Source organism: Streptomyces sp. NPDC107538 (assembly GCF_055657445.1).
The window spans coordinates 398,473-512,733 of record NZ_JBVKAY010000002.1; the positions used below are offsets into that span (position 1 = coordinate 398,473).

Consider the following 114,261-nt stretch of genomic DNA (forward strand, 5'->3'; position numbering starts at 1 on the left):
CGAAGCCCTCCACCGTCCTTGGGTGGGGGGCTTCGGGCATGTACGGTCGGAGCCGCCGAGAGCAATCGCGGCCTCCGGGAGGAGTGGTGACCAGCAGGGGCGACGGGGGAAGAGGTCGGATGATGTCGCGGGTGCCCGGATGGCTCGGCCGGATCGGCGCCGGACTGAGCGGGTGGGGCGAGCGGTTGGAGCGGCGGCGGGCGGAGATCGAGTCGGAGGGGGCGGAGCCCGGCGGGTCGGGCGACAGCTCGCGTGGCGGCTCGGGCGGCGGGCGGGACGACGGCGGCGCCGGTGGCTCCGGCCCTGGCGCTGGTTCTGGTTCTGGCGCTGGTTCTGTCTCTGACGCCGGTTCCGAGAGCGTCGGCGAGACCGGGAGCGGGGGTGCCGCGGGCGCTGAAGGCGGTGCGGGCGGCTCTTCGGGCTCCCCCGCCGATGAGGGCGACACCGCCGGTGCTCGGGACCAGCCGGCCGCCGCCCCGGTGCTCTACGCCCGGCCTGACCCCGCGTCGGCGGTGCCGTGGGGGATGCGGGTGGCGGCCGAGGCGGGGTGGCGGCTGCTCGTTCTCGCGGGCACCGTCTGGGTGTTGATGCGGATCATCAGCTCCGTCCAGCTGCTGGTGCTGTCGTTCACCACCGCGCTGCTCGTCACCGCGCTGCTCCAGCCGACCGTGGCCCGGCTGACCCGGTACGGCGTACCGCGCGGCCTCGCCACCGCGCTGACCGCCATCCTCGGCTTTGTCATCATGGGGCTGATCGGCTGGTTCGTCACCTGGCAGGTCATGGAGAACGTCGACGACCTCTCCGACCAGATCCAGGACGGCATCGACGAGTTGCAGCGCTGGCTGCTCGACAGCCCGTTCCATGTCACCGAGAACCAGATCAACGACATCGCCAAGAACCTCCGCGAGGCGATCAGCGACAACACGGACACCATCACCTCGGCGGGGCTGGAGGGGGTGACCGTCATCGTCGAGGCGCTCACCGGCATCCTGCTGACGATGTTCTCCACGCTGTTCCTGCTCTACGACGGCAAGCGGATCTGGCAGTGGACGCTGAAGCTGGTGCCGGCGGCGGCCCGGCCCGGGGTCTCGGCGGCCGGGCCGCGCGCGTGGCAGACGTTGACGGCGTATGTGCGCGGCACGGTGATAGTGGCGTTGATCGACGCGATCTTCATCGGCCTCGGGATCTACTTCCTCGATGTGCCGATGGCCGTGCCGCTGGCCGTGTTCATCTTCCTGTTCGCGTTCATCCCGCTGGTGGGTGCGGTCGTCTCGGGCGCGCTCGCGGTGGTGGTGGCGCTGGTGACGCAGGGCGTGTTCACGGCCGTCATGACGCTGGTCGTGGTGCTCGCCGTCCAGCAGATCGAGGGGCACATCCTCCAGCCGTTCATCCTCGGACGGGCCGTACGGGTGCATCCCCTTGCCGTGGTCCTGGCCGTCGCCGCCGGTGGCATGATCGCGGGCATCGGGGGCGCGGTGGTGGCCGTGCCCTTGGTCGCGGTCACGAACACGGTGGTGGGGTCGTTGCGGGCGTACGCGGACGAGAAGGAGCGGGAACGGGAACGGGGTCAGGTGCGGTAGGCCCGGTGGCCAGTGGCGTCAGCTTTGTTCGCTGTTCGTGTCCGTCGTGGTGCGGGGGAAGGAGACCTCCACTCGGCGGTTCTTCTTGCGGCCCTCTTCGGAGGAGTTGTCGGCGATGGGGTAGTCCTCGCTGTAGCCGCGTACCTCGAAGGTGACGTTGCCGCCCAGGTCGCCTGCGAGGAGGTCGTGGACGGCCTCCGCGCGCTGCTTGGAGAGGGTCAGGCCGTGGGCGTACGAGCCGAGGTTGTCCGTGAAGCCGAAGACGCGGACCGTGCCCGCGCTCTGCCTCTTGATCTCCTCCGCGATCGTCTGGATGCGGGAGCGGGCCTGCGGGTTGAGTTTGGAGCTGTTCTTCGGGAAGAGGACCTCCGCCTGGAGGGCGAACGTGACGTTCTCGTTGGTGTCCTCCCGGCGTTCCTCGCCGCCCAGGTCCTCCACGACCGACTTGATGTCCAGGACCTTGGCCTGGGCGAGCGTGGCTCCCTGGGCGAGCTTCAGGCCCGGGCTGTTCGCGTCCACCTCCGGGGGTGGGGAGGTCGTGACCGTACCCGGGGGTTCGCTGGGGTCGTCGGCGGCCTGGGCGGGGGGCGCGAGGGCGAGGGCGGCGAGGAGGGCGAGGGCCGCGGTGGTTTTTGGCGGGAGGACAGTCATCGTCACGTCACTCGTCCTCGGAGAGTTCGATCGTGGCGGGGGGCATGGAGCCGACCTGGAAGTCTACGGAGGTGGTGGATTCTGGGGGGGCGGGGAATTGGGCGAACCATTGGGCTGTCGCGCCCTCGTCGACGCCGCCGGTGAACTGTGTGCAGAGGCATCGGCCCGAGGTGTCCCGCAGTACGAGGTACTTCTTCTTGCCCGTCTGGTCGACGAGGCTGGCACCGGCGATGGACGCCCCGTTCTTGGCCAGTTCCTTCTCATCGCCCAGCCAACTCGCCGGCACCCAAGCCTCGCCGGTGTTGTTCACGACGGTCCCCTCAACGGTGACGAACCCTCCCTCGTCCCGCTGGGCCGATGTCACGGTGAGCGTCAGCCCGTTCTCCCCCTTCACCTCGGCCAAGACCGAGGCGGTGGTGGGCTCTTGCGTGTCCTGCTGGTCGTCGCCGTTGTCTCCCTTGGCGGACGGGGTGGACGACGAGCCCTTGTCCGAGGCCTTGTCGTCATCTCCTCCCCCGCCGCAACCGGCCACCGTGAGGAGCAGCCCGGTCGCGATCGCCACCGCGGTCACTGCCCTGCGGCCCTTCATGGTGTGCCGAAGGTTCATCGGTACGGCTTCCTCTCACTCGGCCAGATACACAGAGAACATCACGGACGCGTCGGGAAGGTCGTCCGGATCGAAATTCCCGGGGTCGATATCCACGGGTACGCCGTCGCAGTCCAGGGTGACGGGGTCCGTGGGGTTGGTGTTCACGTCGAAGTCGCAGCGCGGCTGGATGACAGCGACCGCCTGGGCCTTGGCTGTCATGTCCTCGGTGCCGGGGATGATCGAATCGCCCACGGTGTAGTCCGTCACGACATTGACCCGGAAGCCCGGGGCTCCGTTCACCTCGGTGAGCTGGGCGCCGCCTTGGACGGTGGCCTTGTTCTGGGCTGCCAGTTCCGCGGCCGCGGCGTCGGCCTCCGCCACGGGGATTCCACCTGCGGGCAGGTCGAGCCAGTCCAACCAGTCGCCGTTGCCTGCCTCGATGGCGTCGCCAAGGTCCAGCAGCAGTTCGTCCCGCGCTTGCTGCGCAGCCGCCAACGCCGCGGCGTCCGCCGCCGACTGAGCGCCGTTGCGGGCGGATGCAGCCTGGGCGAACACGAAGAAGGCCAGTGCCGTGAAGAGCAGGATCGCCGTCAGCCAGATGTAGAGGGGGAGGGTCGATCCCCGATCGCCGACCAGCTCACGGATCAGCCGATGACGCTCTTCACCGCGTTCAGGATCGCCTGGGAGATCAGCCCGTCCAGCCCCAGCCCGTCGATCATCACGAAGATGCCCGCGACGATGATCATGATGCCCGCGTATTCCACGAACCCCGCGCCCGCGTCCCGGTCGTGTCCGCGCATGCGGGAGACGACCGTGGTCCTCCAGGTCTTGAAACGGTGCTTCACCTTCATGGCGGTTGCCTTCCCGCGCGATGCCGACGCCAACCGGATCACCGTACGTGAGTCGGCCCGTACGGGGGGTGGGTCCGGGGGCCCAACTTCCGGTGGGAGGGTGGGTCATCGGGGCCACCCCTCGGGGGTTGTGCCCAGCCAGTGGGCTATGGCTTCGCTGCGGGTTGAGGTGTGCAGTTTCGCGAAGATGTGGTTGATGTGGTTCTTGACGGTCTTCTCGCTGATGAAGCAGGTGGCGGCGATCTGACGGTTGTTCATGCCGGTCGCGATGAGGTCCATCACCTCCACCTCCCTTGAACTCAGGCCGAAGGACGGTCGGTTGGCGTGGTTGAGGATGCGGCGGTGCAGGCGGGACGCGAACGTGGGGCGGGTCTTTGACGACTGTGCCATAGATGGTTGCACCTGCGAAGTAGGGTCGTGACTTTCGTGTGAAGGTTTGTAGGAAACGCCGAGTGAAGTTGAGACAGACTGGGAGAGGGGGCGATGTCCCTCCCGCAAGTTCCGTACCGCCGCTATCAGTTCCGGGGCCGTGAACTCGCCGTGGACCAGATAACCGGCCGCGCCCCGGCGCAGCGCCTCCGTCACGACCTCGGGTTCCGTGCTGTACGTCAGCATCATCACGGGGCAGAGCGCGGCCAGTTCGGGGAGGGCGGTGAGGCCGTCCGTGCCGGGCATGCGGACGTCGAGGAGGGCGATGTCCGGGTGGTGGTGGCGGGCCGCGCGCACCGCCTCCTCGCCGTTCGTGGCCTGGGCGACCACGGTGATGTCGGGGTGCGTGTCGAGGAGAGCCGTGAGGCCGGCGCGGACCACCGGGTTGTCGTCCGCGACGAGTACGCGGAGGGGCCGGTCAGGCATGTGCGGCCTCCTGTCGTCCGTGGGGCGGCGTAGGTCCGTGAGGAGGTCTCGGCAGTCGGCGACGGCTCGGCGGGCCGCAGAGGCGACGAGGGTGGCCTGTTGTCCGAGATGTGTGGGGTCGGGGGTGGCGTGGTTCGCCTTGGTCGCAAGGGCTTCGGTCGCAAGGGCTTCGGCGGCGAGGGCCAGACCGTGCAGGGTCGTCACCACGGAGTCGTGGAGTTCGCGGGCCAGGCGGGCGCGTTCCGACTGCACGGCCTCCGCGACGGCCAGGCTCGTCATGGCTTCGCAGAGGGCCTGGGTGGCCGTGTCGGTGGGGTGGGTGTGCCAGGAGGGCCGGGTGTTCATCAGCGGCCCAGGATGTCGCCGAAGTTGGTGCCTGAGCCCAGGAACATGCCTGTCGCGATGAGGATCATCGTGGCGGGGAGCATGAAGATCAGGGTGACCAGGGTGGCCTTGGGGATGGTGCGGGCGGCGCGGCGGCGGGCGTTCTGGGCGTCGGTGCGGCGCATGTCGGCGGCGAGCTGGATGAGGGTTTCCGCGATGGGGGAGCCCAGTTCCTCGCCCTGTTGGAGTGCCGAGACGAACTGGGCGACCTGTTCGGACGTGTTGCGTCTGCGGAGTTCGTCGAAGGCCTGGCGGCGGCTGACGCCCATGTCCATCTGGCGGAGGGTGATGCGGAGTTCGTCCGCCCAGGGGCCCTCGTACTTCTCCGCGACCCGGTCCAGCGCCTGACGGAAGCCCAGGCCCGCCGAGACCACGACCGCGAGGACGTCCAGGAAGTCCGGCAGGGTGCGGTCGATGACGTCCTTGCGGTCGCGGATGGCCTGCCAGATCGCCGCGTCGGCGGCGAGCAGGCCGAAGGCGATGGTGAACGCGGCGAACAGGGGGCGGTCGCTGGTGAGGAAGACCAGGCCCATGAACGCGCCGAAGAAGCCGTAGACGGCGCGGCGGGCGGCGTAGCGGTTGAGGGTGAGGCCGCCGGGGTTGCCCGCCATGTCGATCCGGCGGCGTTTGGCCTCGACCCGGCGCGGGCCCATCAGGCGCAGCACGAGGGGCGCGAAGCGCATGCCCAGGCGGTCGACGGCCGAGCCGGTCTTGGAGACGCGGGTGGCGCCCACCTCCAGGGCCAGCGCCAGATCGCTGGGGAGTTTCGCCTCGGCGCGGATCATGCGGATGCCGAGGAGGACGCCCGCCACGGAGATCGCCGTCAGGAGGGCCAGGAGCAGGGGGAGGAAGGAGGGCGTCGATGTCGTCATGTCTGTCACCGGGCCCTTCTCGTCGTCGTCATGTCTGTCACCGTGGCCCTCTCATACTTCGATCTTGCCGAGGCGGCGGATGACGAAGAAGCCGACCGTGTAGAGGCCGATCGAGATCAGGACCAGGGCCTGGCCGAGGGGGGAGCCGGTCACCCGGGCCAGGGCGCCGTCGTTCGAGGAGTTGATGAGGAGGAGGGAGCCGAGGCCGAGGAGGGGGACGGTGAAGGCCGTCGCGTTGACCTCGGAGAGCATCGTGCGCACCTCGCGGCGGGTCTCCTTCCGGTCCTCCAGGGTCTGGGTGAGGTTGCGGAGGGAGCTGACCACCGTGCCGCCCGCCTTGTTGGAGAGCACGAGGGTGGTGACGAGGACGACCAGTTCGCGGGAAGGCAGGCGTTCGGCGAGTTCGCCGAGGGCGTCGTCCACCGAGCGGCCGAGCGCCAGTTGGTCCGCTACCCGGGCCAGTTCCTCGCCCGCCGGGGCCTCCAGTTCCTCCGCCGCCATCGCCAGTGCCGTACGGAGGGCGAGGCCGGCGGCGGTGGCGTTGGCGAGGAGGCGGGCCACGTCCGGGAGTTGGTTGATGAAGGCCTCGATGCGTTTCTGGCGCTGCCAGTTGAGGAAGATGGCCGCCGCCCAGATGCCCACGGCTGCCGCGATCGGGCCGAAGAACGGGGCCAGGGTGGTCGCCGCGATCAGCCACAGGGCGGCGACGAGCATGGTGACGTAGGTGGCGAACTCCCCCGCCGTGAGGTCCAGTCCGGTCGTGGTCAGGCGGAGGTGGATCGCGCGGCCCAGGCGGGTGCGGCGCAGGCGGCGGTCGACGGCCGTGAAGCGGCGTACGCGGCCGGCCGCCGTGCGCAGGGGGCCGCCCTGGTGGCCCGCGAGGCGGTCGACCAAGGCCTGGCGCTGGGCGCGGCCGGAGGCGTACGCGTGTGCGCCCGCGACGGCGAGGGTGCCGCAGAGGATCGTGGCGCCGAGGGCCAGGAGGGTGGTGTTGTCCAAGTCCAGGTCCAGGTTCAGGCCCCGGTCCGTGGATGTCTGGGCCGCCCGGGTCGACAGGGTCGAGTAGGTCGACTGGATCGACAGGGTTGTCATGTCCTACCTCCTCGGGCTATCCGATGGCCTGGCGGGTGTTCAGCGGGTCGATCGCCTCCGATACGCCGTACGCGGGCGGCAGGGGCTCGTTGGCCACGTACAGCTTCTCCGCGACGGGGCGGGGTATCGGCAGGTGTTCGAAGCGGCCGTGGACGACGCGGTCGGCGCCGAGGGGGTCCGGGGCGTAGCGGGAGACCGTGGCGATACGGAACTGTTCGCGGCCGTGCGAGACGAGCAGGGCGATCTCGGTGATCTTGCGGGAGCCGTCGGCGAAGCGGGTGAGCTGGACGACCACGTCCACCGCCGAGTTGATCTGGTCCTTGAGGGCCTCGAAGGGGATCAGGACCTCGGACATCGAGCCGAGGGTCTGGAGCCTCATGAGGGCGTCCTCGGCGGAGTTGGCGTGGACCGTGGCGAGGGAGCCGTCGTGGCCGGTCGACATGGCCTGGAGCATGTCCAGGGTCTCGCCGCCGCGGACCTCGCCGACGATGATGCGGTCGGGGCGCATGCGGAGGGAGTTGCGGACCAGGTCGCGGATGGTGATCTGGCCCTTGCCCTCGATGTTGGGGGGCCGCGATTCGAGGCGGATGACGTGGTCCTGCTGGAGCTGGAGTTCGGCGGAGTCCTCGATGGTGATGATGCGTTCGCGGGGTGGGATCAGGCCGGAGAGGGCGTTGAGGAGCGTTGTCTTTCCGGTGCCGGTGCCGCCGCTGACGATGACGTTGAAGCGGGCGCGGACGAAGGCCGCGAGGAGCATCAGCATCTGCTCGTCGAGGGAGCCGAGGTCGATGAGTTCGGGGAGGGTGTAGGCGCGGGGGAAGCGGCGGATCGTGAGGGTGGGGCCGGTGAGGGCGAGTGGGGGGATGATCACGTTGACGCGTTCGCCGGTGGGGAGACGGGCGTCGACCATGGGGTTCGACTCGTCGACCCGGCGGTTGACCGTGGAGACGATGCGTTCGATGGTCTGCATGAGTTGGTCGGTGGAGGCGAAGCGTAGGGGGAGTTGTTCTACGCGGCCTCCTCGCTCTACGAAGATCGAGTCCGGGCCGTTGACCATGATCTCGGTGACGGAGGCGTCCGCGAGGAGGGGTTCCAGGACGCCCAGGCCGAGGGCCTCGTCCACGACTCTGCGGATCAGTTGGGAGCGTTCGGCGGAGGAGAGGACCGGGCCCTCTCGGCTGATGATGTGGCCCAGGACGCGTTCGAGGCGGGCTCGGCGGTCGGCCGCGGTGAGGGTCGACATCTCGGCGAGGTCGATCTCTTCGAGGAGCTTGGCGCGGTAGACGGCCACGAGGTGTCCGTCCTCGCGTCCGGTTCCTCCCTCGTCGGGGGCGGCGATTCGGGATCGCAGGCTCATCTTCTGGTCAGCTCCTCTCGGGGGGTGGGGGTTGGGGGGCCGGGGGGGCGTGGGTTGGGGGTTCGGGTCGGGGGTCAGTTGTCCGTGTCGTTGGGCATGGTGGCGGTGCGTTCGACGGTGACCGGGTCGAGGAGGGGGACGATCGAGGGGACGGTGACGGTGACCGTGTAGGTGGTGGTGTCGGTGCCGGTGCCGTCGAGTGCGGGGGTGGGGTTCAGCCATCCGCTCGCCGCGGCTACGCCTGCGGCTGCGCCTGTGCCGGGTTCCAGGGATTCGGCTCGGGCCGCGGCTCGGGCGGCTGAGCCGGCCTGGCTGATGCCGTAGCCGATGAGTCCCAGTTGGATCGCGGCCATGCCTACGAGGAGGAGGATCGGGAGGAAGCCGGCGAACTCCAGGATGGAGGTGCCTCGGTCGTTCCAGCGGTGGGGGTTTCGTCGGTTCGTCGTGGGGGCTTGGGCGCCTGGGGGTCGGTGGGTGGGTCGGGGGCGTGTCGGGGGGTGTCCGTCCTCGGAACGGCGCGGAATCGGTTGGCTGGGAAGCGGGGCGAGTTGACGCGCCAACCTCTGCGGGCGGACACCCCCCGACACGCCCCCTTCTCGCCGTACGCGGCCGACCCGCCGTCGGGGGCGCGTCACGATGCCCTTGGCGGCGGGGTCCGCCTCGGTGCGTGCGCGGGTGGTCCTCCGGCGGGGCCGTGTCACCACGCTGGTGTCGGAGGTGGCGTCGGGGTGGGTGGGGGTCATGGGGTGGTCCCCTCCAGGGCTGCGCCTGCCTCGCCGTTGACTGTCCAGCCTGCGTCGAAGCCGGGGAAGAAGAGGGGGACGGTGGCCTGGACCTCTGCGCGCATGACGGGGCCGGCGGGGATGCAGTCGATGGAGGTGTCGTTCCAGGCGCCGGGGAGGTGTTCGCTGCCGGCGGCTTCGCAGGCGGCGGCTATGTCGCCGTCGACGGCGTAGGCGGCGGTGGCGGCGCGGGCGGCCTCGTCGGCGGCGTTGCCTGCGAGGGAGTAGGTGTAGCCGTAGAGGGCGGCCTGCCAGAGGATGGCCATGGTGATCAAAATCAGGGGGAACATGCCGGCGAATTCGAGGGTCGCCGAGCCCCGGTCGCCCCCTTTGCGGCGGAGGACGAGGGCGCCTCGGTCGGTGGAGGACTTGCGGCGGCGGCCGCCGGCGTGGTGTTCCGGTGCGGCCACCAGTTCCAGTTCGGCGGCCAGGGCCCACAGGGACTGTTTGATCACCGAGCGGGTGTCCAGGTCCTGGAGGCGGCCCGCGTCGACCACGGACTGGAGTTCCTTGAAGGCGGCGGGGACGGCGGCGCGGGCCACTTTCGTGCCGGTGATCTTCTCGACCAGGGAGGGCTGGATCTCCGTGGCGCGGGAGAGGCGGTTGACGACCGTCAGGGTCTCCTCGGCCTTGCGGATCTGGAGGCGGTCCCAGAGGCGGACCATGCGTTTGGCGGCGCGGACGGCGACCACGTCGGGGGTGACGAGGAGGAGGGCGTGGTCGGCCATTTCGACGGCGGCGGCGGTGGCCGCGTTCATCTGGGAGCCGCAGTCGACGATCACGACGTCGTGGCGGGAGCGGAGGGTGGCCACGACCTGGCGGGCCACGCGGTCGGTCACCTCCTCGCCGCGTTCGCCCTCGGCGGGGGCCAGGAGGAGGGCGATGCCGGTGTCGTGGGAGTAGACCGCCTCCTGGAGGACGCGGGGGTTGATGTCCGTGATGCCGGCCAGGTCGGCGACCGAGCGGCGGAACTGGACGTCCAGGTAGGACGCCACGTCGCCGGACTGGAGGTCGAGGTCGAGGAGGGCCACCGTACGGCCGGACGCGCGGGCCGCGAGGGCGAGTTGGACGGCGGTGACCGTGGCGCCTACGCCCCCTTTGGCGCCGCTGACCGTGACGACGGTGCCGCCGGGGCCTGTGTACAGCTCGGGGGTGGTGCTGCCGAGGTGGCGGCGCATGCCGGCGGACCAGGCGGCGGCGGCCTGGACGCGTTCGGCGAGGGCCTCGTAGGCGAGGGGGAGGTTGACGATGCCGCGGGCGCCGGAGTCCATGGCGGCGGTGAGGACGCCGGTGCTGGTGTCGGAGGTGATGAGGACGACGCCGACCGCCGGGAAACGCAGGACGAGATCGCGGACCAGGTCCAACGCCGGGACCGGGCCGATCCGTTCGTGCACGAGGACGACTTCGGGCAGTTCGTCCAGGGAGTCGGCGGCCAGCCGCGCCAGGGTGTCGAGCAGGGCGGTGGAGTCGGAGACGGGGGGTGCCGGTTCCGCGTCGGCCAGCTGGCCGAGCAGGGTGGTGAGGGCGCGGGCCGACTCGACGTCCCCGGCGGCGGGGAGGACGCGGATGGTCATCGGTGGGTCCTCCCCGTTCCGCCGGTCACGGAGGCACAGATGATGGTGCACCTTCCGCCGGGCGCCAGTGGGCGGGTGGCGGCGGGCGCGGAGACACGGATTCCGCCAGGTGCGGGGACACGCATACCGGAGGGTGCGGGTGGGCGGGTGGCGGCGGTCGTGGAGGTCCGCATTCGGCCGTCGGGTGCCAGTGGGCGGGTCACGGCGGTCGTGGAGGTCCGCACATCGCCGGGTGCGGGTCGGTGCCTCGCGGCGGGCGTGGAGGTGCGCATTCTGCCGGGTGCCGGTGGGCGGGTGGCGTCGGTCGCCGAGGTCCGCATTCGGCCGTCGGGTGCCGGTGGGCGGGTCACGGCGGGCGCAAGGGTGCACCTTCCGCCGGGTGTCATTGGGCGGGTCACGTCGGCCGTGGAGGTGCGCACATCGCCGGGTGCCGTTGGGTGCGTCGCGGAGGTGTGCGGGGTGTGGGGCGTGCTCGTTCCGGGTGGGGCGGTGTGCGTGGGTGGCCTCGGGGTGGCCATCCGTAGTGGCATTCGGCGTACCTCCGTTCGAGGTGCCCTCGTGGGGACGTTCCGGACCGACCTCATCGCGGGGCCTCCTACTTGTCCTCGTCGAGGGTGTACGAACGGTCGTCCGGTACGACGACGGTGGCCTCCCCGCCCCCGACGAGGGCGAGACGGACGTGTTCGGCGAACGACTCGGCGAACGCGACGCGCTGGGCGTCGGCGGTGTCGAGCGCGAAGGTGATGGGGACGGCCTCGGTGGCCGTGCGCCGGCGGTCGTTGCTGGACTGGCCGGGTTCGAGGGGGGTCAGCTTGCCGACGTCGATGACGCGGGCGTCGGCGACCATCAGCTTGGACGTGTCCTTGCCGGAGTCGCTGTCCTTCTCCTCGAAGGTGGCGTAGATGTTGACCAGCGAGCCGGGGTTGATCTTGCCCGCCACTCCGGTGGAGGCGTCGATCAGGATCGCGATCTCCTGCTGCCCGGCTTCGAGTTCGGGCCGGTCGACGATCATGTCGGACTGGAGCAGGGAGCCCTTGCGCAGCTGGGTGACGGCGATCTTGCCGCGGATCTGCGCGAGATCGGTGACGGCCGTGGCGGACAGCCACCGCTCCGGCATCGAGATCCTCTCGAACTGGCCCGCCGTCAGCTCCTTGTAGGGCGCGATGTCGCCCTTGAGCCGGTACGCGGTCACCTCGGGTCCGACCTTCGCGTTCACGTCACGGATCACCGAGAGCACCCCGGCGAAGGCGGCCAGGGCGCACAGGGCCGAGAGGACCAGCAGGATGACGCCGCGGCGCTGGCGTGAGTTCATTGGCCGAACTACCTCGATCGGGGGGGGAGAGGGAGAAGGAGAGACCGACTGACGGGGCGTGCGAAGCCTTTCCGGCCTACGGCCTGTTCAGTTGTCGTACGGCTGTCATGTGGCCCCCCGGGGCAGCGCGCGCACGGGTGGTGGTTCCGGTTCCCGTAAGGGCGCCGCGCAGAACCCGCAGCGGTCGCCGATGAGTTCGAGGCCGCACCAGTGGCAGGTCTCGCGGCGGACGGACGAGACGAGCTGGTAGAGCACGGAGACGTCGGAGAGGCCGGCGGCGAACTCGACGAGCTTGCCGGTCCCCCACCAGCGCGTGGACCCCTCGGGCAACGGCACCGGCAGCGAACCCTGGACCTGCCAGGCCGGTGCCAGGGTCGCGGTGACCCAGTCGGACGGCGGCTGCGGTCCCTGTGCGACGAGCAGCCGGGTGCCGAACTCGGGCCCGGCCAGGGGCTCCTGGTCGGCGACGTTGAGGCGGGTGAGCTGGGGCCGCGGGTTGGCCAGGACGGCGAACTGGGCGCCCGGCATCCATGACTTGGCGTGCGAGGTGAGGGTGACCGGCACGCGGTCGAGCTTGGTGACGGAGCCGAGGAGGGCGCCGGCGTAGATGTAGTGCGCGAGGAGGCGTACGGAGGAGGCGAGCACCCCCGGGCTGAAGTCGCACACCGACAGCTGGCGCAACTGCTGGGCGAGCAGGGCGAGGCCGAGCGGCGGCAGGTCCACGCCGAGCAGGGCGATGCGGTCGCTCTCCAGCACGGAGCGGACGGTATGCAGCCGCCGGGCGACGGCCGTGCCGTCGGAGGTCGAGTGGAGGGCGATGACATAGCCGTGCTGCTCGATGAGCGCGTGCATGCCGAACAGGGAGGCCTCCAGGGTCTCCTGCGGCTGGACGACTGCGGGCGGTGTCTGCCGGTCGTGCGGTGGGAGCACCAGATCGGAACTGGTGACGGCTATCGCGGTCGGCACGCTGCACACCACCCCGTTCACTTCGGCGGGGTGGTCGACCACCGCCTCAGATGGCCCCTGTGAGGGGGGTCGTCTCCCTGGACGTCCCTCCTGCATCGTCTTGCATCAGCACCATATCCACGGCATGGCCCGATCAACACTGGATCTCCTTGATCAACTCACGGAAGGTGCGGGCCGTATCCACACAGAGTGAGACGCATATGCCTCAACTCGGCAGGCCAGGGCGGGTGTTGGGCCACACGTACGGGTGAACGGGCCTTGTGCGGGGAGTATTGACAACTTGATTGGTCTGGACCAGCGTACCGAGCATGTTCAGACAGAGAAGACGCATACAAATGCGGCGGTTCCGGTCGAGGGCCGTAGCCGCCGCCATCCTCGCCCTCGGTCTCACTCTCGTCGGCGCCGGACAGGCCTCCGCCGCGGACGTCAACAACGCCAGGAACGCCGGATTCGAGTCGGGGCTCAGCGACTGGAACTGCTCGGCGGGCAGCGGCGGCACCGTCTCCTCCCCCGTGCACGGCGGCGCGTCCGCGCTGCGGGCCGCCCCGGCCGGACAGGACAACGCCCGCTGCACGCAGGTGGTGGCGGTCAAGCCCAACTCGACGTACACGCTCAGCGCCTGGGTGCGGGGCGGGTACGCCTATCTGGGCGCGACCGGCACCGGTACGGCGGACGTGTCCACGTGGACGCCGGACTCGGCGGGCTGGAAGCGGCTGTCGACCACCTTCGGCACGGGCGCCTCGACGACCTCGGTGACGGTGTACACCCATGGGTGGTACGGGCAGGCCGCGTACCACGTCGACGACGTGGCCCTCTTCGGGCCCGACGGCGGCGGGGGCGGCGACCAGCCGCCCAACGTCCCGTCCGCCCCGGCCGGGCTGACGGTGGCGGGCTCCACGTCCTCGTCGGTCTCGCTGGCCTGGAGCCCGGTGTCGGGCGCCACGGGCTACCACGTCTACCAGGGCGGTACGCGGGTCCAGTCGGTCACCGGCACCTCGGCGACCGTGACCGGGCTCGCCGCCTCCACCTCGTACGCCTTCCAGGTCACGGCGGCCAACTCGGCCGGGGAGTCGGCCCGTTCGGCGTCCGTGACGGGGACGACGACCGCGACTCCGGGCGGCGGCACCGGGGTGCCGAAGCACGCGGTGACCGGGTACTGGCAGAACTTCAACAACGGGGCGGCGGTGCAGAGGCTCGCCGACGTCCCGTCGCAGTACGACATCATCGCCGTCGCCTTCGCGGACGCCACCGCCACGCCGGGGGCGGTCGACTTCACCCTCGACTCGGCGGGGCTCGGCGGCTACACCGTCGACCAGTTCAAGGCGGACGTCCGGGCCAAGCAGGCGGCCGGCAAGAAGGTCATCGTGTCGGTCGGCGGCGAGCGCGGCACGGTCGCGGTCAACAGCGCCTCCTCCGCGACGAACTTCGCGGACTCGGTGTACGCCCTGATGCGGACGTACGGCTTCGACGGCGTCGACATCGATCTGGAGAACGGGCTCGACGCGACCTATATGACACAGGCGTTGCGGGCGTTGTCGGCGAAGGCCGGCCCGTCGCTCGTCATCACCATGGCTCCGCAGACCATCGACATGCAGTCGACGTCCAACGCGTACTTCCGGACCGCGCTGAACATCAAGGACATCCTGACGGTCGTCAACATGCAGTACTACAACAGCGGTTCCATGCTGGGCTGCGACGGCAAGGTCTACAGCCAGGGGTCGGTGGACTTCCTCACCGCCCTCGCCTGTATCCAGTTGGAGGGCGGGCTCGCCCCGTCCCAGGTGGGGCTGGGGCTGCCGGCCTCGACGCGGGGCGCGGGCAGCGGGTACGTGGCGCCGAGCGTGGTGAACAACGCCCTCGACTGTCTGGCCCGGGGCACCCACTGCGGCTCCTTCAAGCCGCCGCGGACCTATCCCGGCCTCCGGGGCGCGATGACCTGGTCGACCAACTGGGACGCCACGGCGGGCAACGCGTGGTCCGACGCGGTGGGGCCGCATGTGCACGGGCTGCCGTAACGGGCTCCTGTAGGGCTGTGGCCCCGGGACCCCTGTAGGGCTGTGGTCCGGGACGCCTCGTGTTCTCCGCCGGCGCCCGGACCACGGTCGATCGCCCCGTGCTCAGCCCATCGGGCGGTAGTAGCCCAGTACTTGGGCCAGGTGCGCGAACCACTGGTGGAGGCGCTCGCGGGGTTTTGCCTCGACCGTGCATTCGAAGAAGGTGCCGTCCAGGTGGATGACGGCGACCATGAGCGCCTTGCCGTTGCCGCTCGCCTTGTAGTGGACGCTGCGGATCTCCGGCCAGGAGAAGTCGATGGAGACGCCGTGGTCCTCGAAGGCGACGCCGTTGGCGTCGACGACCACCGAGTTGCGGCGGTCGACGGCCAGGAACTCCGGGCCCTGGGCGGGAGCGGGGCCCGCCTGCGGGTACGGGTGGGGGACCGGTGCCGGTGCCGGTGGCGCGTACGGCGGAGGTGGCGGGCCGAAGCCCTGGGGGGCGCCCGGCGGTGTTCCGGGTGGCGGTGGTGGCTGCTGGTCCATGGCTGTTCGTCCCTCTGCCCCGTCGGTGTGACTCGTACGCACCGTATCCCTCCCCCACTCGTGAAACATTCCCCGGGGGCCACCGCATCAAGGGAGTGAGGGACAACAAGAAGAGACACGGCCACGGCCCGTGCGAGCTCGTTCAGGGGGAGCCGGAGATGAGACCAGTCCGCGCGGACGGATACCAGGAGTTCGCGGCGGCGCGTGCGGGGCATCTGTACCGCTCCGCGTGTCTGCTCACCGGCGGGGACACCCACCTCGCCGAGGACCTCGTGCAGGAGACGCTCGGCCGGCTGTACGTGAAGTGGGGGCGGGTGCGGCGGGCGGACAACCCCGCCGGGTACGCGCAGACCGTGCTGACGCGGACCTTCCTGGCCCATCGGCGGCGGCTCAGCAGCCGGGAACGGGCCACCGACGTGATCCCGGACGTGCCCGCCGCGCCCGGCTCCGACTCGTCCCTGCGGCTCACCCTCGTCGAGGCACTCGGCCAACTGCCGCCCAAGGACCGGGCCGTGGTCGTCCTGCGCTACTGGGAGGACCGGTCCGTCGAGGAGACCGCCGCGGCGATGAACGCCAGTTCGGCGGCCGTACGCACCCGATGCGTCCGCGCCCTCGCCCGCCTGCGCGTCCTCCTCGGGGACGGCATCGGTGAGTACGTCACCCCCTGAGCACACACAGACACAGTCCCCTCCCCCAGTTCCCCATCCACGCGCGGAAACGGCGGTTCGTCATGCCCCTTGACCAGCACGAAGACCCCTTCGAGAACCGGCTCGGCGATGCGCTGCGCCGGGCCGGCGACACCTTCGACACCGACGGGCACGCCCTGGTCGGCGGCGGAGCCGTACGCGGCCGGCGGATGCTGTTCCGCCGGCGCGCGGCCGTACTGGGCGGGGTCGCCGGGATCGCGCTCGTCGGCGTGGGCGGAGCACTGCTGCTGCCCGGGGGCGGCGACGGGGGCGGACAGCGGTCCGTGGCGGCGGGGTCCCGCGATCCCGCGGTCCGCGACGACGACGGCGCGGTGTCCGGCGCCGAACTCCTCGGCATGCTCAAGGAGTTGCTGCCGGACGGGAAGATCAGCGGGGAGTCGGCCCGTGGCACGAGCGCGGACCCGGGGCCGTACGCCCATGTCGTGTACGACGACGGCAAGGGCGGCGGGGCCGTACAGCTCGGGCTCGGGCGGATCGACGCCGACAGCGAGCACGGCCGGCAGCTGACCGACTGCCCGGACAAGACATTCGTCGGCTACGACTCCTGCGAGGAGAGCACCCTGCCGGGCGGCGCACGGCTGATGCTCTTCCAGGGCTACGAGTACCCGGACCGCCGGGTGGACACCAAGCACTGGTACGCGCAGCTGGTCGATCCGGCGGGGTACGAGGTCAGCGTCATGGAGTGGAACGCCGAGGCGCAGAAGGACGCGCCGATCACGCGTGCCGAACCGCCGCTCTCCACCGCCTCCTTGAAGGCCATCGTCACGGACCCGGGCTGGCAGGCGGTCGTCGACGCCATCACGGAGAAGCCGACGGGCGACGGCGGGCAGGAGAACCAGGAGGAGAAGGAGACCTCGTCGACGGAGCAGCCCGGCTCCGCCTCCGTGGACGCGCCGACCGTCGACGGCGCCGCGATCCAGGAGACCCTGCACGGGCTCCTCCCCGAGGACGTGGACGTCGTCACGAAGGGCGGCCAGGAGACGGACTTCGGCTATGTCGTCGTCGACGACGGCAAGGGGCTGAGCCTGGTGCAGATCAACGTGCAGCTCGGGATGGGGGATGTGGCCGACTCGCTGTTCGGCGACGACGCGGAGACCCTGCCCGACGGCACGAAGGTCGCGGAGAAGCAGCAGGCCGGGGAGAAGGGCGGCGAGGGGGTCGTCATGTGGACCGTGGACACGCTCCGCACGGACGGGCTGCGGGTCGTGATCAGCGCCTTCAACTCCGGCGCCCAGCACACGGCCGCGACCCGTGAGACCCCCGCGCTCACCATGGCGCAGCTGAGGGAGATCGCCACCAGCGGGAAGTGGGAGACGCTCGGCTAGTCACGCCCGTTCGGCAACTGTTCGGGGTTCGGGTTCGCCGGGGTCAGAAGAAGTCCGCCCACGGCTGGTCCCAGATCTGTTTGACGGCCAGGACCAGGAAGAGGAGGCCCGCGATGGCGAGCATGGCGTTGCTGAGGATGCCGTTGCGCCATTCGCGGGGTGTGCGGGAGGAGTTGAGGAGCCAGAGGAGGGTGGCGGCGAGGAACGGGAGGAAGGCCGCGCCGAGCACGCCGTAGAGGATGATCAGGCGGAACGGCTGGCCCTGGAAGAGCAGGACGATGGGCGGGAAGGTCAGCCAGAGCAGATACGCGCGGAACGGCCAGGACCGCGCGCGCTCGCCGGAGGCGACCTCCGCGCCCTTCGCCGTCTCCTTCGAGCGGTAGCGCGCCACGAAGTCCGCGAACATCAGGCTCACGCCGTGCCAGACGCCGATGAGGGAGGTGTACGAGGTGGCGAAGAAGCCGATGAGGAAGAACTTGGCGGTGGCCGGGCCGTACTCGTCCTCCAGGATGTCGCCGAGCTGGATCAGGCCCTTGTCGCCGGTGGCCATGGCGATGTTCGCGGAGTGCAGCAGTTCGGCGCCGACGAAGAGCATGGAGATCACGAAGATGCCGGTGGTGATGTACGCGACCCGGTTGTCGAGCCGCATGATCTTCATCCAGCCGGTGTCGGTCCAGCCCTTGGCGTTGACCCAGTAGCCGTACGCGGCCAGCGTGATCGTGCCGCCGACGCCGCCGATCAGGCCCAGGGTGTTGAGGATCGAGTCCTTCTCGTCGGGGAGGACCGGCAGCAGTCCCGCGAAGGCGTCCGCGAGGTTCGGGGTGACCCTGATCGCCAGGTAGACGGTCACCACGAACATGACGCCCACGAGGACCGTCATGACCTTCTCGAAGACCTCGTACTTGTTGAACCAGACGAAGACCAGGCCGCTCAGACCGCAGAGGACGGCCCACCACTTCAGGTCCATGACGTCCGGGAACAGCGCCTGGAGGGGCAGGGCGCTGGACGACATCGCGGCGGCGCCGTAGACGAAGCCCCAGACGACGACGTACACGACGAAGAACCACGTCGTCCAGCGGCCGAGGCTCGCCCAGCCGTCGAAGAGGGTGCGGCCGGTGGACAGATGCCAGCGGCCGGTGGCCTCGGCGAGCGAGATCTTGACGAGGCAGCCGAGGACGGCCGCCCACAGCAGGGTGTAGCCGAAGTTGCTGCCCGCGATCAGGGTCGCGACGAGGTCGCCGGCGCCGACACCGGTCGCGGCGACGACGATGCCGGGACCGATGTACTTCCAACTGGATTTACGGGGTGGGGGGTTGGTGTCGGAGGTTGCGGGTGTGTCTGTGGGGTTTCCCGTGGTGTCCGCCATGGGGGTCAAGAAACCCTAAAGGACCACTGGGGACAAGAGGGCGTGCGCGGCGCCCCTTCGGCCTAGCCGACGCAGCCGGCCATCCCGCAGGTGCCCAGCTCGAACCAGACGGTCTTGCCCCCGGGGCCGTCCTGGTGGCAGCCCCAGCGCCCGGCCAGCGCGTCGACCAGGAACATGCCCCTGCCGCTCTCCGATATCTCCGTCGCCCGGCGCACCCGGGGCGGGCGGCCGTCCGTGTCCGACACCTCGCAGCGGAGCACACCGTGTGAGGCCGACAGCGTCAGCTTCAGCCGGCTCTCCGCGTGCACCAGCGCGTTGGTGACCAGTTCGCTCACCAGCAGCTCCGCCGTGTCGGTCTGTTCGAGCAGACCCCATCCCTCCAACTGCCTGCGCACCTGCGCGCGCGCCTGCGCGGCGGCGGTGGGACGGGGGTCGTACTCGACGCTCAAATGGCCCGCACCCATGGGTGGTTGGGGGTACGAGGCGAAATGGGGGCCGGAATCCGGAAGGAGACCCCCGGAGAGTTGCAGCATGCTTCCAGGGTTGCCGCCGCGCGTACCCGGCACACGGGGAGGAATACCCGTTTCCGGCGGTGCATATACCTGTTTCCGGTCCAGGTACGTCCGCAATTGGGCACGTACGAGGCCGATGTACGCGTACGAGGTTGTGTACGCGTTTGCGGGCGACTTGCAGGCGGCTCGCGCGCGCCGTGAACTCCCCGGTCACTCTTGACCTGGTCATGCCAGAACCCGGACCATGAGCGCCACACCCGCACCAGGGCCGGTGGGCACCCCCACGGTCGCCGGCCGGCCCGAGGCACGTCGCAAGGATCCACCCCCCGCTCCACTCCCCGTTTCCGGAGACCCCGGAATTCCTGGAGAACAGAGGAGACTTCATGCGACTCCGCATACGCGGCCGCACCGCCGCCCTCGCCACACTGCTGGCGCTGGCCCTCTCCGCCCCGGTCGCCGCGACCACCACGGACGCCACGGCGACCAGCGGCGAACGGCCCAAGGCCTCGGCGGACGACATCCGCCAGTACGAGGTCCACATGCACTCGGACAGCAAGTCCCGTACGGCGCTGCAGCAGGCCGGTGTGACCGTGGACGACGCCGACGACCACTCGGTGTTCGTCTCCGGCCGCGCGGACCAGATCAAGAAGCTGAGGCAGCAGGGCTACGAGATCACCCCGCTGGGCGCGGTCCCCGACCGGTCGAACGGCGAGGACGACGTACGGCTCTTCGACTTCCCGTCCGCCGACTCCCGCTACCACAACTACGCGGAGATGACGAGCGAGATCAACTCCGTGGTCGCGGCGAACAGTTCGATCGCCAGCCAGCGGGTCATCGGGACCACGTACCAGGGCCGGAACATCGTCGCCATCAAGATCAGCGACAACGTCGGCACGGACGAGGCCGAGCCCGAGGTGCTGTTCACCCACCACCAGCACGCCCGTGAGCACCTCACCGTCGAGATGGCGCTCTATCTGCTCAACGAGCTGACCTCCGACTACGGGACCGACTCCCGCGTCACCAACATGGTGAACAACCGCGAGATCTGGATCATCCCGGACGTCAACCCGGACGGCGGCGAGTACGACGTCGCCACCGGCTCATACCGTTCGTGGCGCAAGAACCGGCAGCCCAACAGCGGTTCATCGGCCGTCGGCACGGACCTCAACCGCAACTGGAACTACCGCTGGGGCTGCTGCGGCGGCTCCTCCGGGTCGACATCCTCGGACACCTACCGGGGGGCGTCCGCCGAGTCGGCGCCCGAGGTGAAGGTCGTCGCCAACTTCGTGCGCAGCCGGGTCGTCGGCGGGGTCCAGCAGATCAGGACCGGCATCGACTTCCACACGTACAGCGAGCTGGTGCTGTGGCCCTTCGGGTACACGACCGCCGACACGGCGACCGGGATGACGGCGGACGACCGGAACGCGTTCGCCACGGTCGGCGGGAAGATGGCCGCGAGCAACGGGTACACGCCCGAGCAGTCCAGTGACCTCTACATCACGGACGGGTCGATCGACGACTGGCTGTGGGGCAACCAGAAGATCTTCGGGTACACGTTCGAGATGTATCCGGGGTCGGCGTCGGGGGGTGGGTTCTATCCGCCCGACGAGGTGATCGCCCGGGAGACCTCGCGGAACCGGGACGCGGTGTTGCAGTTGCTGGAGAACTCGGACTGCATGTACCGGTCGATCGGCAAGGAAGCGCAGTACTGCTAGCCGAGGGTTCTGAGCTCGTTCTGGGAGGGGGGAACTGCGGGACCGTCGGGGCTGGTCGCGCAGTTCCCCGCGCCCCTTACGGGGCGCTGTCCGACTCTTCTTCGAAGTACGCGTCCAGGACCTCGTCGATCTGCTTCTCCCACGTCGCGTGCTCGGACTTCGCCTTGGCCTCGATCTCCAGGAAGTACCAGCGGCGGTCGGGGGTGTGGACCGTGATCGTGAAGCGCTTGCCGAAGAGGGGGGACTCCGTCTCGATCGCGCCGATCTCGTCCCAGGTGAACTCGCACTCCTGGTCGTCCAGGCGGAGCCGTACGCCGGCGGCGTCGGCGGTGATCTTCGCGCGGCGGTCGGAGGCCTCGAAGACGGGGGTGTCTGTGGGGGTGTCTGTGGGGGTGTCTGAGGGGGCGTCGGTGGGGACTTCCGCGTCGGCTTTCGCGTCGGCTTTCGCGTCGGTCTCGTCCTTGGCTTCGCCGTCGGTATCCGTGTCGGCTTCCGCGTCGGATGCGTCCTTGGCTTCGCCGTCAGTTTCCGCGCCGGATTTGTCCTTGGCTTCGCCGTCAGCTTCCGCGTCGGCTTTCGCGTCGGATTCCGCGTCGGATTCCGTCTCGGATGCGTCCTTGGCTTCGCCGTCGGTTTCCGCGTCGGTTTCGGCTTCCGCTGCCGGTTCGGTGGGTTCCGTGTCCTCCTTCTTCACGGACACCGGTGCCGTGAGTCCTGGGATGTGCGACGGGTCGACCGCCGCGGCGGCCAGGGGCTGGGTGTTCGAACCGATGCGCTGCTCCACAGCGGGCAGTATGGTCGACGATCCTGTGCCGGGAACAGTCGGCCCGGGCATATGTCCGTATCTGGGTTTCACGACGCTCAGACGAACACGCTCAATACCGCCGCGACCGCGAAGCCCGCGAGGGACAGCACCGTCTCCAGGACGGTCCAGGTCTTGAGGGTGTCGCGTTCGCTGATGCCGAAGTACTTCGCGACGATCCAGAAACCTCCGTCGTTGACGTGCGACGCGAAGATCGAACCCGCCGAGATCGCCATGATGACGAGGGCCACGAAGGCCTGGGAGTGGTCACCCCCGGTCAGCAGGGGCGCGACGATACCGGCCGTGGTGACGATCGCGACCGTCGCCGAACCCTGGGCGACCCGGAGCACCACCGAGAGCAGGTAGGAGAGGACCAGCACCGGCAGGCCCACGTCGTTGAACGTGTCCGACAGGGCCTGCGCCACCCCGCTCGCCTTCAGTACCGCACCGAAGACCCCGCCCGCGCCGACCACCAGCAGGATGTTGCCGACCGGCTTGAGGGACGACGTCGACACCGTCTCCAGCGACTTGCGGGACCAGCCGCGGCGGATGCCGAGCAGGTAGTAGGCGAGGAGCAGGGCGATCGTCAGCGCGACGAAGGGGTTGCCGAAGAACTCGATCACCGAGCGGAGGGTGGAGGGGTCCAGCGCGATCGAGGAGAACGTCGCGGCCAGGATCAGCAGGAGGGGGGTGCCGATGATGAGGAAGACCGTGGTGAGGGGGACCGGCTTCTCCGTGGGCGCCACTCCTGCGGCACGTTGTTCGTCGATCACCGCCTGACGGGACTCCTCCGCCGCCTCCACCATGTCCTGCGGTACGGGGACGAAGATACGGCGGCCGATCCACGCGGAGAACGCCCACGCCGCCAGTACGGCCGGGATGCCGCAGACCACGCCCATCAGGATGACCCAGCCGAGGTCCACGTGGAGGAGGCCCGCCGCGGCCACCGGGCCCGGGTGCGGGGGCAGGAAGGCGTGCGTCATCGACAGGCCGGCGAGGAGCGGGAGGCAGTAGAGCAGGATCGACTTGCCCGAGCGTTTGGCGGCGGCGTAGACGATCGGGGCGAGCACGAAGATGCCGACGTCGAAGAAGACCGGGATGCCGAAGATCAGGCCGGTCAGGCCCATCGCGAGGGGGGCGCGCTTCTCGCCGAAGAGGTTCAGGAGGCGGGAGGCCAACACCTCGGCTCCGCCGCTGACTTCGAGGATGGCGCCGAGCATCGTACCGAGGCCGATGATGATCGCGACGTGGCCGAGGATGCCGCCCATGCCGGACTCGATGGTCGAGACGGCGTCGCTTCGCTGGACCGTGCCGAAGAGTTCGGTGACCGAGAGGCCTGCGGCCAGGCCGACGGCTATGGAGACCGCGAGGAGGGCTACGAAGGGCTGGAGTCTCGTCTTGATGATGAGGAAGAGGAGGAGGGCTATGCCGAGGGCGGCGACGGTGAGGAGGCCGGCGGTGCCGTCTATGAGGAGGAGCAGGCCGCCGGTGTGTGGGGGTGTTTCGGGCATGGGGGTCCTCTGGGTGGGGGCATGCGGATGCGGAATCCGGGCAGGGGGGATCGCAAGAGGGGCCGGGTGCGGGTTTGTGGGGGTTGCTCGCGCAGTTCCCCGCGCCCCTTTGGGGCCTGCGGCCCATCAAGGCGCGGGGGCGGTGGGTCAGGCGTTCAGGACTGCCAGGGCGTCGATTTCGATCAGGAGGCCTGCGGGGAGGCCTACGTAGACCGTGGTGCGGGCGGCGGGGGCCGCGGTGAGGTGCTGTTCGAAGTACTCGTTGTAGAGCGCGTTCATCTCGGCGAAGTGGTCCACGTCGGTGAGGTAGACGCGGATCATCATCACGTCGTCCCAAGTGGCGCCGCCCTCTTCGAGGATCGCCTGGACGTTGGCGAGGGTCTGGAGGGTCTGCTCGCGCAGGGTGGGGCCGGCGGGGGTCGGGGGCTGGCCCTCGACCGCGGGGAGGAAGCCGACCTGGCCCGCGACCTGGAGGATGTTGCCCTTGCGGACGCCGTGGGAGAACTTCGCGGGGGGTGCGGTGTGGGTCTTCGGGGTGAGGGCGATCTTGTCGGTCATACCGGGTCCTTGTCCGTCATACGGGGTCTGAGGTGGGGGTTCTGCCGGAGTACTCGCCGCTGATCGCGTCCGCGGTGCGGCGGACCAGCGGGAGCAGGGTGAGGAGTTCGTCGGCGGTGACGACCACGTTGGGCGCGGAGACCGACATCGCGGCGACGACCCGGCCGTCGGTGCCCCGGATGGGCGCGGCGACGCAGTTGATGGACTCCTCGTGGCCGCCGAGGTCGGTGGCCCAGCCCTGTTCGCGGACCCGTGCCAGCTCCTTGAGGAAGGCGGGGGCGTTGGGGGTCGAACGGGGCGTGTACAGGGGGTAGTCGAGCTTCTCCGCGAGGGTGCGGCGCTCGGGGTCCGGGAGGTCTGCGAGGAGGAGTTTGGCGACCGCGGCGACCGTGATGGCGACCGGCTTGCCGATCCGGGAGTACATGCGGACCGGGTACCGGCTGTCGACCTTGTCGATGTAGAGGACCTCGTTCTCCTCGTAGACGGCGAGGTGGACGGTGTGGCCGCAGTGTTCGTTGAGGCGGACGAGGTGGGGGTGGGCGATCTCGCGGATGTCGAGGTTCTCCACGGCCTCCTGGGCGAGGGCGAAGAGGCGGGCGCCGAGGCGGTAGCGCTGGTCGGACTGGCGGTAGACCAGGCCGTGTTCGTGGAGGGTGCGGAGGAGGCGGAGGGCCGTGGACTTGTGGACGCCCAAGCGGTCGGCGACCTGGCCGAGGTCGGCGGGGCCCTCGGCGAGCAGCGGCAGGATGCTGAGCGCGCGGTCGACGGTCTGGCTCATGGGGTGCGTACCTCCTCGGGGGCCTGCTCGGCTTGCGTCCAGCCGGGGCCGAGTCGAAGTCTCCCCCACGCGTCGTCGTCCAGGGCGGCGAGGCGGTCGGCGTGGTCGCGGTGGGGTGGGGTGCCGAGGTCGCCGGGGGCGGTGAGGGTGGCTGCGGCCATGAGGTGGCCGTGGCGGAGGCGGGCCTTGGCGGGGAGGGTGCGGAGGGTGGCGGAGAGGAAGCCGGCGGCGAAGGCGTCGCCTGCGCCGATCGCTGCCGCGACGTGGACGGTGGGGGCGGGGACGAAGGTCGTGGTGTCCGTGGGGGCGGGGTCCGTGGGTGCGGTGTCCGTGGGTGGCCGGGTGCGCGTCGTCTCCGGGTCGCCTGCGGTGGGGGTGGGGTCGGGGGCGTGCCGGGGGGTCTCCGTCCTCGGTCCGGCGGGCGCCGCCTGGTGGGGAAGGGCCCGGGGGTGGACGCCGGCCGCTGCGGGCGGACACCCCCCGGCACGCCCCCTTCCGTCCGTACGCGGCTGATCCGTGGAGGCGGGTGGGCGCTCGAACAGGGTGGCTCCGTGGGCCCCTTGTTTCACCACGAGGGTGGTGGGCTCGGGGAGCAGGGTGCGGATGGCGGTCGGGCCGCCGGTGATGCCCCAGGCCTCCTGGGCCTCGTCCTCGCCTACGAAGACGATGTCGGCGCGGCGGGCTAGTTCGAGGAGGACGTGTGGGCCTTCGGGGGCGTTCCAGAGGCCGGGGCGGTGGTTGACGTCGAAGGAGATCAAGGGGTGGTGGGGGTGGGGGTGGGGGGTCGTCAGGGTGTGGAGGAGGCGGAGGCAGTCGGGGGACAGGGCCGCCGTGATGCCGGAGAGGTGCAGGATGCGGCCTGCGCGTACGGCGGTGAGGTCGACGGTCTCGGGGGACATCGCCGAGGCGGCCGAACCGGCGCGGTAGTAGGCGACCTCGTGGGTGGTGGTGGAGCGGTCGCCCGCCGTGCGGAAGTAGATGCCGGTGGGGCGGGTGGGGTCGCGTACGACGGAGGTCACGTCGACGTGGTGGCTCGCGATCGTCTCGATCAGGTGGTCGCCGAAGCCGTCGGTGCCCACCCGGCTCACCCAGCGGACCGGGTGCCCGGTTGCCGCGAGGGCGATCGCGACGTTGGACTCGGCGCCGCCGATGGACCGGTCGAAGGAGGGGACGTCGGCGAGGCGGCCGGGGCGGGTGGGGAGGAAGGTGACCATGGACTCGCCGAGCGCGACCACGTCGATGTCGGGGGAGCGGCGTCCGTCGGCGGTCACGATGGTGGGGCTCCTCGTCGCGTCGGCTGGTGCGGGTGGGCACCGTTGACCCGGCGCTGGCTGGGATGTTAGACAGCTGTAAGCGACATACGCAATGAACGTTGCATATGTTGCAATGGGCGTCGTCGGGGGACTTCAGCTTCAGGAGGCTTCATGGGTGTCGAGGGTGTCGAAGCACTGGCCCGGCTGGGCGCGGAGCGCGTCGATCACCGGTTCAAGGGGCTTCCGCCGGACGCCGACGGGCTGACGGTCGCCGAGCTGGCCGCGCAGCGGCGGAACCTGTTCACCGGTGGCTTCACCACGCCTGTGCTGGCCCTGTCCGCCGAGCGGCTGGAGCGCAATCTCGCGCTGATGGAGACGTACGCCGAGCGTCACGGGCTGGCCTTCGCCCCGCACGGCAAGACGTCCATGGCGCCGGAGCTGTTCTGGCGGCAGATCGAGCGGGGGGCCTGGGGGATCACCCTTGCCGTGCCTCATCAGGTGCGGGTGGCACGGGAGTTCGGGATCGAGCGGATCTTCCTCGCCAATGAGGTGGTGGATGCGGCCGCTCTGCGCTGGGTCGCCGGGGAGCTGGCGGCTGATCCGGGGTTCCGGTTCGTTTGTTACGTCGACTCCGTGCGTGGGGTCGAGTTGATGGACGCCGCGCTGCGGGAGTCCGGGGCCGCCGCTCGCCCCGTCGATGTCGTTGTCGAGCTGGGCGCGGGTGAGGGGGCGCGGACCGGGGTGCGTACGGAGGCGGAGTGCGCGGCGGTCGCGGACGCGGTGGCCGGGGTCGGCACGCTGCGGCTGGTGGGGGTCGCCGGGTACGAGGGCGAGGTGCCGGACGCCGATCCGGAGCGGGTGGGGGCGTGGTTGCGCCGGCTCACCGCGCTGGCGGTCGACTTCGACAAGGCGGGGCGGTTCGCGGGGCTGGACGAGGTGATCGTGAGCGCGGGCGGCAGCGCGTGGTTCGACGCGGTCGCCGATGTGTTCGCGGAGCTGCCCGAACTGTCGGTGCCCGTGCTGAAGTTGCTGCGGTCGGGTGCGTATGTCTCGCATGACGCCGGGCACTATCGGCGGCTCACGCCCTTCAACCGTGTTCCCGAGGAGGGCGCGCTGGAGCCCGCCTTCCGGCTCTGGGCGCAGGTCGTCTCCCGCCCCTCCCCCGGTCAGGCCTTCGCCAACGCGGGCAAGCGCGACGCCGCGTACGACCTCGATCTGCCGTCGGCGGAGGTGGTGCGGGACGCGGGGACGGGGGTGGTGCGTGAGGCCTCCGGGATCGCGGTGACCGGGCTATCGGACCAGCACGCGTGGTTGCGGACGGAAGAGGGCGTGGCGTTGGAGGTCGGGGACTGGGTGGGGCTCGGGCTGTCGCATCCGTGCACGTCGTTCGACAAGTGGGAGCTGATTCCGGTGGTGGAGGGGGATGGGGTGGTGACGGGGTACGTGAGGACGTTCTTCTGAGCCCGGCTGTCGAGTTGTGTGGTGTTCCGAGATCCGAGAGGTGACGCGCATGGACCTGGTCTTCCGTGATGCCGAGGTCGTGGACGGGTCGGGTGAGCCCTCCTACCGGGCCGATGTGGTCGTGGCCGGGGGCCGGATCGCGTCGATCGTGAAAGAGGCCGCCGCGGCCGGGTGCCAGCGGCCGAGGGGCGGGCGGGAGATCGACGCCGAGGGGCTGGTCCTGGCCCCCGGGTTCATCGACATGCACGCCCACAGCGACCTCGCGCTGCTGCGGGACCCCGAGCACACCGCGAAGGCGGCGCAGGGGGTGACCCTGGAGGTCATCGGCCAGGACGGGCTGTCGTACGCGCCGGTCGACGACCGCACCCTGGAAGAGGTCCGCCGCGCGATCACCGGCTGGAACGGCTATGGCGAGGACATCGACTTCGGCTGGCGTTCGGTGGGTGAGTACCTGGACCGGCTCGACCACGGCTTCGGGGGTGAGGGCATCGCCCTGAACGCCGCCTATCTGGTGCCGCAGGGGACGGTGCGGATGCTCGCCGTGGGGTGGGAGGACCGGGAGGCCACGGGTCAAGAGCTGGACCGTATGCGGGAGTTGGTGGCGGCCGGGCTGCGGGAGGGCGCGGTCGGGATGTCGTCGGGGCTGACGTACACCCCGGGCATGTACGCCAAGGACGCCGAACTGACCGAGCTGTGCCGGGTGGTGGCGTCGTACAGCGGTTACTACTGTCCGCACCACCGCTCGTACGGGGCGGGCGCGCTCCGGGCGTACGAGGAGATGGTCGCCCTGACGCGGGAGGCGGGATGCGCGCTGCATCTGGCCCACGCCACCATGAACTTCGGGGTGAACGAGGGGCGGGCGCCCGAGCTGCTGAGGCTGTTGGACGACGCGCTCGCCACCGGCGCGGACATCACCCTCGACACCTATCCCTACACCCCCGGCTGTACGACGCTCGTGGCGATGCTGCCGAGTTGGGCGAGCGAGGGTGGTCCTGAGGCGATCCTCGCGCGGCTGGCGGACGAGGACACGGCCGGGCGTATCCGGCACCACATGGAGGTGGTGGGCGCCGACGGCTGTCACGGCGTGCCGATCGAGTGGGACACCATCGAGATCTCGGGGGTCGCCGACCCGGCGCTGTCGTCGTACGTGGGGCGGACGGTCGCGCGGTCGGCGGAGGCGCTCGGCGAGGAGCCCTGGGTCACCGCGCGCCGGCTGCTCGTCGAGGACCGGCTCGGCTCGACGATCCTCCAGCACGTCGGCCACGAGGAGAACGTACGGACGATCATGCGCCACCGGGTGCACACCGGCGGCTCCGACGGCATCCTGCGCGGCGACAAGCCGCATCCGCGGGCGTACGGGACGTTCCCGCACTATCTCGGGCGGTACGTGCGGGAGTTGGGCGTGCTCTCCCTGGAGGAGTGCGTCGCCCATCTCACCGCACGTCCCGCCGCGCGGCTCCGCCTCGCGGACCGGGGACGCGTCCGCGAGGGGTACCGCGCCGACCTCGTCCTCTTCGACCCGGCGACCGTGGCCGCCGGATCGACGTACGAGGCCCCGCGCACCCTCCCCACCGGCATCCCGTACGTCCTGGTCGACGGCCGCTTCGTCATCGAGGACGGGCGGCGGACGGACGTGCTGGCGGGCCGGGCGGTGCGGAGGGCCGCGCCCCGTTAGGGGCGCGGGGAACGGCGCGAGAAGCCCCACCGGCGCGCGGGCGAAGAACTACCGATTACGGCTTGGGAAGGATGCAGCCGCTCGCGGTGAGGTCCAGCTTGTTGTCCACGCCGAAGCACGCGGGAACGTGCCAGGTCTGCTGGGCGTAGTTGATGCCCTGGCGGACGGTCACGGTCCCGTTCGCGTCGACCTCACAGGGGTTGTTGACCGTGCAGCGCTGCCCGCTCTCGTTGCCCGTGTTGTTGACGCCGACGACCTTGCCGGTGGCGTTGTTGAGGACCGGGGAGCCCGAGGTGCCGCCGATGGTCTGGCAGGCGGAGGTGTAGCGGATGGAGTCCTTCCAGGTCCAGTCCCCCTCCTTCAGCCGGTACGCGTACCCGTCGACCGCGCAGCTGTACGTCCGCTTCCAGTACCCGGAGACGACGGTGATGGCGGTGCCGGTGGTCGGGCGCGCGGTGTCGTAGACGAGGGCGTCGATGCCGTACGTGCTCTTGATCTGCGCGTACGTGGTGGTGAGCTGGTACACCGCCATGTCCGTGTCGGTCATGGTGCCGTACGCGATCTTGCTGGCGCGGAGGGTGCCGACGCGGGTGCCGGCGGCGTTGAGCAGGCCGAAGGTGCGGGTGGAGGCCTGGTCGACGATGACCTCGCCGGCGTCGGGGAAGCCGCTCTCCAGACAGTGGCCGTTGGTCATCACCAGCGCGGGGTCGTTGTCCTCGGAGTCGGGCATGCGCACGACCGAGCCGGAGCAGTTGCTGAGCGAGACGGTGCCGGCGAAGTTGACGGCCTGGACGTCCTGGGCTGTGAGGTCGGCGACGGTCTTGTTCGCCGTGTCGACGACACTGCCGACCACCGTCTTCACCGCCGTGTCCGCCGGTTCCGGTGCCGCGACCGCCGGTGCCGCGCCCGTCCCGGTGATCACCAGGGCGAACAGCGAGGCAACGAGAGGCTTTCTCATGTGGGGGTCCCCTCTTGCTACATGGCCATATGGATGGGCTGCGTTGCTGCGGATGGCAGAAGATCTTCCGGCCACCGCAGTTTGTCATGCGCATTGTGAGGGCGATGTGGAGGACGAGCAAGGAGTTGGTTCCGGCCGCGTGATCTTCGGCCAGGGGGTGGGGGGTTGGGGTTGGAGGAGGGGGCGCCGAGCGGGGCCGCCTGCCCGTGGGTTACTTGGGCCCCTTCGTCGCGCCCTGCCCTCGGCCCTGGTTGCCGTTGCCCCGGGGTGAAGAGGGGGCGGTGGTGGAGGTGGAGCTGGAGGGCTTGCCGGAGGGGGTGGTGGACAGGGGCGTGGAGGCGTCCGGTGAGGGGGCGCCCGGGGACGTCGCGGCACCGGTGGCGGAGGTCGCGCCGGCCGACGGGGTGCCCGTGTCCACGTCGCCGGGGCGGTCGCCGGCCGGGGCGGAGCCGGCGGGGGCCGGGGCGCCGGGCCCCGCCTCCGATGTGCCGAGCCCGGCCCCCGCCACGGCGGCACCGGCGAGCACGGCGGCCCGATCCCGCCCGCGATCAACACGCCCCGCCGCCGGGCCCGACGCCGGCCGAGCGTGCCCCGCCGCCCGTCGACCGGCCGCGCCCACCGACCTGCCCGCAGGGCTTCCGATCCGTCCAGCGGGGCGGATGGCCGACCGGATGCTCCCGGGTGCCCGGCCTGATACGGCGCATCGTCGCCGTGGGGCGCATCGTCGCCGCGGGGCGCATCGTCGCCGCGGGGCGCATCGTCGCCGCGGGGCGCGTCCTCCCCGTACGGCACGCCGTCCGCGTCATGCGCACCACTCCGGGGCGACGGGCCCTCGCCGTACGGCACTCCACCCTCGTACGGCGCATCGTCCCCATAGGACACGTCCCCCCATACGGCCCGCCGTCCACGGCATACGCACCACTCCGGGGCGACAGGCCCTCGCCGTACGGCACTCCACCCCCGTACGCCGCATCGTCCCCATTGGGCGCGTCCTCCCCGTACGGCCCGCCGTCCACGTCATACGCACCACTCCGGGACGACGGACCCTCGCCGTACGGCACTCCACCCCCGCACGGCGCATCGTCCCCGCAGGACACGTCCTCCCCGTACGGCACGCCGGCCGCGTCATACGCACCACTCCGGGGCGACGGACCCTCGCCATACGGCACTCCACCCCCGTACGCCGTGCCCTCCCCGTACGCCGCGCCCTCCCCGTACGCCGCACCCTCCCCGTACGCCGCACCCTCCCCGTACGCCGCACCCTCCCCGTACGCCGCACCCTCCCCGTACGCCGCGCCCTCCCCGTACGGCGCACCCTCCCCGTACGGCGCACCCTCCCCGTACCGCATGTCCGCCGTCGTGGGGCCGGGCCCGCGCGAGAAGGCTCCGTCCGGGGTGGGCGGTACGGCTTCGTTCAGTTGGACCGTGTCGTCGTAGGCATTCTGCCGGCCGTGGGCGGTGGCCGGGTCCTTGAAGGATTCGTAGGCGGGGGTGGAGTGGGGGGCGCCGACGGGGTGGTACACGTTCGGCGGTGTTCCGGGGCCGGGCTCGGTCCGGTCCGGCCCGTGCGCGTGGCCCACCTCGTCCGTCCACCCCGTTCATCGTGCTCCCGTGCCTTCGTCTCAGGGGCCGTACGCCCAGGTGCCAGGGGGCGTACGGCCAGGTGTCAGGGGGCGTACGGCCAGGTGCCGTGCGGTCGGCGGCCGTGGGGTGGGGGGCGGCCGTACCTGCTCGCGGATGGTAGAGAGGAGGGGCCCAGCGCGCGGCGGCGGGGCATTTCGGGGTATTGCGGCCGTCCCACGTGGTGGAAAACACGACCCGAAACGCGTTACCGGGCCGTAAGCTCACGGACATGCAGGTGATCCAGTCGACCAAGCTCGCCAACGTCTGTTACGAGATCCGGGGCCCGGTTCTCGAGGAGGCGATGCGCCTGGAGGCGGCGGGGCACCGCATCCTCAAGCTGAACACGGGCAATCCGGCGGCGTTCGGCTTCGAGTGCCCGCCCGAGATCCTGGAGGACATCCTCCGCAACGTCTCCAGCGCCCATGGATACGGCGACGCGAAGGGCCTGCTGGCGGCCCGCCGCGCGGTGGTCATGCACAACCAGACCCTCGGCATCGAGACGGACGTCGAGCACGTCTTCATCGGCAACGGCGTCTCCGAGCTGATCGTGATGGCCATGCAGGGCCTGCTCGACGACGGCGACGAGGTGCTCGTACCGTCCCCGGACTACCCCCTGTGGACCGCGGCCGTGTCACTGTCGGGCGGCACCGCCGTCCACTACCGCTGCGACGAGCAGTCCGACTGGATGCCGGATCTCGCGGACGTCGAGCGCAAGGTCACCGACCGCACCAAGGCGATCGTCATCATCAACCCGAACAACCCCACGGGCGCGGTGTACGACGAGGCGATGCTGCGCGGTCTGACGGACATCGCGCGCCGCCACAACCTGCTGGTCTGCTCGGACGAGATCTACGACAAGATCCTGTACGACGGCGCCACGCACACCCCGACCGCCTCGGTCGCCCCCGACCTGCTGACCCTCACCTTCAACGGCATGTCCAAGGCGTACCGGGTCGCCGGCTACCGGGTGGGCTGGGTCGCGATCTCCGGGCCGCGCGCTCACGCCGACTCGTATATCGAGGGCCTGACGATCCTCGCGAACATGCGGCTCTGCGCGAACATGCCGGGGCAGCACGGCGTGGTCGCCGCACTCAGCGGGCGGCAGACGATCAACGACCTGGTCCTGCCGGGCGGGCGGCTCAAGGAGCAGCGGGACGTGGCGTACGAGCTGCTCACGCAGATCCCGGGTGTGTCGTGTGTGAAGCCGAAGGGGGCGCTGTATCTGTTCCCGCGCCTCGATCCGAACGTCTTCAAGATCAAGGACGACCGGCGGATGGTCCTCGACCTGCTGCGGCAGGAGAAGATCATGGTGGTGCAGGGCACCGGCTTCAACTGGGCCGAGCCCGACCACTTCCGGGTCGTGACGCTGCCGACGGTCGGTGATCTGCGGTCCGCGATCACCCGGATCGGGAACTTCCTGGATGGATACGGGCAGGCGTAGACGATCGGATCTCGCTCAACTTTAGACGGATTCTAAGGTAGGCTGGCCCTCCGAGAGCGCTTGGAGGCCATCCCATGTACGAGCCGATCCGCACCAAGTCGGTCCACACGATGGCCGTCGCGGCCTCCTCCGACTTCCCGCACCGTTCGCGTGAGGAAGAGCTGGACATCCAGCTCGCGGGGCATCTGGCGGCCCTGCTGGCGACGACGGACGCGCTCCGCGCGCTGACCCCCTCCGAGGAGCTCGACACGGCCGCGGAGGCGCTGGCCGCGCGGGTGGCCGGGCTGCGGGGTGGGCGAGCGGCTGTGCGGTCCGCGGCTGCCTCCGGTGGGGATGATGTCGCCGGGCTGCACCGGCGGGCGCATGCGTTGGCCGGGCGGGCGCTCGTCGTGGCGGCGTCGCGGGCGGATACGGCGTCGGCGATTCTGGCGGCCGAGCGGATGGATGCGCATGCGGGTGCGGGTGTGCCGTTGAGCGCGTAGCAGCTCGGGGGGCGTGGGTTCGTTGGCGGGTGCGGGTCCGGTGGGGCTTCTCGCGCAGTTCCCCGCGCCCCTAAAGGACACAGGCCCCTGCGGGCCTGAAAAGCACCGGCTGCGCCCCGCGCTTCTCCGGCCCGCCGCCGGTCGCCTTTCAGCCCCGCGGGGGCCTGGTCTTTTTAGGGGCGCGGGGAACTGCGCGAGAAGCCCCACCGGACCCGCACCCGCCAACGAACCCCCGCACACGGGACGTCCGTTGCATTCCGGGACCACCGCTTCACCCCCCGTTCACCCGTCTTCACAAGGAACGTTGGGTTCCGGGAGCACTCTCCCCGTGTGAGACGAATCGCAGGAATCGTCCTCGCGGTCCTGCTGATCGGCGGCGTGGTGGCAGCCGTCGTGGCGGGCCGGGACAACGGGGAAACGGGCACGGCAACGAAGACCGTGCGAGGCGTGATCGGGTCGGAGAAGGCGGAGTTCTTCGCCGACCCGGAGGTGGTGAAGGCCCTGGCCGCCCAGGGCTACACCGTGAAGACGGAGACGTCGGGATCCTGGGCCATGGACGGTCTGGATCTGCGGGGGTACGACTTCGCGTTCCCGTCCAGCAAGGCACCCGCCGACGAGCTGGCCGCGAAGTACCAGGTGCGCGAACCGCTCCCCCGCCCCTTCTACTCGCCCCTCGTGGTGGTCGCCCACCGGGGCGCCGCCGAGGTGCTGCGGCAGAACGGGCTCGCCACGCTGGACAAGGACCGGGGCGTGCTCGACATGGGCGCGTATCTGAAGGCAGCCGAGGCCGGCCGGACCTGGCAGGACCTCAAGGGGGCGGAGAAGTACGGGGAGTTGATGGGGCTCCTCTACATCGCCACCACCGATCCGACCACCTCCAACTCGGGCGCCCTCTACCTCGCCGCCGCCTCCAACGTCGCCAACGGCGGCCGGGTGGTCACGGGCAAGGCGGACCTGGACCGGACGGCACCGCTGATGCGCGAGCTGATCAGCGTCCAGGGCGCCCAGCAGCCGAGCACCGACGCGGCGTTCCGTGACTTCGTCAGCGGGGTCGGCAATCCGCTCGTCCTGGTCTACGAGTCGCAGGTCGCCGCGATGCTCACGGAGGGGCAGAGCGTCGACGACCTGGTCGTCCTCTACCCGGACACCACCGTCTTCAGCGACCACACCGTCGTCCCGGTCACGGACGAGGGCCGAGCGCTCGGCGAACTCCTCGGCACCGACCCGACGTTGCGCGAACTGGCCGCCCGGCACGGGTTCCGGCCGCAGGGCGCGGCCACCGAGTTCACGTCGGCGATCGCCGGCCACACCACGTATCTGATGCCGAAGCTGACCGTCCGGCAGGCGCCCGTGCCCACCTCCGAGGTGCTGCACGAGATGGCGCGCCGGGCCAGGGGCCAGTAGGACGACGGGGGAACACGACACATGAGCATCGCGAGCAGTAACAGCAACACCGGTAATAGCGACAGCGGTAACAGCAGCAGCGGTATCGGCGACAGCCCGTTCACCCTCACCCCTCCCGAGCCGGTCGCGGCCGTGCCCCGGGAGAAGGCCGGCGGGCTGGTGCCGGTCGAGGAGTCCGTGCGGACGGACATGGCCCGCAAGGCCGAGGAGTACGTACGGGGGCTCGCCGCCCTCGACGCCCGCTCCCCGGAGTTCGCCGGCCGGGTCGGGGAGATCACCTCGCTCGGCGCGGGCGAGATGCGGACCGCCGCCGCGCAGTCCAACCGGATGCTGGAGCGCACCGTGCGCAGCCTGCCGAGCAAGGGCGGGGACGCCCAATCGCAGGTCGCGGGCTCGCTCGTGGAACTCCGGCGGGTGGTCGAGGACCTGGACCCGCGTGATCTGTCGGCGAGCAAGGGGCGCAAGTTCCTGTCCCGGCTGCCGGGTGGCAACAAGCTGCGCGACCACGTCGCCAAATACGCCTCCGCGCAAGGGACGTTGAACAAGATCGTGGGGTCGCTGCGCGGCGGACAGGACGAACTGCGGCGCGACAACGCCGCGTTGCAGACCGAGCGGGTCCGGCTGTGGGAGACCATGGGCAAGCTCCAGGAGTACGTCGTCCTGACGGAGGCCCTGGACACGGCCGTCGAGGAGCACATCCGGACGCACGTCGACGGGATCGACCCGCAGCAGGGCGACACCCTCCGCGCCGACGTCCTCTTCCCGGTCCGGCAGAAGCACCAGGACCTGCTGACCCAACTGGCCGTCTGCGCCCAGGGCTACCTGGCCATGGACGTCGTACGGCGCAACAACGAGGAGCTGATCAAGGGCGTCGACCGGGCCGCCACGACCACCGTCTCGGCGCTGCGGATCTCCGTGATGCTGGCCTCCGCCCTCGACAACCAGAAGAAGGTCGTCGACCAGGTCAACGCGTTGCGCGGGACGACGGAGGACCTGATCCGGGGCAACGCGGAGATGCTCGCCACGCAGAGCGGCGAGATCCAGCGCATCGCCGCCGATCCGGCCGTCGGCGCGGAGACCCTCCGCTCGGCCTTCCAGCAGATCTACCGCACCCTCGACGCGATCGACACGTACAAGGTCCAGGCGACCGAGACCATGGCCGCGACCGTCGAGTCCCTCACCTCCGAACTCCAGAGCGCGACACGGTACTTGGAGCGAAGCCGCAACCAGGGCGCCCTGGAAGGCGGTGGTCTCGCATGAGAGTACGTACGACGGTGGGGGCCGCCCTGACAGCCGTGATCGCCCTGCTGATGACCGCCTGCACCGGTGCCACGGACCAGGGGCTGCCCGATCCCGCCGAGGCGACCAAGTACGTCCCCGGCACCCTCCGGGTCCTCGCCTCCAGTGAACTCGCCGATATGAAGCCGGTGTTGGAGCGGGTGGAGAAGGACACCGGGATCAAGGTGCGGCCCACCTACATGGGCACGCTGGACGCGGTGGACCTGCTCACCGAGGAGCGGGCGAAGGGCTCGTACGACGCGGTGTGGCTGTCCTCCAACGACTATCTGCGGCTCCGCCCGGACGCGGCGAAGCAGGTCGTGTCGGAGACGCCGGTGATGTCCAGCCCCGTCGCGATCGGCGTGAAGCACGCGACCGTACTGAAGCTCGGGTGGAAGCCGGAGGACGTCACCTGGTCGGACATCGAACAGGCCGTGGCGGACGGGAAGCTGACCTACGGCATGACCGACCCGTCCCGCTCCAACTCCGGTTTCTCCACGCTCGTCTCGGTCGCCTCGGGGCTCTCCCAGGCCCAGTCCGCGCTGACGGACGCGGATGTGGCGCGGGCGACTCCCCGGCTGAAGGAGTTCTTCACCGGACAGAAGCTGACCTCGGGGTCGTCGGGCTGGCTGGCGGCGGCGTACGACCGGCGCGGGGACATCGACGCGCTGCTCAACTACGAGTCCGTGCTGAAGTCGCGCAAGGACCTGACGGTGATCCGGCCGCGCGACGGGGTCGTCACCGCCGACTATCCGCTCTCCTCGCTGGCCTCCACGAGCAAGGAGGTCCGGGACGACGTCCGCCGGCTCACCGAGGCGCTGCGCACCCCGGACATCCAGCGGCTGATCACCGAGCAGACGCTGCGCCGCCCGGTCGTCGCCTCCGTGCCGCCCGCGGCCGGTCTCGACACCACGCGCCGCCGCGAACTACCGTTCCCCGGCACCCGTTCCGTCGCCGACGGACTCCTCGACGCGTACGAGAACGAGCTGCGCCGCCCCTCCCGGACCGTGTACGTCCTGGACACCTCGGGCTCGATGGAGGGCGACCGCCTCGACCGGCTGAAGTCCACCCTCACCGAGCTGACCGGCGACTTCCGGGACCGGGAGGAGGTCACGCTGATGCCGTTCGGGTCGGACGTGAAGAGCGTACGGACGCATGTCGTGCGGCCCGACGACCCGAAGGCCGGGCTCGACGGCATCCGTGCCGACACCCGGGAGCTGTCCGCGGGCGGCGACACCGCCATCTACACCTCGCTGCAGAAGGCGTACGAGCATCTCGGCACCGCCGACCGGGACACCTTCACCTCGATCGTGCTGATGACGGACGGCGAGAACACGCAAGGGGCTGGCCCCGCCGACTTCGACGCCTTCTACGGCCGGCTGTCCGCCGCCGAGCAGCGTGTCCCCGTCTTCCCGATCCTCTTCGGCGACTCCGACAGGAGCGAGCTGGAGCACATCGCCGACCTGACCGGCGGCCGTCTCTTCGACGCCCAACAGGGCTCGCTGGACGGCGCCTTCGAGGAGATCCGTGGCTACCAGTAGGTCCAGGGTGAGCAGCGTGTCCAGCAGACTCATGGCGTACGTCGAGTCCCGGAAGAACCTCACGGGCAGCGCGCTCGGGGTCGCCGGGCTCGGGCTGACCTTCGCGGGGGTCGCGGGGGCGTACTGGCCGGTCGTGGTCGTCGGGCTGTACGGCGCGGGTGCGCTGATCGCTCCGCCGGAGCGGCCGGCGGTGCCGGACTTCCCGGATCCGTCCGCCCAACTGGACGAGTTGCGCGGGGACTTCGGCACGCTTCGGGAGTACCTGGCCGGGATCGAGCTGCCGCCCGCGGCGGCCGGCCGGCTCACCGAGCTGACCGAACTCCTCACCGCCCTCCTCGACCCCGGCTGGGTCGCCGAGGTCCTGGCCCGTGACGCGGAGGGCGTCCACGCCCTCTCCCGTGCGGTCCGCCAGGACGTTCCCGAGGCCGTCGACACCTACGTCCGCAACCGCTGGTGGACCCGCCTCACCCCGGGCACGGATCCGCCGGAGCGGCACCTTGAGCACCAACTCGGCCTGCTCCAGACGGAGTTGGCCCGCCTGGCCTCGGCGTTGCGCGACGCGGAGGCGCGGCGGCAGGAGTCCCACACGCGGTATCTGGAGGACCGGTCGGGGTGAGGGGGGCGATGTGTGTGTGGGGGGGTGCGTTGTCGGGTGCGGCTCCGGTGGGGCTTCTCGCGCAGTTCCCCGCGCCCCTTAAAAGACCAGGCCCCTGCGGGCCTGAGAGACCAGCCCGGGCGGCCCTGAAAGGTGACCGGCGGTGGGGCTGAAAGGTGACCGGCGGCGGGGCTGAAAGGCGACCGGCGGCGGGGCTGAAAGGCGACCGGCGGTGGGGCTGAAAGGCGACCGGCGGTGGGGCTGAAAAGCATGGGGCGCAGCCCCTGCTTTTCAGGGGCGCGGGGAACTGCGCGAGACGCCCCACCGAACCCGCAGCCGCCGACGAACGCCGCACCACCCCCCTCGAACCGCGGACCTCACCCCACGTTCACCAGGAGCACGATCAACAACACCACCCCCACCACCACGGCCAGCACCTTCAACGCCGCGTACGGGGAGGGCGGTTGATCCGGCGGCGCCCCCGGCGGGACGGGGACCGACGTCGGCCGCGGCCCGTTGAAGACGTCGTGCCCGGTGACCGCGGCCCGCGTGCACCAGGGACAGGTCGGCAGATGGGACCCGTACGTGTGCAGCGGCCGCACCGTGCACGCCCGCACCTCCCCCCGCTCCTTGTCGAGCGCCCGCAGCCAAGCCTCGGCCTTCGGCCGCGCCCCGGGGTCCTGCACCCCCGCCCCGAACGCGGCCTTCGCGAGGGCGAGGATCTCGGTCGGCAGGACGGACGGGTCGATCGTCCCGCGCGGGATCGTGACCTTCTCGGGCCGGACGACATAACTGCAGCTCGCGGCGATGTTGTCCTTGACCGTCGACTCGGACGCACTCTCGTGCGGCACCCCGCCGAAGGGATGGTTCCCGGCGGTGAGCAGCTGGTAGACGAGCACGGCGAGCGCGAAGTCGTCGCTCTGCCGGGTCGCGGGTCCGCCCGCCTGCCGCTCGGGCGACGAGTAGTCGGTGGTGTGCATCAGGCACGGGAACAGCTCACCGGTGGCCGGGTCGGTGAAGGCGATGGAGTCGCAGTCGAGGAAGGTGACGAAGCCGTTGGCGTCCACGACGACGTTGCTGCTGGAGAAGTCGCCGATGACGAGGTTGTCGTAGTGCATCCGGGCCGTCATGAACGCGAGGTTCCAGGCGACACCGAGCAGGAACCGCCAGTCGGCCCGGTCCGGGAAGAGCTTGAGGCGCTGAACACGGGTGAACAGGCCCACCAGCTGGACGTGTTGGGGTTCGCCGAAGCGGCGCATGGCGTAGCCGAGGAACTCGCCGTTCGCGCCCCGGGCGATCGCCGTGGGCCAGGCCAGCTCGGGCGGCTGACTGGCGTCCGTGGGGCGGGCGGCCAGCGGGGACATGGTGAGCATGCGGGCCAGCCGTCGTTCCTGGTCCGGCCCGGGGGTGTCCCGGTAGATCTTGACGACGATCCCCGTGTCCCCCTCCACCGGGAACACGGCCGCCTGTCCACCGCCCTTCAACGGCAGCTCGGCCAGGGTGACCCGCCTGCCGTCGAGAAAGACCGTGCGGCCGCTCATGGCCTACCTCCGAGTGGTCGTCACGTGGTCATCAAGTGGTCGTCGACTGGTCGTTGGGGTCAGCGCCGGTCCGTGCGGACGGCGCGCAGCAGGGTCTTGTCGTCGGCGTTGAGGGCGGTGAGGCGGTCGGAGCGCAGCAGGGCGGCCAGATTGGAGTCGCGGTCGTCGTCCCCGGCGGTGTCCAGGGAGCGGAAGACGGCGTCGGCGAACGAGGTGTTCGGCGACGGGGCGCCGTCCGCCGACCGGTTGACCATCGCCTGGGCCAGCCCGTCCGTGGACAGCAGCACCCCGTCCACCCCGTCGTCCGCGACGCACTCGGTACGGGTCCAGCGCGCCACGTCCGGCGAGGTCAGGAACACCGTCTCGTTGCTGTACTCGCTCACCGGCGCGGCCTGCGGCAGCAGATGGAACTGCCGCTCCCCGTCCTCCGTCCCGGCCCGTACGACGACGAGCCCGTCCCCCACGGTGACGTGCCCGAGCCAGCCGGGCGTGAGCACCACCACCGTGAGCGTCGTGGCGAAGTCCTGTGTGTCGGCGCCGGTCCGGTCGACGAAGTCCGTGGTCACGTCGTGCAGCGCGTCCCGCAGCAGCTCGTGCACGGCCTCCCCGGGCCGCACCTCCACGGCCGCCTCGGCCCGGCGTACGAAGTAGTCCGACGCCAGTTGCACCGCGAGCCGCGAGCCCTCCTCCGAACGGGGCCGGCTGCCGGCCCCGTCGGCGACGGCGAGCACGGCGACGGACGGTGTCGCGGCGGCGGCGCAGGCGTCCTGGCAGGGCAGGCCCTGGCGCCGGTGCCGATAGCCCTCGACGCTGAGGCCGTGGATCCGCCAGGGCGGGGCGGCGGTCATCTCACGCCTCCCAGGCCGGGCGCTGGGTCTTGAACTGGCTGAAGATCTTCTCGAACACCTCGTCCCCCGCCCCCTTCTGCTCGGCGTTGGCGCTGGCGGACATCATCTGGAGCAGCTCCCGGAACGGGAACCCCTGCAGCCGGGCGTTGAACTTGGGTGCGAACGCCCGCAGCACCGACTCCCCCATGTCCGTGATCCCGCCGACCCCGATCGCGTACAGCCGGAACCGGCGGGCGCTCTGCTCCTGCGCGAGGACGGGCACCAACCGGCGCCAGGACTCGGTGAGATGGCCGGTCGGGTCGGTGGGCAGTCCGTCCGTGACGAGGCAGATCTGCGGCCGGTAGTACTGCAGCCCGGACGCCCGCAGCTCGCTCTTGCGGGCCGCGACGATGTGCATCGCCAGCTCCAGCGCCTCGGTCATCAGGGTGACCCCGGCGGCCGTCAGCTGCGGCGCCTGGAAGGCGTGCGCCGGTATGAAGGGGCTGGTCCGGGTGCGCGGGTCGAGGAGCTGGGGCCCACGCCAGGCGCCGACGCCCTGACCGCCGAAGGTGACGACGGCGACCTCCACGCTGTAGCTGAGGCTGACGTCGTCGTGGAGTTCCCTGGTCCACTCGGCGAGCGCGTTGTTGAGCGTCTGGATGGGCTGGCCCGCCATGGAGCTGGACGTGTCGAGGCAGAGCACGAGCGGCATGCGCTGGGCGTTGTTCTCGAACTCGATGTCGGCGTACTCGGCCGGCAGGGTGGGCGGGTATTCGCTGTGCATGGTTCATCCCCCTGTGCTTCTGGTGGTGCTGAGTGGTTCTGGTGGGGCTGAGTGGTTCTGGTGGGGCTGAGTGGTTCCGGTGTTTCGGGTGCTGCCGGGTCGGTCACCTGGGCGGGGTGGTGCCCTTCGCGTGGCGGGCGGCGGTCGGCGGGAAGGCGTACAGGACGTCGGAGTCCCGCTCCCGCGCGTCGGTGACGTCGACGAGGCTGCCGGGTGCGGGTGGCGGGCGGCCCGGCTCGGCCCACACGGCCCGGCGCAGCACCCGGTCCACCTCGACATAGCCCTGCGGGTGGAGTTCGGTGCGTACGACGGCGGTCCGGGCGTGCGCCGGGCGGGGGCCGACCTGCCGCCCGTGCCGGGGAGCGGGGGCGGGGGCGGGCGCGACCCGCAGCCGGGTGGTGCGCTCGTCCCCGCCGCCGTCGCCCCCACCGTTGGCTCCGCCATGGCCACCACCGTTGGCTCCGCCATGGCCTCCACCGTTGACTCCGCCATGGGCGCCACCGTTGCCGCCCGCGCCGCCGCCGCGCGCCGCGTGCGCCGGTGCGGTACGCGCGGGCCCGCCCCGCACGCCCCCACCGGCCGCCCGCCCGGGGGACGGCGCCCGGTGCCCCACGGCGACCGGCCCCCTGGACCGCCGGATCATGACGACGAAGGCGAGCAGCAGAAGGGCGAGCAGCAACGCCATCCAGAAGGCGGTCCAGGATGCGGCGCTGTACCCGTCTCCGGAGGCTTCGAGGCCGGGGGCCTCGGTCGTGCTGCCGTGCTCGCCGCGCCCGGTCGGAGTTTCGGTGGGAGTGGGGTTCGGGGCCTTCGAGACGGGCGCGACGGCGGCGACACGGGTGGACATGTCGGCGACGACCCCCAGCTCGATGAGGTGGCTGCCCGTCAACGGTGGTGTCCGCTCGTCCGTCTCGACGATCTGGTCGCACAGTTGCTGCGGTTCGCAGACCCCCGCGCTCTTCAACTCGTCGACGGCCCACCGCGGTATCCGGTCGATCCGGGCGTCAGGGTGGACCATCCGGCCCCCGGCCAGGACCAGCAGAGCCGTACCGCCGTCGCCCGTCCGACCGTCCTTCGGGACCTCCACCACCAGCTGGTGCCGACGCTCCTCCACGTCGTCCTTGAGCAGCCCGCCCTGCTCCCGCTCGGGTCCGGCGAGCGACAACGGCTCGTCGAGCACGACGACGTACGGCTCGCCCTTGTCGAGGTACGACGTCCAGCACTTCAGCCACTGCGCGAGCGGGCCCTCGCACGGCTTCGCCGCCGCCGCGGAGCCCCCCGGCACCAGTGCGACCAGCAGCCCCACCAGCACACCCAGAAACGACAAACGCCCGATCGCACCCATCGCACCAACCCCCCGTGGCCTGAAAGGCACGCCCCCGCGGCCCTGAAAAAGCCCATCCAATAGTGGAGCAGGCAGCCGGTTGGCCGGAAGGGTTTGGTGATTTCCGCCGATGGAATTACGGCGAGTTACGCCGACGTTCGATCAGTATGCTTTTCACTTCTACAACTTGAACACCTGATGGCAGCGACTGAACATCTGCCGCGCCCGCTCCACCCAGTCATTGGCCAGAGCATCGAAGTCCGCCTGAGTGATCCGGCACGTCAGCGGCAGATCACAGACCCCGGCGAGACAGGGCCGCGGCCCCCGCACATCCCACACGGAAAGCATGGGGTTCAATTGTTCGGTATTCCATGCGTTCGACGCGGCGGCGGCTATGGCGAGTTGGTCCTGCCGCAGGAAATTTCCGTCCGTCGCGAAGGCCACGAGAAGTCTCTTGGTGGTCATGAAGCGCAACGTGACCGTTCGCCCCGCCTCGTGCAGGTCGAATTGCAGGGAGACGGAGACCGTGTCATGGACCGTGTGGTAATTCCGCCGCGCCACCCAGTTCTGCACCAACTGCCGCCAGTGCGTGCCGAGGTCGTATATCTCGGCGTTGCGCCCCGGGTACGAATCGCGGCCGGGGTACGAGTCGCGGCCCGGGTAGGAGTCAGGCGTCGTCACGGACCACCGCCCCGGCGACCATGGCGTCGGTCAGCCCCGCGTCGAGCAGGGCCCGCGCGTGCAGCAGCAGACAGGAGGGGACGGACTCGCTCGTCGTACGGCGCCGGTGCCGCTCCTTCAGCTCCTCGTACCGCACCTCGATCGTCCGGGCCACCCGCGGCGGCGGCCACACCTCGACGCGCGTCTCCTCCTCCACCAACCCGGTCAGGATCTCGGCGAGTCGGGGCCGGTCCTCGGGCCGCTTGGCCAGACAGCGGGCGATGAGGGGCCGCAGTCCGGGCGGTACGCCGTCGAGCCGGGGCTCTCCTCGTACGACCTCCACGCGCACGGCCTCCCCGCTGCCGTGCGGTGGGCGGCCGGTGAGCGCGTACACCAGGACGCCGCCCAGGGAGAACACATCGCTCGGCGGGCCGACGCGGTCGCCGCGGATCTGCTCGGGCGACATGAACGGCGGGGTGCCGACGACGACGCCGACCCGGGTGAGGCCGGGGGCGCCGTCCACGCGGGAGATGCCGAAGTCGATGACGCGGGGGCCGTCCTGGGCGAGCAGGACGTTCGCCGGCTTGAGGTCGCGGTGGACGACGCGGGCGGCGTGGATGGCCTGCAGCGCCTCGACGAGGCCGGCGCCGAGGGGGCGGACCTGGCCCTCGGGGAGGGGGCCGTCGGTGCGGACCGCTTCCGCGAGGGAGGGGCCGGGGACGTACAGGGTGGCCAGCCAGGGGAGTTCGGCGGTGGGGTCGGCGTCGACGACGGCGGCGGTGTAGGCGCCGCTGACCACGCGGGCGGCGGCGACCTCGCGGGCGAAGCGTTCGCGGAACTCGGGTTCGGCGGCGAGTTCGGGGCGGGCGACCTTTACGGCGACTTCTCGGCCGGCGGGTGAGCGGCCCAGGTAGACCCAGCCCATGCCGCCCGATCCCAGGCGGCCGACTATCTTGTACGGGCCGATCTTCAGGGGGTCACTTACGGGTGTACGCACCCCGCTCACCTCATTTCGGGGTTCGGTGCGGATGTCCCGAGTGTCCCGCGAAATTCCGTGCCGGGCAGCCTTTTTCGCCCCCTCCGCCCCTACCCGTCCCATCCCAGGAGCTGCGCCCCTTCGACCCCCTTTCGCGCTCCGCGCGGGGTGGGTGGGTCAGCGCGGGCCCGGCGGGGCTTCTCGCGCAGTTCCCCGCGCCCCTGAAAAGCCGGGGCTACGCCCCGTGCTTTTCAGCCCCGCCACCGCTCACCTTCCAGACCGCCAGAAGCCGGGCCCTCCAGACCCGCAAGGGGGCGGTCTTCCAGACCGCGAAGGCCTGCTCTTCCAAACCCGCAGGCGCGTGGTCCTTCAGACCGCGGAGGCCTGGTCTTTCAGGTCCGAAGGGGCGCTGCCTTTCAGGCCCGCCAGGGCCTGGTCTTTTCAGGCCCGAAGGGGCCGTGTCTTTTAGGGGCGCGGGGAACTGCGCGAGAAGCCCCACGCACCCGCACCCGCCAAACGGACCCCAGCGCCCCACCCCATCGGGCGCAACAAAAAACCCGCGACCGGCCAAGGCGAAATCGCTGGTCAGGGCAACCCCATACCCGGCCGGTCGCGGAGCTCTAGCGCGGGGCGTCAGCCCAGTCGGCTCACCAGCGCCCGGTACTCGTCCCACAGCTCCTTCGGCGTGTGATCACCGAACGTGTTCAGATGCTCCGGCACCAGCGCGGCCTCCTCCCGCCACACCTCCTTGTCGACGGTCAGCAGGAAGTCGAGGTCGGCGGAGGAGAGGTCCAGCCCCTCCGTGTCGAGGGCGCCCGGCGCCGGCAGGATGCCGATCGGCGTCTCCACACCCTCCGCCTTGCCGTCCAGCCGGTCCACGATCCACTTCAGGACCCGGCTGTTCTCACCGAACCCGGGCCACACGAACTTGCCCGCGTCGTTCTTGCGGAACCAGTTGACGTAGTAGATCTTCGGCAGCTTCGCCTGGTCCTTGCCCTTGGCGACGTCGACCCAATGCCCCATGTAGTCGCCCATGTTGTACCCGCAGAAGGGCAGCATCGCGAACGGGTCGCGGCGCAGTTCACCGACCTTCCCCTCGGCCGCCGCGGTCTTCTCGGACGCCACGTTCGCGCCCAGGAACACCCCGTGGTTCCAGTCGAAGGACTCGGTCACCAGCGGCACCGCCGTGGCCCGGCGGCCGCCGAACAGGATCGCGGAGATCGGCACGCCCTTGGGGTTCTCCCACTCGGGCGCGATGATCGGGCACTGGGACGCCGGCACCGTGAACCGGGCGTTCGGGTGCGCGGCCGGCGCCTCCGCCCCCGGCGTCCAGTCGTTGCCCTTCCAGTCGGTGAGGTGGGCCGGGGTCTCCTCCGTCATCCCCTCCCACCACACGTCGCCGTCGTCCGTGAGCGCCACGTTGGTGAAGACCGAGTTGCCCCACAGCGTCTTCATCGCGTTGGCGTTGGTGTGCTCGCCGGTACCGGGCGCGACGCCGAAGAACCCGGCCTCGGGGTTGATGGCGTAGAGCTGGCCGTCCTCGTCGAAGCGCATCCACGCGATGTCGTCGCCGATGGTCTCGACGGTCCAGCCGGAGATCGTCGGCTCCAGCATCGCGAGGTTCGTCTTGCCGCAGGCCGACGGGAAGGCGGCGGCCACGTACTTCGACTCGCCCTGCGGCGGCGTCAGTTTGAGGATCAGCATGTGCTCGGCGAGCCAGCCCTCGTCACGCGCCATCACCGACGCGATGCGCAGCGCGTAGCACTTCTTGCCGAGCAGCGCGTTCCCGCCGTACCCGGAGCCGTACGACCAGATCTCGCGGCTCTCGGGGAAGTGGGAGATGTACTTGGTGGAGTTGCACGGCCACGGGACGTCCGCCTCGCCCTCCGCGAGGGGCGCGCCGAGGGTGTGCACGGCCTTCACGAAGAAGCCCTCGGAGCCGAGCTCGTCCAGCACCGGCTGTCCCATACGGGTCATCGTGCGCATGGAGACGGCGACGTACGCGGAGTCGGTGATCTCGACGCCGATCGCGGAGAGCGGCGAGCCCAGCGGGCCCATGCAGAACGGGACGACGTACATCGTGCGCCCGCGCATCGAGCCGCGGAACAGGCCCTTCTCGCCCTGGAAGATGTCCCGCATCTCGGCGGGGGCCTTCCAGTGGTTGGTGGGGCCCGCGTCCTCCTCCTTCTCCGAGCAGATGAACGTACGGTCCTCGACCCGGGCGACATCGGTCGGGTCGGACGCGGCGTAGTAGGAGTTCGGGCGCTTGATCGGGTCGAGTTTCCGGAAGGTGCCCTTCTCGACGAGCTCCCCGCACAGGCGCTCGTACTCGGCCTCGGATCCGTCGCACCAGACGACATTGTCCGGCTCGGTCAGTTCAGCGATCTCGTTCACCCACGCCACGAGTTCTCGGTGGGTGGTCGGGACGGTGGAAGGGGGAGCCGCGATGTCGCGCGCCACGATTGCTCCTAAATGAGGGATTTTTTATTGGAGGCCCCGTGGGGGCTGCGGCCCGGATGCTTCACGGATCGGATCTCGTGGACCCCTGGGCGCTCATCCGGTGCCGACCGCACTCATTTGATCATCCGACGGGAGTGCCCATATGTCCAGAGGGCCTCACACGTGAGCATCGTGACCATCACCACTCACCGGTTTTCACCCGGGGGGTTTCCGTCCGTCACCACCGCTTCACCATGGGTGTCCGGATGCGCGCTCAAGCATCCCCTCCAGGGACCACGCGTGAGAGGATGGCCACTTCGGGGAACGCGAACAGCCCGCACGGTCCCGTAAGTTACGGCTCCGTAGGTACGATGCAAGGCATGACAGCGCCCGTCCCCGATGCGCACACGGAGACGACGGCCGACGGCCGCGATTCCGACGCGCGATCCCTGCCGCAACAGATCGCCCACCAGATCACCGATGAGATCCAGCAGCTCACCGACGAGATCAAGCCCAAACTCCGGGGCTGGCTGCATCTGGGCATGTTCCCGGCCGTCCTCGTGTCCGGCCTGGTGCTCACCGCCCTCGCGGACTCCACCCGCGGCCGCATCGCCTGCGGGATCTTCGCCCTCACGGCCTGTCTGCTGTTCGGTGTGAGCGCGCTGTACCACCGGGGCACCTGGAGCCCACGGATGGACGGCATCCTGCGCAGACTGGATCACGCCAACATCTTTCTGATCATCGCGGGCTCCTACACCCCGCTGACCATGCTGCTCCTGCCCGGCGCCAAGGGGCAGTGGCTGCTGTGGGGCATCTGGGGAGCGGCCGTCGCCGGCATCGCCTTCCGGGTGTTCTGGGTCGGCGCCCCGCGCTGGCTCTACACCCCCTGCTACATCGCGATGGGCTGGGCTGCTGTCTTCTTCCTGCCCGACTTCATGCGCACCGGCGGTATCGCCGTCCTCGTCTTGGTGATCGTCGGCGGCGTCCTCTACAGCGTCGGCGGAGTCATCTACGGCCTCAAGCGCCCCGACCCGTCACCGCGCTGGTTCGGCTTCCACGAGGTCTTCCACTCGTTCACCCTCGCCGCGTTCGTCACGCACTACGTGGGGATCTCACTGGTGGCGTACCAGCACGGCTGACCCTCCGGGACACCTCGACGCGCCTCTCTTCAGTGGCCGCGGCTGCCAAGCCGCGGCCACTTTCGCGTGCCCGCACAGCGAAACGATTGACACTCACCACCTTTTGAGAGCTACTCTCATTTCATGGAGACTGTCATTAACCCTTCCCAGGCTCAACCCGACCCCCGCCGCTGGTGGGCCCTCGGCGCCCTGGTCGCCAGCATGCTGACGCTCGGCTTCGACATGACGATCCTCAACGTGGCGCTGCCGACCATGGCCGGGGAACTGGGCGCCACCACCGGTGAGCAGCAGTGGATGGCGGACGCGTACATCGTCGTCTTCGCGGCCCTGATGCTCCCGGCCGGACTGCTGGGCGACCGTTTCGGCAGACGGCGGATGCTGATCGTCGGCCTCGGGATCTTCCTGGCCGGATCGGTCGTGGGCGCGCTGGCCCAGGACGTGAACGCGGTCGTCGCGGCCCGCGCGGTCATGGGGATCGGCGCCGCGCTGGTCACCCCGCTCGCCCTCTCGGTACTGCCCTCGCTCTTCACACCGGCCGAGCGCACCAAGGCGGTCGGCATCGTCTCGGCGGCCTCCATGCTCGGCCTGCCGCTGGGCCCGATCATCGGCGGCTGGCTCCTCAACCACGTCTGGTGGGGCTCGGTCTTCCTCATCAACGTCCCGATGGCGGCGATCGGTATCGCCGCCTGCGTCTTCCTGCTCCCCGAGACCCGCGACCCCGCCTCCCCACGCGTCGACACCCTCTCCACCGCCCTCACCGCCGCGGGCCTCGGCTCCCTCATCTACGCGATCATCGAGGCCCCCACCCGAGGCTGGACCGACCCGCTGGTGCTGGGCATGTTCGCGGCAGCCGTCGTCCTCATCACCGCTCTGGTGCTGCGCGAACGCCGGTCCGCGCGCCCCATGCTGGACATGGCCCTGCTGGCCCATCGCGGCTTCCTCTTCAACACCCTCGCCGCGACCCTCGTCATGTTCGTCCTCTCCGGCCTGCTCTTCGTCCTGCCGCCGTACCTCCAGGCGGTCCTCAGCCACGACGCGCTGGGCACAGGCGTACGACTGCTGCCGCTGATGGGCGGCCTGCTGGTCGGCGCGCGCACGGCGCAGCCCCTCGTGGCACGGCTGGGCGCCCGGTCGGTGGTGAGCGCGGGCCTGGTGGTGCTGGCCTTCGCGGCACTTCTCGGCAGCCGTACGACGGTCGACTCCGGCTACGGCTTCACGGCGCTGTGGCTGTCGTTCGCCGGGGCCGGGTTCGGGCTGGCGATCGTGCCGGCGATGTCCGAAGCGCTGGGCACCCTGCCCACCGACCGGGCCGGCAGCGGCTCGGGGCTGCTGATGACGCTGCGCCAGGTGGGCAGCGCGATCGGTATCGCCCTGCTCGGCAGCCTGCTCGCGGGCGTGTTCCGGGACCGCCTCGACGTGACCGGGCTGCCCGCGCGGGCGGCGGACGCGGCCGGGGACTCGGTGGTGGCGGCCCACCTGATCGCCGAACGCACGGGCACGGCCGATCTCCTCACCTCCGCGAACGCCTCGTACGTCCACGGCATGACCGTGGTCCTGCTGGTCTGCGCCGGCGCGGCCCTGGTCGCGGCGCTGCTGGCGGCGGCGTTCCTGCCGGGGGCGACGACGGGACGGGGCGTCGCGAGCGGGCGGAGCAAGGGCCCTGACCTGGCCACCTCCCCGGCCGATGCCCGACAATGACCCCATGACGGCCGCACACCCCACCACTTCGACTCCCGCCGACCGCTCCCCGCTCGGGTTGCGCGAACGGAAGAAGATCAAGACGCGCGAGGCGATCCGCGCCGCGACGTACGCGCTCGTCCGGGAGCAGGGCTACGACGCCACGACGATCGAGCAGATCGCCGACCGGGCGGAGGTGTCCCCGTCGACCGTCTTCCGCTACTTCCCGACCAAGGAGGACATCGTCCTCACCGACGAGTACGACCCGATCCTCCTGGAGGAACTCCGGGCCCGACCGGCGGACGAGCCCTGGCCGGACACCATCCGGTATGTGATGCGGGAGGCGGTCCGCACGGGCATCGAGGACGACCTCGAAGTGGCGAAGCTGCGCACCCACCTCATGGTCCAGGTCCCGGCGGTGCGCTCCCGCATGATGGAGAGCATGTCGGTGACGGGCCGCATGCTCTGCACGGCCATCGCCGAACGCACCGGCCGCGACCCGCACGGCCTGGAGGTCCGCGTCTGGGCGATGTCCCTGATCGGCGGCCTGATGGAGACGTCCCTGTACTGGGCGGAGAACGACCACCGCGACGACTTCGCCACGTTGGTGGACCGCGCCCTGAACACGATCCTGCACGGCCTGCCGACGGAAAACCCCTGAGCCCGTCCCCCTCCCCCATGCGATCCTGACCAGGTGAAACCCGCCGAGATCCACATCGAAGTCGCCCCCGAACTGGCCCTGTTCGTCCCCCACGCCCGCCGCGGCGCCGCGACCCCCCTGGCCACCGACGGGGCCTCCACCCTCGGCCACGTCGTGGAGTCCCTGGGCATCCCCCTGACGGAGGTGGGCACACTGCTCGTGGACGGCCGCGAGGTCCCGGTCTCCCACATCCCGGCGCACGGCGAGTCGGTCACCGTCCACCCGGTCGCCCGCCCCCAACAGGTCCCGGGCGCCCCGCTCCGCTTCCTCCTCGACGTCCACCTGGGCACCCTGGCCCGCCGCCTACGCCTCCTGGGCATGGACGCGGCCTACGAGTCCACCGACATCGGCGACCCGGCGCTCGCGACACAGTCCGCCACCGAGCAACGGGTCATGCTCAGCCGCGACCGGGGCCTGCTCCGCCGACGCGAGCTGTGGGCGGGCGCGTACATCTACAGCACCCACCCAGAAGACCAACTCCGAGACGTCCTGAACCGCTTCGCCCCCACCCTCCACCCCTGGACCCGCTGCACCGCCTGCAACGGCCTCCTGAAACCGGCGACGAAGGAGCAGGTCGCCGACCGCCTGGAGGGCGGCACCGAACGGTCGTACGACGTGTTCGCGCAGTGCGACGACTGCGGCCGGGCGTACTGGAAGGGCGCGCACCACGAGCAGTTGGAGACGATCGTGGTGCGCGCCGTGGAGGAGTTCGGCCACCGGTAGTCCTGCGGGGCCCTAGAGCTGGTCGCGCCACCATGGCCCGCCTCGGTGGTCGACCCGGATCGCCCGTGCCCGGCGCAGGATCTTGTCGTCGAGGGCCGTCACGAGGAGGCGTAACTCTCGTGCGCTCTTCGTCGGGAGGGCGTGCAGCACGGCTTCGAGATGATCGCGGAAGTAAGCCACGTCGCAACAGCCCTCGATGCCGCACCGGTTGGCCGTCTCCGGGTCCGCGAGCTGCCGGAGCGGGCCGTGGGCGAGCCTGCGCCAGTGCCAGAACGCCTCCGCCGTCGCCTCGGGAGGGAAGCGGGTGCGTTCGAGTCGGCACAGAGCGGCGGTACAGGAGCCTGACAGGCCGTCGATGAACGGATACCGTCGTCGGCTCGCCCCGCGAGCACGACGCTCGTCCCGCAGGACGGATGGGCGCCTACGCGGCATCGCCCCTTTGTCTGTCGGTCATGGGGAGAAGCTACCGAACCGCACGACGGCGGGCCAACGTGATTCCGCCGTCGTGCGGTTCGACTCAGCGCATGGACACTCAGGGCATGGAAGACAGCGGGACCGAGAACAGGACGCGTTCACGGATCACGCTCGACTGCCAGCCCGAATTCGCGTCGTCGACCCACTTCCCCGATGCGTTCGCGGCCCATTCCGTCTGGCTCCAGACGGTCTTGCCGTTCCACCAGAGGGACATGCCCTGCGAGTGGGCCGCCCAGCAGGCTCCGGCCGAGTCCGTTCCCGAGCAACTCGTCGTCGTTCTGCCCTGGGTGTCGCGCTTGTAGTAGACACCTTGCTGCCCCGGACCGCCCCGGTGCTTGGGCATGTACCAGGACCGCTTCCCCGTGGCCGGGTCCGTGTACCAGAGCGCCCCCTGCACACCGGACACGTCGGCGGTGTACATCTCCGAGACATCGGCGTACCCGGAGGCGTCCACCTCCAGCGGCATTCCGGCCTCGGACGGCGCGGCCAGACGATAGCTCCAGGTGCGGCCGATCTTCGGGGTGCTGGAGGACTGCCACTCGTTCAGGACGATGCTGTCCGGCGTGGCGCTCCGGTCGACGGACATGGAGGCGGCGCAGGAGATGCCCGCCGCCGCACCGCAGCCGCCGCTCTTCAGCCCATAGGAACCGATGGCCGGCATGACGTATTGATATCCGTGGGCCGAGTATCCGCCGCTCACTCTGCCGATGGGGTCGTCGTTGACCGTCGCCTGCAGAATGTGCTTCATGGAGAAGACGAAGAGGGCGTTGTCACGTGAGTCGTCCCCCTTCGCGGTGATCATCAGCTTGTCGCCGAACCAGGCCATACCGCCGATGTTGGCGCCGAGGTTGTCGAAGTTGGCGCCTCCTTCCGTGGGTACCACGAGCAGAACCCAGCGGTACTTCATCGCGGCCGGGTCATTCGCGTCGATGAAGGCCACGCGCGTCAGGTTGCGACTGTTGGGATACTTCGTCTGCGATGGGTCGAATTCCTTGAAGAAACCGTCGTCGTTGGACTTCCACCCCGAGAGAATTACCTTGTTGGTTCCCCACAGCCCGTCATTGTCGGCGTCGCCCGACGAGGTCAGCCCCTGGGGGAGCCACCGCTGGGTGGTCGCGTCTCCGGTGTCCCAGCAGTATCCGGAGGAGTAACCGGGCTTGACGGGAAGCGCCTTGGCCTCCCTTGCCGCGCATTGGCCCGAACTGACCGACTTCATGGAGTGATTGGCACTGGCGAGAACGTCCGCCACGCCGACATTGGGAAGCCTGGAGTCCAGTTCGGCAATGGTGGCGGTCGAGACCCGCCGCTCCTGCAGCCGGTGATTCGCCAGATCGGTGGAGCTGGTCACCTTTCTGACTTCGTCGTACACGTCGGCGGCTTGGGTGGTGCCGCCACTCGTCGCCACAAGGAGGACTCCCGCGGCGGCGGACATTACCCGAGTCGTTCTGCTGATTACAGGTTTCACGAATCCCCCGTCGTCCGACAGCTCGTGGACCGCCATAAGAACATCGCGTGAATTACCTGTCAACGTTCGCAAATTGAGGCACAGCCGCACCGGGCAACCGACACGGCCCCGTATCCGGCGGACCATCGCCGGATACGGGGCCGATCACTCGTGCCCTCCCGTCCGCGTCAGCGGCGCTTCACATCCCCCTCCCCGCAAGCCACACCGTCCCGGTCCCGGTCCAGTTTCAGCGGGTCGTCCTTGCCGTTGAGCTTCAGGCGGCCGTAGTCGTTCTCCTTCAGCCACGCGCAGCGGGCCACCGTCGTGTTCTTGACCTCGTCCGGGAACGCGGTCGGGACGCAGACGTTGGCCGTGCCGTAGTGGCGGTCGCAGCCGGAGATCGTCGGGCTGACCTTCTTGGACTTGGCCTTCTTCCCCGGGCCGGTGGTCTTGCCCTTCGGGGCCTCGGCGAACTCGTGGACGTGGGCCGAGGGCGCCTCGCCGGAGGCTTCGGCGAGGGCGGACGGGCCCTGGAGGTGGACCCATTCCGCCACCGACGGCACGCCGTTGGCGTCGACCGCGAAGAGCATGTACCAGCCCGGCGGGGCCAGGTTCGGGTTGCTCGTCACGTTCAGGTCGACGTTGTTGCCGTCGACCGAGAGAGGCAGGTCCACGAAGCGCTGGTTGGGGTCCGAGGAGTGGGTCACGGCCGCCGGGCGGATCAGTTCCGCCTTCGCGATCGGACGGTCCACCGTGATGCGCTGGGTGTCGCCGTACACCCACTCCTTGTCGATCACCGAGGTGATGGAAGGACGCGCGCCCTTCAACAGATACGGCGGGGTGTAGATCGACACGTCGTGGTTCCAGGAGCCGTTGCCCGGGTTGTCGCCCGTGGTCATGACCCGGCCGTCGGGGAGCAGGAACGCCGAGGAGTGGTAGCCGCGCTCCTCCGGGTCCGTCGCCACCGGGTCGAACGTGTTCGTCGCCGGGTCGTAGATCGACGTCTCGAACACCGGGTCGGCGCGGTTGTGCAGGGCGCCGCCCGTCTCCAGGACCTTGCCGTCGGGCAGCAGGACCGCCGAGACGTACATCTTGCCCTGGTTACCCGTCTGGGCGACCTTCCCGTTGCCCAGGTCCACCGTGCCCTGCGGGATCGGCGGGCCCGCCACGTACGCGGGGTTCGCGGCCTTGAGGTCGATGACGTCCGTGAGGCGGTTCGCCTCGGGGTTCGAGTCGATGTTGCCGCCGCCGATCGTCAGGACCTTCTGGTCCTGGGCGGGCGGCAGCAGCACGCTCGCGGACTGGTCGCGTTCGTCCTTGCGCTGCAGGCCGGGTACCTGCGTGATCGTGTTGGCGCCGTAGTCGTAGATCGCCGAACCCGTGCCGGGGATGTTGTTGCCGAAGACATGGCTGCCGGAGTAGAAGAGGCGGCCGTCCTGCATCAGGATCATCGACGGGTACAGGCCCCAGTACGACCAGGTCTGGTTGACCTTCCAGAGTTCGAGCCACTTCTGCTCGGCGTCCGACCACAGCTCGGCGGTCACCGAACCCGTGGAGTCCTCGCGCAGACCGCCGAACGAGATGACGTCACCGTTGCCGAGGATCGTCGCCGACGGGTACCAGTGGCCGTCGTTCATGTCGTTGGTCTTGCTGTAGGTCTCCGTCACCGGGTCGAAGATGTACGAGTCCTTGTAGCCCTCGTAGCCGTGCCCGCCCACCACGGGGTACGCCTTGTTGCCGCTCATGACGAGGACCCGGCCGTCGTCCAACTGGACATGGCCCGCGCAGAACATGTCGTCCGGGGTGGGGATCTGCTTGTACGTGCCGTTCACCGGGTCGTACACGGCCGAGGTGAACGTCCCCGCCTCGAACATCTCCTCGCTGTTGCCGGAGCCGGCGATCAGCAGCACCTTGCCGTTGTTGAGGACGACGGAGTGCATGGAGCGGACGGGGTTCTGGGTGGGCAGCACGTCCCAGCGGCCGTTCAGGCACTGCTCCGGTGTGCCCGTGCACTCCGGTTCGGGGACGGGGTCGGCGACCACGTCCATCGTGTAGTCGTCGGTGGTGAGGGAGCCGGTGCCGTAGACGGAGGCGCCCCAGGTGATGCGGTCGGTGCCCGCCGGGACCTCGGGGGTGCGGACCGTCGCCTCGGTCCAACTCCCGGCCATCTCCAGCGTCTTGAGGTCCGTCCAGTACTGCCAGCCGGCCGTGGTGTCGTGCCGGAACACGGTGATGGAGGTGTCCGGGGTCGTCGACTTGTACCAGAGGGACAGGTCGTACTGCTTGCCCACCGCGACCGACGGCGCGCAGGCCGCCGACTCGGTGATCAGGGCCTTGCGGTCGCCGGAGACCCGACGGGTCAGCTCGACCTTCATGGCCCTGGAGCCGCTGTGGGCGTCGGAGGTGGCGGTGAAGGTGAAGTCGTTGTCGCCCCAGCCGGACTTCTCCCAGCAGTACGGCATGTCGCCGGCGGCGGCGGTCTCGAAGCCGGGGTTCTGGATGAGGTTGGCGGCGGACGCGGGCTGCGGTGAGATCAGCAGGAGGCCGGAGGCGAGGGCTCCGACCGCCAGCAGCGCGGTTCTGCGTCTGGCCCTCGCTCTCGGCCTCGGCTTCGGCCTCAGTCCTGGACTCGGTCTCGGACTCGGTCTGGATCCGATCCAGCCGGTCAAGCGGTCCTTCAGGTGGTTCTTCACGCGGCTCTCCTTGCCGGTCCGGCTGCCTGCTCGGCTGCCTTCCTCTCCTCGCCCTCCTCCGCGCCGCGCTCCCCACGGCGGGATGTCTTGCGAGGCAGATAGACGAGCGCCTCGGTCCCGACGAAGCGCAGGACGAACGTCGTCACCAGGGCGAGCGCGGTCGCGGGCAGCGCGCCCATGCCGAACTCGCCCACGAACAGGGCGATCAGCGGGATCCGCAGCACCAGGTCGGCGTTGGCGAGCAACGCGAACCGGCCGATGCGGTCCCATCCCTTGCGGTACCGGCGCCGCTCGCGGAAGCAGAGGTGCTCGATGAGGAAGAAGTTCCAGAGCACCCCGAGCTGGTTGGCGAGGATCTCGGCGGGGACGTAGTGCATCCCGGCCGAGGTGAGGGCGTACAGGCCCGCGAGGTTCGGCAGGAAGCCGGTGACGCCGATCAGCCCGAAGACCATCATGCGGGCCAGCGGCGACGCGGTGCGCAGTCCGGCGAGGTGGCGCAGGAACTTGAGGCCCTCCTGCGCGGTCGACTTGGACTCGCCGGCGTACCGGTCCTGGAAGACGAAGGGCACCTCGGTGACCTGCCGGGGGCGGCTGCGCACGGCGAGTTCGAGGAGGATCTTGTAGCCGAGCGGCTGGAGGATCTCGGCGGTGACCGCGCTGCGGCGGATCGCGAAGAAGCCGCTCATCGGGTCGCTGATGCCGTGCAGCCGGCGCGGGAAAAGGGACTTGGTGAGCCAGGTCGCGCCGCGTGAGACGGCCACGCGGTAGCTGCCCGCGAGTCCGGCGCGGCTGCCGCCCTTGATGTAGCGGGAGGCGACGACCAGGCCCGCCGAGGACCGCTCCCCGGTCGCCACCAGGTCCGGTACGAGGGACGGCGGATGCTGGAGGTCGCCGTCCATGACGACGATCCAGTCGGAGGTGGCCGCCTTGATGCCCTCGACCACCGCGCCGCCCAGGCCGCCGACCGGTTCGTCGCGGTGCAGCACGGTCACCGGGAACGGGCAGTCCCGCGCGGCCTTGTCGATCACCTCGGGGGTGTCGTCGGTGGAGTCGTCCACGAAGACGACCTCGCAGGGCAGCCGCCCGGGGACCGTCTCGGTGATCCGGCGCAGCAACTCCCGTACGTTGGCGGACTCGTTGAAGGTCGGTACGACGATGGTGACGGCCCCGGGTTCCGGTACCTCGGCGCCCCGCACGACCGGGTCGCCCAGTTCCCCGGGCGCGGTGGACTCGTGGCTTCCGCTGCTCATCGGTCGCCTCCAGCGGCCTCGATCTTGCGGATCTCGATGCGGTCCTCGCCGGTGCCGAAGGTGGCGACCGGTGTCGAGTTCTCGATGGCGCCCTTGACGTTGGGCAGGTCGACCGCGTCACGCCGTACGGTCGGGGAGGCGACCACGTAGTCGAGGTCGCGCCAGCCGCGCGGCATCGTCTTCGTCACCGCCGGGTCGAGGTCGGCCTTGTAGAACCAGATGACGCCGAGCCCCGGCTTGTAGCCCTCGTGGACGAGGTCGAGCCAGAGCGCGTCGTCGACGAGGACACGGGTGCCCGCCGGGTCCTCGACCTCGCTGCCGAGCCACTTCGCGGCCTGCTGGTAGGGGGCGTTGGCGTCGAACGTCATCGCGGTGTGGTTGCCGTCGTACCAGCGCGGGACGACGTACACGGCCGCGGCGGCGGCCAGCGCGAGGGCCACGCCGTGCCGTGCCCAGGTCAGGGCCCGCTTCTCGGTCGTGCTCCGCCAGCGGCGCAGCACGCCGTGCGTGACGCTCGCCGTGCCGCCCGCGAGGACGAGGGCGAGGAAGGGCAGTGCCTGGAGGACGTACATCGCGGGCAGATAGCCGGGGCGCAGGGCCATGCCGGCGAGGATCGCGACGGCGAGCGCGGGTCCGGCGAGGGCGCGCGCGGTCACCGACCAGCGCCAGGTGACCAGCAGGAGCAGCGCGCCCGCGAGGCCGCCGAGCGGCAGCACCCGGTCGTAGTAGAGCCAGGACTGCAGGACGCCGTACGAGCCGGTGCCCTCGGTGAGGATGAAGCCGGAGCCGGGGCGGCTCATCTGGTAGACGATGCCGTCCCACAGCGAGACATGGCCGGCGCCGGGCAGCAGCTCGCCCTTGAGAAGGGCGAACAGCGGGTAGGAGACGCCGATCAGGACGCAGGCGGTGACGGCGCCGGTGAGGGCGAACTTTCGGGTGTCGCGGTGGCTGTGCCGCCACATGGTGAGCAGGACGGCGGGCAGGACGAGGAGCATCGTCTCCTTGGTGAGCACCGCCGCGGCGGCGGCGAGGCCCGCGCCGAAGTGGTGCCAGAGGTGACGGCTCGGTGAGGCGGCGAGGCAGAACGCGAGGAGCGTCCACATCACCGCGATGTTGTCGAGGAAGATCTCCCGCTGGAGCACCACGGACAGCGGGGACAGCCCGAAGAGGGCCATGCCGAGGCCGGCGGCCCAGCGGGGCAGCGAGAGGCGGCGGCCGAGGACGTAGACGAGGACGGCGCTGATCGCGCTGATCAGCAGCATCACCGCCCGCATCGAGCCGACGGTCATCGACTCGGGGGAGAGCTGGGCGGGGATCCAGGTCAGTGCGGCGAGCTGGATCCAGCCGAGCGGCGGGTGGTCGTACCAGTAGGTGTAGTGGGCGAGTCCCCTGCCCTCCTGCACGGCCCAGGCCTGGGCGAGGTAGGTGCCCTCGTCGTCGCTGAGGGTCGGGTAGTCGGCGATGTTCCAGCCCTGCACGATCATGATCGCGACGAGCAGGAGACCGCAGAGCAGCAGGTCGAGACGTGAGTCGCGCAGCCGCTTGGGGGCCGGCGGAGTGTCAGGGGACGGGGTTGTTCGACTGGTCGAACCGGCTGTGGGCGCAGCTGTCCGCTGCGCGGGGACCTTGACTTCCGTCTTGGTCGCCGCGGGAAGTATGGAGGTCACGCAGGAACGTCCTCTCGGTTCACGTTCGCGTTGACGAGATGTGCGCCGACGTGACTGGTCAACTCCCAGTCGGTGCGGCCGCGTTGCTCACGCCATACGGCGCGCACGGCGGCGAGGGCGAGGAGCACCTGGTAGAAGGGGCCGCCCACGACGAGCTTGACGTAGTGCACGAACCTGACGCGCAGGCCGTACTGCTTGCCGAAGTCGTGCAGTCCGACCAGCTCGAACACAAAGGTGACGAGGGCGGTGACGGCCGGCAGGAAGGTGATGAAGGCGACGCCGACGGGGACGTCGAGGAAGAGCGCGATGGCCACGTTGAGCGGGATGATCACCCCGGAGATCGCCTGGAGATACGGCGTCATCAGGGTGTAGCGGGCCAGCAGCCGCTGCCGGAAGCCGGGCAGCTGCTTCCAGTCCTTCTTGCGGTAGACCTGGAGGAAGCCCTGGTTCCAGCGGGTGCGCTGCTTCATCAGGGACATCAGGCTGCCGGGGGTCTCCTCCCGGGTCACCATGTCGGAGTCGTAGGCGACGACGACCTTCTTGCCGACGCTGGAGAGCCTCACGCCCAGGTCGCAGTCCTCGGCGAGGCAGTCGGGGTCCCAGCCGTCGGCCTCGCGCAGCACATCGGTGCGGACGAAGACGGTGTTGCCGCCGAGCGGGATGAACCCTTTCTGCGCGTGCAGATGCAGTCGGGACCGGAACCAGAAGAAGTACTCCAGGCAGTTGCGCAGGCTGTACCAGCTGGAGTGGTAGTTGATGAGCTGCACTCCGCCCTGGACGACGTCCGCGCCGGTGGTGCGGAAGGCGTGGTCGACGTGGGTGAGCAGCTCGGGATGGACCTGGTCCTCGGCGTCGAAGACCCCGACGACGTCGCCGCGGCAGTGCGGCAGCGCCGTGTTCATGGCCTTCGGCTTGTTCTTCTTCTCGTGGTGGTCGACCACCACGCGGACCCGTGGGTCGCGCTCCGCGGCGGCCCGGGCCACCGCAGTGGTCTCCGGGTCGTCGTGCCCGACGATCACGATGATCTCGAAGTCGTCGTGGCTGGATTCGAGCAGTCGTTGGATGGTGTGGTCCAGCACGGCCTGTTCATGGCGTGCCGGCAGCAGCAGTGAGAACGACACATGCTCGTCGCCGTCCGGTCTGCTGAAGCGGGTGGAGGCCAGCACTTCGGGCGTACGCCACGCGTGCATCTGCCACCACAAGGTGAAAGCCGCCATCCAGAACAAGGCAAGCGAGACGACGGCTATGAAGACAGACGTCAGCAAAACAGATCCCCCCGGATCTCAATACCCCCTGTCGCGGCGGGAGTTACTCCCGCCGCGTCACTGTGCAGAGACTAGGGGGAAACTGTGAACCCTGGGGACCCTTCCGATAAAAAGCGTGTTTCCGTTCGGTAGAACATCTAATCGGACGTGTCCGCACACCTGCCCGTTTCCGATCACTTGTGCACCCTTGCCCCGGTCCCTGACCGGCGGCTTTCAGCCGGACGAAGTCGTTCCGAGGGTCGAACGCAACCGGTCGACATCGGTCGTCGGAGCATCACATGTGAAATTACGGCAGACGTACGCGGTCGGTTCACCGCCGACGAGCGGACGGTCGGCCAGCAGCGGCAGCTCGTCGCTGTCCGCGGTCCCGACGGCCACCACGGCGCCCGGCGCGGTCCCCAGCAGCGCCGCCCGGTGCAGCTCCCTCGTCCCCGGATCCCCCTCGGGCCCGACGACCGCCACCTCACGCGGCCCGTCGAGCAGCGCCTCGGCCGTGGCCAGCCCCCACCCGATGAACCTCGGCGCACGCGGTCCCAGGGCCTTCACCACGCCCAACGCCCGCTCGGCGGCCGTCCGATGGGGCTCGGATCCGGTGTGCGCGGCATACCCCAGCAGCGCTCCGGCCGCGGCGCTCCACCCGGACGGCGTGGCGTTGTCCGTCGGGTCCTGCGGCCGCCGGATCAGCTTCTCCGCGTCCACGGCCGTGTCGTAGAGCGCCCCGGACTCCTCGTCGACGAACCGGGCGAGCACATGGTCGAGCAGGAACCCGGCGAACTCCAGCCACACCCCCTCCCCCGTGACCGACGCCAGCGCCAGGAACCCCTCGGCGACGTCCGCGTAGTCCTCCAGCACCCCCGCGTTGGCCCCCACCTGCCCGTCCTTGCTGGTCCGCGCGAGCCGCGCCTTCTCGTCCAGATGCAGCCGTACGAGGAGGTCGGCGGCGGCGATGGCGGCGTCCACCAGGTCGGGGCGGTCGAAGTAGGCGCCGGTCTCGGCGAGCGCGGCGACGGCCAGCCCGTTCCAGGCGGCCACCACCTTGTCGTCGCGGCCGGGGGCGGGCCTCCGCGAACGCGCCTCGCTCAGCCGCGCCTTGACCGACTCGATCCGCTCCGCGTCGAACACGCCCTCGTGCTGCGGCAGTTGCAGCACGGACGCGCCCTCCTCGAACGTCCCCTCCTCGGTCACCCCGAAGTAGTGCGCGGCCAGCCGGGCGTCCTCCTCCCCGAGCACCTCGGTCAGCTGCTCGGGCGTCCAGACGTAATAGGCCCCCTCGACATGCTTGCCGGAACCGCTCCCGTCATCACTGTCGGCGTCCAAGGCGGAGGCGAACCCGCCCTCGTTCGTGCGCAGTTCACGGACCATGAAGTCGGCGGTCTCCAGCGCCACGCGCCGGGCCAGCTCGGAGCCGGTGGCGCGCCAGAGGTGGGCGTAGACCCGGCAGAGCAGGGCGTTGTCGTACAGCATCTTCTCGAAGTGGGGCACGACCCACTCGCGGTCGACGGAGTACCGGGCGAAGCCGCCGCCGAGCTGGTCGTAGATACCGCCGCGGGCCATCCGCTCACAGGTGTCGCCGGCCATCTGCAGCGCGCCCTCCGAGCCGGTGCGGGCCGCGTGCCGCAACAGGAACTCGATCACCATGGAGGGCGGGAACTTGGGCGCCCGGCCGAAGCCGCCGCGCGCCGCGTCGTACTCCCGGGTGAGCCCCAGCAGCGCCTGCGCCAGCTCGTCCTCCCCGGGCACGTCGACGGCCCCGAACGTCAGCGCCCGCCCCGCCAGATCGCGCACGATCTTCCCGGCGACCTCGGCGACCTCGTCCCGCCGGTCGTCCCAGGCCGCCCGCACACCCTCCAGCACCTGCCGGAAGGAGGGGCTGCCGTGCCGGGGAGCGGGCGGGAAATAGGTCCCGAAGTAGAAGGGCTCGCGATCCGGCGTCAGAAACACGGTCATGGGCCAGCCGCCCTGCCCGGTCGCCGCCTGCACGGCCTCCATGTACACCGCGTCGACGTCCGGCCGCTCCTCCCGGTCGACCTTGACACTCACGAAGTGCGCGTTGAGGTAGTCGGCGGTCTCCTGGTCCTCGAAGGACTCGTGGGCCATGACGTGACACCAGTGGCAGCTCGAATACCCCACGCTCAGCAGCACCGGCACCCCACGCCGCCGCGCCTCCTCGAACGCCTCGGCCGACCAGGGCCACCAGTCCACCGGGTTGTCGGCGTGCTGGAGGAGGTAGGGGGAGGTCTCGTGGGCCAGTCGATTCGCCATGGGCACCATCATTCCCCAGTACCCGGGATCGACGGCTCACCACAGGGCCGCGTCCGCCTCTCGCGCTACGGTGCCGGTCGCGCCCCTGCAAGGGGCGCGGGGAACTGCGCGATCAGCCACGACGGATGCGCGGTCAGCGAACCACCCCAATGCCCACGGCGCAACCCCGCACCTGAACCTCCACCACCGATCAGGCCCTCTCGCCTAGTTGGACTACTCCCCGCACACTGGCCGGAGGCAACCGTTTCGGCGACAGGGGGAATCGTGATGCGGGACAGCCACCGGGGAGACGCCGAACGGCTGTTGGTGCGGGCGGTCGAGGACGAGGTCCGCAGGTCGGGCGGCCGCACGGACGGCGTCGTCCTGCTCGGCCGCGCCCGCGCCGCCCTCGACACGATGGCGCAGAACGCCGCGGAGGAGTACGAGGCGTACACCCGCGCACTGGACGAGTCGGAGGCCGGCCGACTCACCTTCGGCCAGCGCTACGCGAAGGAGGGCTCCGGCACCCCCCTGCTGGTCGCGGCCGTCACCGCCGGTACGGCGGTCGTCGCCGACCTCTCGTTCGGCGTGGACGCCGGTACCGCCGTGAGCACCGGTGTGATCGTCGGTATCGCCGGCGCCGTCGCCACGGTCCTGAAGGTGACCGCCTCCCACGTCCCCGCGAACCATCACCGGGCCGGTGCCCTGGGCCAGCCCGGCGGCCCCGAGCAACTGCGGCTGCAGTGGCTGACGGCGCTGGAGGTGCGCGGGATACGGCCGTTCCTCGACCAGCAGCGCGTACTCAGCGCGTCCACGGCGAAGAAGAAGGCACCCCAGCTACGCGGCGCCGACAAGAGCGCGGCGGCCCGCCGACGGAACGTACTGGAGCAGTCGTTCGCCCAACTCCCGGAGACCGACGACCGGTTCGCGGACCGGCGGACGGAGATGGGCAAGATCCGCCAGTGGGTGCAGGCGGCCCGCGCGGAGACCGAGACCCGGCCGACCGTCGTCGTGCTGCACGGCGCGCCCGGCTCGGGCCGTACCGCGCTCGCCGTCCGCGCGACCCATCAGCTGCGCGACTACTTCCGCGGTGCCTGTGTCGTCGATCTGCGCGCCGACAGCCCGGAGGAGACCCCGCTGTCCACCCGGGACGCGCTGATGCATCTGCTGAATCGTCTCGGCGCCCCCCGCGACCAGCTTCTCTTCCGTGAGCGCACCTCCCAGGACCAGCAGGTCAAACGGCTCAGCGAGCTGTACCACCAGCATCTGACCTCCCTGCCGGTGACGATCGTCCTCGACGACGCCTCCGACCCCGACCAGGTCCGCGCCCTCGTCCCCGAACGCTCCGACAGCCTCGTCCTGGTCACCGCCCGCGCCCCGCTCGCCCTCCCCGCCGACCTGCCCGCCTGGGTCCACCAGCTCCCCGTCGAGGCGCTCGACGCCGACGGCACGCACGAGCTGCTGAGCACGGCGGCGCAGGACGGCGCGGTGCTGTCGGCGGGGGAGGCAGGGGCGGCGGGCGCGGCGGGGGCCTCGTCCGCGCGGGCGTCGGCGGGCGCGCAGGCGGCTTCGTCGGCGGGCGCGCAGACGGCTTCGTCGGCCGGGGCGTCGGTCGGTACGTCGGCCGCCGCGTCGGCCGGCGCATCCGCGAGAGGGGGCGCCGCCTCGTACGACACCGAGTCCGTCGCCCGGATCCGGCATCTCTGCGGCGGCCTGCCCCTCGCCCTGCGCGTCGCCGGTTCGTCGCTGGGCCCGCGTACGCCGGGGCAACTGGCCACGGATCTGGGCGCGTACGGCCCGGTCGAGCCGGTCGAGCGGGCGCTGTGGCTGCGCTACACCGACCAGTCGGAGCCCTCGCGCCGGCTGCTGCGCCGGCTCGCGCTGGCGGGCCGCGCCTCCCTGGGCGCCGCCGCCGCGGCCTCCCTCCTCGCCACCGACGAGACGGAGGCGACCCGCCATCTCACCGCGCTCGCCCGCGCCGGCCTGATCGACCATGTCCACGGCAACCGTTACCGCCTGCACGACCTGGTGCGGGCCTTCGCCCACGCCCGCCTCCTCGACGAGGAGCAGGCGAGCGAGCGCACCGCCGCGCAGGAACGCCTCATCGTCACCTACGCCGATCTCGCCGACTCCGTGCTGCGTCTGGTCGACGGCAACATGTCGACCCGCTCGGACCGCTTCGGCCAGCACGGCTTCGTGTCGCTGGAGGAGGCACTGCGCTGGCTGGACGACGAGACCAGCTTCATCACCTCCACGCTCCGGCACGCGGAGGGCGTGAACCAGGCGGCGGTCCTGAGCCTGCTCGGCGCCCTGTGCGACTACTGCCTGCTGCGCGGCGACCTCTACCGCCTCGGTGAACTCAGCGAGCTGGCCCAGTCGGTGGACCAGGGCCTGCTGACCCGCTCGGTGCAGTGGCGTACGGGTATCGCGGCCCGTCAGCTGGGCGAGCTGGACAAGGCCCGCACGACCCTCGCCTCGGTCGTCGACCTCTACATGGAGACCAACCACGACGCGGGCGCCGCCCGTGCGCTGTGCTCCCTGGGCATCACCCTGCACCACCAGGGCAATCTGACGGAGGCGGCGACGAAGCTCCTGGAGGCGCTGCAGATGCAGTCGGTCCCCGAGCTGGCGGCCGACCGCGCGTGGACGATGCACGCCCTCGCGGCGGTGGAGCGCGACCGCTCCCATCTGGCGGACTCCCTGGACCTGCTGACCCGCGCCCTGGTCATCCACCGCCAGCAGGAGTCCCTGCACGGCGAGGGCTGGGCCTACTTCCAGCTGGGCCAGCTCCTGCTGCGGATGGGCGAGGTGCGGCAGGCGGAGGAGGAACTGCGCACCGCCCTGGACCTCTTCGGCCGTACCCGCGACGCCCGCGGCCAGGCCTGGTCCATGACCCAGCTGGCCCGCGCCCGGCTCGTCGCCGGTGACCCCTCGGCCGCCGTGGACGGGCTGCGCCAGGCCGTCTCCCGCCACCGCGACAACGAGGACGCCCGCGGCGAGGCCTGGTCCGGCTACTACCTGGGCCAGGCGCTGGAGGAGACCGGCAACCTCGACCAGGCGGTCCGCGAGCTGGAACGCTCCCGGACGATGTTCTCCCGGATGCGGGACGTCTACGGCCTGGCCTGCGCCCGGCACCACTCGGCCCGCGTCACCCGCGACCAGCGGGCCGTGCAGACCGGCTCGCTGCGCAACTCCGGCTTCGCCCGCCAGCTCCTCGTCGACGCCCGCGCCGACTTCCAGCGCATCGGCGTCGCCCACGGCGAGGCCTGGACCTGCCTGGAACTGGCGGTCGTGGACGCCGGCAACACCCGCACCCCGCAGGCCCTCGCCCTCTGCGAGGAGGCCACCCGCCTCTTCACGTCCTACGGCGACCGCCGCGGCGAGGACTGGGCCCGCTTCCTCAAGTGCACCCTGCTCCCCTACGCGGCCCCCGGCGGCGTCGAGATCGGCACCGCCGTCGCCCAGGAGGACCTGGCCCACCTCTCCCGCACCGCCCACCCCCTGCGCGACGAGAAACTCACCGAGTACATCGAGGCCTACGAACTCCTCCTCGAACGCGGCATCAACCTGGAGTCCGGCTGGCGAGCCTGGACCCTCGGCATGGTCCCGAACCGCCGCGCACGGGAGGTGATGGGGGTGCCGGTGCGCTGAGCGACGGCATGACGCGTGACTCTGTGACACCGACGTGGTGTCACAGAGTCATGCCGCCGAGCCCCGTCGAGCCCCGTCGCGTCCGTCGTCGCGACGGTCAGCTCTTCGCCGGAGTCGTCTTCCCGGCCGTGTCCGTCGTCGTCTCCCCGACGGGGGCGTCCGGGTCGGGCGACTCCTCGAAGTCGACCTTGCCCATCTGCTTGTTCATGGACTTCATCAGGCCCCAGACGGCCAGGGCCATCACCGCGAAGACGATGAAACCGAGGACGCCGGGGGTGACCTTGTCCTCGTCCACCTCCTTGGCGAGGGGGACGAGGTGTGCGACTGCCAGGCTTACGCTCATGCCTGGCATTGTCCCCCAGGGCTAACGGATGCCCGCAAAGAGGTCGTCCTCGGGGAGCGAGGTGTCCACGAGGGACTTCGCGAGCTCGTACTCCTCGGTGGGCCAGACCTCCTTCTGCAGGTCCAGCGGAACGCGGAACCAGCCGCCGTCCGGGTCGATCTGCGTGGCGTGGGCGATGAGAGCCTTGTCACGGATCTCGTAGAAGTCGGCGCAGGGCACGTGCGTGGTGAGGGTGCGGTCCTTGTGCTCGGACTCGTCCCAGCGCTTCAGCCAGTCGCCGTACGGGGACTCCATGCCGCGCGTGAGCAGCGCGTGGTGCAGCGCCTCGGTGCGGGCGCGGTTGAAGCCCTGGTTGTAGTACAGCTTCTGCGGCTGGTACGCCGGGCCGTACTCGGACTCGGGGTACTTCTCGGTGTCCGTCGCGCCCTCGAACGCCACCATGGAGATCTTGTGGGTCATGATGTGGTCCGGGTGCGGGTACCCGCCGTTCTCGTCGTAGGTGGTGATCACCTGGGGACGGAACGCGCGGATCTTCCGGACCAGCTCCCCGGCCGCCTTGTCGACGTCCTCCAGGGCGAAGCAGCCGTCGGGAAGGGGCGGCAGGGGGTCGCCCTCCGGGAGACCGGAGTCGACGAAGCCGAGCCACTCCTGCCCGACGCCGAGGATCTCGCGGGCCTCGTCCATCTCCTTCTTGCGTACCTCGTGAATGTGCTCCTCGATGTACTTGTCGCCCTGCAGTTTCGGATTGAGGATGGAGCCGCGCTCCCCGCCCGTGCAGGTCACGACCAGCACGTCCACCCCCTCGGACACATACTTCGCCATGGTGGCCGCACCCTTGCTCGACTCGTCGTCGGGGTGCGCGTGCACGGCCATCAGTCGCAGCTGGTCAGTCAAGACTCGTTCCCTCGTAACTCGGCGCCCGGCCTGAACTTCGGTGACTCGGCCCGGCGCGATCCGGTGAGTCCATACTGCCGTCCCGCACGGACACCCGTGTGGGGCGGCCGTCAGGCACTGGGCGGGGGGCTTCTATAGTGACGGCATCGGGGGGCGGGATATTCCCGGACCGGACGCGTTCCGGGACCTGGACGCCCCTGCGGGAGCACGCTCCCGGCCCCTTCCCGATGAGGACTCCGAGAGGACGACCATGACCACGGCGAGCACGCGGCTTCCCGAGGGCCGCTACGGCCCCTCCGCGGACGAGCGCGCCGACCGCAAGCTCAAGGTCATCGGCAGCGTCCTCGGCGCGGCCCTCCTCGTCCTCCTCGGCTGGTTCGCCTACCACTACGTGGCCGAGAACAAGATCAGCGTCGAGATCTACACCTTCGATACCTCGGCGAACTCGGTCAAGGTGCACCTCAGGGGCGACAAGGACGCCGGGGTCGAGGGTTACTGCACCGTGCGCTCCCAGGCCGAGGACGGCGCCGAGGTCGGCCGCGCCGACTTCCGCTTCCCCGCCGACACCACGGACATCGACGAGGTCGTCACCCTGAAGACCACCTCGCGCGGCACCACCGCCGAACTGCTCGGCTGTCACACGAACTGAGCCCCCGGCCCCCGGCCTGCCCCCGGCTCTCCGGCAGCCCGGGCTGACCTGCATGGACGTAACGCTTGTGGTTTATGTCCTCCCCCTTCCGCCGCTGAATTGTTAGGCTCGTGGTTTCGCCCACTCGTGAAGGAACATTCTTCTGGGTAGGGCGATGCTTTGTATTCCCAGTACCTACGAGGAGCACCTGTGACCCAGACCAGTGAGAACGTCACCTGGCTGACCCAGGAGGCGTACAACCAGCTCAGGGCCGAGCTGGAGTACCTGTCTGGTCCTGCGCGCACGGAGATCGCCGCCAAGATCGCGGCCGCGCGCGAGGAGGGCGACCTGCGCGAGAACGGCGGGTACCACGCGGCCAAGGAGGAGCAGGGCAAGCAGGAGCTCCGTGTACGCCAGCTGACCCAGCTCCTGGAGAACGCGAAGGTCGGCGAGGCGCCGGCGTCCGCGGACGGCGCGGTGGCGCCCGGCATGGTCGTGACGATCGCCTTCGACGGTGACGAGGACGACACCGTGACGTTCCTCCTCGCCTCCCGTGAGTACGCCAGCTCCGACATCGAGACCTACTCGCCGCAGTCCCCGCTGGGCTCGGGCGTGACCGGCAAGAAGGTCGGCCAGGACGCGCAGTACGAGCTGCCGAACGGCAAGTTCGCCTCGGTGAAGATCCTCAAGGCCGTGCCCTACCAGAGCTGAGCGCACCACCGTCGCTCGTCCCGTGGCCCCCGGCGCCCCTGCGGCGCCGGGGGCCACGGTCATGCCCGAGGCCGATCACCGCTCAGCCGGCCCACCCGGCCCACCCGGCTCTCATCCCGCCGCCGAGCGGTACTTCCGCACGGACAGGGTCCGGAATATGACGATGATCAGGACCGAGTAGATCAGTGAGGCCCAGACCGGGTGCTGCATGGGCCAGGCGTCGGACGGTGACACCCCGGGGTTGCCGAACAGCTCGCGACAGGCCTGGACGGTGGCGCTGAACGGGTTCCAGTCGGCCACATGCTGCAGCCAGGGCGTCATCCGGCTGGAGTCCACGAACGCGTTCGAGATGAAGGTGACCGGGAAGAGCCAGATCAGCCCGCCGGAGGTGGCCGCCTCGGGGGTGCGGACCGAGAGGCCGATGAGCGCGCCGACCCAGGTGAAGGCGTACCCGAGGAGGAGCAGCAGGCCGAAGGCGCCGAGCACCTCGCCGAAGCTGGTGTGGGTGCGCCAGCCGACGAGCAGGGCGACCACGGCCAGCACGGCGAGAGTGAGGGCCGTCTGGACCAGGTCCGCGAGCGTCCGCCCGGTGAGCACGGCCCCGCGCGCCATGGGCAGCGAGCGGAAGCGGTCGATGAGCCCCTTGTGCATGTCGTCGGCGATGCCCGCTCCGGCACCGGCGGTGGCGAAGGTGACGGTCTGCGCGAAGATGCCGGCCATCAGGAACTCGGTGTAGACGTCGGGGTTCGTGGTGCCGCCGATGTTCATGGAACCGCCGAACACATAGGTGAACAGCACCACGAACATGATGGGCTGGATCAGCCCGAAGATGACCATTTCCGGGATGCGGGACATCCGGATCAGATTGCGCTTGGCGACGACCATCGAGTCCCGGACGGACCGGGTGATCGGATTGCCGGACGGTGCGACGCGCGCGGCGCCGGTGACGGCACTCACCTCGCCCCCTCCTTTCTGCGGCCGCGCCCTTTGGCGTCGCCGGCCGCGCCGGTCTCCTCGGCCTCGTCCTTCACCTCGGCGAGGTGTCCCGTGAGGGAGAGGAACACATCGTCGAGGGTGGGGCGGCGCAGGCCGATGTCGTCGATCTCTATGCCCCGGGTGTCCAGCTCGCGGATGACCTCGGCGAGGAGCTTGGCACCGCCGGTCACGGGCACGGTGAGCTTGCGGGTGTGCTCCTCGACGGTGGTCTCGCCCTTGCCGAAGCCGGTGAGCACCTCGACGGCGTCCGGGATGCGCTCACGCTCGTGCACGACGACCTCGACGCGCTCGCCGCCGGTGCGGGCCTTGAGCTGGTCGGAGGTGCCGCGTGCGATGACGCGGCCGTGGTCGACCACCGCGATGTCGTGCGCGAGGTGGTCGGCCTCTTCGAGGTACTGGGTGGTGAGCAGCAGGGTCGTACCGCCGGAGACCAGCTGCTTGATCACCCCCCACAGCTCCTGGCGGTTGCGCGGGTCGAGGCCGGTGGTGGGCTCGTCCATGAACATGACCGGCGGCGACACCACCAGGGCGGCGGCCAGGTCGAGCCGGCGGCGCATTCCGCCGGAGTACGTCTTGGCGGGCCGGTCGGCGGCGTCGGCGAGATGGAACTGCTCCAGCAGCTCGCCCGCGCGCACCTTCGCGGCCTTGGCCCGCATCTGGTAGAGCTGGCCGACCATCTGCAGGTTCTCCCGGCCCGTCAGATACTCGTCGACCGCGGCGAACTGGCCGGAGAGGCCGACCGAGCGCCGTACGGCGTCGGGGTCCTTGAGCACGTCGATGCCGGCGACCACGGCCCGGCCGCTGTCGGGCCGCAGCAGGGTGGTGAGGCAGCGGACGGTGGTCGTCTTGCCCGCGCCGTTCGGCCCGAGCAGACCCAGGACGGTGCCCTCGGGGACGTCGAGGTCGACGCCGTCGAGGGCTCTTACGTCACCGAAGGTCTTCACCAGACCTTCGGCATGGATGGCGCCTGGCATGTGATGTCTCCACGTCTTTGGGGTTCTTCACAGCGGTGTTGGGATGGTGGTGTCGGGGTCTTCGCAGCGAACACGAGACACACCATAACGCGATGTATCGCGTCTCTCAATGGACTTACCCGAACGAGTGACGAGCGACTGCCGAAGGGGGCGCCGACCTCAGCCGACCTCAGTCGATGACGGTGTAACCCGCCTCGCGGAGCGCGTGGTTGACCTCGGCGCAGTGCTTGGGGCCCCTCGTCTCCAGGTGCAGCTCGACCTCCACCTCCGTGAGCCCGAGCCGGGGGTCGGTCCGTACGTGACTCACATCCAGGACATTAGCGTCGACCACTGACAACACTCCCAGAAGTGTGGCGAGGGCGCCGGGGCGGTCGGTGAGGCGGAGGCGTACCTGCAGGTAGCGGCCTCCCGCGGCCATGCCGTGCCGCAGGATGCGCTGCATGAGGAGCGGGTCGACGTTGCCGCCGGAGAGCACCGCGACGACCGGGCCCTCGAAGGACCCCGGATCCCGCAGCAGGGCCGCGACGGGGCTGGCACCGGCCGGTTCCACAACCAGCTTGGCCCGCTCCAGGCAGAGCAGCAGGGCGCTGGAGAGGTTGTACTCCGAGACCGTACGGACCTCGTCCACCAGGTCGGCGACGATCCCGAACGGTACGTCGCCGGGCCGTCCGACCTTGATGCCGTCGGCCATCGTCGCCGGATTCTCCACGGCCACGGGCACCCCTGCGGCCAGGGACGGCGGGTACGCGGCGGCGCCCTCGGCCTGGACTCCGACGACCTTCACGTCCGGCCGCAGCGCCTTCACCGCGACCGCGATACCGGCCGCGAGCCCGCCGCCGCCGATCCCGACGACGATCGTGCGCACCTCGGGGCACTGCTCCAGGATCTCCAGGCCGACCGTGCCCTGACCGGCGATGACGTCATGGTGGTCGAACGGGTGGATGAAGACCGCGCCCGTCTCCTCCGCGTGCTCCCGGGCGGCGGCCAGCGTCTCGTCGACCACCGTGCCATGCAGCCGCACCTCGGCGCCGTACTCCTCGGTCGCGCTGATCTTCGGCAGCGGGGCGCCCTTCGGCATGAAGACCGTGGAGCGCACCCCGAGCAGCGAGGAGGCGAGGGCGACGCCCTGGGCGTGGTTTCCGGCGCTCGCGGCGACCACACCGGCGGCGCGCTCCTCGGGCAGCAGGCCCGCGATCCGGACGTACGCGCCGCGCAGCTTGAACGAGCCGGTCCGCTGCAGGTTCTCGCACTTGAGGTGCACCGGGGCGCCGACGAGTTGCGACAGATGCCTGCTGCCCTCCATGGCGGTGACACGTGAAACGCCCGTAAGCATCTTCTGCGCGCCTCGCACGTCGTCGATCGTCACGCGCGGAAAGGAGTCAGCCGTGCTGTAGCTCATGACCACAGTCTCGCAGTTCACAGGGGCCGAACGCGGGTGTGACCAAGGGCCGGGACCCGGTTTCAGCGGGGCCCGTACACCCCACGCCCGGTCCGCGTACTCTGTCCCCCAACCCAGCGCCTCACGCATGAATTGAGCCTTTGGCCATGCCCACAACACCTGAAATGTCGATGGACATGACGACCGTCGGTGACAACGGTCTTCTCGACACGCTGCAGCACGAGGTCGCGGTGTTCGCACGCCGTGCCGAACAGACCCGGCTCGGCGGCGTCGGGCAGGTGCGCAACTCCATGGACCGTGCCGCGTACCTGCTGCTCAACCGCCTCGACAACGAAGGCCCGATGGGCGTCAAGGCGCTCGCCGCGAGCATGGGGATCGACTCCTCGACGGTGACCCGCCAGGTGGCGCCGCTCGTGGACACCGGACTCGTCAAGCGCACCTCGCACCCGGAGGACGGCCGGGCCGTGGTGCTCCAGCTGTCGCCGCGCGGGCTGTCCCGCCTTGAGGAGGTACGTTCCTCCAGGCGTCAGCTGATGGCCGAACTGACCCAGGACTGGGACCCCGAGGAGCGCGAGGCGTTCTGCTCCCTCCTCACCCGCTTCAACACCGCGCTCTCGACCCGTATGGCGGCGGCGCCGGAGGCCCCGTCGCCGTCCTGACCCTTGACCGCACCCCCGCTCCTGGCCTGATATGAGACCGGGACCCGTCGTGGGCGGCGGCCCAGGCCGGATCCGGCCGGGCCCGCTCCCCTCAGGGGCGGCGTCGGACGGGAGGGCGTGGTGCGAGATCGGCATGTGGCCCCGGGCGCCCGCCGGGCCCGGGAGTTCGAGGCGTTCGTCGCGGGTGCGGCGGGACGGCTGCTGCGGACCGCCACCCTGCTCACGGCGGAGCCCGCGGACGCCAACCCGCGCGCGCGGCGGCTGCTGACCCACGCCCTCGCCCACACGTACGCCGGCTGGGACCGGCTGCGGGGCGAGGACCCCTACGACCGGACCCGGCAGCAGTTGGCCGTCCGCTTCGCGCGCGAGGCCTGGCACCACCACGCTCTCTTCGGCCACGCGCGCGGGGGCGTACTGGGCGTGCTCAGCCCCCAGGAGCGGCTGATCCTCGTCCTGCGGCTCCACGAGGGCGTCGCCGAGGAGCAGACGGCGGCGCTGCTCGGGCTGCCAGTGGAGCGCGTACGGACGATCTGTCTGCGCGCGATGGCGACCGTTCTGCATCCACCGCGCGCAGGCGCGCGCGGGAAGAAGGTGGTGGAGGTGGCGCCGTCATGAGTCTGCGGGACCGCGAGGCGGCCGTACGGCAGATCCTGGAGCGCGGGCGGATGCCGGTGCCGCCCGACCTGTGTGCGGCGGCGGTACGGCGTGGCGGGCGCGTGCTGCGGCGCCGGACGGCGGCCCGGCACGTGATGTGGCTGGTGCTGACGGCCGCCGTGGTCGCGTTCTTCGTGTGGGCGCTGACCGCCCGCCCCTGGGTGGAGCCGCCGTCGACGACGACCCCCCAGGTGACGGGCTGGTGAGCGCCCGGGGCCGGGGCCCAGGCGGCGGTCCGGCTCGTGGTGGCCCTTGGGCCTCTCGTGCCTAGCCCAGGGCCTGCTGGAGGTCCTCCAGGAGGTCGTCGACGTTCTCGATGCCCACGGAGAGGCGGACGAGGTCGGCGGGGACCTCCAGGGCCGAACCGGCGGCCGAGGCGTGCGTCATCCGGCCCGGGTGCTCGATCAGGGACTCGACGCCGCCCAGGGACTCGCCGAGGGTGAACACCTTGGCCCGGTCGCAGACCGCGACGGCCGCCTCCTCGCCGCCGGTGACCCGGAACGACACCATGCCGCCGAACGCCTTCATCTGCTTGGCGGCGACCTCGTGCCCGGGGTGCTCGGGCAGCCCCGGGTAGAGCACGCTCGCCACGCGCGCGTGGCGGGTCAGCATGTCGGCGACCTTGGTGGCGTTCTCGCTGTGCCGGTCCATGCGGACGGCGAGCGTCTTGGTGCCGCGCAGCACCAGCCAGGAGTCGAAGGGCCCGGCGACCGCGCCCATCGCGTTCTGGTGGTACGCCAGTTCCTCGCCCAGTTCCTGGTCGCCGACGATCAGGGCGCCGCCGACGACGTCGGAGTGGCCGCCCATGTACTTGGTGAGCGAGTGCACGACGACGTCCGCGCCGAGCGCGAGCGGCTGCTGGAGGTAGGGGGTGGCGAAGGTGTTGTCGACGACCAGCTTCGCGCCCGCCTCACGGGCGACCTGGGCGACGGCCGGGATGTCGGTGATGCCGAGCAGCGGGTTGGAGGGGGTCTCCACCCAGATGACCTTCGTCTTCGGGGTGAGGGCGGCCCGTACGGCCGTGGGGTCGGAGGTGTCGGCCACGGACCAGTCCACGCCCCACCGGGAGACGACCTTCGCGAAGAGGCGGAACGTGCCGCCGTACGCGTCGTTGGGGATGACCACGTGGTCGCCGGGGCTGAGCAGCGTGCGCAGCAGGCAGTCCTCGGCGGCGAGCCCGGACGCGAACGCGAGGCCGCGGCGGCCGCCCTCCAGGGCGGCGAGGTTCTCCTCCAGCGCGGTGCGGGTGGGGTTGGCGCTGCGGCTGTACTCGTAGCCGCCGCGCAGGCCTCCTACGCCGTCCTGCTTGTAGGTCGAGACCTGGTAGATCGGCGGGACGACCGCGCCGGTGAGGGGATCCGCGGTGTTGCCGGCGTGGATCGCGAGGGTCTCGAAGTGCGTGTGGCTGTCGCTCATGAACCGAGCGTATGCCCTCCGCGTGGTGGGCCGGGCGCCTCATGGGGTGGGGGCAACTGTGCTTTGGCGGGTGCGGGTGCGTCGTGGCTGGTCGCGCCCACGCGGCGGAGCCGCATGTCGATACAGCCCCGCGCCCCTTTCGGGGCTGCGCCCCGATCATCCGGGCTGCGGTCGCCGGAGTTATCCACAGGCCCCCGACCGGGTTGGGCAATTGTCGGTGGCTTCTGGAACCCTTGGCGTATGGAGATTCTCTGGGTCCTGATGGCGATGCTCATGATCGGCTTTGTGGCGTGGCCGATCCTGGCGCGCCGGCGGGCCGGTATTCAGCAGGTCGAGGCGGGGCATCCGGACGCGGCGGACCCGGCGAATTACGGGTTCGTGCGGCAGGAGCTGCTGGACGTGCGGATGCCGGGGCCGGACCAGGATCTGCTGGATGTGCTGGACGTGGTGCAGCGGTCCCAGGACTACCGGGCGGCGAAGCAGTTGCTGGCCGGTACGGAGGCGGTCGGCGAGGTCCGGTGGCAGCGGGTGCAGGCCTTCGCGGGCGCGGCGGCGCTGGAGCTGGCGCAGCGGCCCGGCGGGGTGGGCGAGACGCCGGGCGGGCAGTGGCTGCGGGTGTGGCGCGCGGAGGCGCCGAAGGACGCGGGCGGCGCGGCCGTGCACGCGGAGTTCCTGGTGCAGCAGGCGTGGCGGACGTCGACGCCGGGCACGGACGACTTCCGGATCATCATGGAGGAGGCCAGATCGGCGTGCGGCGACGCGGCGCTGCTGGCCCCGGGCGACCCGATCCCGTACATCGTCGAGCTGTCGGTGGCGCGGGGCCTCGCGTACTCCCGTGAGGAGTTCGAGCAGCTCTGGCTGAAGATCCTGGACCGGGCGCCGGCGCACATGGGCGCCCATCTCGCGGCGCTGCACTTCTGGTGCGAGAAGTGGCACGGTTCACGGGAGCTGGCGTACTCCTTCGCCGAGGCGGCGGCCGCCCGCGCCCCGCAGGGCTCGCTCCTCGCGGCCATGCCGCTCTTCGCGGTCTTCGAGCACCTGCCCGAGGTCAACCTGGTGCAGGGCTTCTACGAGAGCGAGGTCGTCAAGAAGGCGGTCCACGGCGCCCTGTTCGCGGTGCACGCGGCGCGGCCCGACGACCCGATGCTGGCCCATGTCCGCCATCTGCTGATCTTCTTCCTGGTCCGCTCCGAGCGCTGGTCCGAGGCCATGAACCAGCTCGTCCACGTCGACGGCCATGTGGGCGCCCTCCCCTGGACCCTGACCTCCGACCCGGCCGCCGACTACGCGGTATACCGGGCCCTGGCGGTGGCGGGCTACGAGGCGAACGGCGGCACCCCGGCGACCTTGCCGCACTGAACCCCCAGCCCTCCGAGCCCTCCGAGCCCTCCGAGCCCGCCGAGCTCCCGACACCCCCGGCACCCCCCAGGCCCCCAGTAAGCCCTTGCAACCCCGCACACCCGTGCGAAATACTCCGCCCCTCACACCTCTTGGTCATGGACACGTCCGCGACCGTCCGATTTCACCGCATAACCGTATGAATGATCGTTCGCGATCTTTCCCGTGGGGGGACCTCTGCCCAATGGGCGCGACCCTGCGCGCACTGCGCGCTCTCGTGCTGCTCGCCGGCTTCCATCTGCTCGGCGTGATCCTGCTCGCGGCGCTCGCCGGCGCCGACTACCTCCTCTACCTGCACGCGCCGTCCGCCGTCGCCGTCAAGCTGTACGTGGTCTCCGTCCTGCTCGCGATCCCGCTGATCCGCGGCCAGTTCATGCTGCGGACCCCGAAGGGCGAGGAGCCGCCGGGCCTGCCGGTGACGGAGGCCGAGGAACCCGAACTGTGGCGGACCGTACGGGAGTTGGCCGACCGGGTCGGTACCCGGGCGCCCACCCGGATCACGCTGACGGCCGAGGTCAACGCCGCCGTCGCCGAGGACGCCCGGCTGCTCGGCCTGCTGCCCGGCCCACGCCGCCTCTTCCTCGGCGTACCGCTGCTGCAGGGCCTGACCGAGGCGCAGCTGCGCTCGGTCCTCGCCCATGAGCTGGGCCACTACTCCAACGCCGACACCCGGCTCGCCGCGATCACCGTCCGCGGCCGGGCCCAACTGCTGCGCACCGTCCGGCACTTCGAGGAGCGCGCCGACAAGAGTGCCGGACGCGAGCGGGCCCGGCAGGAGAAGAAGAACGCCAGGGCCGCGGCCAAGGGGAAGAAGACCAAGGAGATCGACACCCGGCACGTGGGCCTCACGTACCGCGCGATGGCGAAGATCTACATCGGCTACGCCAAGCTGTACATCCGCGCCACCCTGGCCGGTTCGCGCCGCCAGGAGTACGCCGCCGACGACGCCGCCGCCCGTATCGCCGGCCGGGACGCCACCGCGTCGGCGCTGCGCGAGATACCCGTGCTGGACACCGCGTACGACTTCTACATGAACAGCTTCGCCACGCTCGGTGCCGAGGCCCGGCTGATGCCGCCGCGCGGCGAGTTCTTCGGCGGCTACGGGCGGCTGCTCTCCGCCCGCCAGCTCGAACTGGTCGGCCTGCGCGCCGAGTTGTCCACCGAACCGGCCTCGCCGTACGACTCGCACCCGCCCGTCGCCGACCGGGTCGCGCGGATCGAGGCGCTGCCCGCCGACGACCGCGCGGACGAGGCCAGGGGCGCGGCGCTCGGGCTGCTCGCCGACCCGGACCGGACCCTCGCGGCGCTGGAGGACGCGGTGCTCACCGACGACGTGCTGCGGTTCCGGCGCACCGGTGACTGGCCGGAGCTGCTCGACGGTTCGATGGCCGCGCGCTTCGCCTCCCTCGACACCGCGCTGCACCGGGCGCTGGCGATGTACACGAAGGGCCGGCCGTCCCTGGCCGCGCTGCTGAAGGTGATCGACGACGGTCAGCTGTGGCAGCTGGCGCGGCGGCTGCCGATGTCCGACCAGGCGGCCGAGGCGCGGGGGCGGGCGTTCCGCGAGTTCGTACGGCCGTCGCTGGCGGACGGACTGCAGAACATGGTGCTGGCCGAGCTGAGCGCCCACTCCCGGCTGAGCTGGGACTTCTCCTGGTCGGAGCCGGTCGTGGTGCGGCTGCCGCCCGCGCCGGACGGCACGGAGCCCGACCTCGACGCCGCGATCGAAGCGGCGGTCGCCGACCATCCCGACACGGGCCCGCTGCGCACGCTGCTGCCCACGCCCCAGGGCCCCGCCGCCCGAGAAACGGACGCACCGCGATGACCGTACTGCTGTGGATACTGGCCGTCCTGGCGGTACCGACCCTGCTCTTCGGGCTCTGGATGGCCTGGGTCTTCCTCAAGGAGTTCTTCTCCCCCAGCGGCGACGCCGCCCAGGACACCGCCGAGGCGATGGGGCTGCTGCCCGCCGAGCGGCAGAACACCGACTTCGCCGGTCCGCTCCCGGCCGCCATGGAATCGGCGCTGGCCGCCGTGCGCGGCGGCGACTGGAAGGCCGCCGCCAAGCTGCTGCAGGACATCGGCCGGGACTGGGAGCGCCGGTCCTGGGTCGCGTATCTGCTGGCCGACATCGCGGCGGAGGAGGACGACTGGCTGCTCGCCTGGGAGGCGGACCGCCCCGAGGACCCGGACGCGGCCGTCGTCCGCGCCCGCAGCACGGTGATCCTGGCCTGGCGGCTGCGCGGCGGGAAGCGGGCCAAGTACACGACCAGCGAGCAGTTCGGCGGCTTCCACCGGATGCTGGAACGTTCCCGCGAGGAGATCGGCCGGGCCGCGGCGCTCAACCCCGACGACCCGACGCCGTACGTCACCGAGATCTGGGTGGCGCTCGGGCTCGGCTATCCGCACTCCGAGATGGACAAGCTCTGGACGGAGATCACCGCACGGGCGCCGCACCACTACGAGGCCCACTTCTCGGCGCTGCAGTACTGGTGTGCGAAGTGGCGGGGGTCGGAGAAGCTGGCGCGGGAGTTCGCCGAGCGCGCGGCGGCCCAGGCGCCGCTGGGCAGCCTGCTCAGCGCGTTCCCGCTCATCGCGCACTTCGAGCACGACACGTCCGACGACAACAGCGTGGACCGTACGCCGAGGATGATCGGCCGTGTGGACGCGGGCCTCGCGGACGCGGCGGCGGCCGATCCGGCCCACCCGCGCCTGCCGGAACTCCGGCACCTCCTGGCGTACTACCTCTCCCTCCAGGACCGCGACGAGGCCGCGCTCGAACAGTTCAAGCTGGTCGACGGGTACGTGGACGCCCTGCCGTGGCGCTACCAGGGCGACGGCGAGGCGGTGGCGGCGTTCTACTGCCGCATCCGGAACTCGTCGGCACAGGCGGTGGCGGCGACGGCGACGGGGGCCTCGGCGGACTGAGCGGCGCCGGAGACGGAGACCGCGCCCTCGGCGGACCGAGCGGCGCCGCGAGAGGAACGCGCCACGGAATGCGGGCGGTACCTGGAACGTTCCTCAGGTACCGCCCGCTCTTTCCGAGCCCCAAGGAGGAGGAGTTCCCATGCTCTTCGGCCGCACGCCCCAGCTGCCCACCCCCGAGCAGGCTCTGCGTGGCCGCGCCGAGCCGCCGTTCGCCGTCCCCGACCGTCACACCGTCCTCGGCACCCCGCTCCTCGGCCCCTACCCGGAGGGGTACGAGGTGGCCGACTTCGGCCTCGGCTGTTTCTGGGGCGCCGAGCGGAAGTTCTGGCAGCTCCCGGCGGGCGTGTGGACGACCCTCGTCGGCTACCAGGGCGGCTCCACGGAGAACCCCACCTACGAGGAGGTCTGCTCCGGCCTCACCGGCCACACCGAGGCGGTCCGCGTGGTCTACGACCCCGCGCTCATCTCCTACGAGCGTCTCCTCCAGGTCTTCTGGGAGTCCCACAACCCCACGCAGGGCTACCGTCAGGGCAACGACGTCGGCACCCAGTACCGCTCCGCCGTCTACACCCACACCCCGGCCCAGGCCAAGTCCGCCGAAGCCTCCCGCGAGGCCTACCAGCGGGTCCTGACCGCCGCCGGCCACGGCGACATCACCACCGAGATCCTCCCGGCCGAGGGCCGCACCTTCTACCCCGCCGAGCCCTACCACCAGCAGTACCTGGACAAGAACCCGGCGGGCTACTGCGGCATCGGCGGCACGGGGGTGTCCTGCCCGATCGGGGTGGCGAAGGCGGAGGGCTGACGGGGTCGGTTCGCTCCGGTATGTGCGCGTCCGGTGGGGGCTGGTCGCGCAGTTCCCCGCGCCCCTGAAAAGCAGCGGCTGCGCCGCGTGCTTTTCATCTTTTAGGGGCGCGAGGAACTGCGCGAGAAGCCCCACTCAGCCGCGGACGAAAACGGTCGTCCCCAGATCGTCAGGTCGTCAGGTCGTCAGATCGTCGACGTGTCGATCACAAAGCGGTAGCGGACATCGCTCGCCAGCACCCGCTCGTACGCCTCGTTGATCTGGTCCGCACGGATGAGTTCGATCTCGGCGCCGAGGCCGTGCTCCGCGCAGAAGTCGAGCATCTCCTGGGTCTCCTGGATGCCGCCGATGCCGGACCCCGCGAGGGTCTTGCGGCCGCCGATGACGGAGAAGAGGTTGAGCGCGACGGGCTCCTCGGGCGCGCCCACGTTCACGAAGGCGCCGTCGGTCTTCAGAAGGGACAGGTACGCGTCGAGGTTCAGCGGAGCCGAGACCGTCGACAGGATCAGGTCGAACGTGCCCGCCAGCTCCTTGAACGTTGCCTCGTCGCTCGTCGCGTAGTAGTGGGTCGCGCCCAGCTTCAGGCCGTCGTCCTTCTTGCGGAGGGACTGCGACAGGACGGTCACCTCGGCGCCGAGCGCGTCGGCGAGCTTGACGCCCATGTGGCCGAGGCCGCCGAGACCGACGACGGCGACCTTCTTGCCGGGGCCGGCGTTCCAGTGCCTGAGCGGGGAGTACGTGGTGATGCCGGCGCACAGCAGCGGCGCGGCCTCGTCGAGGGCGATGCCGTCGGGGATGCGTACGGTGAAGGCCTCGTCGACGACGATCTTCTCCGCGTAGCCGCCGTAGGTGGGCTCGCCGTCCTTGCCGATGGCGTTGTACGTGCCGACGTTGCCCTGGAGGCAGTACTGCTCCAGGCCCGCCCGGCAGTTCTCGCACTCACGGCAGGAGTCGACCATGCAGCCGACGCCGACCTTGTCGCCGACGGCGAACTTGGTGACTCCGGAGCCGACCGCCTCGACGACACCGGCGATCTCGTGGCCCGGGACCATCGGGAAGATCGCCTCGCCCCAGCCCTCACGGGCCTGGTGGATGTCCGAGTGGCAGATTCCGGCGTACTTGATGTCGATCAGAACGTCGTGCTCACCGACCTCGCGGCGCTCGATCGTGGTGCGCTCCAGCGGAGCCTTGGAGGAGGGCGCCGCGTAGGCGGCGACAGTGGTGGTCATGCCGGGATTCTCCTGATCGTCGTCCCGCATCCGGCCTGCCTTCCGGCCGGCTGCGGATACCAGCCTGCCCCAGATCCCAGAGGTCACCCAGGCCACGGCTTTGCGTACGTCCGCCGGTCCTACCACTGGCGGGGTCAGGATCGCAGGCGTACGCAGTCGTACGACCATGAATACTTGGGGTATGGACGAACAGCCCGAAGCCGCACAGGAGCCCCAGGCCGGTGGGGCCGCCGCCGGGGCCGCCGGCGCGCTGGACCGGCGTGCCGAGCTGAGCGAGTTCCTGCGCACCCGGCGGGCCCGGCTGAAGCCGGAGGACGTGGGGCTGCCGGCGTTCGGACGGCACCGGCGGGTCCCCGGGCTGCGCCGGGAGGAGCTGGCCCAGCTCGCCGGGGTGTCCGTGGCGTACTACACGCGGCTGGAGCAGGGCAATGGGCGCAATGTGTCGGCGGAGGTGCTCGACGCCATCGCGCGGGCCCTCCAGCTGAGTGACGCGGAGCACGCCCATCTCACGCATCTCGCGAAGCCGAAGGCGCACAAGAAGAAGCGCTCGGCCCGTCCGCAGCAGGTGCGCGGTGCCCTGCGGCAGCTGATCGACACCATCGACGGCATCCCCGCGTACGTCACCGGCCGGCGCTCGGACATCCTCGTCTGGAACCGGATGGCGGCGGCGGTGTTCGGGGACTGGTCGGAGCTGCCGCCGCACGAGCGCAACTGGGCGCGGATGGTGTTCCTGCGGCCCGACTACCGGGATCTGTACATCGACTGGGACCAGAAGGCGGCCGACATCGTCAGCTATCTGCGGATGGACGCGGGCTGCCATCCGGACGATCCGCTGCTGTCGGCGCTGGTGGGCGAGTTGTCGGTGAAGAGCGAGGAGTTCCGGCGGCTGTGGGCGACGCACGACGTGAAGGAGAAGAGCCACGGGGTGAAGCGCATGCACCACCCCCTGGTCGGTGAACTCACCCTCTCCTTCGAGACGTTCAGACTGCCCGACGACCACGAGCAGAGCCTGATCACCTACCACGCCAAACCGGGCTCCCCGTCCGCCGACGCCCTCCGCCTCCTGGCCAGCTGGGGCACGGACGCGACGACCCGGGCGACGACGGCGAGGCCGTAGTAGTCCCCTCTCACCTGCCGAAATACGCGTCGTGGATCGTCACCGCCGACGTGTTCCCCTTCTTGTCGGTCACCTCGGCGCGCAGGGACACGCTCTTGCCCGCCGCCGGGGTCTTCTGGGTGAACCTGCCCTTCTTCACGGTGACTTCGGTCCACTTCTGGCCGTCGCCGGACACACGCGCGTACACGGCCAGCGACTTGAGGTTCTGGCCGGCCGCCGCGCCCTGCACGGTGACCCGGACGGTGCCCTTCGAGCCGGCCGGGGCCGTGCTGTCGAGGCCCAGGAACGGGGCACCGAAGTGGACGACGGAGACCGGGAGTTTCCTGTCGCTCGTGGTCTTCTTCGACGTGAAGGTCCAGCTCGCGTCGATCCGGGACGAGGCCGTGGCGAGGCCGGCGGAGCGGGAGAGGGAGGTGGTCAGCCGGTAGACGGCGAGCTCCGCCGGGACCGTGAACTGCCCCGACCCGTCCAGCGCGTCCGTACCGGAGGCGAACTTCGCGCCGCCGCGGTACAGGGTCGTCGTGACCTTCTCGTAGAAGGACGACCCGGCGTGCCCGCGTCCGTCGGCGAACATCGGCAGCAGACCGTACAGCTGGTTCCCGTCGCGCCGGATGCCGTGGAACCCGGCGATCCGCGGGCCGAACACCCCGACGTTGAACGTCTGTGCGTACGTCCGGCCTGCCTTGAAGGTGCGGCTGTCGCCGGTCGTGTAGTAGGCGTCCAGGACCGGGAAGCCCTGTTCGTCCTCGGCGCCGTACTGCTCGAAGTCGAGGGTCCACCGCACCCCGCCGACGGCGGAGAGATACAGCGTGCGGGTGCCGGGCAGCCGCTGCGGGACGGCCGCGGCGGGTGAGCCGGAGCCGTCGGGGAGCGTGGCCCAGGGGATGACGGTCCCCCTCTTGCCCGCGACGGAGGAGCCCATACCGGCCTTCACCGTGGCCAGTTCGCCCTTCTTCCAGCGCTTGGTGAAGCCGGTCGCGAGCTTCCCGACCTCGCCCCCGGTGGTGACGGCGTACTGCGTGCCGTCCCCCTCGGCCCACTGGCCCGCCCAGTTCTGGCTGAGCCGCCCGCCGGTGACCTTCGGCCCGAGATGCGCGGTGCGGAAACCCTCGTACGTGTCGAGGAACCAGCCGAAGGTGTACCGGTCGCCGCCCGCCCGCAGGGTGAAGTCCGGTGCCGCGACGACCGGTTCGGCGGCGCCGCCGGGCACGGTGATGTCCACCGGTTTCGCCGTACGCGCGTCCAGCGTGAGCGTGGTCCGCCTGTCCACGGTGAGCACGGGCCGGGACAGCCAGGCCGCGCCCTTGGCGTAGTCCTTCGGGTCCACGACGATCCCGGCGTTGAAGATGTACGTCCCCGCGGGCACCCGCAGCTCGACCGTGCCGTCCTCGTCGTAGGGCGTGAACCAGGTGCCCGCGGCGAGCCCGGAGATCCCGGTCAGGTCGATCATGTGGTGGACGGCCGGCCCGCCGTCCCGGTCGACCGTCTTCAGCGTGAGGTCGTACGACTCCTTCTCGCGCTCCACGGCCGCCGCCGTCCGTACGGCCTGTCCGCCGCCGGTGGCGGTGACGTACGCCGTGTAGTGGCCGTCGAGTTTCCCGCCGAGCCTGGTGTTCGCCACCAGGTCGACCGTGGCCCTGCCGCCGCCCGGGACGGTGACCTTCTTGCCGCCGCCGCCGAGCTTGAAGAAGCCGGCCGGGGCGGGCTTGCCGTTCGGGGCGGTGCCGGTGACCGCGAGGCTGAGGGTGACGGCCTTGGTGCCGAGGTTGCGGTAGGCGAGTTTCCTGGTCACCGGCTTGTCGTCGGTGTGCGGCCACTTCTGGAGGCCGAAGTCGACCGAGACGGGGTCGGCGACGATCTTCTGCTTGATCGCCTTGTCCACGCGGATACGGCCCGAGCCCTGCTCGAACGGCGTGTACGGGCCGCCCTTGGCGGAGGCGACGAGGGCGGCCTTCAGCTCGGCGGACGTCCACGTGGGGTGCCGCTGCTTGAGGAGGGCGGCGGCGCCCGCGACATGCGGGGTCGCCATCGACGTACCGGAGATCGTCAGATAGCCCTCGGGCCGCTGCCCGACCTCCTGTTCGATGACGCTGCCCGGGGCCGCGGCGGCGGTGACGGCGACACCGGGCGCGGTCACGTCGGGCTTGATCTGGCCGTCCATACCGGGGCCCCGGCTGGAGAACGAGGCGAGCCTGTCCTTGTCGTCGACCGCGCCGACGGTGAGCGCGGCGGCGGCACTGCCCGGCGAGCCGACGGTCCGCGCGCCTCCTTCGCCCTCGTTGCCGGCGGCGACCGCGAAAAGGATGCCCTTCTCCGCGGAGAGCTTGTCGATCTGCGCCTCCATCGGATCGACCTCGGGGGTGTCGCCGCCGCCCAGGCTGAGGTTGACCACGTCGGCGCCCTGCTCGGCGGCCCACTCCATGCCCGCGATGATCCCGGAGTCGTCGCCGTAGCCCTCGTCGCTCAGCACCTTGCCGTTGAGCAGCTTGGCCCCGGGTGCGACGCCCTTGAACTTCCCCTTGGATTTCGCCCCGGTGCCCGCCGCGATGGAGGCGACATGTGTGCCGTGGCCGTACTTGTCGGTGGTGTCGGGCGAGGTGGAGAAGTTCTTGTCGGCGATCACCTGGCCCTTGAGGTCCGGGTGGGTCGCGTCGACGCCCGTGTCCAGGACGGCGATGGTGACGCCCTTGCCGTCGTAGCCCGCCTTCCACACCTTCGGGGCGCCGATCCGCGCGACGGACTTGTCGAGGCTGACCTTGCGCACGCCGTCCAGCCAGAGGTGGGCGACCCCGGTGGCGGTGGTGCCGTCGGTGTCGGTGACCGCCTTCCACAGCGCGGCGGCGTCGTCCCCGGGCGTGAGCACCGCGTCGGCGTTCAGGGTCTTCAGGGTGCGGCGGATCTTGGTGCCGCCCGCGTCCCGTACGTCGGCGCGGGCGTCGGCGGCGGTTCCCGTGTAGCCGACGATCAGCTTCAGGCCCTGCTGCTGGGAGGTGCGGGTCACAGGCCTGTTCAGCACGGTGACGTCGAACAGTCGTTTGTCGACCCGGCCGGTGGCGATGAGCCGGGCCGCGTCGGCCGGCAGGACATAGGTGTGCCCGTCGACCTGGCGCAGCCGCACCGGCACCCCCTCACGGCCCTTCGCCCGCTCCAGTCCGAGCACCCGGCCGTCGGCGCCGACGAGGACACGGTCACCGGTGACGAGAGTGAGGCGACGGCTCGCGCCGAGGCCGGCCCCGCCGACGCCGGCAAGGGCTTCGAGGCCCGTGCCGGTCGGGCCGGTCGTGTCGGTCGTGCCGGTCGTGCCGGTCGGGTGCTCGGACATCGCGGACGCCGGGCTGGTCGGGCCCGCCGTCAGTGCCACCGCGGACGCCATGGCCGCGAGCGCGGCCGTGCACGCGCTTGTCGTGTGTCTGCGCAAGACTCCCCCTTGATCCGGTTCAAGATCCGGTTCATCCGCCCAGGGGACGTTCCGCACATATGCACGTCAAATCCCCCGGTCTCCGCAGTATGACCGGGGGTCAACTCGTGTCACATACCTCGCGGCTGGGCGCAAAGCGGCGAAGTCCGGGCCACGCGCGACCCGCACGCGCCCCGGACTCCACATCAACGCGCCCCGCGCCAGGGGCGCATGGCACCGCGGGGGCCTCACGCCCCGGCGTTCTCCTTCACCGTGATCCGCCCCTTGCGGATCGTCGCGACCCGGGGGGCCTTCTTCGCCAGCGCCGAGTCATGGGTGACCATGACGAAAGTGAGCCCGTGCTCCTTCCAGAGGGTCTCCAGGACCTCCATGATCTCGTCGCGGGTGGACTCGTCGAGGTTGCCGGTGGGCTCGTCGGCGAGCAGCACCTTCGGGCGCTTCACCAACGCGCGGGCGATCGCGACGCGTTGCTGCTGACCGCCGGAGAGTTCGGCCGGCAGATGCCCGAGCCGCTCCCCCAGCCCCACCGACTCCAGCGCCTGCGCGGCCCGCTCCCGCCGCTCCTTCGCCTTCACCCCGAGCGGTACGAGGGCCGTCTCGACGTTCTCCTGCGCGGTCAGCGTCGGGATCAGGTTGAAGCTCTGGAACACGAACCCGATGTTCTCGCTCCGCACGGTCGTGAGCCTGCCCTCCGACAGCTTCGCCAGATCGGTCCCGTCCAGTTCGACGCTCCCGTCGGACGGCTTGTCCAAGCCCCCGAGCATCTGCAGCAACGTCGACTTCCCACCCCCGGTCGGCCCCTGGATGACCAGCCGGTCCCCATCGGCGATCGTGAGATCGACCCCCTCGAGCGCGGTCACGGTGTCCTTCCCCCGCGCATACCGCTTGGTGACACCACTGAGTACGTACATGGATTCAACAACTCCTGGAATCGAGCCAATTCAGCCGCGGGCAGCCGTACCGCCGCCCTACTCCACCCGCCGCAGCGCGTCCGCCGGCCGCAGCCGGGACGCCCGCCAGCCACCGAACGCCCCGGCGATCAGGCCGCCCGCGACGGCGAGCCCCACCGCGACCCCGATGGTCGTGACGCTGACGGGCGCCGTGAGGGCGACTTCCAGCGCGTTCGAGGCGGCCTGCTGCCCGCCACCGGGGCCGCCCCCGCCGGGGAACCCACCCCCGCCGGGACCACCACCGCCCGGGCCGCCGAAGCCACCGCCCGTCGCCCCGATCTCCGCCTGCAGCGTCGGACTGATCGCCGTCACGAGGTACGCCCCGCCGAGCCCGAGCGCGATGCCGAGCGCACCGCCGACCAGCCCGTTGACGACGGCCTCACCGACGACCTGCCGGGTCACCCGCCCCGACTTCCACCCCAGCGCCTTGAGCGTGCCGAACTCCCGCACCCGCCGCGACACGGCCGACGAGGTGAGCAGCCCGGCCACCAGGAACGCGGCCACGAGCACCGCGATCGACAGCCACTTGCCGACGTTGGAGGCGAGGTCGGAGGCCGTGGACAGCGATCCGGAGACCGTGTCGGCGAGGTCGGCGGAGGTGGTGACGGTCGTCCCGTCGATGTTCTTCTGGATGGCCGCCTTGACGCTGTCGATCCGCTGCGAGTCGCTCGCCTTCACATAGATCGTGGTGACCTTGTCCTTGGAGTCGCTGAGCGTCTGCGCCTGCTTCAGCGGCAGGTAGAGGTTGGCCGCCGCGTCCCCGCTGTCGGGCGTCGCGATGCCGATGACCTCGTACTTGACGCTGTTGATCGTGACACTGCCCCCGACCTTCAGCTCCTTCTCCTTGGCGTACGACGCGTCCGCGACGACGACCTTCGCGTTCGTCTCGGACGTCTTGAACGTACGACCGCTGGTGATCTTCGAGGAGGTCAGCGGACCCAGCGCGGGCTCGGTGACGTCCGTGCCGTACACGGAGTAGTTGTCGACGTCGAACTCGGCGCCACCGCCCTCGACCCGTCCCTCCGGCTGCCCGGTGCCGCCGCCGTTCTGGCCACCGCCACCGGGACCACCCTGCTGACCGCCGGCACCGCCGGCCCCTTCGCCCTGCTCGAACTGCCCGCGCCGGAACTGCCCGTCCACCTTGACGACTTGGAGGCTGAGACCACCGACGGCCTCCGAGACGCCCGCCTGTTCACCGACCTCGGTGACGGTCGACGCGGCCAGCGTCTGGAAGCCCCGGACCATGACGAGGTCGCTGCTCTGCTGCTCGTCGGAGTCCTCGTCCTGGGCGTCGAACTCGAACCGCGGACGTTCGCCGCCGTTCTGGCCGCCCGCGGCGGCGGCCTTGGTGACGGTCATGTCCGTACCCAGGCCGTACAGGGATTCGAGCACTTTCCCCTGTGCCTTCTCCATGCCCGAGGACACGGAACTGACCACGATCACCAGCGCGATGCCCAGGGCGAGGCCGGAGGCGACGACGAGGGCCGCCTTTCTGCGGCGGCGCAGTTCGCGCCTCAGGTAGGTGAAGAACATGGCGGCAAGCTAGGTACGCCGCGTGATGAAGGGATAAGTCCCCGCTGAGAGCCTGATGAGAACCCTGTGGGCAGCCCCGGAAAGAGCGATGCCGCCCCTGGGTGTCCAGGAGCGGCATCGAAGCGTCGAACAGCCGGTACGGCTGACGCGGTGGATGGGATCAGACCGCGGAACCGGCCTTCCAGTCGGCCCAGTTGAGGTTCCAGCCGTTGAGGCCGTTGTCCGGGGCGACCGTCTTGTCGCCGGTGTTCCGGATGTCGACGACGTCACCGACGATCGAGTTGTTGTAGAACCAGTAGCCCGCCGTGCCCTTGTCGTTGGCACCCTTGGTGTCGTTCAGACCGACACAGCCGTGGCTGGTGTTGACGCTGCCGAAGACCGAGTCGGCGCCCCAGTAGTTGCCGTGGATGAACGTCCCGGAGGTGGTGAGACGGATGGCGTGCGGCACGTCCTTGATGTCGTACTCGCCCTTGCCGTCGTCGTCGGTGAAGCCCACGGTCGCGCCGTTCATGCGCGTCTCCTTGAACTTCTCCGACATCACCATGACGCCCTGGTAGGTCTTGTTCTCGGGCGAACCGGCGGAGATCGGGATGGTCTTGATGACCTTGCCGTCCTGCGTGACCTTCATCGTCTTGGTCTTGGCGTCGACGATCGAGACCTGGTTGCGGCCGATCTTGAAGGTCACGGTCTTCTGCTGCACACCGTAGACACCCTCGGCGCCCTCGACCCCGTCGAGCGCGAGCTTCAGGGTGACGGTGGAGTTGCCCTGCCAGTAGTCCTCGGGGCGGAAGTCGAGGCGGTTGGCGTTGAACCAGTGCCCGACGACCTCCTGGCCGGAGCTGCTGGAGACGGTGATCCCCTTCTGCACCTCGGCCTTGTTGGTGATCGCCTTGTCGAAGTTGATCGAGACCGGCATACCGACGCCGACGGTCGAGCCGTCCTCGGGCGTGAAGTTGCCGATGAAACTGTTGGCGGGCGAGACCGTCGTGAACGCCGAGTTCTCGTGGGCCTCGCGCCCCTCGGAGTCCTCCGCGGCGGCCGTGATCTTGTACCCGGTGGACCGCTCCAGCTGGGTGCTGGGCGCCCAGCTCTTCTTGTCCGCGGATATCTCACCCTCGACGGCGGCACCCTCGGCGGTGGTCATCGTCACCTCCGTGAGCGTGCCCTTGCTCACGGTGACCTTGGCCGAGTTGTTGATGGAGGCGTTGTCCGAGCCGTCCTTCGGCGTGATCTTGATGTCCGCCTCGGAGGTCTTCTCCGCCGCCGCCTTGTCGGCCTGGGCCTGGGAGGAGTCCCCGCCGTCGTTCCCGGACGCGCTGTCGCTGTCACCCCCGCTGCACGCAGAGAGCACCAGCACCCCACCGAGCAGTGCGGACGCGACCGTCAGGCCCCTGCGCCGCTTACTGTTCGTCATCACACGCTTCTCCATCGTTGCCGAATCCCCAAAACCCCGAAGATCCCCGTAAGCACTTAAACACCACTACGGCTCGCGGCCGTTCCGCTCGCGCGGATATGTGGGATACGCCACTCCACCCGCAACGGATCGACGGCGACCCGGCGGCGGTGCACAGGTGAGCACAAGTGGCTGGTGCGCCCCTTGAGACGACAGAACCCCGGGCGGCGGTTGCCGCCCGGGGCCATCAATTTCCCGAGCCGCTCAGCCGAGTCGGTCTTCCTCCTCGTCCTCCAGGTCATCATCCTCGCCGAGACCCCATTCCGGCGAATCGGGGTCGTAGTCGATTCCCTCACTGCTCCAGGAGGCCTGGGCCAGTTCGACCCCCGGGACCTCCCCGACCAGGTCGAACGGGTCGATCAGGTAGGCGAGGGCCTCAGCCGTGTCCTCCGTCACCGCGCTCTCGGCGTGTACCCGTTCATCGGCGGGCATATCGGAGTCGTCCGCGATCCGCCGCAATGCGGCGCCGGTGACGGCCTCCACATCCTCGACCTCGACCACCAATTCCACGCGAAGCCGGACAAACTGTGATGTCTCCGTTGTACTCATGGTCCGGAGCGTACGGCTCACAGGTCACGCGACTTTCCCACGACCCGCGCCTTTCATTAGCATCGCTCCCTACGGCCAATTCGCCAGCGCCACAAGGGGATCGATATTCCGTGTCCGTCGCACGTCGCGCGTCGTCCACCACCCGCCGAACGCTGCTGACCGCCACCGCCGCGGGCACCCTGCTGGGCGCCCTGTGGTTCGTGCCGTCCGCCAACGCGACGCAGGAGGCGACCCCCCTGCGCGACCGGACGGCCACGACGACCGCCGCCGACACCCGCGAACTCGCCGACACGGGCAGCCCCAACACCACGCCGTACGTCATCGGCGGCACCACGCTGCTCGGCCTCGGCACGGCGTTCCTCGCCTACGCGATCCGCCGGGAGCGCGAGGATCTTGGACCGGTGGAGGGCGCGTAGTCGTCCGCGGGTTCGGTGGGGGCTTCTCGCGCAGTTCCCCGCGCCCCTTAAGGGCCTACGGCCCTTTCGGGCCGAAAAAGCAGGGGCACAGCCCCGCTTTTTCAGGGGCGCGGGGAACTGCGCGACCAGCCCCCACCGAACCCACACGTACCCACCCACCCCACGCGGAGCGCGACGGCGGGGGCGAGAAAAATCAGGCGAGCGGCCCGGTGACGGACTCGGCGGCCGCCACCAACCCCCCACCCCGCACAAACCCTTCGGCCAACGCCAGATCGGGCGCCAGGAACCGATCCGGCCCAGCCCCCTCCACCCCCACCGCCCGCACCGCACCCACCACGGCCCGAGTAGCCGGCGCGGCCACCAGCCCCTCCCGCAGCTCAACCCCCCGCGTCCCCGCGTACAACTCCACGGCCAGCACCCGCGACAGCCCCTCCACGGCCGTCCGCAGCTTCCGCGCCGCCGACCACCCCATCGACACATGGTCCTCCTGCATCGCGGAGGACGGAATCGAGTCCGCCGACGCCGGCACGGCCAACCGCTTCAGCTCACTCACCAGCGCCGCCTGCGTGTACTGAGCGATCATCAGCCCGGAATCGACGCCCGGATCGTCCGCGAGGAACGGCGGCAGCCCGTGCGACCGGTTCTTGTCGAGCAGCCGGTCCGTCCGCCGCTCCGCGATCGACGCGAGATCGGCCACCGCGATGGCGAGGAAGTCGAGCACGTACGCGACGGGCGCCCCATGGAAGTTCCCGTTGGACTCCACCCGCCCGTCCGGCAGCACCACCGGGTTGTCGACCGCCGCCGCCAACTCCCGCTCGGCGACGAGCCGCGCGTACGCGACGGTGTCCCGCCCGGCCCCGGCCACCTGCGGAGCACACCGCACCGAGTACGCGTCCTGTACGCGAGGCGCGTCGTCCTGATGGTGGCCGGTGAGCCCCGAACCCTTCAGCACCGCCAGCATGTTGGCGGCGGAGGCGGCCTGCCCGGGATGCGGGCGGATGGCGTGCAACTCCGGCGCGAGGACCCGGTCCGTACCGAGCAGCGCCTCCAGGGAGATCGCGGCGGTGATGTCGGCGGAGGTGTACAGCAGCTCCAGGTCGGCCAGCGCCATGACCAGCATGCCGAGCATGCCGTCGGTGCCGTTGAGGAGGGCCAGCCCCTCCTTCTCGCGCAGCTCCACGGGCGTGATGCCGTGCTCGGCGAGCAGTTCCCCGGCGGGCCGTACGACGCCGTCCGGGCCCTCCGCGTCGCCCTCGCCCATCAGGGTGAGCGCGCAGTGGGACAGCGGCGCCAGATCGCCGGAGCAGCCGAGCGAGCCGTACTCGTGGACCACCGGCGTGATCCCGGCGTTGAGGACGTCGGCCATGGTCTGCGCGACCTCGGGCCGGACGCCGGTACGGCCGGAGCAGAGGGTCTTCAGCCGCAGGAACATCAGCGCGCGGACCACCTCGCGCTCGACCCGCGGCCCCATGCCGGCCGCGTGCGAGCGGACGATGTTGCGCTGCAGCCGGGCCCGTAGCTCCGGGCTGATGTGCCGGGTCGCGAGGGCGCCGAAGCCGGTGGAGACCCCGTAGACGGGCTCCGGCTTGGCCGCCAGCGCGTCCACGATCCCGCGGGCCGCGGCGAGGGCCGCCACCGCCTCGTCGGAGAGCTCGATCCGGGCGCCGGCGCGCGCCACGGCGAGGACGTCGGCCGCGGTGACCCCGGACGTCCCGAGGACCACCGTGTCCACAGAGTGCATATCCATATTCAGGATCGTAGGGACTGAATCGCCGAATGTCACGACCGAACGAGGGAGGGACTCCTTACCGCCCCACCCGGCACCCCACCCGACGCCCCTCCCGTCACCCCACTCCCGAACTATCCGCGTAGATCAGAAACACATCAGAAAACGATCCGAGATCGCTCCGAGGTTGATCAGAATGCGCAGGTCAGAGCAGGTTCGACCACGACACACGAGTAAGGTCGAAACACACCCCGAACAGGCCCACGGCCCACTCCCCCCTTGGCCGTGGGCACCCCAGGGCCGCGCGCCGACTCGACCCGGCGCGCGGCCCACCCCCAGGCCGGACACGGTCTAGGACCGCCGCCCTCGAATTTGGCGCCGGTCTCCCGGATGCGCGGGATCCACCGGCGCGGGCGGCCGGTCGGCGAGGCTGACCACCGGGTCCTCGGCCCCGTCCCCCTCCCGCCCCGCGACGACCGGCTCGACGGAACCGGCGGCCTTGGCCCGGTACTGCGCCGCGTCGGCCAGCCGGAAGAGCCGCCGGGCGGAGCGCAACGGCCCGATCGGATCCCCGGTGGAGGCGACCCCGCACGCGACCCCCTCGCCCGGCTCCAACTCCCGTGCCCGTACGCACAGATCGCCGGCGACCCGCACGACCTCGTCCGCCGACGGCCCCACCGCGAGCAGACAGAACTCGTCCCCGCCGAGCCGCGCGACCAGGACACGGGGCAGTGCGGCCGCGCAGCGCGACAGCACGGACCCGAAGCGCTCCAGCAGCTGATCCCCCATCGCATGCCCGTACGAGTCATTGACCTTCTTCAGACCGTTGAGGTCACAGACGACGAGGCTGATCACCGTGCCGTCGCGCCGGTGCGCCTCCATCGCCTCGTCGAGCCGGAGGTCGACCGCGCGCCGGTTGCCGAGGCCGGTGAGGGGGTCGGTGAAGGCGAGCCGCCGGGCCTCCTCCAGCCGCTCGGACTGCGCGAGCCCGGCCGCCACGACCGAGGCGAGCACGGTCGCGAACGCGGCGTCGTCGCCGTGGAAGACGGGCTCCCCGGCGGGCCGGGCCACATACAGCTCGCCCCAGGCCCGGCCGTTCATCACGACGGGCGCCACCACACAGCAGCCGCGCCCGCGCCGGCGCAGCGCGGCGACCCGCTGATGGCAGTAGCCACCGGGCCGCCGCCCGGCGACCGGCCCGGCCGCCGTCTCCACCCAGGCGTTGGGCTCCCCGCCCTCCAGCCACCGCTCATGCAGGAACTCGGCGATCTCGGGGAACTGGTGCACCGGATACGTCTCGTCCTCCGGGAACTCCTCCTCGTCCGCCGCCCGGTTCCCCACATTGACCAGCACCCGCAGCAGCCCACGCTCCCGCTCCCACACGGACAGCGCGGCGAAGCTCCCCGACAGGGCCCGGCACGACCCGTCCGCGGCCGCCCACCACGTCTCCCGCGACGTACGCGCCCCCGCCATCCCACGCGCCAACGCCACCACGGCCCTCAGCCGCCTGTCCTCTCCCATCACCCCAGGCTAGGGAGCTTCCCCCCAATCCGAGACGTTAGCGAGCCGAACAGGGGTACGGGGCCGCCGGCAACCGGGCTGGCAACAAAGCCCGACGCCACTCGAAGGCACGGGACCACCCACGAGCCGCCTCCCCACACAGCGAGCGCCCACACCAGAGCCACGGGACCCAGTCCCGGTACGCCGAGCACGTCACGAACCGCCCCGACACCGGCCGCGCAGCCCCGGTCGGGGCGCCCCACCCGACCGGGTGAAGACGAAGCCCTGAGCTCGGGAGAGCGGGGCCACCCGCAGGCCCGCACCGACGACCCGCGAGCCACCCGACACAGCGAGCGCCCACGCCACGGCCGCAGGGGCCCGTCCCGGTACGCCGGACACAGCAGGAACCGCCCCCGACACCGGCCCCGACGCCTGCCGTGCAGCCCGCTCGGGGCGCCCCATGAACCCACCCCCACGGCCATGGGCCCAGCCCTCACCACGGCCGCCGCCGCACTCCATACAGGCCACCCCGTGCCCCGGCCCTCACGCGGCTCACCCCTCCTGGATGGGCACCCCCTGACCCGGCCCCGCACAGCTCACCCCGGACGGGCGCCCCCTGCCCTTGCCCACGCGGCTCACCCCGGGCAGACCAGTCCCCGCTCCCGCACAGCTCACCCTGCGCGGGCCCCCTCCCCTTGCCCACACGGCTCACCCTGCGCGGGCCCCCTCCCCTTGCCCACGCAGCTCACCCCGCGCGGGCCCCCTCCCCTTGCCCACGCAGCTCACCCCGCGCGGGCCACCCCCTCCCACCCACCCCCACAGCTCACTCCCCCGGCCAGTTCGGCTCCCGCTTTTCGTTGAACGCGGCCACGCCCTCCGCGCGGTCGCCCGAAAAGGCGACCGAGCGCCAGGCGGCGTCCTCGACCTCCAGGCCGGCGCGCAGATCGAGCCCCTGGCCGAGCCGCAGCGCGCGCTTGGCCGCGCGCAGGCCGACGGGCGAGTTCGCGGCGATCCGCGCGGCCAGCGCCAGCGCCTCCGCCCGGTCCCGCCCCTCCTCCACCACCTGGTCCACGACCCCCAGCTCCCGCGCCTCCCCGGCCTCCAGCCGCCGCGCCGTGAAGATCAGCTCGGCGGCGCGCGCGGCCCCCACCCGACGCGGCAGCAACTGCGTCCCCCCGCCGCCCGGGATCACCCCCACCGACACCTCGGGCAGCCCCACCACCGCCGTACGGTCGGCCACGATCAGGTCGCAGGACAGGGCGAGTTCGAAGCCACCGCCCAGCGCGAAGCCGTGCACGGCGGCGATCGTGGGCATCGGCAGCTCCAGTACGCCGGTGTACGCCGCCCGCGCGACCGGCCGCTGCCGCACCAGATCGGCGTCACTGAACGAGTTCCGCTCCTTCAGATCCGCCCCCACGCAGAACGCCCGCTCGTGCGTGGACGTCACCACGACCACCCGCACGTCCCGGTCGGCCCCGAGCGCCTCGCACGCCGCCGCGACGGAACGGGCCATGTCGGTGGAGACGGCGTTCATGGCCTTGGGCCGGTCGAGGGCCAGCTCGGCGACGTACCCATGCCGCCGTACGACAACGAACTCCCCGAACCGCCGCTCACCCTCACCCATCAGACCCTCCCGGTTAACGCGTGTTAACTCCTGTCCCCCCGATCATCGCAGCCACCCCGGCACGGACGAAACCCCGAAACCACCCCAACGAGAGCCCCGCCGACCGCCCCCTTGACAAACCCCGGCGTCCTTTTCCCCGTACGGGTGACATCCGGGCCTTCTCCGACCGCACCGCCCACTCCGGCGCATAATCTGCGCTCCGCCACAGGCGCACCGGGTGACACGGGCGCGCAGGGGAGGGACGTACATGACGACAGACACGGTCACCAGGCCCACGCCGACCACACCACGAGCGCCACAAGCACCACGAGCCGCCACACCAACACCACAACAGCCACCGCCGACGGCACCGCCGACATCACAGGCACCGGCGGCGCCCGCGTCGACGGCGGCCCCGACGCCCTGGCGACCGTCGCCGACCCCGTACCGGCCGACAGCGACGTCGTACCAGTCAGCGGCGCCACGCGCCTCCGGGCTCTCGACGGCCCCCTCGGACCGGGCCGAGGACGTCCCCGGCCCCCCGGCGCCCCGGCCGCGCGGGCGGCACCGGCGGCCGAGGCCCCGGAAGCTGCTGTTCGCGGTGGGCGGGATGGCGCTGGCGGCGGGGGCGCTGAGTCTCCTGCGGCTGGGCTCGGACCCGGCCGGCGGCGGTGCCGGTACGGCGGCGGGCCCGGCACCGAGCGCGGCGGACGACATCACGGACGAGGCGGCCGACGCCGGTACGACCGTCGGCGACGAGCCCTCCCCCGACGCGGGCACCCCGACCGGCGGCGCCCCCATGGGCGGCGGAGACCCGGCACAGCCGCGGCAACCGGCACCAGGAGCCACCGCCCCCACACCCACACCCACCCCGTCCGCCTACCAGCCCGCCCCCTCCATCGGAGTCCAGATCCCCTCCGACACGAGCGCCCGAGACCTCCCCAGGACCCCGCCCGCCCAGAACACGCCCCCGAAGGCCCCCACCCCGGAACCCCCGCCCCCCACCCAGCCACCAGCGGCGGCCCCCGACCAGCCGAGCACCCCAGAGACCCCGAACCCCCCGTCGCCCCCCGGCGACACGACAACCCCCACCAAGCCCCCGAAGCCGGGCCTCTGCGTCCCCATCGTCGGCCTCTGCGTCAACGACACCCTGAACAGGTGAGGATCCCGGCCCACCACAAAAGCCCTGCCACAGGCCACCACCGCGCCCACCGCCGCCCCGGGCACCACGACGCCTCGACCCGCCCGCCCAAGCACCCGAGCCCGCCGGAAGCCCCTCGCTTTCCGCACCCGCCCAGCACGACGGCGACGTACCCGCTCCCACTCCAGGCGATGGGGGGCGCCTCCCGCTCAAGCGAAGCCGAAAGCGGGGGAGGGCGGGCGCAACGGCACCTCGTCACCGCCGAGCAGCGAAAACACCCCACCCGCACGCGCCCACCCGCACGCGACCACGCCCCACCCCGCACAGCCGGCCCCCACCGCTCCCCACACCCGAGCGCGGCCCGCCGCCCGCGGGCTCAGCCCTTCCCCGGCCTCCGCGTCAGCAGCCACGGCTGGACCACGCCCAGCCCACGCACCGGCCGCTGCCACATCGGCTGGAGGGCGAAACGATAGGTGGGCGGCTCCTCGCCCTCCTTCTCCGCGGCAGCAGCCGCTTCGGCGGCCTCGGCCTCGGAGGCGGGGGCCTCGCCCGTCCGGGTCAGCTCCTCGGCGAAGGCACCGTCGACGAGGACCGCGTCCTTGGGCGCTATCGACGTGAGCCGGCTCGCGAGGTTCACGGTCGAGCCGAAGACGTCGCCCATCCGCGTCGTCACCGTGCCGAAGGCCATGCCGACACGCAGCTCGGGCATGGTCTCGTCGTTGGCCATGGTCTCGATCAGGCGCAGCGCGATCTCGGCGGCCACACCGGCGTCGTCCGTGGCGTACAGGACCTCGTCGCCCAGGGTCTTGATGAGCCGTCCCCCGTTCGCCGCGACCAGATCCGCGGCCGTGGTCTCGAAGGCCTCGACGAGTTCGCCGAGTTCCTCCTCCTCCATCCGACGGGTCAGCCGTGTGAAGCCGACGAGGTCGGCGAAGCAGACCGCGAGCCGCCGGTCGACCATCTCCTCGTCGTCCGCGGCCTGCACGACCCGCCCGGTGGCGGCGGCGAGCTGACGCCGCCAGACATAGACGAGGAACTCCTCCAGCTCCGGCAGCAACAGCTCGACCAGCGGATACGTCACCTCGGTCCGGGTCATCCCCGGCTCCGGCGGCTCGGTGAGCCCCTCCAGGAAGGAGTCGATCTGCCACTCGGCGAGCCGCGCCGTGGTCTGCCCGGTCGAACGGGCCACCTGCACCGCCATGGCCTCGCTCAGCAGCCCCGCCTCCACGAGACCGGCGAGCCGCCGCAGCGCGAGCACGTCCGCCTCGGTCAGCGCCTTGGCCTGACCGATGTCCGCGAAGCCCATCGCCCGCCAGAAACGCGACGCCAGCTCCATGGAGACGCCCGCGCTACGGGCCGCCTGAAAGGGGGTGTACCGGCGCTCGGCCCCGAGGATCAGCCCTTCGAGCCGCAACGCCAGCGGGTCCTCCTCGTCGGCGTCCACGCCGTGGGGCTCGCCCCGCTCGAGCGAAGCCGAGAGAGGGGGCGGCTCCACGCGGCCATCCGCGTCCGTGCCGGAGCCCGTGTCCTCGACGCTCACTCCTGCTGCCCTTCCGATCTCCCGCGGTCACGTACTCGACCGGCCTCAACTCTACGGCAGGTGTGCGCCAGCTCACTCCGTGAGGTGGGCCCGATGGGGGCTACCCCCCACCATTGCTGGCCCGTCGGCGCCCGACCGCCCAGCCGGCGAAACCCCGCCCGAGCCCGACCCCACCCCGGGTTCCCACGCCCCACCGCCCCCACACCTCACACAACCCTCACCCGCCCCACCACCCACACCCACCCCACGGCCACCCACCGCACGGCCGTCACACGGCCCGCAGATGCACGATGTCCCCGGCCCCCACCGGCTCCTGCACACCTTCCCCCGTCGCGAGAACCAGCCGCCCGTCCCCGTCCACCGCCACGGCCTCCCCCACCACCGACCGGTCCCCGGGCAGCTCGGCGCGCACCTTGCGCCCCAAGGTCGCGCACCCGGCGGCGTAGGTCTCCTGGAGCCCGCTCACCGACGGGTCGCCCCCGGCGGCCCGCCACCGCCCGTACCAGTCCTCCAGGGACCGCAGCACGGCCCGCAGCAGCGGATCACGGTCCGTGCCCACCGCACCGGCGAGCACCAGGGACCCGGCCGCGGGCACCGGCAGCTCGTCCTCCCGCAGGCTGACATTGACTCCGATCCCGATGACCACCCCCTCCGCGCCCGCCCGCTCCGCGAGGATGCCGCCGGCCTTGCGCTCCTGCCCGTCCACGGTCACCAGCAGGTCGTTGGGCCACTTGAGTGCCGTGTCGATCCCGGCGGCCCGGGACAGCCCGGTCGCCACGGCGACACCGGTGAGCAGCGGCAGCCACCCCCACCGCTGGATGGGCACCTCCACCGGCTTGAGCAGGACGGAGAAGAACAGGCCGGAGCGCGCGGGCGCGGTCCAGATACGGTCCAGCCGCCCCCGCCCCGCCCGCTGCTCCTCGGCGACGAGCACCGCGCCCTCGGGCAGCCGGTCGGCGCGGCCCGCCAGATCCGTATTGGTGGAGTCGATGACCGGCACCACGTCCAGGGAGCTCCACAGCCCACCCTCCCGGACGAGCGCCCGGCGCAGGGAGGCGGAGTTGAGGGGCGGCCGGTCCAGGTCGGACCACCGGCTGCCGTGCTGGTCGTTACCGTCGTCTGAGGCATCTCGCGGCGTCATGCAACCCAGCGTAGGTGTGGTAAACGCCGCACTGCCGAACGGTAGGCGCAGCACTACGCTACGGATGAGTAACCCCACCCACGTCTGAGCACACCCCCGACAACACCCCATCTGCACCGATCGCACGTACCGAGCAGCACGTACCGATCACCGATCCCTCACGTCCCCATGAGCAGGCAGGGAGCCGCATCCCGATGTCCGAGCCGGTTGAGTCAGCACACATCGACATCCACACGACCGCGGGGAAGCTCGCGGATCTGGACCGCCGTATCCATGAGGCGACGCACGCCGGCTCCGAGCGCGCGGTGGAGAAGCAGCACGCCAAGGGCAAGCTGACGGCCCGTGAGCGGATCGAACTGCTCCTCGACGAGGACTCCTTCGTGGAGTTCGACGAGTTCGCCCGCCACCGCTCCACCGACTTCGGCATGGAGAACAACCGCCCTTACGGCGACGGCGTCGTGACCGGCTACGGCACGGTCGACGGCCGCCCGGTGGCCGTGTTCTCCCAGGACTTCACGGTCCTCGGCGGCTCGCTCGGCGAGGTCTTCGGCCAGAAGATCATGAAGGCGATGGACTTCGCCCTCAAGACGGGCTGCCCGGTCATCGGCATCAACGACTCCGGCGGCGCCCGCATCCAGGAGGGCGTCATGGCCCTCGGCATGTACGGCGAGATCTTCCGCCGCAACACCCACGCGTCCGGCGTCATCCCCCAGATCAGCCTGGTCGTCGGCCCCTGCGCGGGCGGAGCGGTGTACTCCCCCGCGATCACCGACTTCACGGTCATGGTCGACCAGACCTCGCACATGTTCATCACCGGCCCGGACGTCATCAAGACGGTCACCGGCGAGGACGTCGGCTTCGAGGAACTCGGCGGCGCCCGCACCCACAACGCCACCTCGGGCGTCGCCCACCACATGGCGGGGGACGAGAAGGACGCCATCGAATACGTCAAGCAGCTCCTCTCCTACCTCCCCTCCAACAACCTCAGCGAGCCCCCCGCCTTCCCCGAACAGGCCGACCTCACCGTCACCGACGAGGACCGCGAACTCGACACCCTCGTCCCCGACAGCGCCAACCAGCCCTACGACATGCACACGGTCATCGAACACGCCCTGGACGACGGCGAGTTCTTCGAGACCCAGGCCCTCTTCGCCCCGAACATCCTCACCGGCTTCGGCCGTATCGAGGGCCACCCGGTCGGCATCGTCGCCAACCAGCCCCAGCAGTTCGCCGGCTGCCTGGACATCGACGCCTCCGAAAAAGCAGCGCGCTTCGTGCGCACCTGCGACGCCTTCAACGTCCCCGTCCTGACCTTCGTCGACGTCCCCGGCTTCCTCCCGGGCGTCGGCCAGGAACACGAGGGCATCATCCGCCGCGGCGCGAAGCTCATCTACGCCTACGCGGAAGCCACCGTCCCCCTCATCACGGTCATCACCCGCAAGGCCTTCGGCGGCGCCTACGACGTCATGGGCTCCAAGCACCTCGGCGCCGACCTCAACCTCGCCTGGCCCACCGCCCAGATCGCCGTCATGGGCGCCCAGGGCGCGGTCAACATCCTCCACCGCCGCACCATCGCCGCCGCCCCCGACAACGAACGCGAGGCCCTCCGCGCCCGCCTCATCCAGGAGTACGAGGACACCCTCCTCAACCCCTACACAGCGGCCGAACGCGGCTACGTCGACGCCGTCATCACCCCCTCCGACACCCGCCGCCACCTCGTCCGGGGCCTGCGCCAACTCCGCACCAAGCGCGAGTCCCTCCCCCCGAAGAAGCACGGCAACATCCCCCTCTAAGGAGCCGCTGTGACGATCAAGGTCGTACGAGGCAACCCGACCCCCGAGGAACTGGCCGCCGCCCTGGCGGTGGTCAGAGCCCGCGCCGCGGCGGCAGCCACCGAACCACCCACCACTCCCACCCCCCGCGACGCCTGGTCCGACCCGTCCCGCATCGCCGCCCACCGCCTGCCGGCCCCGGGCCCCACCACCTGGAGCCGCACCTACTGGCCCGGCTGAGCGGAACCTCTCCTACCAACTTGAGTACGCGTACTCAGGCGCCGGCCACCCCCGCCGACGCACCATCGCCTCATGCTCTGGTCCGACCCTGAGAACGAGCCGCCGAAGGAACTGCGCGACACGCAGGCCATGCTTCGGCGGCTCGGCATCCTCATGGCCTGCGCCATGCTCCTGGCCATGCTCGTCCTGGGCATCCTCTGACCAATCACCACACACGCGCACCCCGACGATGGGTCGGCGGCGTACGGCGAGAAGGGGGCGTGTCGGGGGGTGTCCGCCCGCAGAGGTTGGCGCGTCAACCCCTCGAACTTCCCAGCCAACCGATTCCGCGCCGTTCCGAGGACGGACACCCCCCGACGCGCCCCCGACCCACCCACCCCCGCACCCGACGGACGACCCGCACCCCCTCAGGGGCGCGAGGCTGTGTCGACATGCGGCTCCGCCGCGTGAGCGCGAGAACCCCCACCGAACCCGCACCCGACGCACAACCAGGCAATACCCTGACCCCATGACCGCCCCACAAGCCCGCCGCCGCCTGATCCTCGCCTCCCAGTCCCCCGCCCGCCTGAACCTCCTCCGCCAGGCCGGCCTCACCCCCGAGGTGATCGTCAGCGGCGTCGACGAGGACGCCGTCACCGCCCCCACCCCCGCCGACCTGGCCCTAGCCCTGGCCGAGGCCAAGGCCTCCGTCGTGGCAGCAAGGCCGGAGGCCAAGGGCGCCCTGGTCATCGGCTGCGACTCGGTCCTCGACCTCGACGGCGAAGCCCTCGGCAAGCCGGCCGACGCCGAGGAGGCCACCGCCCGCTGGAAGTCCATGCGCGGCCGCGCGGGCACGCTCCAGACCGGCCACTGCGTCTACGACACCACCACCGGCCGCTACACCTCCGCGACCGCCTCCACGGTCGTCCACTTCGGCGAGCCCACGGACGAGGAGATCGCCGCGTACGTCGCCTCGGGCGAGCCCCTCCACGTCGCGGGCGCGTTCACCCTCGACGGCCGCTCGGCCCCGTTCATCGACGGTATCGAGGGCGACAACGGCAACGTCATCGGCATCAGCCTGCCCCTGCTCCGCCGTCTGCTGGCCCAACTGGGCGTAGGCATCACGGACCTGTGGGAGCAGTGACCCTCACGAAGCACTGGGCGCCGGAGGAGCAGCCTGCTCCACCGGCCCCGCACCCGAATCCGAACCCGCACCGCCACCACCCCCACCCCGCACCACATCGGCACCCGCACCCGCACCCGACCCCCGCGCCTCCCGGTCGTACGTCATCAGCGTGAGCAGCACGAGCCCCAGCACCACCATCATGAACGCGAACGCGCCCCACCCGACCAGCCCCACGGTGAGCGCGCCGAGCAGCCCGTGCACGACGGCCACACTGACGAGCAGGATCTTCCCGAGCCCGGCGGCGGGCCGGTTGCGCAGCGCGACGAGCAGGGCGACCACCCCACAGAAGACGAAATAGGCGCCGAAGACCACACCCCCGACCTTCGTGGAGACGGACATCGCATCCGGATCCAGCCCCGCGAGCGACATCTTCTGCCGGTCGACGACGGTGCCGAGGAACCACTGCAGCCCGGCGATCCCGAGCCCCTCCACGAACAGCACGATCGCCGTGACCACCGCCACCGGTCTGCGGATCACCGGCCCCACCCACTTCCACTCTCGCCCGCTGTTCTCGTCCCGCTGCTCTCAGCGCCTCGCACACCCATCTCGTTACCCCAGGTAGGTGTTCGAGACATCGCGAACGCTACTAACGGGTAAACCCCGGGACAAGGGTTCTCGCGAGAGCAAAGAATCGTTGGGCCATTAGTAGGGACTCCACAAAGAAACCCAACCGGCCGCAGCACGGCCGCACAGAGACCTTGACCACATCAGAGGGCTAGGGTTTCCGCGTGGGGTCCTGCGCAATGCAGTGCGACAAGGGATTTCGCCATCCGAGCGAGCCTCGTTTCACGCTCCGTGTGGGGAAGGTCACCACTGTGGACGGGTCGAAACGCCGTGTCGGCAGTCCCTAAACTCGGCTTGTTTCAAGGAGAGGGAGCCATCGTGCGCAAGGTGTTGATCGCCAACCGAGGCGAAATCGCTGTCCGCGTCGCCCGGGCGTGCCGGGACGCCGGGATCGCGAGCGTGGCCGTGTACGCCGATCCGGACCGGGACGCGCTGCATGTGCGGGCCGCGGACGAGGCGTTCGCACTGGGCGGTGACACGCCGGCGACCAGCTACCTGGACATGGGCAAGGTGCTGCAGGCGGCCAAGGACGCGGGCGCGGACGCGGTCCACCCGGGTTACGGCTTCCTCTCGGAGAACGCGGAGTTCGCGCAGGCGGTCCTGGACGCGGGTCTGATCTGGATCGGCCCGCCGCCGCAGGCGATCCGGGACCTGGGCGACAAGGTGGCGGCCCGTCACATCGCGCAGCGCGCCGGCGCCCCCCTCGTGGCCGGCACCCCGGACCCGGTCTCCGGCGCCGACGAGGTCGTGGCGTTCGCCGAGGAGCACGGCCTGCCGATCGCGATCAAGGCGGCCTTCGGCGGCGGCGGACGCGGCCTGAAGGTCGCCCGCACCCTCGAAGAGGTCCCCGAGCTGTACGACTCCGCCGTCCGCGAGGCCGTGGCGGCCTTCGGCCGGGGCGAGTGCTTCGTGGAGCGCTACCTCGACAAGCCCCGCCATGTGGAGACCCAGTGCCTGGCCGACTCCCACGGCAACGTGGTCGTGGTCTCCACCCGTGACTGCTCCCTGCAGCGCCGCCACCAGAAGCTCGTCGAGGAGGCCCCGGCCCCGTTCCTCTCCGAGGCGCAGAACGCCGAGCTGTACGCCGCTTCCAAGGCCATCCTCAAGGAGGCCGGCTACGTCGGCGCCGGCACCGTCGAGTTCCTGGTGGGCCTGGACGGCACGATCTCCTTCCTGGAGGTCAACACCCGCCTCCAGGTCGAGCACCCGGTCACCGAGGAGGTCACCGGCATCGACCTGGTCCGCGAGATGTTCCGCATCGCCGACGGCGAGGAACTCGGCTACGACGACCCGCCGCTGCGCGGCCACTCCTTCGAGTTCCGCATCAACGGCGAGGACCCGGGCCGGGGCTTCCTCCCCGCCCCCGGCACCGTCACCACGTTCACCGCGCCCACCGGCCCCGGTGTCCGCCTGGACGCGGGCGTGGAATCCGGCAGCGTGATCGGCCCGGCCTGGGACTCCCTCCTCGCCAAGCTGGTCATCACCGGCGCCACCCGGCAGCAGGCCCTGCAGCGCGCCGCCCGCGCCCTGGAGGAGTTCACCGTCGAGGGCATGGCCACCGCGATCCCCTTCCACCGCGCGGTCGTCACCGACCCGGCGTTCGGCCCCGAACTCACCGGCTCCAGCGACCCGTTCACGGTCCACACCCGCTGGATCGAGACCGAGTTCGTCAACGACATCAAGCCCTTCGCGGCCCCCGCCGACACCGAGGCCGAGGACGAGACCGACCGCGAGACCATCGTCGTCGAGGTCGGCGGCAAGCGCCTGGAGGTCTCCCTCCCCGCCGCGCTCGGTATGACCCTGGCCCGCACCGGCCTCGCCGCCGGCGCCAAGCCCAAGCGCCGCGCCGCCAAGAAGTCGGGCCCGGTGGCCTCCGGTGACACCCTCGCCTCCCCGATGCAGGGCACCATCGTCAAGGTCGCCGTCGAGGAGGGCCAGGAGGTCAAGGAAGGCGACCTCGTCGTCGTCCTCGAAGCCATGAAGATGGAACAGCCCCTCAACGCCCACCGCTCCGGCACCATCAAGGGCCTCAGCGCGGAGGTAGGCGCCTCCATCACCTCAGGCGCCCCCATCTGCGAGATCAAGGACTGACCCACACGAAGAACCCCCGCGCCCCCAATGTCTTCAGGGGCGCGGGGAACTGCGCGAGAAGCCCCCACTCACCCGCACCCGCGCAACTACCCCCATCACCCGAGCTCTTAGGCTGAACACGCCCCCGCCAGAAGAGAGCAGGTGAAACCAGAGTGAGCCCCACCCCTGTCAGGCCCCCCGCAGCCGGCCGGAGGCCCATGCGCGCGGACGCCCGCCGCAACCACGCCCGCCTGCTCACGGCGGCCCGCCTCGCCTTCGCGGCCCATGGCACCACCGCCTCGCTGGAGGACATCGCCCGTCGCGCGGACGTGGGCATCGGCACCCTCTACCGCCACTTCCCCAACCGCCAGGCCCTGCTGAGCGCGGTCTTCGAGGAAGCCGTGGCCGACCTGCTGGCCCGGGCCCGGACCCAGCTCGAAGCGGCGCAGCCCTGCACGGCGTTGGTCGCCTGGCTGCGCGACATCATCACCCATGCGGGCGAATACCGGGGGCTGGCCCAGGCCTTGATGACGGTCTCGTACGCGGACTCCCGCGCCGCGGACGAGACCCCCTCGGACCTGGCCCGGTGCTGTGCCCCCATCCGGGAGGCCGGCACCGCGCTCCTCCGCCGGGCCCAACGCGCCCACGCCGTACGCGACGACGTGTCCATCGGCGACCTGCTCCAGCTCACCCACGCGATCGCGCTGGCGGCCGAGGAAACCCCGGACGACCCGGAGTTGGCCGACCGCCTCCTCACCCTGACCCTGCGCGGCCTGAAGCCGTAGCCGCAGCGCAGCCGGAGCCGTAGCGGTATCCGACGACGCAGCCGTAGCCGGACAGCGCGGCGCGGCGCCGCGCGGCTACCGGCGGCGCAGGTCCGCGACCCGGGCCGCGCGCTCGCGCTCCCGTTCGCCGGCCGGTGGCTGGTCGCCCAGGACCGTGGCGGTGCGCAGCTGGGGCGCGGTGCCGTGGACCTGGTTGCGGCGGGGGCCCGGCAGGGGCACGTCCCGGCGCGAGGGACGCGCCGGGACGGGATCGCCTCCCGTACCACCGCCGCCCGACGCCCCGGCCACGGAGATCTGCACGCCCTGATCGGCCAGGGCCTGCAACTCGGTGACCGCGCGGTCGTCGTGGCCGGGCGGATCGTCGGTGACCAGCCGGGTGATGACGTCCGTCGGCACCGTCTGGAACATGGTGTCGGTGCCGAGTTTGGTGTGGTCGGCGAGGACGACGACCTCGGCGGCGGCCTGGACCAGCGCGCGGTCGACGGACGCCGACAGCATGTTGGACGTGGACAGGCCGCGCTCGGCGGTCAGTCCGCTCCCGGAGAGGAAGGCCTTGGAGACCCGCAGCCCCTGGAGGGACTGCTCGGCACCGGAGCCGACCAGGGCGTAGTTGGAACCGCGCAGGGTGCCACCGGTCATCACGACCTCCACCCGGTTGGCATGGGCCAACGCCTGGGCCACCAACAGGGAGTTGGTGACGACGGTCAGCCCGGGGACCCGCGCGAGCCGGCGTGCCAGCTCCTGCGTGGTGGTCCCCGCCCCGACCACGATGGCCTCGCCCTCTTCGACGAAGCTCGCGGCGAGGTCGGCGATGGCCGTCTTCTCGGCGGTCGCGAGATGAGACTTCTGCGGAAAGCCGGACTCCCGCGTGAACCCGCCCGGCAATACCGCACCGCCGTGCCGGCGGTCGAGGAGTCCTTCTGCCTCCAGAGCGCGCACGTCCCGCCGTACGGTCACTTCGGAGGTCTGGACGACGCGGGCGAGCTCACGGAGCGACACGGCTCCATTGGCCCGCACCATTTCGAGGATCAATTGACGACGTTCTGCAGCGAACACGAAACTGACAGTAACGCCAACGACCATCTGCTTTCAGCAGTTTGCGCCGAATAGCAGAAGTTGTTCGCAGGGTGGGGCAAGAAGTGATATAGGGAACCAGTCGCCGACCCAGGCTCCGTCGCCGACCCAGGCTCCGTCGCCGACCCAGGCTCCGTCGCCGGCCTAGGCGCCGTCGCCGGACTTGCGCGTGTGGAGCTGGCGGGCGACCTCGGCGATCGAACCCGACAGGGACGGGTACACGGTGAAGGCCTTCGCGATCTGTTCGACGGTCAGGTTGTTGTCGACCGCGATCGAGATGGGGTGGATCAGCTCCGAGGCACGCGGGGAGACCACGACACCGCCGACCACGATGCCGGTGCCGGGCCGGCAGAAGATCTTGACGAAGCCGTCCCGGATGCCCTGCATCTTGGCGCGCGGGTTGCGCAGCAGCGGCAGCTTCACGCCGACGGCGTCGATGACCCCGGAGTCCAGGTCGGCCTGGGTGTAGCCGACGGTGGCGATCTCGGGGTCGGTGAAGACGTTGGACGAGACGGTCTTCAGGTTCAGCGGGGCCACGGCGTCGCCGAGGAAGTGGTACATGGCGATACGGCCCTGCATCGCGGCGACGGACGCCAGGGCGAACACCCCGGTGACGTCACCGGCCGCGTACACACCGGGGGCGGTGGTCCGGGACACCTTGTCGGTCCAGATGTGCCCGGACTCCTTGACCTTGACCCCGGCCTCCTCCAGGCCCATCCCCGCGCTGTTGGGGATGGCGCCGACGGCCATCAGACAGTGCGAGCCGCTGATGACCCGGCCGTCCGCGAGCGTGACCTCGACCCGGTCCCCGACCCGCTTGGCGGACTGGGCCCGGGAGCGCGCCATGACGTTCATCCCGCGCCGCCGGAACACGTCCTCCAGGACGGCGGCGGCGTCCGGGTCCTCGCCCGGCAGCACCCGGTCCCGGCTGGAGACGAGCGTGACGCGCGACCCGAGCGCCTGGTAGGCGCCGGCGAACTCGGCACCGGTCACACCGGAGCCGACGACGATCAGTTCCTCGGGCAGTTCGTCGAGGTCGTAGACCTGGGTCCAGTTGAGGATCCGCTCCCCGTCGGGCTGGGCGTCGGGCACCTCGCGCGGGTGACCGCCGGTGGCGATCAGCACGGCGTCGGCGGTCAGCGTCTCCTCGGAGCCGTCGGCGGCGCGCACGACCACCTTGCGCGACCCGTCGAGGTCCTGCTGCCCCACGAGCCGCCCGCGCCCGCGCATGACCCGCGCGCCGGCGCGCGTCACGGAGGCGGTGATGTCGTGCGACTGCGCCAGCGCGAGCCGCTTCACACGCCGGTTGACCTTGCCGAGGTCCACGCCCACGACACGCGCGGGCGTGTCGATGTGCGGGGTGTCGTCGGCGACGATGATCCCGAGCTCCTCGTAGGAGGAGTCGAAGGTCGTCATCACCTCGGCCGTCGCGATGAGGGTCTTCGACGGCACGCAGTCGGTCAGCACCGACGCCCCGCCCAGACCGTCGCAGTCCACGACGGTCACCTCCGCGCCGAGCTGCGCGGCCACCAGCGCCGCCTCATAGCCGCCGGGTCCGCCACCGATGATCACGATCCGAGTCACATACCCCATTGTCCCGTACGACGCCCGATGCCACCGCGCCGGGGTACGGGGCGCCCCGTAAGGGGCGCGGGGAACTGCGCGACCAGCCACAACGAACCCGCACCCGCCCCACCACAGTCCCCCCACCCCCATCAGGCGCCCCAGCCCCGAGCGGAGCGCTCCCGTACCCTCTCCCCCATGTCGCTCTACGCCGCCTACGCCGGCAACCTGGACTCGCGTCTGATGTCCCGCCGCGCCCCCCACTCCCCGCTGCGCGCAACCGGCTGGCTGAACGACTGGCGGCTGACCTTCGGCGGCGAGCACATGGGCTGGGAGGGCGCGCTGGCCACGGTCGTGGAGGCGCCGCGCTCCCAGGTCTTCGTGGCGCTGTACGACATCGCCCCGATGGACGAGGACGCGATGGACCGCTGGGTCGGCGTCGGCCTGGACATATACCGCCGGATGCGGGTCCGCGTCCACACCCTGGACGGCGAGGAACCGGCCTGGGTCTACGTCCTCAACGGCTACGAGGGCGGCCTCCCCTCGGCCCGCTACCTGGGCGAGGTCGCGGACGCCGCCGAATCGGCCGGGGCACCACACGATTACGTGATGGAGCTGCGCAAGAGACCCTGCTGACGGGGCCCGACCCTAGACTTGGGAAACCGACGCATCAACGGGAGATCGCATGGCCCCCACTCCTACGTACGACGTCTATTACACGGTCCAGGCCGCTGCGGCGCGTGACCGACTGGACGACGAGCAGCGCGTCGCGTTCGACAAGGGGATCGCCCTGCTGGCCCGCGATCCGTTCCTTTCCCTGTCCCGGCCCATAGGGTCCACCGGTGACGACCGCACGATCCGGCTCACGCAGAACATCCTGGTCGAGTACACAGTCAGCAGGGGACGGCTGTTGATCTTCATCGTCGAGGTCTTCAACGACAAGGACATCCTGATCCCCGAGGCTTGATCCTCCCCGACGGGCCCGCCCCGTGGTTGGGAAACGACAAGGCAACGATCCCGATCCGGTGAGCCTCGTCATCTACGCGCGTAGGCCAGGACCGGATACCCTCGTCGCGTGAACGCATCTCTTCTTCCGGACGACATCCAGGGCGACCCGTACGCCGCCGCCGACGCCGCCGCCGCGCGCCTGCGCGAGCTGACGGGCGCCGAGACCCACGACGTCGCTCTTGTGATGGGCTCCGGCTGGGCCCCGGCCGTGGACGCCCTCGGCGCTCCCGAGGCCGAGTTCCAGGTCACCGAGCTGCCCGGCTTCCCGCCGCCGGCAGTCGAGGGCCACGGCGGCAAGGTCCGCTCGTACAAGATCGGTGACAAGCGCGCGCTCGTCTTCCTGGGCCGCACCCACTACTACGAGGGCCGTGGCGTCGCCGCCGTGGCGCACGGTGTCCGTACCGCCGTCGCCGCCGGTGTGAAGACGATCGTCCTCACCAACGGCTGCGGTGGGCTCCGCCAGGGCATGCGGCCCGGCCAGCCGGTCCTGATCAGCGACCATCTGAACCTGACGGCGACGTCGCCGATCGTCGGCGCGAACTTCGTCGACCTCACCGATCTCTACTCCCCGCGGCTGCGCGCCCTGTGCAAGGAGATCGACCCCTCCCTCGAAGAGGGCGTCTACGCCCAGTTCACGGGCCCGCACTACGAGACCCCGGCGGAGATCCGCATGGCCCGCGTCATCGGCGCGGACCTGGTCGGCATGTCCACGGTCCTGGAGGCCATCGCCGCGCGCGAGGCCGGTGCGGAGGTGCTGGGCATCTCCCTCGTCACCAACCTGGCCGCCGGGATGACGGGGGAGCCCCTCAACCACGAAGAGGTCCTCCAGGCGGGCCGCGACTCGGCGACGCGCATGGGTGCGCTGCTGACGCGGGTCCTCGACCGGCTGTAGCCCGTGGGGGCTCCGCCGGGGGGCGCGTTCTTCGGGTGCGGGTGCGTGGGGGCTGGTCGCGCAGTTCCCCGCGCCCCTGAAAAGCGGGGGCTACGCCCCCCCGCTTTTCAGGCCGCAAGGCCTGGCCTTTGTCTTTTAGGGGCGCGGGGAACTGCGCGAGAAGCCCCACCGGACCCGCACCCGACAACGCACCCCCTGTACATCGCCCCCCTCGACTCAACGCATCTCGACGCATCCACAAACAAAGAACGAGAGGTTGACCCCCGTGCACGACGACCTGATCGCCCGCGCCGAGGCGTGGCTGGCCGAGGACCCCGACCCGGACACCCGGGCCGAACTCGGCGCGCTGATCGACGCGGCGGACACGGCGGAGCTGACCGCCCGTTTCTCCGGCACCCTCCAGTTCGGCACCGCAGGCCTGCGGGGCGAACTGGGCGCCGGCCCGATGCGCATGAACCGCTCGGTCGTCATCCGCGCCGCCGCCGGTCTCGCCGCGTACCTGAACCAGCAGGGCGCCACCGGCGGCCTCGTCGTCATCGGCTACGACGCCCGCCACAAGTCCGCCGACTTCGCCCGCGACACCGCCGCCGTGATGACCGGCGCGGGCCTGCGCGCGGCCGTCCTCCCCCGCCCCCTCCCCACGCCCGTCCTGGCCTTCGCCATAAGGCACCTGGGCGCGGTCGCGGGCGTGGAGGTCACCGCCAGCCACAACCCGCCGCGCGACAACGGCTACAAGGTCTACCTGGGCGACGGCTCCCAGATCGTGCCCCCGGCCGACGCCGGCATCGCGGCCGAGATCGCCGCCGTACGCTCCCTCGCCGACGTCCCCCGCCCGGAGTCCGGCTGGGACACCCTCGACGACAGCGTCCTGGACGCCTATCTGGCCCGTACGGACGCGGTCCTCGCCCCCGGCTCCGCGCGGACCGCCCGCACGGTCTACACGGCGATGCACGGCGTCGGCAGGGACGTGCTGCTGGCGGCGTTCGCGCGCGCGGGCTTCCCGGAGCCCGTGCTCGTCGCCGAGCAGGCGGACCCGGACCCGGAGTTCCCGACGGTCGCCTTCCCGAACCCGGAGGAGCCCGGCGCGATGGACCTCGCCTTCGCGAAGGCCCGCGAGACGGACCCCGACCTGATCGTGGCCAACGACCCGGACGCCGACCGCTGCGCCGTGGCCGTGAAGGACGGCGGCGACTGGCGGATGCTGCGCGGTGACGAGGTCGGCGCGCTGCTCGCCGCCCACCTGGTCGCGCGCGGCGCCCAGGGCACCTTCGCCGAGTCGATCGTCTCCTCGTCCCTCCTCGGCCGGATCGCCGAGAAGGCGGGCCTCCCCTACGAGGAGACCCTCACCGGCTTCAAGTGGATCGCCCGCGTCGAGGGCCTGCGCTACGGCTACGAGGAGGCCCTCGGCTACTGCGTGGACCCCGAGGGCGTCCGCGACAAGGACGGCATCACGGCGGCCCTGCTCATCACGGAACTCGCCTCGCAGCTGAAGGAGGAGGGCCGTACCCTCCTCGACCTGCTGGACGACATCGCCGTCGAGCACGGTCTGCACGCCACGGACCAGCTCTCGGTGCGGGTCGAGGACCTCTCGCTCATCGCCCGCGCGATGGAGCGGCTCCGCGAGCGGCCCCCGACCGCCCTGGCCGGCTTGGCCGTCACCGCGGCCGAGGACCTGACCCGGGGCACGGACCGGCTGCCGCCCACGGACGGCCTGCGCTACACCCTCGACGGCGCCCGCGTCATCGTCCGCCCCAGCGGCACCGAGCCCAAGCTGAAGTGCTACCTGGAGGTCGTCGTCCCCGTCCCCGACCACGCGAGCCTCCCAGCGGCCCACGACAAGGCATCCGCCCTCCTGACCGGAATCAAGCACGACCTGTCGCAGGCAGCGGGCATCTGACCCAACACCCCGCCGACGCGAGAAGGCCCCGACCGGATCGCCGGTCGGGGCCTTCGCTCGTCCACGGGCCCTGCCTAGGGCACCAGCACCAGTGCCGCCACCCAGGCCACGGCCAGCGCCACGCTCAGCGGCCACAGCGGAAGCTCCCGGCCCGCGCGCTCGCCCTCGGGCCGCAGCGCGGGGTCCTCCCACATGGCGGTGATCTCCGCGGCGGTCCGCTCGTACGGGTGGACCAGGCGCAGCTTCCGCTCCAGCCGGCGCCAGCGCTCCGACCGTACGGACCAGGTCGGGAACGACGCCCGGCGGCTGTCCACGGTCAGCACGGCACCGGTGCACCGGACGGTCATCAGGTCGTCCCACGCGATGTGCCCGGTCCGCCGCCAGCCCCTCAGCCACAGGCCCGAGCGGTCGGCGGTGATGCGCCAGGCGAGCAGTTGGGGCAGCGTCAGGATGCCGAAGAGCCCGACGACGCCACCGAGGACGTACTGCTTCAGTCCGTCCGGGTACAGCCCGACGGCGGCGATCGCGACGATCATGAACAGGGCGGTGGTCCAGTCGGCCCACCCCGCCCGCCAGCGCCGTACGGCCACGGCCTCGTCCCCCAGCCGCGCCCGGCTCTCCGTGACGGCGGTGGCCCGCAGTTCCTCGTGGACCGTGTGCCGGCGCGCCCCGGCCAGATGGGCGGCGGCCCGACGTCGTACGGCCCGGTCGGACAGCGGCCGTACCGGCCCGCTCGACGACTCGACGACCAGTTCCACCGGTTCCACCGGTTCCACCGGTTCCGCGGCCGTCTCCGCGCCTGGAGCACCGACCGGCTTCTCCAGGCCGACCGGCACCGAAGCCCCGTCCGCACCCTCCGCCGTGCCCTCGGCCGTCCTCTCCGTCCTCTCCGCCGCGCTGACGATCACGATCTCGGCACCGTCGTGGGGCGGCCCGTACAGGACGGCCTCGCGCAGGGGACCGGGCTGGTCGTCGTCGTCCTCCGCGCCCTCGATGGCGTCGAGAAGCGCGTCCCGGTCCTCCCGACCCCGGCGCCCCTCGGCCTCCTCGTCACCGTCACCATCGCTCTCGCTGTCGTCATCGTCGTCGCTGTCGTCGTACCACTCCTCGGCCGTGACGCTGAACAACGGCCTCAGCGCGTCCACGTCGTCGGCGGCGAAGACCTCGACGTCCCCGTCGGCGCCGTCGCGGACGAGGACCCGGAGCACCGGCACGGGCGCGCGGCGCAGCGCGGCGGCGCGGCGGCGTCCGAGCCACCCGGAGAGCAGCGAGGTGAGCCCCCAACCCGTCACGAACCATCCGACGAGCGTGGCCTCGTGCCGGTCGGTGGCCGCGTCCCCGCCGGAGACGAAGGCGAGCAGCCCCGCACCGAGCAGGATCAGCACCCAGCCGAGCCCCATGAGGAACCGGCCGCGTCGCAGCGGCCCCACGCCGTCCGGCACCGTGGCGGTCGCCCCCTCGGCGGCCGACAGGGCCCACTGCCGCTGGAGCCTCGCCCTGCTCATCCGGATCTCGGCCACGGCCCAGCTGAAGGTCACCGCGAGGAGACCCAGCAGGGTCGGTACGTCGTGCGATCCCCCGAACCAGCCCAGCAGGAGCATCAGCGCGGGCGCCGAGAACCGTACGACCTCGGGCCTGACCAGGGTCCACACCACCTGGAGCGGGGCCAGCACGGCGAGGGCGGCGGGCACCTCGGCGAAGTTGGTCAGCCAGAAGCCGATGATCAGACCGCCCGGGACCACGGCGAGGAGGTGCAGGGGGCGCGTACGGGCCGCCACCCACAGCGGCGGCCGGGCCCGCGCCCAGGCCTCCAGCTTCTCCCCGCCCCAGGCGACACCGCCCGCGGGCACGGCGGACGCGGGCAGCCGGTACGGCGGGGGGTGCCCCTGGGAGGGGGTTTCGAGCTCGGTACTCATCGTTCTGTGGACACTCCGGCCGCGATCGTGGTGGCGCCCCCTCGTCGCGCGCGATGCGACGTGGTCCGAACGGACCGAGCGGACCGAGCTGTGCAGCCGGGACGCCGAGGCAGGTGAGGCAGGTGAGGCAGGTGAGGCGTGTGCGGCATGTGAGGCGTGTTCTGACTCAACGCGCTCCGCTTCACGGGCAGTTGGACATGTGCGAACGAACCGCACATCGGGTCCGGCACGTTTCCGCCACCATAGAACAGGCGTCCGGAACTCCGCCCGAGAAAAGTGCCGGGGCGAGCGAGGTCACCCGACGGCGATCAGCACCAGCAGCAACACGGCCC

General features: G+C 70.9%; 99 protein-coding genes (1 of these 99 only partly in view). 41 read left to right on the forward strand and 58 right to left on the reverse strand.

What is annotated here, in order from left to right:
• The first annotated feature begins 122 nt into the window (after positions 1-122).
• Positions 123-1,580, forward strand: coding sequence for an AI-2E family transporter (locus tag ACZ7MG_RS07635; RefSeq protein ID WP_471388288.1), 1,458 nt, complete (start codon positions 123-125; stop codon positions 1,578-1,580).
• A gap of 18 nt (positions 1,581-1,598) precedes the next feature.
• On the opposite strand, the gene ACZ7MG_RS07640 is transcribed toward ACZ7MG_RS07635, so the two are convergent.
• The 12 genes from ACZ7MG_RS07640 to ACZ7MG_RS07695 all read right to left on the reverse strand — a co-directional run bounded on the left by ACZ7MG_RS07640 (position 1,599) and on the right by ACZ7MG_RS07695 (position 12,907).
• The gene (locus ACZ7MG_RS07640) at positions 1,599-2,231 is read right to left on the reverse strand and encodes an OmpA family protein (RefSeq protein WP_471388291.1); all 633 of its coding nucleotides are present in this window, start codon (positions 2,229-2,231) and stop codon (positions 1,599-1,601) included.
• A gap of 7 nt (positions 2,232-2,238) precedes the next feature.
• Complete coding sequence (locus ACZ7MG_RS07645; RefSeq protein WP_471387932.1) at positions 2,239-2,838, reverse strand: hypothetical protein; 600 nt, start codon at positions 2,836-2,838, stop codon at positions 2,239-2,241.
• Positions 2,839-2,853: 15 nt separating this feature from the next.
• Positions 2,854-3,468, reverse strand: a complete 615-nt coding sequence (locus tag ACZ7MG_RS07650; protein WP_471388294.1) for a pilus assembly protein TadG-related protein — start codon at positions 3,466-3,468, stop codon at positions 2,854-2,856.
• Positions 3,465-3,671, reverse strand: a complete 207-nt coding sequence (locus ACZ7MG_RS07655; RefSeq protein ID WP_471388296.1) for a hypothetical protein — start codon at positions 3,669-3,671, stop codon at positions 3,465-3,467. The genes ACZ7MG_RS07650 and ACZ7MG_RS07655 overlap by 4 nt, the downstream gene beginning before the upstream one ends.
• A gap of 105 nt (positions 3,672-3,776) precedes the next feature.
• Positions 3,777-4,871, reverse strand: a complete 1,095-nt coding sequence (locus tag ACZ7MG_RS07660) for a response regulator (protein ID WP_471387935.1) — start codon at positions 4,869-4,871, stop codon at positions 3,777-3,779.
• A complete protein-coding gene (locus ACZ7MG_RS07665) occupies positions 4,871-5,782 on the reverse strand; it encodes a DUF5936 domain-containing protein (RefSeq protein ID WP_471387938.1) in 912 nt (303 codons plus the stop codon). Before ACZ7MG_RS07665 ends, ACZ7MG_RS07660 begins: the two co-directional genes overlap by 1 nt.
• Positions 5,783-5,833: 51 nt before the next feature.
• Positions 5,834-6,874, reverse strand: coding sequence for a type II secretion system F family protein (locus ACZ7MG_RS07670; RefSeq protein WP_471387940.1), 1,041 nt, complete (start codon positions 6,872-6,874; stop codon positions 5,834-5,836).
• A gap of 16 nt (positions 6,875-6,890) precedes the next feature.
• Positions 6,891-8,231 (reverse strand): CpaF family protein, encoded by a 1,341-nt coding sequence (locus tag ACZ7MG_RS07675; protein ID WP_471387942.1) that lies wholly within the window; start codon positions 8,229-8,231, stop codon positions 6,891-6,893.
• A 74-nt stretch (positions 8,232-8,305) separates the two neighbouring features.
• The gene (locus ACZ7MG_RS07680) at positions 8,306-8,629 is read right to left on the reverse strand and encodes a TadE/TadG family type IV pilus assembly protein (protein WP_471388298.1); all 324 of its coding nucleotides are present in this window, start codon (positions 8,627-8,629) and stop codon (positions 8,306-8,308) included.
• 341 nt (positions 8,630-8,970) lie between these two features.
• Positions 8,971-10,587, reverse strand: coding sequence for an AAA family ATPase (locus ACZ7MG_RS07685; RefSeq protein WP_471387945.1), 1,617 nt, complete (start codon positions 10,585-10,587; stop codon positions 8,971-8,973).
• A gap of 595 nt (positions 10,588-11,182) precedes the next feature.
• Entirely contained in the window at positions 11,183-11,899 is a 717-nt protein-coding gene (gene cpaB / locus ACZ7MG_RS07690) for a Flp pilus assembly protein CpaB (protein ID WP_471387947.1), read from the reverse strand.
• 105 nt (positions 11,900-12,004) lie between these two features.
• Complete coding sequence (locus ACZ7MG_RS07695; protein WP_471387949.1) at positions 12,005-12,907, reverse strand: hypothetical protein; 903 nt, start codon at positions 12,905-12,907, stop codon at positions 12,005-12,007.
• A 293-nt stretch (positions 12,908-13,200) separates the two neighbouring features.
• On the opposite strand from ACZ7MG_RS07695, the gene ACZ7MG_RS07700 reads away from it, so the two are divergent.
• Complete coding sequence (locus ACZ7MG_RS07700; RefSeq protein ID WP_471388301.1) at positions 13,201-14,880, forward strand: chitinase; 1,680 nt, start codon at positions 13,201-13,203, stop codon at positions 14,878-14,880.
• A gap of 102 nt (positions 14,881-14,982) precedes the next feature.
• On the opposite strand, the gene ACZ7MG_RS07705 is transcribed toward ACZ7MG_RS07700, so the two are convergent.
• Positions 14,983-15,402, reverse strand: a complete 420-nt coding sequence (locus ACZ7MG_RS07705) for a hypothetical protein (protein WP_471387952.1) — start codon at positions 15,400-15,402, stop codon at positions 14,983-14,985.
• A 158-nt stretch (positions 15,403-15,560) separates the two neighbouring features.
• Between ACZ7MG_RS07705 and ACZ7MG_RS07710 the strand changes: the two genes are divergently transcribed.
• Positions 15,561-16,070 carry a SigE family RNA polymerase sigma factor gene (locus ACZ7MG_RS07710; RefSeq protein WP_471387955.1) on the forward strand — a complete coding sequence of 170 codons (510 nt, stop codon included), beginning with the start codon at positions 15,561-15,563 and terminating at the stop codon, positions 16,068-16,070.
• A gap of 62 nt (positions 16,071-16,132) precedes the next feature.
• Positions 16,133-17,434: a hypothetical protein gene (locus tag ACZ7MG_RS07715; protein WP_471387958.1), complete on the forward strand. Its 1,302-nt coding sequence runs from the start codon at positions 16,133-16,135 to the stop codon at positions 17,432-17,434.
• Positions 17,435-17,477: 43 nt separating this feature from the next.
• Here the strand turns inward: ACZ7MG_RS07715 and ACZ7MG_RS07720 are convergent, their stop codons facing one another.
• Complete coding sequence (locus tag ACZ7MG_RS07720) at positions 17,478-18,800, reverse strand: Nramp family divalent metal transporter (RefSeq protein ID WP_471387961.1); 1,323 nt, start codon at positions 18,798-18,800, stop codon at positions 17,478-17,480.
• Between the two features lie 62 nt (positions 18,801-18,862).
• Positions 18,863-19,264, reverse strand: coding sequence for an ATP-binding protein (locus tag ACZ7MG_RS07725; protein WP_471388304.1), 402 nt, complete (start codon positions 19,262-19,264; stop codon positions 18,863-18,865).
• 431 nt (positions 19,265-19,695) lie between these two features.
• Between ACZ7MG_RS07725 and ACZ7MG_RS07730 the strand changes: the two genes are divergently transcribed.
• Entirely contained in the window at positions 19,696-21,027 is a 1,332-nt protein-coding gene (locus ACZ7MG_RS07730; RefSeq protein WP_471387963.1) for a M14 family metallopeptidase, read from the forward strand.
• Between the two features lie 76 nt (positions 21,028-21,103).
• Here ACZ7MG_RS07730 and ACZ7MG_RS07735 read toward each other — a convergent pair whose 3' ends face one another.
• The 5 genes from ACZ7MG_RS07735 to ACZ7MG_RS07755 all read right to left on the reverse strand — a co-directional run bounded on the left by ACZ7MG_RS07735 (position 21,104) and on the right by ACZ7MG_RS07755 (position 25,947).
• Complete coding sequence (locus ACZ7MG_RS07735; protein ID WP_471387965.1) at positions 21,104-21,811, reverse strand: hypothetical protein; 708 nt, start codon at positions 21,809-21,811, stop codon at positions 21,104-21,106.
• A gap of 77 nt (positions 21,812-21,888) precedes the next feature.
• Entirely contained in the window at positions 21,889-23,340 is a 1,452-nt protein-coding gene (locus tag ACZ7MG_RS07740; protein ID WP_471387969.1) for a GntP family permease, read from the reverse strand.
• Positions 23,341-23,487: 147 nt separating this feature from the next.
• Complete coding sequence (locus tag ACZ7MG_RS07745; RefSeq protein WP_471387971.1) at positions 23,488-23,898, reverse strand: RidA family protein; 411 nt, start codon at positions 23,896-23,898, stop codon at positions 23,488-23,490.
• Positions 23,899-23,914: 16 nt separating this feature from the next.
• Positions 23,915-24,676 carry an IclR family transcriptional regulator gene (locus ACZ7MG_RS07750; RefSeq protein WP_471387974.1) on the reverse strand — a complete coding sequence of 254 codons (762 nt, stop codon included), beginning with the start codon at positions 24,674-24,676 and terminating at the stop codon, positions 23,915-23,917.
• A complete protein-coding gene (locus ACZ7MG_RS07755; protein ID WP_471387977.1) occupies positions 24,673-25,947 on the reverse strand; it encodes a sugar kinase in 1,275 nt (424 codons plus the stop codon). The genes ACZ7MG_RS07750 and ACZ7MG_RS07755 overlap by 4 nt, the downstream gene beginning before the upstream one ends.
• Before the next feature lie 153 nt (positions 25,948-26,100).
• Between ACZ7MG_RS07755 and ACZ7MG_RS07760 the strand changes: the two genes are divergently transcribed.
• A complete protein-coding gene (locus tag ACZ7MG_RS07760) occupies positions 26,101-27,390 on the forward strand; it encodes an amino acid deaminase (RefSeq protein WP_471387980.1) in 1,290 nt (429 codons plus the stop codon).
• Between the two features lie 49 nt (positions 27,391-27,439).
• Positions 27,440-29,065, forward strand: a complete 1,626-nt coding sequence (locus ACZ7MG_RS07765; RefSeq protein WP_471387983.1) for an N-acyl-D-amino-acid deacylase family protein — start codon at positions 27,440-27,442, stop codon at positions 29,063-29,065.
• Between the two features lie 55 nt (positions 29,066-29,120).
• Here ACZ7MG_RS07765 and ACZ7MG_RS07770 read toward each other — a convergent pair whose 3' ends face one another.
• Complete coding sequence (locus ACZ7MG_RS07770; protein ID WP_471387986.1) at positions 29,121-30,023, reverse strand: S1 family peptidase; 903 nt, start codon at positions 30,021-30,023, stop codon at positions 29,121-29,123.
• A 211-nt stretch (positions 30,024-30,234) separates the two neighbouring features.
• Complete coding sequence (locus tag ACZ7MG_RS07775; RefSeq protein ID WP_471387989.1) at positions 30,235-30,549, reverse strand: hypothetical protein; 315 nt, start codon at positions 30,547-30,549, stop codon at positions 30,235-30,237.
• Positions 30,550-30,704: 155 nt separating this feature from the next.
• Between ACZ7MG_RS07775 and ACZ7MG_RS07780 the strand changes: the two genes are divergently transcribed.
• The 7 genes from ACZ7MG_RS07780 to ACZ7MG_RS07810 all read left to right on the forward strand — a co-directional run bounded on the left by ACZ7MG_RS07780 (position 30,705) and on the right by ACZ7MG_RS07810 (position 38,408).
• Entirely contained in the window at positions 30,705-31,460 is a 756-nt protein-coding gene (locus ACZ7MG_RS07780; RefSeq protein WP_471946119.1) for a hypothetical protein, read from the forward strand.
• Positions 31,461-31,875: 415 nt separating this feature from the next.
• Entirely contained in the window at positions 31,876-33,087 is a 1,212-nt protein-coding gene (locus ACZ7MG_RS07785) for a pyridoxal phosphate-dependent aminotransferase (protein WP_471387995.1), read from the forward strand.
• A 74-nt stretch (positions 33,088-33,161) separates the two neighbouring features.
• Positions 33,162-33,569 carry an SCO4983 family protein gene (locus ACZ7MG_RS07790; RefSeq protein ID WP_471387997.1) on the forward strand — a complete coding sequence of 136 codons (408 nt, stop codon included), beginning with the start codon at positions 33,162-33,164 and terminating at the stop codon, positions 33,567-33,569.
• Between the two features lie 330 nt (positions 33,570-33,899).
• On the forward strand, positions 33,900-34,973 hold the full coding sequence (locus ACZ7MG_RS07795) for a hypothetical protein (RefSeq protein WP_471388000.1): 1,074 nt from the start codon (positions 33,900-33,902) through the stop codon (positions 34,971-34,973).
• 21 nt (positions 34,974-34,994) lie between these two features.
• Complete coding sequence (locus ACZ7MG_RS07800; protein ID WP_471388003.1) at positions 34,995-36,233, forward strand: toxic anion resistance protein; 1,239 nt, start codon at positions 34,995-34,997, stop codon at positions 36,231-36,233.
• Positions 36,230-37,792, forward strand: coding sequence for a substrate-binding domain-containing protein (locus ACZ7MG_RS07805; protein ID WP_471388006.1), 1,563 nt, complete (start codon positions 36,230-36,232; stop codon positions 37,790-37,792). Before ACZ7MG_RS07800 ends, ACZ7MG_RS07805 begins: the two co-directional genes overlap by 4 nt.
• Before the next feature lie 31 nt (positions 37,793-37,823).
• Positions 37,824-38,408 carry a hypothetical protein gene (locus ACZ7MG_RS07810; protein WP_471388307.1) on the forward strand — a complete coding sequence of 195 codons (585 nt, stop codon included), beginning with the start codon at positions 37,824-37,826 and terminating at the stop codon, positions 38,406-38,408.
• Between the two features lie 356 nt (positions 38,409-38,764).
• On the opposite strand, the gene ACZ7MG_RS07815 is transcribed toward ACZ7MG_RS07810, so the two are convergent.
• The 7 genes from ACZ7MG_RS07815 to ACZ7MG_RS07845 all read right to left on the reverse strand — a co-directional run bounded on the left by ACZ7MG_RS07815 (position 38,765) and on the right by ACZ7MG_RS07845 (position 46,959).
• Positions 38,765-39,928 carry a hypothetical protein gene (locus tag ACZ7MG_RS07815; protein WP_471388009.1) on the reverse strand — a complete coding sequence of 388 codons (1,164 nt, stop codon included), beginning with the start codon at positions 39,926-39,928 and terminating at the stop codon, positions 38,765-38,767.
• Between the two features lie 59 nt (positions 39,929-39,987).
• Positions 39,988-40,776 (reverse strand): PP2C family serine/threonine-protein phosphatase, encoded by a 789-nt coding sequence (locus ACZ7MG_RS07820; protein WP_471388011.1) that lies wholly within the window; start codon positions 40,774-40,776, stop codon positions 39,988-39,990.
• A gap of 1 nt (position 40,777) precedes the next feature.
• Positions 40,778-41,539, reverse strand: a complete 762-nt coding sequence (locus tag ACZ7MG_RS07825) for a vWA domain-containing protein (RefSeq protein ID WP_471388014.1) — start codon at positions 41,537-41,539, stop codon at positions 40,778-40,780.
• A 103-nt stretch (positions 41,540-41,642) separates the two neighbouring features.
• On the reverse strand, positions 41,643-42,866 hold the full coding sequence (locus ACZ7MG_RS07830) for a hypothetical protein (protein ID WP_471388017.1): 1,224 nt from the start codon (positions 42,864-42,866) through the stop codon (positions 41,643-41,645).
• A 177-nt stretch (positions 42,867-43,043) separates the two neighbouring features.
• On the reverse strand, positions 43,044-43,544 hold the full coding sequence (locus ACZ7MG_RS07835) for a hypothetical protein (RefSeq protein ID WP_471388020.1): 501 nt from the start codon (positions 43,542-43,544) through the stop codon (positions 43,044-43,046).
• Positions 43,531-44,520 carry a serine/threonine-protein kinase gene (locus ACZ7MG_RS07840; RefSeq protein WP_471388023.1) on the reverse strand — a complete coding sequence of 330 codons (990 nt, stop codon included), beginning with the start codon at positions 44,518-44,520 and terminating at the stop codon, positions 43,531-43,533. The genes ACZ7MG_RS07835 and ACZ7MG_RS07840 overlap by 14 nt, the downstream gene beginning before the upstream one ends.
• 612 nt (positions 44,521-45,132) lie before the next feature.
• Positions 45,133-46,959 carry a phosphoenolpyruvate carboxykinase (GTP) gene (locus ACZ7MG_RS07845; protein WP_471388026.1) on the reverse strand — a complete coding sequence of 609 codons (1,827 nt, stop codon included), beginning with the start codon at positions 46,957-46,959 and terminating at the stop codon, positions 45,133-45,135.
• A gap of 359 nt (positions 46,960-47,318) precedes the next feature.
• Here ACZ7MG_RS07845 and trhA point away from each other — a divergent pair, with 359 nt between their 5' ends.
• From trhA to ACZ7MG_RS07865, 4 genes are all read left to right on the forward strand, one after another.
• Entirely contained in the window at positions 47,319-48,077 is a 759-nt protein-coding gene (gene trhA, locus ACZ7MG_RS07850; RefSeq protein WP_471388029.1) for a PAQR family membrane homeostasis protein TrhA, read from the forward strand.
• Positions 48,078-48,200: 123 nt separating this feature from the next.
• Positions 48,201-49,775, forward strand: a complete 1,575-nt coding sequence (locus ACZ7MG_RS07855) for a DHA2 family efflux MFS transporter permease subunit (RefSeq protein ID WP_471388032.1) — start codon at positions 48,201-48,203, stop codon at positions 49,773-49,775.
• A 4-nt stretch (positions 49,776-49,779) separates the two neighbouring features.
• Positions 49,780-50,415 carry a TetR/AcrR family transcriptional regulator gene (locus ACZ7MG_RS07860; RefSeq protein WP_471388035.1) on the forward strand — a complete coding sequence of 212 codons (636 nt, stop codon included), beginning with the start codon at positions 49,780-49,782 and terminating at the stop codon, positions 50,413-50,415.
• A 33-nt stretch (positions 50,416-50,448) separates the two neighbouring features.
• Positions 50,449-51,177 carry a Mut7-C RNAse domain-containing protein gene (locus ACZ7MG_RS07865; RefSeq protein ID WP_471388038.1) on the forward strand — a complete coding sequence of 243 codons (729 nt, stop codon included), beginning with the start codon at positions 50,449-50,451 and terminating at the stop codon, positions 51,175-51,177.
• A 12-nt stretch (positions 51,178-51,189) separates the two neighbouring features.
• Here the strand turns inward: ACZ7MG_RS07865 and ACZ7MG_RS07870 are convergent, their stop codons facing one another.
• The 7 genes from ACZ7MG_RS07870 to ACZ7MG_RS07900 form a co-directional block, all read right to left on the reverse strand.
• Entirely contained in the window at positions 51,190-51,609 is a 420-nt protein-coding gene (locus ACZ7MG_RS07870; protein WP_471388041.1) for a hypothetical protein, read from the reverse strand.
• A 100-nt stretch (positions 51,610-51,709) separates the two neighbouring features.
• Entirely contained in the window at positions 51,710-53,083 is a 1,374-nt protein-coding gene (locus tag ACZ7MG_RS07875; RefSeq protein WP_471388044.1) for a hypothetical protein, read from the reverse strand.
• Between the two features lie 200 nt (positions 53,084-53,283).
• The gene (locus ACZ7MG_RS07880) at positions 53,284-55,716 is read right to left on the reverse strand and encodes a galactose oxidase-like domain-containing protein (RefSeq protein ID WP_471388310.1); all 2,433 of its coding nucleotides are present in this window, start codon (positions 55,714-55,716) and stop codon (positions 53,284-53,286) included.
• Between the two features lie 68 nt (positions 55,717-55,784).
• Positions 55,785-57,038, reverse strand: coding sequence for a glycosyltransferase (locus ACZ7MG_RS07885; RefSeq protein ID WP_471388047.1), 1,254 nt, complete (start codon positions 57,036-57,038; stop codon positions 55,785-55,787).
• Positions 57,035-58,705 carry an ArnT family glycosyltransferase gene (locus ACZ7MG_RS07890; RefSeq protein WP_471388050.1) on the reverse strand — a complete coding sequence of 557 codons (1,671 nt, stop codon included), beginning with the start codon at positions 58,703-58,705 and terminating at the stop codon, positions 57,035-57,037. The genes ACZ7MG_RS07885 and ACZ7MG_RS07890 overlap by 4 nt, the downstream gene beginning before the upstream one ends.
• Positions 58,702-59,970 (reverse strand): glycosyltransferase, encoded by a 1,269-nt coding sequence (locus ACZ7MG_RS07895; RefSeq protein WP_471388053.1) that lies wholly within the window; start codon positions 59,968-59,970, stop codon positions 58,702-58,704. The genes ACZ7MG_RS07890 and ACZ7MG_RS07895 overlap by 4 nt, the downstream gene beginning before the upstream one ends.
• A 213-nt stretch (positions 59,971-60,183) precedes the next feature.
• On the reverse strand, positions 60,184-62,232 hold the full coding sequence (locus ACZ7MG_RS07900; RefSeq protein WP_471388054.1) for a thioredoxin domain-containing protein: 2,049 nt from the start codon (positions 62,230-62,232) through the stop codon (positions 60,184-60,186).
• A 267-nt stretch (positions 62,233-62,499) separates the two neighbouring features.
• Between ACZ7MG_RS07900 and ACZ7MG_RS07905 the strand changes: the two genes are divergently transcribed.
• Complete coding sequence (locus ACZ7MG_RS07905; RefSeq protein ID WP_471388057.1) at positions 62,500-65,862, forward strand: tetratricopeptide repeat protein; 3,363 nt, start codon at positions 62,500-62,502, stop codon at positions 65,860-65,862.
• A gap of 97 nt (positions 65,863-65,959) precedes the next feature.
• On the opposite strand, the gene ACZ7MG_RS07910 is transcribed toward ACZ7MG_RS07905, so the two are convergent.
• Both ACZ7MG_RS07910 and mca read right to left on the reverse strand, forming a co-directional pair.
• Positions 65,960-66,205 carry a hypothetical protein gene (locus ACZ7MG_RS07910; protein ID WP_471388060.1) on the reverse strand — a complete coding sequence of 82 codons (246 nt, stop codon included), beginning with the start codon at positions 66,203-66,205 and terminating at the stop codon, positions 65,960-65,962.
• 21 nt (positions 66,206-66,226) lie between these two features.
• Entirely contained in the window at positions 66,227-67,078 is an 852-nt protein-coding gene (gene mca, locus ACZ7MG_RS07915) for a mycothiol conjugate amidase Mca (RefSeq protein ID WP_471388313.1), read from the reverse strand.
• 271 nt (positions 67,079-67,349) lie between these two features.
• On the opposite strand from mca, the gene ACZ7MG_RS07920 reads away from it, so the two are divergent.
• Positions 67,350-67,748, forward strand: coding sequence for a DUF4307 domain-containing protein (locus ACZ7MG_RS07920; RefSeq protein WP_471388063.1), 399 nt, complete (start codon positions 67,350-67,352; stop codon positions 67,746-67,748).
• A 189-nt stretch (positions 67,749-67,937) separates the two neighbouring features.
• Positions 67,938-68,438 (forward strand): transcription elongation factor GreA, encoded by a 501-nt coding sequence (gene greA / locus ACZ7MG_RS07925; RefSeq protein WP_037694600.1) that lies wholly within the window; start codon positions 67,938-67,940, stop codon positions 68,436-68,438.
• Positions 68,439-68,549: 111 nt separating this feature from the next.
• Here the strand turns inward: greA and ACZ7MG_RS07930 are convergent, their stop codons facing one another.
• The 3 genes from ACZ7MG_RS07930 to ilvA all read right to left on the reverse strand — a co-directional run bounded on the left by ACZ7MG_RS07930 (position 68,550) and on the right by ilvA (position 71,807).
• Positions 68,550-69,395: an ABC transporter permease gene (locus ACZ7MG_RS07930; RefSeq protein ID WP_471388067.1), complete on the reverse strand. Its 846-nt coding sequence runs from the start codon at positions 69,393-69,395 to the stop codon at positions 68,550-68,552.
• A complete protein-coding gene (locus tag ACZ7MG_RS07935; protein ID WP_471388070.1) occupies positions 69,392-70,408 on the reverse strand; it encodes an ATP-binding cassette domain-containing protein in 1,017 nt (338 codons plus the stop codon). The genes ACZ7MG_RS07930 and ACZ7MG_RS07935 overlap by 4 nt, the downstream gene beginning before the upstream one ends.
• A gap of 169 nt (positions 70,409-70,577) precedes the next feature.
• Entirely contained in the window at positions 70,578-71,807 is a 1,230-nt protein-coding gene (ilvA, locus tag ACZ7MG_RS07940; protein ID WP_471388073.1) for a threonine ammonia-lyase, read from the reverse strand.
• A gap of 164 nt (positions 71,808-71,971) precedes the next feature.
• Between ilvA and ACZ7MG_RS07945 the strand changes: the two genes are divergently transcribed.
• From ACZ7MG_RS07945 to ACZ7MG_RS07955, 3 genes are all read left to right on the forward strand, one after another.
• Complete coding sequence (locus ACZ7MG_RS07945; RefSeq protein ID WP_193242052.1) at positions 71,972-72,466, forward strand: MarR family winged helix-turn-helix transcriptional regulator; 495 nt, start codon at positions 71,972-71,974, stop codon at positions 72,464-72,466.
• 120 nt (positions 72,467-72,586) lie between these two features.
• Complete coding sequence (locus tag ACZ7MG_RS07950; protein ID WP_471388076.1) at positions 72,587-73,081, forward strand: sigma factor-like helix-turn-helix DNA-binding protein; 495 nt, start codon at positions 72,587-72,589, stop codon at positions 73,079-73,081.
• The gene (locus ACZ7MG_RS07955) at positions 73,078-73,326 is read left to right on the forward strand and encodes a hypothetical protein (RefSeq protein ID WP_471388079.1); all 249 of its coding nucleotides are present in this window, start codon (positions 73,078-73,080) and stop codon (positions 73,324-73,326) included. Before ACZ7MG_RS07950 ends, ACZ7MG_RS07955 begins: the two co-directional genes overlap by 4 nt.
• Positions 73,327-73,387: 61 nt before the next feature.
• Here the strand turns inward: ACZ7MG_RS07955 and ACZ7MG_RS07960 are convergent, their stop codons facing one another.
• Positions 73,388-74,536 carry a cystathionine gamma-synthase gene (locus tag ACZ7MG_RS07960; protein WP_471388082.1) on the reverse strand — a complete coding sequence of 383 codons (1,149 nt, stop codon included), beginning with the start codon at positions 74,534-74,536 and terminating at the stop codon, positions 73,388-73,390.
• Between the two features lie 240 nt (positions 74,537-74,776).
• Between ACZ7MG_RS07960 and ACZ7MG_RS07965 the strand changes: the two genes are divergently transcribed.
• From ACZ7MG_RS07965 to msrA, 4 genes are all read left to right on the forward strand, one after another.
• A complete protein-coding gene (locus ACZ7MG_RS07965; protein WP_471388084.1) occupies positions 74,777-75,895 on the forward strand; it encodes a hypothetical protein in 1,119 nt (372 codons plus the stop codon).
• A gap of 223 nt (positions 75,896-76,118) precedes the next feature.
• On the forward strand, positions 76,119-77,759 hold the full coding sequence (locus ACZ7MG_RS07970; protein WP_471388087.1) for a M48 family metalloprotease: 1,641 nt from the start codon (positions 76,119-76,121) through the stop codon (positions 77,757-77,759).
• On the forward strand, positions 77,756-78,862 hold the full coding sequence (locus ACZ7MG_RS07975; RefSeq protein WP_471388090.1) for a hypothetical protein: 1,107 nt from the start codon (positions 77,756-77,758) through the stop codon (positions 78,860-78,862). Before ACZ7MG_RS07970 ends, ACZ7MG_RS07975 begins: the two co-directional genes overlap by 4 nt.
• 139 nt (positions 78,863-79,001) lie before the next feature.
• Entirely contained in the window at positions 79,002-79,667 is a 666-nt protein-coding gene (gene msrA, locus ACZ7MG_RS07980) for a peptide-methionine (S)-S-oxide reductase MsrA (RefSeq protein WP_471388092.1), read from the forward strand.
• A 185-nt stretch (positions 79,668-79,852) separates the two neighbouring features.
• Here msrA and ACZ7MG_RS07985 read toward each other — a convergent pair whose 3' ends face one another.
• Entirely contained in the window at positions 79,853-80,896 is a 1,044-nt protein-coding gene (locus tag ACZ7MG_RS07985) for an NAD(P)-dependent alcohol dehydrogenase (RefSeq protein ID WP_471388095.1), read from the reverse strand.
• A gap of 181 nt (positions 80,897-81,077) precedes the next feature.
• Between ACZ7MG_RS07985 and ACZ7MG_RS07990 the strand changes: the two genes are divergently transcribed.
• Positions 81,078-82,013, forward strand: coding sequence for a helix-turn-helix domain-containing protein (locus ACZ7MG_RS07990; protein ID WP_471388097.1), 936 nt, complete (start codon positions 81,078-81,080; stop codon positions 82,011-82,013).
• A 10-nt stretch (positions 82,014-82,023) separates the two neighbouring features.
• Here ACZ7MG_RS07990 and ACZ7MG_RS07995 read toward each other — a convergent pair whose 3' ends face one another.
• From ACZ7MG_RS07995 to ACZ7MG_RS08015, 5 genes are all read right to left on the reverse strand, one after another.
• Positions 82,024-85,386, reverse strand: coding sequence for a S8 family peptidase (locus tag ACZ7MG_RS07995; RefSeq protein ID WP_471388316.1), 3,363 nt, complete (start codon positions 85,384-85,386; stop codon positions 82,024-82,026).
• Between the two features lie 272 nt (positions 85,387-85,658).
• Positions 85,659-86,342, reverse strand: coding sequence for an ABC transporter ATP-binding protein (locus ACZ7MG_RS08000; RefSeq protein ID WP_471388100.1), 684 nt, complete (start codon positions 86,340-86,342; stop codon positions 85,659-85,661).
• 57 nt (positions 86,343-86,399) lie between these two features.
• On the reverse strand, positions 86,400-87,914 hold the full coding sequence (locus ACZ7MG_RS08005) for an ABC transporter permease (RefSeq protein ID WP_471388103.1): 1,515 nt from the start codon (positions 87,912-87,914) through the stop codon (positions 86,400-86,402).
• Positions 87,915-88,074: 160 nt separating this feature from the next.
• On the reverse strand, positions 88,075-89,343 hold the full coding sequence (locus ACZ7MG_RS08010; protein WP_471388104.1) for a L,D-transpeptidase: 1,269 nt from the start codon (positions 89,341-89,343) through the stop codon (positions 88,075-88,077).
• Between the two features lie 228 nt (positions 89,344-89,571).
• Positions 89,572-89,916 (reverse strand): hypothetical protein, encoded by a 345-nt coding sequence (locus ACZ7MG_RS08015; RefSeq protein ID WP_471388106.1) that lies wholly within the window; start codon positions 89,914-89,916, stop codon positions 89,572-89,574.
• A gap of 110 nt (positions 89,917-90,026) precedes the next feature.
• Between ACZ7MG_RS08015 and ACZ7MG_RS08020 the strand changes: the two genes are divergently transcribed.
• The gene (locus ACZ7MG_RS08020) at positions 90,027-90,332 is read left to right on the forward strand and encodes a hypothetical protein (protein WP_471388108.1); all 306 of its coding nucleotides are present in this window, start codon (positions 90,027-90,029) and stop codon (positions 90,330-90,332) included.
• 193 nt (positions 90,333-90,525) lie between these two features.
• Here ACZ7MG_RS08020 and hutH read toward each other — a convergent pair whose 3' ends face one another.
• From hutH to ACZ7MG_RS08035, 3 genes are all read right to left on the reverse strand, one after another.
• Positions 90,526-92,064: a histidine ammonia-lyase gene (gene hutH, locus ACZ7MG_RS08025; protein ID WP_471388319.1), complete on the reverse strand. Its 1,539-nt coding sequence runs from the start codon at positions 92,062-92,064 to the stop codon at positions 90,526-90,528.
• Positions 92,065-92,409: 345 nt separating this feature from the next.
• Positions 92,410-93,579, reverse strand: coding sequence for a GGDEF domain-containing protein (locus ACZ7MG_RS08030; protein WP_471388110.1), 1,170 nt, complete (start codon positions 93,577-93,579; stop codon positions 92,410-92,412).
• 802 nt (positions 93,580-94,381) lie between these two features.
• Positions 94,382-95,182: an enoyl-CoA hydratase/isomerase family protein gene (locus tag ACZ7MG_RS08035; protein WP_471388113.1), complete on the reverse strand. Its 801-nt coding sequence runs from the start codon at positions 95,180-95,182 to the stop codon at positions 94,382-94,384.
• Between the two features lie 589 nt (positions 95,183-95,771).
• Between ACZ7MG_RS08035 and ACZ7MG_RS08040 the strand changes: the two genes are divergently transcribed.
• Positions 95,772-96,323, forward strand: a complete 552-nt coding sequence (locus ACZ7MG_RS08040) for a hypothetical protein (RefSeq protein ID WP_471388116.1) — start codon at positions 95,772-95,774, stop codon at positions 96,321-96,323.
• Between the two features lie 355 nt (positions 96,324-96,678).
• Here the strand turns inward: ACZ7MG_RS08040 and ACZ7MG_RS08045 are convergent, their stop codons facing one another.
• Both ACZ7MG_RS08045 and ACZ7MG_RS08050 read right to left on the reverse strand, forming a co-directional pair.
• Positions 96,679-97,842, reverse strand: coding sequence for an adenylate/guanylate cyclase domain-containing protein (locus ACZ7MG_RS08045; protein ID WP_471388119.1), 1,164 nt, complete (start codon positions 97,840-97,842; stop codon positions 96,679-96,681).
• 268 nt (positions 97,843-98,110) lie between these two features.
• Entirely contained in the window at positions 98,111-98,983 is an 873-nt protein-coding gene (locus tag ACZ7MG_RS08050; RefSeq protein WP_471388122.1) for a biotin--[acetyl-CoA-carboxylase] ligase, read from the reverse strand.
• A 194-nt stretch (positions 98,984-99,177) separates the two neighbouring features.
• Here ACZ7MG_RS08050 and ACZ7MG_RS08055 point away from each other — a divergent pair, with 194 nt between their 5' ends.
• From ACZ7MG_RS08055 to ACZ7MG_RS08070, 4 genes are all read left to right on the forward strand, one after another.
• A complete protein-coding gene (locus ACZ7MG_RS08055; protein ID WP_471388125.1) occupies positions 99,178-100,776 on the forward strand; it encodes an acyl-CoA carboxylase subunit beta in 1,599 nt (532 codons plus the stop codon).
• 9 nt (positions 100,777-100,785) lie between these two features.
• Positions 100,786-100,995 carry an acyl-CoA carboxylase epsilon subunit gene (locus ACZ7MG_RS08060; protein WP_471388128.1) on the forward strand — a complete coding sequence of 70 codons (210 nt, stop codon included), beginning with the start codon at positions 100,786-100,788 and terminating at the stop codon, positions 100,993-100,995.
• Between the two features lie 72 nt (positions 100,996-101,067).
• Entirely contained in the window at positions 101,068-101,196 is a 129-nt protein-coding gene (gene mmpB / locus ACZ7MG_RS08065; RefSeq protein WP_471388131.1) for a morphogenic membrane protein MmpB, read from the forward strand.
• 307 nt (positions 101,197-101,503) lie between these two features.
• Complete coding sequence (locus ACZ7MG_RS08070; RefSeq protein ID WP_471388134.1) at positions 101,504-102,118, forward strand: Maf family protein; 615 nt, start codon at positions 101,504-101,506, stop codon at positions 102,116-102,118.
• A 3-nt stretch (positions 102,119-102,121) separates the two neighbouring features.
• On the opposite strand, the gene ACZ7MG_RS08075 is transcribed toward ACZ7MG_RS08070, so the two are convergent.
• Positions 102,122-102,637, reverse strand: coding sequence for a hypothetical protein (locus tag ACZ7MG_RS08075; RefSeq protein ID WP_471388137.1), 516 nt, complete (start codon positions 102,635-102,637; stop codon positions 102,122-102,124).
• A gap of 405 nt (positions 102,638-103,042) precedes the next feature.
• Between ACZ7MG_RS08075 and ACZ7MG_RS08080 the strand changes: the two genes are divergently transcribed.
• Positions 103,043-104,815 (forward strand): acetyl/propionyl/methylcrotonyl-CoA carboxylase subunit alpha, encoded by a 1,773-nt coding sequence (locus ACZ7MG_RS08080; protein ID WP_471388140.1) that lies wholly within the window; start codon positions 103,043-103,045, stop codon positions 104,813-104,815.
• A 197-nt stretch (positions 104,816-105,012) separates the two neighbouring features.
• Positions 105,013-105,579: a TetR/AcrR family transcriptional regulator gene (locus tag ACZ7MG_RS08085; protein ID WP_471388144.1), complete on the forward strand. Its 567-nt coding sequence runs from the start codon at positions 105,013-105,015 to the stop codon at positions 105,577-105,579.
• Positions 105,580-105,654: 75 nt separating this feature from the next.
• On the opposite strand, the gene ACZ7MG_RS08090 is transcribed toward ACZ7MG_RS08085, so the two are convergent.
• Positions 105,655-106,662 (reverse strand): DeoR/GlpR family DNA-binding transcription regulator, encoded by a 1,008-nt coding sequence (locus ACZ7MG_RS08090; RefSeq protein ID WP_086762927.1) that lies wholly within the window; start codon positions 106,660-106,662, stop codon positions 105,655-105,657.
• A 135-nt stretch (positions 106,663-106,797) separates the two neighbouring features.
• Entirely contained in the window at positions 106,798-108,246 is a 1,449-nt protein-coding gene (locus ACZ7MG_RS08095) for an NAD(P)H-quinone dehydrogenase (protein ID WP_471388147.1), read from the reverse strand.
• Positions 108,247-108,414: 168 nt separating this feature from the next.
• On the opposite strand from ACZ7MG_RS08095, the gene ACZ7MG_RS08100 reads away from it, so the two are divergent.
• The 4 genes from ACZ7MG_RS08100 to ACZ7MG_RS08115 all read left to right on the forward strand — a co-directional run bounded on the left by ACZ7MG_RS08100 (position 108,415) and on the right by ACZ7MG_RS08115 (position 112,013).
• Positions 108,415-108,852 carry a gamma-glutamylcyclotransferase family protein gene (locus ACZ7MG_RS08100; RefSeq protein ID WP_045562870.1) on the forward strand — a complete coding sequence of 146 codons (438 nt, stop codon included), beginning with the start codon at positions 108,415-108,417 and terminating at the stop codon, positions 108,850-108,852.
• Between the two features lie 49 nt (positions 108,853-108,901).
• Positions 108,902-109,183, forward strand: a complete 282-nt coding sequence (locus tag ACZ7MG_RS08105) for a type II toxin-antitoxin system RelE family toxin (RefSeq protein WP_471388151.1) — start codon at positions 108,902-108,904, stop codon at positions 109,181-109,183.
• A 108-nt stretch (positions 109,184-109,291) separates the two neighbouring features.
• Positions 109,292-110,116, forward strand: a complete 825-nt coding sequence (locus tag ACZ7MG_RS08110) for a purine-nucleoside phosphorylase (protein WP_471388154.1) — start codon at positions 109,292-109,294, stop codon at positions 110,114-110,116.
• Positions 110,117-110,381: 265 nt separating this feature from the next.
• A complete protein-coding gene (locus ACZ7MG_RS08115) occupies positions 110,382-112,013 on the forward strand; it encodes a phospho-sugar mutase (RefSeq protein WP_471388157.1) in 1,632 nt (543 codons plus the stop codon).
• 74 nt (positions 112,014-112,087) lie between these two features.
• Here the strand turns inward: ACZ7MG_RS08115 and ACZ7MG_RS08120 are convergent, their stop codons facing one another.
• Both ACZ7MG_RS08120 and ACZ7MG_RS08125 read right to left on the reverse strand, forming a co-directional pair.
• Complete coding sequence (locus ACZ7MG_RS08120) at positions 112,088-113,929, reverse strand: hypothetical protein (protein ID WP_471388160.1); 1,842 nt, start codon at positions 113,927-113,929, stop codon at positions 112,088-112,090.
• Positions 113,930-114,223: 294 nt separating this feature from the next.
• Positions 114,224-114,261, reverse strand: partial view of a PH domain-containing protein gene (locus tag ACZ7MG_RS08125; RefSeq protein ID WP_471388162.1) — the final stretch only. The gene runs 637 nt beyond the window's last position; only the last 38 of its 675 coding nucleotides appear in the window; its start codon lies beyond the right edge, outside the window — the gene reads right to left on this strand; the stop codon is at positions 114,224-114,226.

Bases quoted from the DNA above. Each gene is read 5' to 3' on its own strand.
- ACZ7MG_RS07785 (WP_471387995.1), top strand. From the start codon at position 31,876: ATGCAGGTGATCCAGTCGACCAAGCTCGCCAACGTCTGTTACGAGATC.
- ACZ7MG_RS07710 (WP_471387955.1), top strand. From the start codon at position 15,561: ATGAGACCAGTCCGCGCGGACGGATACCAGGAGTTCGCGGCGGCGCGT.
- ACZ7MG_RS07640 (WP_471388291.1), bottom strand. From the start codon at position 2,231: ATGACTGTCCTCCCGCCAAAAACCACCGCGGCCCTCGCCCTCCTCGCC.
- ACZ7MG_RS07665 (WP_471387938.1), bottom strand. From the start codon at position 5,782: ATGACGACATCGACGCCCTCCTTCCTCCCCCTGCTCCTGGCCCTCCTG.
- ACZ7MG_RS08010 (WP_471388104.1), bottom strand. From the start codon at position 89,343: ATGGAGAAGCGTGTGATGACGAACAGTAAGCGGCGCAGGGGCCTGACG.
- ACZ7MG_RS08105 (WP_471388151.1), top strand. From the start codon at position 108,902: ATGGCCCCCACTCCTACGTACGACGTCTATTACACGGTCCAGGCCGCT.
- ACZ7MG_RS07655 (WP_471388296.1), bottom strand. From the start codon at position 3,671: ATGAAGGTGAAGCACCGTTTCAAGACCTGGAGGACCACGGTCGTCTCC.
- ACZ7MG_RS07815 (WP_471388009.1), bottom strand. From the start codon at position 39,928: ATGAGCGGCCGCACGGTCTTTCTCGACGGCAGGCGGGTCACCCTGGCC.
- ACZ7MG_RS08050 (WP_471388122.1), bottom strand. From the start codon at position 98,983: ATGACGCCGCGAGATGCCTCAGACGACGGTAACGACCAGCACGGCAGC.
- ACZ7MG_RS07965 (WP_471388084.1), top strand. From the start codon at position 74,777: ATGGAGATTCTCTGGGTCCTGATGGCGATGCTCATGATCGGCTTTGTG.
- ACZ7MG_RS07685 (WP_471387945.1), bottom strand. From the start codon at position 10,587: ATGACCATCCGCGTCCTCCCCGCCGCCGGGGACGTCGAGTCGGCCCGC.
- ACZ7MG_RS07805 (WP_471388006.1), top strand. From the start codon at position 36,230: ATGAGAGTACGTACGACGGTGGGGGCCGCCCTGACAGCCGTGATCGCC.
- mca (WP_471388313.1), bottom strand. From the start codon at position 67,078: ATGGCCGTGCACGCGCACCCCGACGACGAGTCGAGCAAGGGTGCGGCC.
- ACZ7MG_RS08090 (WP_086762927.1), bottom strand. From the start codon at position 106,662: ATGGTCGTTGGCGTTACTGTCAGTTTCGTGTTCGCTGCAGAACGTCGT.
- ACZ7MG_RS07705 (WP_471387952.1), bottom strand. From the start codon at position 15,402: ATGGACCAGCAGCCACCACCGCCACCCGGAACACCGCCGGGCGCCCCC.
- ACZ7MG_RS07715 (WP_471387958.1), top strand. From the start codon at position 16,133: ATGCCCCTTGACCAGCACGAAGACCCCTTCGAGAACCGGCTCGGCGAT.
- trhA (WP_471388029.1), top strand. From the start codon at position 47,319: ATGACAGCGCCCGTCCCCGATGCGCACACGGAGACGACGGCCGACGGC.
- ACZ7MG_RS07885 (WP_471388047.1), bottom strand. From the start codon at position 57,038: ATGAGCAGCGGAAGCCACGAGTCCACCGCGCCCGGGGAACTGGGCGAC.
- ACZ7MG_RS07670 (WP_471387940.1), bottom strand. From the start codon at position 6,874: ATGACAACCCTGTCGATCCAGTCGACCTACTCGACCCTGTCGACCCGG.
- ACZ7MG_RS07990 (WP_471388097.1), top strand. From the start codon at position 81,078: ATGGACGAACAGCCCGAAGCCGCACAGGAGCCCCAGGCCGGTGGGGCC.
- ACZ7MG_RS07740 (WP_471387969.1), bottom strand. From the start codon at position 23,340: ATGCCCGAAACACCCCCACACACCGGCGGCCTGCTCCTCCTCATAGAC.
- ACZ7MG_RS07675 (WP_471387942.1), bottom strand. From the start codon at position 8,231: ATGAGCCTGCGATCCCGAATCGCCGCCCCCGACGAGGGAGGAACCGGA.
- ACZ7MG_RS07765 (WP_471387983.1), top strand. From the start codon at position 27,440: ATGGACCTGGTCTTCCGTGATGCCGAGGTCGTGGACGGGTCGGGTGAG.
- ACZ7MG_RS07635 (WP_471388288.1), top strand. From the start codon at position 123: ATGTCGCGGGTGCCCGGATGGCTCGGCCGGATCGGCGCCGGACTGAGC.
- ACZ7MG_RS08040 (WP_471388116.1), top strand. From the start codon at position 95,772: ATGGCGCTGGCGGCGGGGGCGCTGAGTCTCCTGCGGCTGGGCTCGGAC.
- ACZ7MG_RS07760 (WP_471387980.1), top strand. From the start codon at position 26,101: ATGGGTGTCGAGGGTGTCGAAGCACTGGCCCGGCTGGGCGCGGAGCGC.
- ACZ7MG_RS07975 (WP_471388090.1), top strand. From the start codon at position 77,756: ATGACCGTACTGCTGTGGATACTGGCCGTCCTGGCGGTACCGACCCTG.
- ACZ7MG_RS07750 (WP_471387974.1), bottom strand. From the start codon at position 24,676: ATGAGCCAGACCGTCGACCGCGCGCTCAGCATCCTGCCGCTGCTCGCC.
- ACZ7MG_RS07700 (WP_471388301.1), top strand. From the start codon at position 13,201: ATGCGGCGGTTCCGGTCGAGGGCCGTAGCCGCCGCCATCCTCGCCCTC.
- mmpB (WP_471388131.1), top strand. From the start codon at position 101,068: ATGCTCTGGTCCGACCCTGAGAACGAGCCGCCGAAGGAACTGCGCGAC.
- ACZ7MG_RS07860 (WP_471388035.1), top strand. From the start codon at position 49,780: ATGACGGCCGCACACCCCACCACTTCGACTCCCGCCGACCGCTCCCCG.
- ACZ7MG_RS08015 (WP_471388106.1), bottom strand. From the start codon at position 89,916: ATGAGTACAACGGAGACATCACAGTTTGTCCGGCTTCGCGTGGAATTG.
- ACZ7MG_RS08120 (WP_471388160.1), bottom strand. From the start codon at position 113,929: ATGAGTACCGAGCTCGAAACCCCCTCCCAGGGGCACCCCCCGCCGTAC.
- ACZ7MG_RS08030 (WP_471388110.1), bottom strand. From the start codon at position 93,579: ATGGGAGAGGACAGGCGGCTGAGGGCCGTGGTGGCGTTGGCGCGTGGG.
- ACZ7MG_RS07945 (WP_193242052.1), top strand. From the start codon at position 71,972: ATGTCGATGGACATGACGACCGTCGGTGACAACGGTCTTCTCGACACG.
- ACZ7MG_RS08000 (WP_471388100.1), bottom strand. From the start codon at position 86,342: ATGTACGTACTCAGTGGTGTCACCAAGCGGTATGCGCGGGGGAAGGAC.
- ACZ7MG_RS07730 (WP_471387963.1), top strand. From the start codon at position 19,696: ATGCGACTCCGCATACGCGGCCGCACCGCCGCCCTCGCCACACTGCTG.
- ACZ7MG_RS07855 (WP_471388032.1), top strand. From the start codon at position 48,201: ATGGAGACTGTCATTAACCCTTCCCAGGCTCAACCCGACCCCCGCCGC.
- ACZ7MG_RS08095 (WP_471388147.1), bottom strand. From the start codon at position 108,246: ATGGGGTATGTGACTCGGATCGTGATCATCGGTGGCGGACCCGGCGGC.
- ACZ7MG_RS07820 (WP_471388011.1), bottom strand. From the start codon at position 40,776: ATGACCGCCGCCCCGCCCTGGCGGATCCACGGCCTCAGCGTCGAGGGC.
- ACZ7MG_RS07825 (WP_471388014.1), bottom strand. From the start codon at position 41,539: ATGCACAGCGAATACCCGCCCACCCTGCCGGCCGAGTACGCCGACATC.
- ACZ7MG_RS07725 (WP_471388304.1), bottom strand. From the start codon at position 19,264: ATGGGTGCGGGCCATTTGAGCGTCGAGTACGACCCCCGTCCCACCGCC.
- ACZ7MG_RS07900 (WP_471388054.1), bottom strand. From the start codon at position 62,232: ATGGCGAATCGACTGGCCCACGAGACCTCCCCCTACCTCCTCCAGCAC.
- ACZ7MG_RS07800 (WP_471388003.1), top strand. From the start codon at position 34,995: ATGAGCATCGCGAGCAGTAACAGCAACACCGGTAATAGCGACAGCGGT.
- cpaB (WP_471387947.1), bottom strand. From the start codon at position 11,899: ATGAACTCACGCCAGCGCCGCGGCGTCATCCTGCTGGTCCTCTCGGCC.
- ACZ7MG_RS07790 (WP_471387997.1), top strand. From the start codon at position 33,162: ATGTACGAGCCGATCCGCACCAAGTCGGTCCACACGATGGCCGTCGCG.
- ACZ7MG_RS07920 (WP_471388063.1), top strand. From the start codon at position 67,350: ATGACCACGGCGAGCACGCGGCTTCCCGAGGGCCGCTACGGCCCCTCC.
- ACZ7MG_RS07645 (WP_471387932.1), bottom strand. From the start codon at position 2,838: ATGAACCTTCGGCACACCATGAAGGGCCGCAGGGCAGTGACCGCGGTG.
- ACZ7MG_RS07745 (WP_471387971.1), bottom strand. From the start codon at position 23,898: ATGACCGACAAGATCGCCCTCACCCCGAAGACCCACACCGCACCCCCC.
- ACZ7MG_RS07960 (WP_471388082.1), bottom strand. From the start codon at position 74,536: ATGAGCGACAGCCACACGCACTTCGAGACCCTCGCGATCCACGCCGGC.
- ACZ7MG_RS07770 (WP_471387986.1), bottom strand. From the start codon at position 30,023: ATGAGAAAGCCTCTCGTTGCCTCGCTGTTCGCCCTGGTGATCACCGGG.
- ACZ7MG_RS07970 (WP_471388087.1), top strand. From the start codon at position 76,119: ATGGGCGCGACCCTGCGCGCACTGCGCGCTCTCGTGCTGCTCGCCGGC.
- ACZ7MG_RS08100 (WP_045562870.1), top strand. From the start codon at position 108,415: ATGTCGCTCTACGCCGCCTACGCCGGCAACCTGGACTCGCGTCTGATG.
- ACZ7MG_RS07935 (WP_471388070.1), bottom strand. From the start codon at position 70,408: ATGCCAGGCGCCATCCATGCCGAAGGTCTGGTGAAGACCTTCGGTGAC.
- ACZ7MG_RS08085 (WP_471388144.1), top strand. From the start codon at position 105,013: ATGCGCGCGGACGCCCGCCGCAACCACGCCCGCCTGCTCACGGCGGCC.
- ACZ7MG_RS08035 (WP_471388113.1), bottom strand. From the start codon at position 95,182: ATGGGTGAGGGTGAGCGGCGGTTCGGGGAGTTCGTTGTCGTACGGCGG.
- ACZ7MG_RS07870 (WP_471388041.1), bottom strand. From the start codon at position 51,609: ATGCCGCGTAGGCGCCCATCCGTCCTGCGGGACGAGCGTCGTGCTCGC.
- ACZ7MG_RS07955 (WP_471388079.1), top strand. From the start codon at position 73,078: ATGAGTCTGCGGGACCGCGAGGCGGCCGTACGGCAGATCCTGGAGCGC.
- ACZ7MG_RS07720 (WP_471387961.1), bottom strand. From the start codon at position 18,800: ATGGCGGACACCACGGGAAACCCCACAGACACACCCGCAACCTCCGAC.
- ACZ7MG_RS07985 (WP_471388095.1), bottom strand. From the start codon at position 80,896: ATGACCACCACTGTCGCCGCCTACGCGGCGCCCTCCTCCAAGGCTCCG.
- ACZ7MG_RS08070 (WP_471388134.1), top strand. From the start codon at position 101,504: ATGACCGCCCCACAAGCCCGCCGCCGCCTGATCCTCGCCTCCCAGTCC.
- ACZ7MG_RS07910 (WP_471388060.1), bottom strand. From the start codon at position 66,205: ATGAGCGTAAGCCTGGCAGTCGCACACCTCGTCCCCCTCGCCAAGGAG.
- ACZ7MG_RS07660 (WP_471387935.1), bottom strand. From the start codon at position 4,871: ATGAACACCCGGCCCTCCTGGCACACCCACCCCACCGACACGGCCACC.
- ACZ7MG_RS07875 (WP_471388044.1), bottom strand. From the start codon at position 53,083: ATGTCCGCCGCCGCGGGAGTCCTCCTTGTGGCGACGAGTGGCGGCACC.
- ilvA (WP_471388073.1), bottom strand. From the start codon at position 71,807: ATGAGCTACAGCACGGCTGACTCCTTTCCGCGCGTGACGATCGACGAC.
- ACZ7MG_RS07810 (WP_471388307.1), top strand. From the start codon at position 37,824: ATGGCGTACGTCGAGTCCCGGAAGAACCTCACGGGCAGCGCGCTCGGG.
- msrA (WP_471388092.1), top strand. From the start codon at position 79,002: ATGCTCTTCGGCCGCACGCCCCAGCTGCCCACCCCCGAGCAGGCTCTG.
- ACZ7MG_RS07995 (WP_471388316.1), bottom strand. From the start codon at position 85,386: ATGGCGTCCGCGGTGGCACTGACGGCGGGCCCGACCAGCCCGGCGTCC.
- ACZ7MG_RS08055 (WP_471388125.1), top strand. From the start codon at position 99,178: ATGTCCGAGCCGGTTGAGTCAGCACACATCGACATCCACACGACCGCG.
- ACZ7MG_RS08005 (WP_471388103.1), bottom strand. From the start codon at position 87,914: ATGTTCTTCACCTACCTGAGGCGCGAACTGCGCCGCCGCAGAAAGGCG.
- ACZ7MG_RS07905 (WP_471388057.1), top strand. From the start codon at position 62,500: ATGCGGGACAGCCACCGGGGAGACGCCGAACGGCTGTTGGTGCGGGCG.